At 60.6% G+C, this 107,450-nt stretch carries 127 protein-coding genes and 4 pseudogenes (2 of these 131 cut by a window edge); 53 read left to right on the plus strand and 78 right to left on the minus strand.

The window, feature by feature from the left end:
• The 6 genes and pseudogenes from ccmE to C5L12_RS08700 form a co-directional block, all read right to left on the minus strand.
• On the minus strand, positions 1-135 hold the start of the coding sequence (gene ccmE / locus C5L12_RS08675) for a cytochrome c maturation protein CcmE (RefSeq protein ID WP_105371649.1). Its footprint begins 318 nt before the window's first position; only the first 135 of its 453 coding nucleotides appear in the window; its start codon is at positions 133-135; its stop codon lies off the left edge, out of view.
• The gene (ccmI, locus tag C5L12_RS08680; RefSeq protein ID WP_105371650.1) at positions 132-1,295 is read right to left on the minus strand and encodes a c-type cytochrome biogenesis protein CcmI; all 1,164 of its coding nucleotides are present in this window, start codon (positions 1,293-1,295) and stop codon (positions 132-134) included. The genes ccmE and ccmI overlap by 4 nt, the downstream gene beginning before the upstream one ends.
• 140 nt (positions 1,296-1,435) lie before the next feature.
• Positions 1,436-1,870 carry a hypothetical protein gene (locus tag C5L12_RS08685; protein ID WP_105371651.1) on the minus strand — a complete coding sequence of 145 codons (435 nt, stop codon included), beginning with the start codon at positions 1,868-1,870 and terminating at the stop codon, positions 1,436-1,438.
• A 258-nt stretch (positions 1,871-2,128) separates the two neighbouring features.
• Positions 2,129-3,553 carry an ATP-binding protein gene (locus C5L12_RS08690; RefSeq protein WP_105371652.1) on the minus strand — a complete coding sequence of 475 codons (1,425 nt, stop codon included), beginning with the start codon at positions 3,551-3,553 and terminating at the stop codon, positions 2,129-2,131.
• On the minus strand, positions 3,543-4,214 hold the full coding sequence (locus C5L12_RS08695) for a response regulator transcription factor (RefSeq protein ID WP_105371841.1): 672 nt from the start codon (positions 4,212-4,214) through the stop codon (positions 3,543-3,545). Before C5L12_RS08695 ends, C5L12_RS08690 begins: the two co-directional genes overlap by 11 nt.
• A gap of 900 nt (positions 4,215-5,114) precedes the next feature.
• Positions 5,115-5,315 (minus strand): annotated as a pseudogene (locus C5L12_RS08700) (phage major tail protein, TP901-1 family); the annotation flags it as partial.
• Between the two features lie 129 nt (positions 5,316-5,444).
• Between C5L12_RS08700 and C5L12_RS08705 the strand changes: the two are divergent.
• On the plus strand, positions 5,445-6,653 hold the full coding sequence (locus C5L12_RS08705) for an MFS transporter (RefSeq protein ID WP_105371654.1): 1,209 nt from the start codon (positions 5,445-5,447) through the stop codon (positions 6,651-6,653).
• On the opposite strand, the gene C5L12_RS08710 is transcribed toward C5L12_RS08705, so the two are convergent.
• From C5L12_RS08710 to C5L12_RS28725, 5 genes are all read right to left on the minus strand, one after another.
• Positions 6,650-7,240: a phage head closure protein gene (locus tag C5L12_RS08710; protein ID WP_342588628.1), complete on the minus strand. Its 591-nt coding sequence runs from the start codon at positions 7,238-7,240 to the stop codon at positions 6,650-6,652. The two genes, C5L12_RS08705 and C5L12_RS08710, sit on opposite strands and share 4 nt — an antisense overlap.
• Positions 7,241-7,277: 37 nt before the next feature.
• Positions 7,278-7,595, minus strand: a complete 318-nt coding sequence (locus tag C5L12_RS08720; protein WP_105371842.1) for a DUF6107 family protein — start codon at positions 7,593-7,595, stop codon at positions 7,278-7,280.
• 265 nt (positions 7,596-7,860) lie between these two features.
• Positions 7,861-8,043: a hypothetical protein gene (locus C5L12_RS08725; RefSeq protein WP_105371655.1), complete on the minus strand. Its 183-nt coding sequence runs from the start codon at positions 8,041-8,043 to the stop codon at positions 7,861-7,863.
• A 54-nt stretch (positions 8,044-8,097) separates the two neighbouring features.
• Positions 8,098-8,406, minus strand: coding sequence for a Dabb family protein (locus C5L12_RS08730; RefSeq protein WP_105371656.1), 309 nt, complete (start codon positions 8,404-8,406; stop codon positions 8,098-8,100).
• 156 nt (positions 8,407-8,562) lie between these two features.
• Entirely contained in the window at positions 8,563-8,886 is a 324-nt protein-coding gene (locus tag C5L12_RS28725) for a glycoside hydrolase family 19 protein (RefSeq protein WP_245422817.1), read from the minus strand.
• Positions 8,887-9,155: 269 nt separating this feature from the next.
• Between C5L12_RS28725 and C5L12_RS29030 the strand changes: the two genes are divergently transcribed.
• Positions 9,156-9,281, plus strand: coding sequence for a hypothetical protein (locus tag C5L12_RS29030; protein WP_280952516.1), 126 nt, complete (start codon positions 9,156-9,158; stop codon positions 9,279-9,281).
• Between the two features lie 12 nt (positions 9,282-9,293).
• On the opposite strand, the pseudogene C5L12_RS08745 reads toward C5L12_RS29030, so the two are convergent.
• Together C5L12_RS08745 and C5L12_RS08750 are read right to left on the minus strand one after the other, a co-directional pair.
• A pseudogene (locus tag C5L12_RS08745) lies at positions 9,294-9,811 on the minus strand (phage terminase large subunit family protein); the annotation flags it as partial.
• Positions 9,812-10,093: 282 nt separating this feature from the next.
• Positions 10,094-11,554: a protein adenylyltransferase SelO gene (locus C5L12_RS08750; RefSeq protein ID WP_105371843.1), complete on the minus strand. Its 1,461-nt coding sequence runs from the start codon at positions 11,552-11,554 to the stop codon at positions 10,094-10,096.
• A gap of 264 nt (positions 11,555-11,818) precedes the next feature.
• On the opposite strand from C5L12_RS08750, the gene C5L12_RS08755 reads away from it, so the two are divergent.
• From C5L12_RS08755 to C5L12_RS08765, 3 genes are all read left to right on the plus strand, one after another.
• Positions 11,819-12,043 (plus strand): hypothetical protein, encoded by a 225-nt coding sequence (locus C5L12_RS08755; protein WP_105371658.1) that lies wholly within the window; start codon positions 11,819-11,821, stop codon positions 12,041-12,043.
• Positions 12,044-12,167: 124 nt separating this feature from the next.
• On the plus strand, positions 12,168-12,872 hold the full coding sequence (locus C5L12_RS08760; protein ID WP_105371659.1) for a hypothetical protein: 705 nt from the start codon (positions 12,168-12,170) through the stop codon (positions 12,870-12,872).
• Positions 12,869-13,330: a hypothetical protein gene (locus C5L12_RS08765; RefSeq protein WP_105371660.1), complete on the plus strand. Its 462-nt coding sequence runs from the start codon at positions 12,869-12,871 to the stop codon at positions 13,328-13,330. Before C5L12_RS08760 ends, C5L12_RS08765 begins: the two co-directional genes overlap by 4 nt.
• An 18-nt stretch (positions 13,331-13,348) precedes the next feature.
• Here the strand turns inward: C5L12_RS08765 and C5L12_RS08770 are convergent, their stop codons facing one another.
• Entirely contained in the window at positions 13,349-14,773 is a 1,425-nt protein-coding gene (locus C5L12_RS08770) for an MFS transporter (RefSeq protein WP_157949007.1), read from the minus strand.
• Between the two features lie 169 nt (positions 14,774-14,942).
• Here C5L12_RS08770 and C5L12_RS08775 point away from each other — a divergent pair, with 169 nt between their 5' ends.
• Positions 14,943-15,572, plus strand: coding sequence for an outer membrane protein (locus C5L12_RS08775; protein ID WP_105371662.1), 630 nt, complete (start codon positions 14,943-14,945; stop codon positions 15,570-15,572).
• Positions 15,573-15,667: 95 nt separating this feature from the next.
• On the opposite strand, the gene C5L12_RS08780 is transcribed toward C5L12_RS08775, so the two are convergent.
• Complete coding sequence (locus C5L12_RS08780) at positions 15,668-16,090, minus strand: YciI family protein (RefSeq protein WP_105371663.1); 423 nt, start codon at positions 16,088-16,090, stop codon at positions 15,668-15,670.
• 161 nt (positions 16,091-16,251) lie between these two features.
• Between C5L12_RS08780 and C5L12_RS08785 the strand changes: the two genes are divergently transcribed.
• Together C5L12_RS08785 and C5L12_RS08790 are read left to right on the plus strand one after the other, a co-directional pair.
• Positions 16,252-17,211: a threonine ammonia-lyase gene (locus tag C5L12_RS08785; RefSeq protein WP_105371664.1), complete on the plus strand. Its 960-nt coding sequence runs from the start codon at positions 16,252-16,254 to the stop codon at positions 17,209-17,211.
• Between the two features lie 223 nt (positions 17,212-17,434).
• Positions 17,435-17,725 carry a hypothetical protein gene (locus C5L12_RS08790; RefSeq protein WP_157949008.1) on the plus strand — a complete coding sequence of 97 codons (291 nt, stop codon included), beginning with the start codon at positions 17,435-17,437 and terminating at the stop codon, positions 17,723-17,725.
• Positions 17,726-17,737: 12 nt separating this feature from the next.
• Here the strand turns inward: C5L12_RS08790 and C5L12_RS08795 are convergent, their stop codons facing one another.
• The 3 genes from C5L12_RS08795 to C5L12_RS08805 are packed head-to-tail and all read right to left on the minus strand — an operon-like array spanning position 17,738 to position 20,825.
• On the minus strand, positions 17,738-17,938 hold the full coding sequence (locus tag C5L12_RS08795; RefSeq protein ID WP_105371666.1) for a heavy-metal-associated domain-containing protein: 201 nt from the start codon (positions 17,936-17,938) through the stop codon (positions 17,738-17,740).
• A 56-nt stretch (positions 17,939-17,994) separates the two neighbouring features.
• The gene (cueR, locus tag C5L12_RS08800; RefSeq protein ID WP_105371667.1) at positions 17,995-18,426 is read right to left on the minus strand and encodes a Cu(I)-responsive transcriptional regulator; all 432 of its coding nucleotides are present in this window, start codon (positions 18,424-18,426) and stop codon (positions 17,995-17,997) included.
• Positions 18,423-20,825: a heavy metal translocating P-type ATPase gene (locus tag C5L12_RS08805; protein WP_105371668.1), complete on the minus strand. Its 2,403-nt coding sequence runs from the start codon at positions 20,823-20,825 to the stop codon at positions 18,423-18,425. Before C5L12_RS08805 ends, cueR begins: the two co-directional genes overlap by 4 nt.
• A 195-nt stretch (positions 20,826-21,020) precedes the next feature.
• On the opposite strand from C5L12_RS08805, the gene C5L12_RS08810 reads away from it, so the two are divergent.
• Positions 21,021-21,677 carry a DUF6064 family protein gene (locus C5L12_RS08810; RefSeq protein ID WP_105371669.1) on the plus strand — a complete coding sequence of 219 codons (657 nt, stop codon included), beginning with the start codon at positions 21,021-21,023 and terminating at the stop codon, positions 21,675-21,677.
• Positions 21,678-21,698: 21 nt separating this feature from the next.
• Here the strand turns inward: C5L12_RS08810 and C5L12_RS08815 are convergent, their stop codons facing one another.
• On the minus strand, positions 21,699-22,814 hold the full coding sequence (locus tag C5L12_RS08815; RefSeq protein ID WP_105371670.1) for a helix-turn-helix transcriptional regulator: 1,116 nt from the start codon (positions 22,812-22,814) through the stop codon (positions 21,699-21,701).
• 98 nt (positions 22,815-22,912) lie between these two features.
• The gene (locus tag C5L12_RS08820; protein ID WP_105371671.1) at positions 22,913-23,371 is read right to left on the minus strand and encodes a YcgN family cysteine cluster protein; all 459 of its coding nucleotides are present in this window, start codon (positions 23,369-23,371) and stop codon (positions 22,913-22,915) included.
• Positions 23,372-23,561: 190 nt separating this feature from the next.
• On the opposite strand from C5L12_RS08820, the gene C5L12_RS08825 reads away from it, so the two are divergent.
• The 3 genes from C5L12_RS08825 to C5L12_RS08835 all read left to right on the plus strand — a co-directional run bounded on the left by C5L12_RS08825 (position 23,562) and on the right by C5L12_RS08835 (position 27,077).
• Positions 23,562-25,802, plus strand: a complete 2,241-nt coding sequence (locus C5L12_RS08825; RefSeq protein WP_105371672.1) for a transglycosylase domain-containing protein — start codon at positions 23,562-23,564, stop codon at positions 25,800-25,802.
• 92 nt (positions 25,803-25,894) lie between these two features.
• Entirely contained in the window at positions 25,895-26,482 is a 588-nt protein-coding gene (locus C5L12_RS08830; RefSeq protein WP_105371673.1) for a DUF1214 domain-containing protein, read from the plus strand.
• Positions 26,475-27,077, plus strand: a complete 603-nt coding sequence (locus tag C5L12_RS08835) for a DUF1254 domain-containing protein (RefSeq protein WP_105371674.1) — start codon at positions 26,475-26,477, stop codon at positions 27,075-27,077. The genes C5L12_RS08830 and C5L12_RS08835 overlap by 8 nt, the downstream gene beginning before the upstream one ends.
• A gap of 21 nt (positions 27,078-27,098) precedes the next feature.
• Here C5L12_RS08835 and C5L12_RS28385 read toward each other — a convergent pair whose 3' ends face one another.
• Positions 27,099-27,275 (minus strand): hypothetical protein, encoded by a 177-nt coding sequence (locus C5L12_RS28385; RefSeq protein WP_170109069.1) that lies wholly within the window; start codon positions 27,273-27,275, stop codon positions 27,099-27,101.
• Positions 27,276-27,907: 632 nt separating this feature from the next.
• On the opposite strand from C5L12_RS28385, the gene C5L12_RS08840 reads away from it, so the two are divergent.
• Positions 27,908-28,942 (plus strand): DUF2336 domain-containing protein, encoded by a 1,035-nt coding sequence (locus tag C5L12_RS08840; protein WP_105371675.1) that lies wholly within the window; start codon positions 27,908-27,910, stop codon positions 28,940-28,942.
• 7 nt (positions 28,943-28,949) lie between these two features.
• Here the strand turns inward: C5L12_RS08840 and C5L12_RS08845 are convergent, their stop codons facing one another.
• Complete coding sequence (locus C5L12_RS08845) at positions 28,950-29,291, minus strand: DUF1491 family protein (RefSeq protein WP_105371676.1); 342 nt, start codon at positions 29,289-29,291, stop codon at positions 28,950-28,952.
• A 118-nt stretch (positions 29,292-29,409) separates the two neighbouring features.
• On the opposite strand from C5L12_RS08845, the gene C5L12_RS08850 reads away from it, so the two are divergent.
• The 3 genes from C5L12_RS08850 (at position 29,410) to C5L12_RS08860 (ending at position 30,769) form a co-directional block, all read left to right on the plus strand.
• On the plus strand, positions 29,410-29,745 hold the full coding sequence (locus tag C5L12_RS08850) for a GIY-YIG nuclease family protein (protein WP_105371677.1): 336 nt from the start codon (positions 29,410-29,412) through the stop codon (positions 29,743-29,745).
• Between the two features lie 110 nt (positions 29,746-29,855).
• Positions 29,856-30,023, plus strand: coding sequence for a Thivi_2564 family membrane protein (locus C5L12_RS08855; protein WP_105371678.1), 168 nt, complete (start codon positions 29,856-29,858; stop codon positions 30,021-30,023).
• A 497-nt stretch (positions 30,024-30,520) separates the two neighbouring features.
• Positions 30,521-30,769: a DUF6894 family protein gene (locus C5L12_RS08860; RefSeq protein WP_105371679.1), complete on the plus strand. Its 249-nt coding sequence runs from the start codon at positions 30,521-30,523 to the stop codon at positions 30,767-30,769.
• Between the two features lie 177 nt (positions 30,770-30,946).
• Here C5L12_RS08860 and C5L12_RS08865 read toward each other — a convergent pair whose 3' ends face one another.
• Together C5L12_RS08865 and C5L12_RS08870 are read right to left on the minus strand one after the other, a co-directional pair.
• Complete coding sequence (locus C5L12_RS08865) at positions 30,947-31,183, minus strand: hypothetical protein (RefSeq protein WP_105371680.1); 237 nt, start codon at positions 31,181-31,183, stop codon at positions 30,947-30,949.
• A gap of 165 nt (positions 31,184-31,348) precedes the next feature.
• A complete protein-coding gene (locus tag C5L12_RS08870) occupies positions 31,349-32,164 on the minus strand; it encodes an oxidoreductase (protein ID WP_105371681.1) in 816 nt (271 codons plus the stop codon).
• 89 nt (positions 32,165-32,253) lie between these two features.
• On the opposite strand from C5L12_RS08870, the gene C5L12_RS08875 reads away from it, so the two are divergent.
• On the plus strand, positions 32,254-32,685 hold the full coding sequence (locus tag C5L12_RS08875; RefSeq protein WP_105371682.1) for a winged helix-turn-helix transcriptional regulator: 432 nt from the start codon (positions 32,254-32,256) through the stop codon (positions 32,683-32,685).
• A gap of 47 nt (positions 32,686-32,732) precedes the next feature.
• Here C5L12_RS08875 and C5L12_RS08880 read toward each other — a convergent pair whose 3' ends face one another.
• Complete coding sequence (locus tag C5L12_RS08880) at positions 32,733-33,233, minus strand: DUF2243 domain-containing protein (protein ID WP_105371683.1); 501 nt, start codon at positions 33,231-33,233, stop codon at positions 32,733-32,735.
• Between the two features lie 211 nt (positions 33,234-33,444).
• Here C5L12_RS08880 and C5L12_RS08885 point away from each other — a divergent pair, with 211 nt between their 5' ends.
• Both C5L12_RS08885 and C5L12_RS08890 read left to right on the plus strand, forming a co-directional pair.
• Positions 33,445-34,953 (plus strand): ATPase domain-containing protein, encoded by a 1,509-nt coding sequence (locus C5L12_RS08885; protein ID WP_105371684.1) that lies wholly within the window; start codon positions 33,445-33,447, stop codon positions 34,951-34,953.
• A gap of 67 nt (positions 34,954-35,020) precedes the next feature.
• Entirely contained in the window at positions 35,021-37,003 is a 1,983-nt protein-coding gene (locus tag C5L12_RS08890) for an ATP-binding protein (protein WP_105371685.1), read from the plus strand.
• 72 nt (positions 37,004-37,075) lie between these two features.
• On the opposite strand, the gene C5L12_RS08895 is transcribed toward C5L12_RS08890, so the two are convergent.
• A complete protein-coding gene (locus C5L12_RS08895) occupies positions 37,076-38,011 on the minus strand; it encodes a peptidoglycan-binding domain-containing protein (RefSeq protein ID WP_105371686.1) in 936 nt (311 codons plus the stop codon).
• Positions 37,983-39,518: a sensor histidine kinase gene (locus tag C5L12_RS08900; protein WP_170109070.1), complete on the minus strand. Its 1,536-nt coding sequence runs from the start codon at positions 39,516-39,518 to the stop codon at positions 37,983-37,985. Before C5L12_RS08900 ends, C5L12_RS08895 begins: the two co-directional genes overlap by 29 nt.
• Positions 39,519-39,979: 461 nt before the next feature.
• Here C5L12_RS08900 and C5L12_RS08905 point away from each other — a divergent pair, with 461 nt between their 5' ends.
• Both C5L12_RS08905 and C5L12_RS08910 read left to right on the plus strand, forming a co-directional pair.
• The gene (locus C5L12_RS08905; RefSeq protein ID WP_105371688.1) at positions 39,980-40,405 is read left to right on the plus strand and encodes a DUF5330 domain-containing protein; all 426 of its coding nucleotides are present in this window, start codon (positions 39,980-39,982) and stop codon (positions 40,403-40,405) included.
• Positions 40,406-40,596: 191 nt separating this feature from the next.
• Entirely contained in the window at positions 40,597-41,016 is a 420-nt protein-coding gene (locus tag C5L12_RS08910; protein ID WP_105371689.1) for a SufE family protein, read from the plus strand.
• An 18-nt stretch (positions 41,017-41,034) separates the two neighbouring features.
• On the opposite strand, the gene C5L12_RS08915 is transcribed toward C5L12_RS08910, so the two are convergent.
• The 13 genes and pseudogenes from C5L12_RS08915 to C5L12_RS08975 all read right to left on the minus strand — a co-directional run bounded on the left by C5L12_RS08915 (position 41,035) and on the right by C5L12_RS08975 (position 51,018).
• Positions 41,035-41,556, minus strand: a complete 522-nt coding sequence (locus C5L12_RS08915) for a hypothetical protein (protein ID WP_105371690.1) — start codon at positions 41,554-41,556, stop codon at positions 41,035-41,037.
• The gene (locus C5L12_RS08920) at positions 41,556-41,972 is read right to left on the minus strand and encodes a helix-turn-helix domain-containing protein (RefSeq protein WP_105371691.1); all 417 of its coding nucleotides are present in this window, start codon (positions 41,970-41,972) and stop codon (positions 41,556-41,558) included. Before C5L12_RS08920 ends, C5L12_RS08915 begins: the two co-directional genes overlap by 1 nt.
• On the minus strand, positions 41,965-42,351 hold the full coding sequence (locus C5L12_RS28080; RefSeq protein WP_157949009.1) for a hypothetical protein: 387 nt from the start codon (positions 42,349-42,351) through the stop codon (positions 41,965-41,967). Before C5L12_RS28080 ends, C5L12_RS08920 begins: the two co-directional genes overlap by 8 nt.
• A 197-nt stretch (positions 42,352-42,548) precedes the next feature.
• On the minus strand, positions 42,549-43,301 hold the full coding sequence (locus C5L12_RS08930; protein WP_245422818.1) for a DUF6456 domain-containing protein: 753 nt from the start codon (positions 43,299-43,301) through the stop codon (positions 42,549-42,551).
• A gap of 40 nt (positions 43,302-43,341) precedes the next feature.
• Positions 43,342-43,764, minus strand: coding sequence for a helix-turn-helix domain-containing protein (locus C5L12_RS28730; protein WP_245422819.1), 423 nt, complete (start codon positions 43,762-43,764; stop codon positions 43,342-43,344).
• 300 nt (positions 43,765-44,064) lie between these two features.
• Positions 44,065-44,496, minus strand: coding sequence for a Ros/MucR family transcriptional regulator (locus tag C5L12_RS08940; RefSeq protein WP_105371694.1), 432 nt, complete (start codon positions 44,494-44,496; stop codon positions 44,065-44,067).
• Positions 44,497-44,937: 441 nt separating this feature from the next.
• The gene (mnhG, locus tag C5L12_RS08945) at positions 44,938-45,276 is read right to left on the minus strand and encodes a monovalent cation/H(+) antiporter subunit G (protein ID WP_105371695.1); all 339 of its coding nucleotides are present in this window, start codon (positions 45,274-45,276) and stop codon (positions 44,938-44,940) included.
• On the minus strand, positions 45,273-45,677 hold the full coding sequence (locus C5L12_RS08950; protein ID WP_105371696.1) for a cation:proton antiporter: 405 nt from the start codon (positions 45,675-45,677) through the stop codon (positions 45,273-45,275). Before C5L12_RS08950 ends, mnhG begins: the two co-directional genes overlap by 4 nt.
• Positions 45,674-46,147, minus strand: coding sequence for a Na+/H+ antiporter subunit E (locus C5L12_RS08955; RefSeq protein WP_105371697.1), 474 nt, complete (start codon positions 46,145-46,147; stop codon positions 45,674-45,676). Before C5L12_RS08955 ends, C5L12_RS08950 begins: the two co-directional genes overlap by 4 nt.
• Positions 46,144-47,709 carry a Na+/H+ antiporter subunit D gene (locus C5L12_RS08960; protein WP_105371698.1) on the minus strand — a complete coding sequence of 522 codons (1,566 nt, stop codon included), beginning with the start codon at positions 47,707-47,709 and terminating at the stop codon, positions 46,144-46,146. Before C5L12_RS08960 ends, C5L12_RS08955 begins: the two co-directional genes overlap by 4 nt.
• Before the next feature lie 77 nt (positions 47,710-47,786).
• The gene (locus C5L12_RS08965; protein WP_105371699.1) at positions 47,787-48,164 is read right to left on the minus strand and encodes a Na+/H+ antiporter subunit C; all 378 of its coding nucleotides are present in this window, start codon (positions 48,162-48,164) and stop codon (positions 47,787-47,789) included.
• 83 nt (positions 48,165-48,247) lie between these two features.
• Positions 48,248-48,664, minus strand: a pseudogene (locus C5L12_RS08970) (Na+/H+ antiporter subunit B); the annotation flags it as partial.
• Positions 48,661-51,018, minus strand: a complete 2,358-nt coding sequence (locus C5L12_RS08975; RefSeq protein WP_105371700.1) for a putative monovalent cation/H+ antiporter subunit A — start codon at positions 51,016-51,018, stop codon at positions 48,661-48,663. The gene C5L12_RS08975 and the pseudogene C5L12_RS08970, both read right to left, overlap by 4 nt.
• Positions 51,019-51,189: 171 nt before the next feature.
• Between C5L12_RS08975 and msrB the strand changes: the two genes are divergently transcribed.
• The gene (gene msrB, locus C5L12_RS08980; RefSeq protein WP_105371701.1) at positions 51,190-51,600 is read left to right on the plus strand and encodes a peptide-methionine (R)-S-oxide reductase MsrB; all 411 of its coding nucleotides are present in this window, start codon (positions 51,190-51,192) and stop codon (positions 51,598-51,600) included.
• 103 nt (positions 51,601-51,703) lie between these two features.
• Positions 51,704-52,168 carry a cupin domain-containing protein gene (locus C5L12_RS08985; protein WP_105371702.1) on the plus strand — a complete coding sequence of 155 codons (465 nt, stop codon included), beginning with the start codon at positions 51,704-51,706 and terminating at the stop codon, positions 52,166-52,168.
• Between the two features lie 28 nt (positions 52,169-52,196).
• Here C5L12_RS08985 and C5L12_RS08990 read toward each other — a convergent pair whose 3' ends face one another.
• From C5L12_RS08990 to C5L12_RS09000, 3 genes are all read right to left on the minus strand, one after another.
• Positions 52,197-53,003, minus strand: a complete 807-nt coding sequence (locus C5L12_RS08990; protein ID WP_205839322.1) for a class I SAM-dependent methyltransferase — start codon at positions 53,001-53,003, stop codon at positions 52,197-52,199.
• A gap of 83 nt (positions 53,004-53,086) precedes the next feature.
• Positions 53,087-53,962, minus strand: coding sequence for an aldose 1-epimerase family protein (locus tag C5L12_RS08995; RefSeq protein ID WP_105371703.1), 876 nt, complete (start codon positions 53,960-53,962; stop codon positions 53,087-53,089).
• A 77-nt stretch (positions 53,963-54,039) separates the two neighbouring features.
• Positions 54,040-54,408 (minus strand): winged helix-turn-helix transcriptional regulator, encoded by a 369-nt coding sequence (locus C5L12_RS09000; protein ID WP_105371704.1) that lies wholly within the window; start codon positions 54,406-54,408, stop codon positions 54,040-54,042.
• 106 nt (positions 54,409-54,514) lie between these two features.
• Here C5L12_RS09000 and C5L12_RS09005 point away from each other — a divergent pair, with 106 nt between their 5' ends.
• Positions 54,515-55,393: an NAD(P)-dependent oxidoreductase gene (locus tag C5L12_RS09005; RefSeq protein WP_105371846.1), complete on the plus strand. Its 879-nt coding sequence runs from the start codon at positions 54,515-54,517 to the stop codon at positions 55,391-55,393.
• The gene (locus tag C5L12_RS09010) at positions 55,390-55,815 is read left to right on the plus strand and encodes a GFA family protein (RefSeq protein ID WP_105371705.1); all 426 of its coding nucleotides are present in this window, start codon (positions 55,390-55,392) and stop codon (positions 55,813-55,815) included. The genes C5L12_RS09005 and C5L12_RS09010 overlap by 4 nt, the downstream gene beginning before the upstream one ends.
• 2 nt (positions 55,816-55,817) lie before the next feature.
• On the opposite strand, the gene C5L12_RS09015 is transcribed toward C5L12_RS09010, so the two are convergent.
• Positions 55,818-56,228 (minus strand): (R)-mandelonitrile lyase, encoded by a 411-nt coding sequence (locus C5L12_RS09015; RefSeq protein ID WP_105371706.1) that lies wholly within the window; start codon positions 56,226-56,228, stop codon positions 55,818-55,820.
• 188 nt (positions 56,229-56,416) lie between these two features.
• On the opposite strand from C5L12_RS09015, the gene C5L12_RS09020 reads away from it, so the two are divergent.
• Together C5L12_RS09020 and C5L12_RS09025 are read left to right on the plus strand one after the other, a co-directional pair.
• Entirely contained in the window at positions 56,417-57,136 is a 720-nt protein-coding gene (locus C5L12_RS09020; protein WP_105371707.1) for a hypothetical protein, read from the plus strand.
• A 344-nt stretch (positions 57,137-57,480) separates the two neighbouring features.
• Positions 57,481-58,107 (plus strand): DUF1062 domain-containing protein, encoded by a 627-nt coding sequence (locus C5L12_RS09025; protein WP_105371708.1) that lies wholly within the window; start codon positions 57,481-57,483, stop codon positions 58,105-58,107.
• On the opposite strand, the gene C5L12_RS09030 is transcribed toward C5L12_RS09025, so the two are convergent.
• Positions 58,108-59,034, minus strand: coding sequence for an SDR family oxidoreductase (locus tag C5L12_RS09030; RefSeq protein WP_105371709.1), 927 nt, complete (start codon positions 59,032-59,034; stop codon positions 58,108-58,110). It lies immediately after the preceding gene.
• A gap of 96 nt (positions 59,035-59,130) precedes the next feature.
• Between C5L12_RS09030 and C5L12_RS09035 the strand changes: the two genes are divergently transcribed.
• The gene (locus C5L12_RS09035) at positions 59,131-59,700 is read left to right on the plus strand and encodes a TetR/AcrR family transcriptional regulator (RefSeq protein ID WP_105371847.1); all 570 of its coding nucleotides are present in this window, start codon (positions 59,131-59,133) and stop codon (positions 59,698-59,700) included.
• On the opposite strand, the gene C5L12_RS09040 is transcribed toward C5L12_RS09035, so the two are convergent.
• A complete protein-coding gene (locus tag C5L12_RS09040; RefSeq protein WP_170109071.1) occupies positions 59,691-60,626 on the minus strand; it encodes a DMT family transporter in 936 nt (311 codons plus the stop codon). The two genes, C5L12_RS09035 and C5L12_RS09040, sit on opposite strands and share 10 nt — an antisense overlap.
• An 87-nt stretch (positions 60,627-60,713) precedes the next feature.
• On the opposite strand from C5L12_RS09040, the gene C5L12_RS09045 reads away from it, so the two are divergent.
• The 3 genes and pseudogenes from C5L12_RS09045 to C5L12_RS28735 all read left to right on the plus strand — a co-directional run bounded on the left by C5L12_RS09045 (position 60,714) and on the right by C5L12_RS28735 (position 62,094).
• Complete coding sequence (locus C5L12_RS09045; RefSeq protein WP_245422820.1) at positions 60,714-61,256, plus strand: MarR family winged helix-turn-helix transcriptional regulator; 543 nt, start codon at positions 60,714-60,716, stop codon at positions 61,254-61,256.
• 3 nt (positions 61,257-61,259) lie between these two features.
• Positions 61,260-61,421, plus strand: a pseudogene (locus C5L12_RS29210) (nucleotidyltransferase domain-containing protein); the annotation flags it as partial.
• A 220-nt stretch (positions 61,422-61,641) separates the two neighbouring features.
• Positions 61,642-62,094 (plus strand): hypothetical protein, encoded by a 453-nt coding sequence (locus C5L12_RS28735; protein ID WP_245422821.1) that lies wholly within the window; start codon positions 61,642-61,644, stop codon positions 62,092-62,094.
• Here the strand turns inward: C5L12_RS28735 and C5L12_RS29035 are convergent.
• Positions 62,070-62,456: a transposase gene (locus C5L12_RS29035; RefSeq protein ID WP_280952521.1), complete on the minus strand. Its 387-nt coding sequence runs from the start codon at positions 62,454-62,456 to the stop codon at positions 62,070-62,072. The genes C5L12_RS28735 and C5L12_RS29035 overlap by 25 nt on opposite strands.
• The gene (locus C5L12_RS29040) at positions 62,357-62,902 is read right to left on the minus strand and encodes a transposase (protein ID WP_157949011.1); all 546 of its coding nucleotides are present in this window, start codon (positions 62,900-62,902) and stop codon (positions 62,357-62,359) included. Before C5L12_RS29040 ends, C5L12_RS29035 begins: the two co-directional genes overlap by 100 nt.
• Positions 62,903-63,481: 579 nt before the next feature.
• Between C5L12_RS29040 and C5L12_RS09070 the strand changes: the two genes are divergently transcribed.
• On the plus strand, positions 63,482-63,724 hold the full coding sequence (locus C5L12_RS09070; RefSeq protein WP_105371715.1) for a helix-turn-helix domain-containing protein: 243 nt from the start codon (positions 63,482-63,484) through the stop codon (positions 63,722-63,724).
• The gene (locus C5L12_RS09075; RefSeq protein WP_105371716.1) at positions 63,721-65,082 is read left to right on the plus strand and encodes a type II toxin-antitoxin system HipA family toxin; all 1,362 of its coding nucleotides are present in this window, start codon (positions 63,721-63,723) and stop codon (positions 65,080-65,082) included. Before C5L12_RS09070 ends, C5L12_RS09075 begins: the two co-directional genes overlap by 4 nt.
• A gap of 216 nt (positions 65,083-65,298) precedes the next feature.
• Here C5L12_RS09075 and C5L12_RS09080 read toward each other — a convergent pair whose 3' ends face one another.
• Positions 65,299-65,796: a GNAT family N-acetyltransferase gene (locus C5L12_RS09080; RefSeq protein WP_105371717.1), complete on the minus strand. Its 498-nt coding sequence runs from the start codon at positions 65,794-65,796 to the stop codon at positions 65,299-65,301.
• 115 nt (positions 65,797-65,911) lie between these two features.
• On the opposite strand from C5L12_RS09080, the gene C5L12_RS09085 reads away from it, so the two are divergent.
• Positions 65,912-66,385 carry a hypothetical protein gene (locus tag C5L12_RS09085; protein ID WP_105371718.1) on the plus strand — a complete coding sequence of 158 codons (474 nt, stop codon included), beginning with the start codon at positions 65,912-65,914 and terminating at the stop codon, positions 66,383-66,385.
• Between the two features lie 2 nt (positions 66,386-66,387).
• Here the strand turns inward: C5L12_RS09085 and trhA are convergent, their stop codons facing one another.
• Both trhA and C5L12_RS09095 read right to left on the minus strand, forming a co-directional pair.
• Complete coding sequence (gene trhA / locus C5L12_RS09090) at positions 66,388-67,056, minus strand: PAQR family membrane homeostasis protein TrhA (RefSeq protein ID WP_105371719.1); 669 nt, start codon at positions 67,054-67,056, stop codon at positions 66,388-66,390.
• 137 nt (positions 67,057-67,193) lie between these two features.
• A complete protein-coding gene (locus tag C5L12_RS09095) occupies positions 67,194-67,496 on the minus strand; it encodes a TraR/DksA family transcriptional regulator (RefSeq protein WP_105371720.1) in 303 nt (100 codons plus the stop codon).
• A 56-nt stretch (positions 67,497-67,552) separates the two neighbouring features.
• Between C5L12_RS09095 and C5L12_RS09100 the strand changes: the two genes are divergently transcribed.
• Entirely contained in the window at positions 67,553-68,647 is a 1,095-nt protein-coding gene (locus C5L12_RS09100; protein WP_105371721.1) for a tyrosine-type recombinase/integrase, read from the plus strand.
• Between the two features lie 98 nt (positions 68,648-68,745).
• Here C5L12_RS09100 and C5L12_RS09105 read toward each other — a convergent pair whose 3' ends face one another.
• The 7 genes from C5L12_RS09105 to C5L12_RS09140 all read right to left on the minus strand — a co-directional run bounded on the left by C5L12_RS09105 (position 68,746) and on the right by C5L12_RS09140 (position 77,633).
• On the minus strand, positions 68,746-69,954 hold the full coding sequence (locus tag C5L12_RS09105) for a P-loop NTPase family protein (protein WP_105371722.1): 1,209 nt from the start codon (positions 69,952-69,954) through the stop codon (positions 68,746-68,748).
• Complete coding sequence (locus C5L12_RS09110) at positions 69,951-71,948, minus strand: hypothetical protein (RefSeq protein ID WP_105371723.1); 1,998 nt, start codon at positions 71,946-71,948, stop codon at positions 69,951-69,953. The genes C5L12_RS09105 and C5L12_RS09110 overlap by 4 nt, the downstream gene beginning before the upstream one ends.
• On the minus strand, positions 71,945-72,325 hold the full coding sequence (locus C5L12_RS09115; RefSeq protein WP_157949012.1) for a hypothetical protein: 381 nt from the start codon (positions 72,323-72,325) through the stop codon (positions 71,945-71,947). Before C5L12_RS09115 ends, C5L12_RS09110 begins: the two co-directional genes overlap by 4 nt.
• Before the next feature lie 704 nt (positions 72,326-73,029).
• Positions 73,030-74,217 (minus strand): relaxase/mobilization nuclease domain-containing protein, encoded by a 1,188-nt coding sequence (locus C5L12_RS09125; protein WP_105371726.1) that lies wholly within the window; start codon positions 74,215-74,217, stop codon positions 73,030-73,032.
• Entirely contained in the window at positions 74,214-74,537 is a 324-nt protein-coding gene (locus C5L12_RS09130; protein WP_105371727.1) for a plasmid mobilization protein, read from the minus strand. The genes C5L12_RS09125 and C5L12_RS09130 overlap by 4 nt, the downstream gene beginning before the upstream one ends.
• Positions 74,538-75,150: 613 nt before the next feature.
• Positions 75,151-76,863, minus strand: coding sequence for a TetR family transcriptional regulator (locus tag C5L12_RS09135; protein WP_105371728.1), 1,713 nt, complete (start codon positions 76,861-76,863; stop codon positions 75,151-75,153).
• A gap of 359 nt (positions 76,864-77,222) precedes the next feature.
• Positions 77,223-77,633, minus strand: coding sequence for a universal stress protein (locus tag C5L12_RS09140; RefSeq protein ID WP_105371729.1), 411 nt, complete (start codon positions 77,631-77,633; stop codon positions 77,223-77,225).
• A gap of 202 nt (positions 77,634-77,835) precedes the next feature.
• On the opposite strand from C5L12_RS09140, the gene C5L12_RS09145 reads away from it, so the two are divergent.
• Both C5L12_RS09145 and C5L12_RS09150 read left to right on the plus strand, forming a co-directional pair.
• Positions 77,836-78,699 carry a VOC family protein gene (locus tag C5L12_RS09145; protein ID WP_105371730.1) on the plus strand — a complete coding sequence of 288 codons (864 nt, stop codon included), beginning with the start codon at positions 77,836-77,838 and terminating at the stop codon, positions 78,697-78,699.
• An 88-nt stretch (positions 78,700-78,787) separates the two neighbouring features.
• Complete coding sequence (locus tag C5L12_RS09150) at positions 78,788-79,948, plus strand: AI-2E family transporter (RefSeq protein WP_105371731.1); 1,161 nt, start codon at positions 78,788-78,790, stop codon at positions 79,946-79,948.
• 5 nt (positions 79,949-79,953) lie between these two features.
• Here C5L12_RS09150 and C5L12_RS09155 read toward each other — a convergent pair whose 3' ends face one another.
• Complete coding sequence (locus C5L12_RS09155; RefSeq protein WP_105371732.1) at positions 79,954-80,346, minus strand: DUF930 domain-containing protein; 393 nt, start codon at positions 80,344-80,346, stop codon at positions 79,954-79,956.
• 414 nt (positions 80,347-80,760) lie between these two features.
• Between C5L12_RS09155 and C5L12_RS09160 the strand changes: the two genes are divergently transcribed.
• From C5L12_RS09160 to C5L12_RS09175, 4 genes are all read left to right on the plus strand, one after another.
• Positions 80,761-82,869 carry a S9 family peptidase gene (locus C5L12_RS09160; RefSeq protein ID WP_105371733.1) on the plus strand — a complete coding sequence of 703 codons (2,109 nt, stop codon included), beginning with the start codon at positions 80,761-80,763 and terminating at the stop codon, positions 82,867-82,869.
• Positions 82,870-82,903: 34 nt separating this feature from the next.
• Positions 82,904-83,416 (plus strand): DUF1697 domain-containing protein, encoded by a 513-nt coding sequence (locus tag C5L12_RS09165; protein WP_105371734.1) that lies wholly within the window; start codon positions 82,904-82,906, stop codon positions 83,414-83,416.
• A 13-nt stretch (positions 83,417-83,429) separates the two neighbouring features.
• Positions 83,430-83,969: a hypothetical protein gene (locus C5L12_RS09170; RefSeq protein ID WP_105371735.1), complete on the plus strand. Its 540-nt coding sequence runs from the start codon at positions 83,430-83,432 to the stop codon at positions 83,967-83,969.
• A gap of 138 nt (positions 83,970-84,107) precedes the next feature.
• Entirely contained in the window at positions 84,108-84,377 is a 270-nt protein-coding gene (locus C5L12_RS09175; RefSeq protein WP_105371736.1) for a hypothetical protein, read from the plus strand.
• Between the two features lie 55 nt (positions 84,378-84,432).
• Here the strand turns inward: C5L12_RS09175 and dmeF are convergent, their stop codons facing one another.
• The 3 genes from dmeF to C5L12_RS09190 all read right to left on the minus strand — a co-directional run bounded on the left by dmeF (position 84,433) and on the right by C5L12_RS09190 (position 86,009).
• The gene (gene dmeF, locus C5L12_RS09180; RefSeq protein ID WP_105371737.1) at positions 84,433-85,425 is read right to left on the minus strand and encodes a CDF family Co(II)/Ni(II) efflux transporter DmeF; all 993 of its coding nucleotides are present in this window, start codon (positions 85,423-85,425) and stop codon (positions 84,433-84,435) included.
• Positions 85,426-85,455: 30 nt separating this feature from the next.
• Positions 85,456-85,728 (minus strand): Ni(II)/Co(II)-sensing transcriptional repressor DmeR, encoded by a 273-nt coding sequence (gene dmeR / locus C5L12_RS09185; protein WP_105371738.1) that lies wholly within the window; start codon positions 85,726-85,728, stop codon positions 85,456-85,458.
• Positions 85,729-85,802: 74 nt separating this feature from the next.
• Positions 85,803-86,009 (minus strand): hypothetical protein, encoded by a 207-nt coding sequence (locus C5L12_RS09190; protein WP_105371739.1) that lies wholly within the window; start codon positions 86,007-86,009, stop codon positions 85,803-85,805.
• A gap of 84 nt (positions 86,010-86,093) precedes the next feature.
• Here C5L12_RS09190 and C5L12_RS09195 point away from each other — a divergent pair, with 84 nt between their 5' ends.
• Positions 86,094-86,510 carry a MerR family transcriptional regulator gene (locus C5L12_RS09195; protein ID WP_105371740.1) on the plus strand — a complete coding sequence of 139 codons (417 nt, stop codon included), beginning with the start codon at positions 86,094-86,096 and terminating at the stop codon, positions 86,508-86,510.
• Between the two features lie 221 nt (positions 86,511-86,731).
• Positions 86,732-87,220 carry a GNAT family N-acetyltransferase gene (locus C5L12_RS09200; RefSeq protein WP_425350763.1) on the plus strand — a complete coding sequence of 163 codons (489 nt, stop codon included), beginning with the start codon at positions 86,732-86,734 and terminating at the stop codon, positions 87,218-87,220.
• A gap of 19 nt (positions 87,221-87,239) precedes the next feature.
• On the opposite strand, the gene C5L12_RS09205 is transcribed toward C5L12_RS09200, so the two are convergent.
• The 6 genes from C5L12_RS09205 to C5L12_RS09230 form a co-directional block, all read right to left on the minus strand.
• Entirely contained in the window at positions 87,240-87,572 is a 333-nt protein-coding gene (locus tag C5L12_RS09205; RefSeq protein WP_105371742.1) for a type II toxin-antitoxin system HicB family antitoxin, read from the minus strand.
• Entirely contained in the window at positions 87,569-87,823 is a 255-nt protein-coding gene (locus C5L12_RS09210; RefSeq protein ID WP_105371848.1) for a type II toxin-antitoxin system HicA family toxin, read from the minus strand. The genes C5L12_RS09205 and C5L12_RS09210 overlap by 4 nt, the downstream gene beginning before the upstream one ends.
• 40 nt (positions 87,824-87,863) lie before the next feature.
• Positions 87,864-88,781 carry a c-type cytochrome gene (locus C5L12_RS09215; protein WP_105371743.1) on the minus strand — a complete coding sequence of 306 codons (918 nt, stop codon included), beginning with the start codon at positions 88,779-88,781 and terminating at the stop codon, positions 87,864-87,866.
• 65 nt (positions 88,782-88,846) lie between these two features.
• Entirely contained in the window at positions 88,847-89,290 is a 444-nt protein-coding gene (locus C5L12_RS09220; RefSeq protein ID WP_105371744.1) for a c-type cytochrome, read from the minus strand.
• A 142-nt stretch (positions 89,291-89,432) separates the two neighbouring features.
• Entirely contained in the window at positions 89,433-89,876 is a 444-nt protein-coding gene (locus C5L12_RS09225; protein ID WP_105371745.1) for a c-type cytochrome, read from the minus strand.
• Between the two features lie 165 nt (positions 89,877-90,041).
• Entirely contained in the window at positions 90,042-90,674 is a 633-nt protein-coding gene (locus C5L12_RS09230) for a LysE family translocator (protein ID WP_105371746.1), read from the minus strand.
• 131 nt (positions 90,675-90,805) lie between these two features.
• Between C5L12_RS09230 and C5L12_RS09235 the strand changes: the two genes are divergently transcribed.
• On the plus strand, positions 90,806-91,498 hold the full coding sequence (locus C5L12_RS09235; protein ID WP_105371849.1) for a helix-turn-helix transcriptional regulator: 693 nt from the start codon (positions 90,806-90,808) through the stop codon (positions 91,496-91,498).
• A 30-nt stretch (positions 91,499-91,528) separates the two neighbouring features.
• Here the strand turns inward: C5L12_RS09235 and C5L12_RS09240 are convergent, their stop codons facing one another.
• The 4 genes from C5L12_RS09240 to C5L12_RS09255 form a co-directional block, all read right to left on the minus strand.
• Positions 91,529-92,371, minus strand: a complete 843-nt coding sequence (locus tag C5L12_RS09240) for a metallophosphoesterase (RefSeq protein ID WP_105371747.1) — start codon at positions 92,369-92,371, stop codon at positions 91,529-91,531.
• Between the two features lie 75 nt (positions 92,372-92,446).
• Entirely contained in the window at positions 92,447-92,893 is a 447-nt protein-coding gene (locus C5L12_RS09245) for a type II toxin-antitoxin system VapC family toxin (protein ID WP_105371748.1), read from the minus strand.
• Positions 92,890-93,156: a type II toxin-antitoxin system Phd/YefM family antitoxin gene (locus tag C5L12_RS09250; RefSeq protein ID WP_105371749.1), complete on the minus strand. Its 267-nt coding sequence runs from the start codon at positions 93,154-93,156 to the stop codon at positions 92,890-92,892. Before C5L12_RS09250 ends, C5L12_RS09245 begins: the two co-directional genes overlap by 4 nt.
• A 153-nt stretch (positions 93,157-93,309) precedes the next feature.
• On the minus strand, positions 93,310-93,912 hold the full coding sequence (locus tag C5L12_RS09255) for a superoxide dismutase (protein WP_105371750.1): 603 nt from the start codon (positions 93,910-93,912) through the stop codon (positions 93,310-93,312).
• Between the two features lie 171 nt (positions 93,913-94,083).
• On the opposite strand from C5L12_RS09255, the gene C5L12_RS09260 reads away from it, so the two are divergent.
• The gene (locus C5L12_RS09260) at positions 94,084-94,407 is read left to right on the plus strand and encodes a hypothetical protein (RefSeq protein ID WP_105371850.1); all 324 of its coding nucleotides are present in this window, start codon (positions 94,084-94,086) and stop codon (positions 94,405-94,407) included.
• 106 nt (positions 94,408-94,513) lie between these two features.
• A complete protein-coding gene (locus C5L12_RS09265) occupies positions 94,514-95,245 on the plus strand; it encodes a sulfite exporter TauE/SafE family protein (protein WP_105371851.1) in 732 nt (243 codons plus the stop codon).
• A 175-nt stretch (positions 95,246-95,420) separates the two neighbouring features.
• Here the strand turns inward: C5L12_RS09265 and C5L12_RS09270 are convergent, their stop codons facing one another.
• Entirely contained in the window at positions 95,421-96,308 is an 888-nt protein-coding gene (locus C5L12_RS09270) for a branched-chain amino acid aminotransferase (RefSeq protein ID WP_105371751.1), read from the minus strand.
• Positions 96,309-96,608: 300 nt separating this feature from the next.
• On the opposite strand from C5L12_RS09270, the gene C5L12_RS09275 reads away from it, so the two are divergent.
• Positions 96,609-98,069, plus strand: coding sequence for a phospholipase D-like domain-containing protein (locus tag C5L12_RS09275; RefSeq protein WP_105371752.1), 1,461 nt, complete (start codon positions 96,609-96,611; stop codon positions 98,067-98,069).
• Between the two features lie 33 nt (positions 98,070-98,102).
• On the opposite strand, the gene C5L12_RS28100 is transcribed toward C5L12_RS09275, so the two are convergent.
• Both C5L12_RS28100 and C5L12_RS09280 read right to left on the minus strand, forming a co-directional pair.
• Positions 98,103-98,270 (minus strand): hypothetical protein, encoded by a 168-nt coding sequence (locus tag C5L12_RS28100; RefSeq protein ID WP_157949013.1) that lies wholly within the window; start codon positions 98,268-98,270, stop codon positions 98,103-98,105.
• Between the two features lie 38 nt (positions 98,271-98,308).
• Positions 98,309-99,196: an alpha/beta fold hydrolase gene (locus tag C5L12_RS09280; protein ID WP_105371852.1), complete on the minus strand. Its 888-nt coding sequence runs from the start codon at positions 99,194-99,196 to the stop codon at positions 98,309-98,311.
• A 177-nt stretch (positions 99,197-99,373) separates the two neighbouring features.
• Between C5L12_RS09280 and C5L12_RS09285 the strand changes: the two genes are divergently transcribed.
• From C5L12_RS09285 to C5L12_RS09295, 3 genes are all read left to right on the plus strand, one after another.
• Positions 99,374-100,096 carry a gamma-glutamylcyclotransferase gene (locus tag C5L12_RS09285; RefSeq protein WP_105371853.1) on the plus strand — a complete coding sequence of 241 codons (723 nt, stop codon included), beginning with the start codon at positions 99,374-99,376 and terminating at the stop codon, positions 100,094-100,096.
• 73 nt (positions 100,097-100,169) lie between these two features.
• Positions 100,170-100,829 carry a glutathione S-transferase family protein gene (locus C5L12_RS09290; protein WP_105371753.1) on the plus strand — a complete coding sequence of 220 codons (660 nt, stop codon included), beginning with the start codon at positions 100,170-100,172 and terminating at the stop codon, positions 100,827-100,829.
• Between the two features lie 98 nt (positions 100,830-100,927).
• Positions 100,928-102,250 carry an esterase/lipase family protein gene (locus C5L12_RS09295; RefSeq protein ID WP_105371754.1) on the plus strand — a complete coding sequence of 441 codons (1,323 nt, stop codon included), beginning with the start codon at positions 100,928-100,930 and terminating at the stop codon, positions 102,248-102,250.
• Between the two features lie 19 nt (positions 102,251-102,269).
• On the opposite strand, the gene C5L12_RS09300 is transcribed toward C5L12_RS09295, so the two are convergent.
• Together C5L12_RS09300 and C5L12_RS09305 are read right to left on the minus strand one after the other, a co-directional pair.
• The gene (locus C5L12_RS09300; protein WP_105371755.1) at positions 102,270-102,605 is read right to left on the minus strand and encodes a hypothetical protein; all 336 of its coding nucleotides are present in this window, start codon (positions 102,603-102,605) and stop codon (positions 102,270-102,272) included.
• A gap of 86 nt (positions 102,606-102,691) precedes the next feature.
• Positions 102,692-103,585 carry a LysR family transcriptional regulator gene (locus tag C5L12_RS09305; RefSeq protein ID WP_105371756.1) on the minus strand — a complete coding sequence of 298 codons (894 nt, stop codon included), beginning with the start codon at positions 103,583-103,585 and terminating at the stop codon, positions 102,692-102,694.
• 158 nt (positions 103,586-103,743) lie between these two features.
• Between C5L12_RS09305 and C5L12_RS09310 the strand changes: the two genes are divergently transcribed.
• The 3 genes from C5L12_RS09310 to C5L12_RS09320 all read left to right on the plus strand — a co-directional run bounded on the left by C5L12_RS09310 (position 103,744) and on the right by C5L12_RS09320 (position 106,927).
• A complete protein-coding gene (locus C5L12_RS09310; RefSeq protein WP_105371757.1) occupies positions 103,744-104,937 on the plus strand; it encodes an MFS transporter in 1,194 nt (397 codons plus the stop codon).
• Positions 104,938-104,959: 22 nt separating this feature from the next.
• The gene (locus tag C5L12_RS09315; protein ID WP_105371758.1) at positions 104,960-105,997 is read left to right on the plus strand and encodes an aldo/keto reductase; all 1,038 of its coding nucleotides are present in this window, start codon (positions 104,960-104,962) and stop codon (positions 105,995-105,997) included.
• 102 nt (positions 105,998-106,099) lie between these two features.
• Complete coding sequence (locus tag C5L12_RS09320; RefSeq protein WP_105371854.1) at positions 106,100-106,927, plus strand: aldo/keto reductase; 828 nt, start codon at positions 106,100-106,102, stop codon at positions 106,925-106,927.
• Positions 106,928-106,967: 40 nt separating this feature from the next.
• On the opposite strand, the gene C5L12_RS09325 is transcribed toward C5L12_RS09320, so the two are convergent.
• Positions 106,968-107,450: the 3' end of a calcium-binding protein gene (locus C5L12_RS09325; protein WP_105371759.1), read on the minus strand. The gene runs 912 nt beyond the window's last position; the window shows 483 of its 1,395 coding nt (coding positions 913-1,395); the start codon falls outside the window, past its right edge; the stop codon is at positions 106,968-106,970.

Raw genomic sequence — 107,450 nt, forward strand, 5'->3', positions numbered from 1 at the left:
GGTCTTTGCCAGGTCAGCCGGCATGAAGAAATAGGCGACCGACTGGCTGAAGGCGAACATGACGAGGAGCACGGCAACGATGATGAAGCTCATCCCGCCCGCGATCACTGCCAGCCGTTTCTGCTTGCGCGTCATTGCGTCACTCCATTGGGCGTCGAACCTTCCACGGCAAGCCCTATCTCGTTTGCCAGCGCCACCAGTTCGCCCGAGGACGGAAACTGCTTCAGCCCGCTCTTCAACGCTTCCTCGGCCTTTTCCTTTTCGCCCAGGACGGAATACGAGCGCACCAGTCTCACCCAGCCCTCGAGATTGTTCGGATCCTCTTTCAGCCGGGCGGCAAGGCTGTCGACCATGCCGCGGATCATCGCCTGCCGGTCGCTCTGTGTCATCGCTCCGGCCGCCGCCATGTCTTCCTGGGTCGGGTTGCCGAGAGCCGGTACCCCGCCGGTGTCGGTATCCGGGTTTGGCGCAACGGTGCCGCCGTTCTTTGCGATGTGCTGGTTGACGAGCTGCATCCAGGGGGCCTCTGGGGGAGATTCCTTGGCGATCGCCTCGAAGGCGGCCCTTGCCTCGACCGTGCGGCCGGCCTGTTCGAAACCGAGCCCAACATAAAACCGGGAGCGCGGATTTTTGGGGTCGAGCTTTACGGCTTCTTCGAATACCGAACGCGCATCCTCGGTCACGATGCCGTCATTGGTGGCGATGAGGGTCTCGCCAAGACCGGCGAGCCGCTCCGAGCTGGCACCGAGCAGACGGATTGCGTTGCGATACGCCATCTCGGCATCGCCAAGCCGCATCGTGCGGAAATAGATCGGCGCCAGCAGGTCCCAACCGGCGCCGTCATTGGGGTTCTGCGCCAAGTGCCGCTCCGCCTTGGCGACGAGCAGGGCGATATTGTTTCCCGGATTGGCGAGCCGCGCTTCGAGCGGCTGGTCCGGCAGGTTCGGATTGCCGAGAGTCAAATAAAGACAGAGCCCGACAATCGGGGGAATGACCGTCACGATGGCGGCGACCAGCGCATGGGATCTCTGCTTCGGGGCTTCAGAACTCGCTGCGCCATCCTCACTCGCCGCCGCAAGCAGCCGGCGACCGATCTCGGCGCGAGCATATTCAGCCTGCTGTGCATCGATCAGCCCCTGGGCACGATCGCGCTCCAGTTCCTTGAGTTGGTCGCGGTAGACTTCGACCTCACCGGCATGACTTGAAGGCGCCGCCATGCCACGGCGGGAGAAGGGCATGATCAGCACGGCTGCAACCGCCGCCGTCAGAAGCGCTAGGATGATCCATAAGAACATAATGGCCCATTACTGCAACCACCGGCGCATTCCAACTGCGGAGCCGGCGTTGACGCAAATTTGAGGCGTTTCGCCGCAAGTTATAACGCCGATATGGCACCGGAAGTCGCCCGTGGCCATGACATAAGTCAAAGATGGGGTCAGGTCAGCGGCGTCCAGGTCCCGTCCGAGTTGCGGCAGGCAGCACCTCGTGCGGTCATTTCGCGCCCTCCGGCCGTCAGCGTGTGGCGATATTGCCGGCAGTTCTGCCTTCCTACCTGATAGGGTGCATTGGCTATTACCTGGCCGCTTGCATCATCGCCCTTCCAGGGGATCGTCTGGCCCCCTGCGGCAGCTTCAAGCGCGCGATATTCCGCCTCCAGGGCGCGGGAGCGGTCGCTTGAGGAAAGTTCGACGCCGGCGCGGCCGACAATCCCGCCCTGCAACGCGGAGATATAGGATGCCGAAGCGGAAGGACGCGGCGAAAGAAGCCCGCGCGATCCTCCCTTGTCGGCACCGGACGACGTACCGCAGCCTGCTAGCAGACCGGTTACGACAGCCAGGGTTAGGATGTTTTGGAGGCCTTGGGATCGCATATCAGAACCGGCTCATAAGTCATCTTCATTCAGGAATCGATCCGGGAGTGCTCCCGTCCCGGCATGGCATCATTACGGCATTGCTGGGAAACTCGCAGATCCGCCGATCGTTCAATTTCCCCTTTTAGCGGAGGGAGATAGCCACGTCCCAGACCACGAAGATATAGCAGGCGATCTATCCGTCCATATTGCGGCGCACTGATTGCCGGAATGTTGCGCATCCGTCACACTTGCGCCCCGCACCGAGCTCATGATCTTTCAGCTCGCATCCTTCGTCACGCCCGGCAGAAGCAGCTGGGCTCTCAGGCCGCCACGCAGGCCTCGGGTCAACTCGAACCGACCCTGATACTCGCCGGCAATCTCCCGGACGATCGAAAGGCCAAGTCCGGCTCCCGGCTTGCTTTCGTCGAGCCTCCTGCCGCGCTTCATGGCTTCGCGGATCTGATCGGGTTCAAGTCCCGGTCCGTCGTCTTCGACTGCCATCTCAAGCCAATAGCGGCGCGGTACCTCGGCTTCCCTGCCAGGCGGAGCGGGAGCCGTCGCTGCGGTGATCCAGACCCCCGTCTTGCAGAAGCGCGCGGCGTTCTCGAGCAGGTTGCCGATCGTTTCCTCTACGTCCTGCTGCTCCATCGCAAGCGCCATGCCGGGCGGGAAGACGGACAGGTGGAATTCTTTTTCGGGGTTCAGCCGGCGCATCACCCGCACCAGCCGTTCCAGCACCGGCTCGACATCCGTACGGGCGAGCAGGGATTCGCGCTGGGCGGCGATGCGCGCGCGGTTCAGGTAGGACTGTACCTGCGCCTGCATCGCCTCGGCCTGCGAGCGGACCAGGTCCGACTGCACCTTCTCGAGCATCCGGGATTCATTTAGGAGAACGGCGATCGGCGTTTTCAGCGAATGGGCGAGATTGCCGACCTGCATGCGCGCCCGCTCGACAATGCGGCGGTTGCTTTCGATCAGCGCGTTGATTTCGTTGGCGAGCGGCATGACCTCGCGGGGGAATTCGCCGTCCAGCCGCTCCGCCTCCCCTCGACGCACCTTTTCAAGCGCGCGGCGGGCACCCACCAAGGGCTGCAGCCCGTAGAGAATGGCGAGGCCGTTGACGACGAGGCTTCCGACACCGAAGACGGCGAGCGCGATATAGAGGCTGCGGGAGAATGCGCGGATGTCATCTTCCACCACACCGAGATTGCCTGCCACCCGGAAGCGGGCGGCACGGCCTTCCCCATCGAGCACCACCTCGGTCTCCGAGATCAGCAGTTGGTTTCCGAAGGCGTCGGTTGCCGGATAGAAGCGCTCGTAGCGATTGTTGAACGGCACTGCCAGAATCGAAGGCACGCTGATGTTGGAGGTGCCGAGCGAGGATGAGGAGAGCGGCCTGGCAGCAAATGTGCCGAGCGGTTCGATGATCCAGTACCATCCCGTCTCCGGCTGTGAAAAACGCAGGTCGCCAAGTTGCGGGCTGCCGGAAAGCTGGTTGTCGTCGCCGATCGTGATCGAGTTGATGACGTTATAAAGCTGCGCCCTCAGAAGGTCGGTGAAAGCGCGCTCCGCCGATTGCCGATAGAGCTGCGAGATGACGATCGAGATGACCACCAGCGCCAGGGCCGACCACAGCGTCGCCAGCAGCAGCACGCGGGCTGTCAGCGACCTGGGGCCGGTCGGAAGGATCCTAATGCGCATCTGTCGGCGCTTGCATCCTGTAGCCGAGGCCCCGGACCGTTTCGATGAGATCGACGCCAAGTTTCTTGCGGAGCCGGCCCACGAAAACTTCGATCGTATTGGAATCGCGGTCGAAATCCTGGTCATACATGTGTTCCACTAGCTCGGTGCGGGAAACGACCTGACCCATATGGTGCATCAGGTAGGAAAGCAGCCGGAATTCGTGCGAGGTCAATTTCAGCGCCACGCCGTCCACGCTCGCTTTCGAAGCCTTGGTATCGAGTCTCACAGGGCCGCAGACGATTTCCGAGGAGGAATGACCGGCCGCGCGCCGGATCAGGGCCCGTACGCGCGCCAGCACTTCCTCTGTATGGAAGGGCTTGGCCACATAGTCGTCGGCACCGGCATCGATACCCGCTACCTTGTCGCTCCAGCGGTCGCGGGCGGTGAGCATCAGAACCGGCATACCCTTCCCTTCGGCCCGCCATTTCTCGACCACGGTTATCCCGTCCATGACAGGCAGGCCGATATCGAGGATAACAGCGTCATAGGGTTCGGTTTCACCGAGGTAATGTCCTTCCTCGCCATCGAAAGCCTGGTCGACCACATAACCCGCCTCCTTCAATGCATCGGACAACTGCCGATTGAGATTAACGTCGTCTTCGACCACCAGAATGCGCATGCACCGCCCCTCGAATAGTATGCCGGCAGATATATCAGATAATAAGCCTGCCGGATCCGCCGACATTGGAACCCTTACGGTTACCTTGCGCGGCCTTTGGCTGCCGTTGCCCTGGACGAGCACGGTCACGTCGCAGGTCTGGCCGTCCGAGGAAGGCTGGGCGGAAAGAAGCTGGCCGCCCGTCTCCCGCACGACGCGGGACGCAGCCGATCCGCAATCGCTCGCAACGAGCAGAAGATAATCGCGCGCAGAGGCGTTTTCCGGCTGAAGACCGGAAAAACCGGCGATGCCGGCGGCCAGCATTGCGATGATCGGCAGTCGCGCCATGATTTAAGGTTTCCACTCGCAGACAAAACAGGATTCATGTCCAAAGCATGTGATGAATTATGTAGCCAAAGGCTGCTGAATGGCAAATGAATGGTCCGTAATGCTTCCCTTCAGGCGGCTATTTTCCCCTGATTCCAGTTGCGGCCCTGAGCCGCCCGCTGATTGCCAGAAGCCCGCCGGCAACACCCGCCAAGGTTAGCGCAATGTTGGCAAGATCGGCCTGCATATCTGCGCTGAGCTCGATTCCCTTGATCTGCAGAAGCGATGAGCCGACCGCGATCAACGCACCATGCTACACCTGATTCGCCCATCAGGCCGAGACCACAGCCAGCCCTCGGAAGAAGCTCAGGCTCGCGCGAGCGCGCCGTTGGCAAACAGCGTTCCAGCCGATCACCCATCTATCGAATATCCAATTTATGCCTTTTAGCAGTTTCAATCTCAAATAGAGTGTGATGTCCGTTAACCTGCTGCCCAAGCCGCCGCACGTCCTCCAGCCCTTTGCCGTCGGTGGTAGCGGATCAAAACGGCCCAGCCTTTCCCCTAGGTTGTCGTTGTCAGACAGCACAATTCGTGCATGCCCGCTCCGGTCAGCGATGCGCGCTGTACGCCCGCGCCGCCAAGACGCACGCGCCAGCGCCCGGCGCTTTCCGCGTCGGTGATATCGACCACCTCCGCATTGAAGGCGAGCCGTTTCGAACGCAGCCCCGCGACCGTCACAAACGTACCGCCGCTGTCGATCTTCAAAAGCAGGTCCCTGCCCTTCTGCGCCACCATCTCTCGTTCCTTCCGTAGGGTTGTAGCCGGCGCACCGTCCGCGCCGTCATCGAATAGTCACTTCCGCCCAGGCGGCAAAGCTGTTACCCGAAAACCGCCCATCCATGTCCCGGTCCGGTCCACCTCACCATGCTCCTTCCCGTGTCGCTCCGCACAGCGCAGACCATTGCCGTCCTCGCGGTGACGCAGCTCACCGGCTGGGGCACCACATTCGAGGTGCTCGGAGTCATGGGCCGCGTCGTCGCGCCGGACCTCGGCCTTGCCAACGAAGTCATCTTCGCGGGCCTCACCATCATGATGGTCGTCAGCGCGCTGGCCGGCCCGGCCACCGGCCGGCTTCTCGCCCGGCATGGAGCGGCCAGGGTTCTGGCTGCAGGCGCCGCCACGTTTGCGCTCGGGCTCGCGCTGCTTTCCATCGCCAACGGCCTGCTCGTCTATCTTGCGGCCTGGGTGATCATCGGCATCGGCGGCGCACTCGGCCTCTCGGCGCCCGCCTATACTGCGGTCGTCGAGCGCGAAGGCCAGGACGCCAAGCGCGCCATCGCCATCCTGATGCTCTTCACCGGCCTGTCGATCACCGTCTTCTGGCCGCTCCTGAGCATCCTCAACGAACTCGTCGGTTGGCGGCTCACTTTCGCCATCTGCGCCGCGCTGCAGCTCTTCGTCTGCGTCCCGCTCTATCTCTTTGCGTTGCCACGGCCGATCGAGACAAAGACGGACACGGGCTCCGGCCATGTTCCTCCGGTCGCGCTGACCGCGTCGGAACGCAACACCGCATTCCTGCTGGTGGCCGCAGCCACCACGATCAGTTCCTTCGTCACCTTCGGCCTATCGCCCTCGCTGCTTGAACTGCTGCGACAATCCGGCGCCGGCCCGGAATTCGCGCTGCAGCTCGCCGCCGCCCGCGGGGTCATCGGCATCTCGGCGCGTTTCGTCGATATGCTGCTCGGGCGGCGTGGCAATCCGCTCATCACCGCGGCTGCCGGCGCCGGCCTGATGGTGGCGAGCTTCACGCTTCTCATCGCCGGTGCGGGCTCCGCGTCGATGCTGGTCACATTCATCCTGCTCTACGGCTTCGGGTCGGGCGTCCTTGCGGTGGCGCGAGCGCTTCTGCCGCTCGCGCTTTTCTCGCCGAGCGAATACGGGCTGCAGGCGGCCCGTCTTTCGCTGCCGCAGAACCTTGCCAATGCCCTCGCCCCTGTCGTCTTCACCGCCATCCTCGACCGACTCGGCGCCGATATCCTGCTTATCCTCTGTGCCCTGCTGGCCGCCCTCTCGCTGTTCTTCGTCCTGCGGCTGATGGCTCTGGTGCGAAGCGCCAACCGGCGGACTTCCTAGATCTCTTCCGTCACCGCCCGAAACCGCAGTTCCGCGACCTGGAATTTCGTCTTTGGCTCGCGCCTCGTTCTGGTCAGCAGATGGAGAAGGCTCACCAGAGCCGCACCGTCCAGGCTCAACGCCGTATCATGCAACAGGCTGCGGACGAGGTCCGCAATTTGCTGCGCCTCCCGCCTGCCTTCCCCCTCGGACCAGATTTCAAGCGTCAAGAAATGCTCCTCGCCCACCTTGCTGCCGGTCGAATAGTCCAGCGTCTCCATCTCGCCGAAAACGACAGAGGGCAGTCGCGGCCTTGCCAGCAACCGGTCGCGGATGCCATCGGCTCCGACATCGCAGTCAGCGTTCCATCCGATGCCAGATGTCCATGGATCGCCTTCAGAAGCGCATTGGCTGCGGTCATTGGGGTTCCTCCCCCATACTTGGCAGACGAGATGGCGCCGCGTCTCGTCGGGATCGCGAACCAGCTTCACGGCGAAGACGCGCCGACCCTTGCGGAACCTCTGGCCCGCCGCGATGCCCTCGCGGAATTGCACCCAGATCCGGTGGCTGATCTTAGCGATTCCGGCTGGGCTATCGAGGTAGCACACGATACGCCCCCGTTCATATCAGGTGGCGCTATTTGCCCTACCTCTGGCGCTTCCCATATCTGCCGGCCACCCCAGCCAGAGCGCCAAGCACCCACCAAGCGCAAAGGCTTGCCGCTGCCGAGCCCGCCAGCATAACCTTGGAGCCTGACAGCTCCCCTTCGATACCGAGTTTCGTAGTCAGCCAAACGCCCATCGGCTCCCCAAAGATCAGACCGAAGCTCACTCCGGTCAAAAACCGGCTCGCAGCTTCGCGGCAGGTCTTCGGCAGGAGGTAGATCAACGAAATGCCGGCGCCCGCCGTGGACCCGAGAATCGTCGCGATCCCGACGCCGGGCTCGCTTCCGAGGTCAGTCATTTTTAATCTTTCTGTTTTAGGATGAACACATAAGAGCCGACAGGGCTCGATGGCCACTATCGGCTCTCTCGGCCTCCCTTCGGGGTGGCCGCTTCTGTTTTTGTCAATCGTCAGAAAAGCTTGGCGCCGCCGGCTCAAATGTTGGTTCCGCGACTTCAGAGAGGTCCACGCGACGAAAAATCGACTCGTCCTCTCATAGGCGAGCCACGGCACGGCAGCGGCGGCTTCGGCAATCATCCGCATGGCGCGGTAGGCGACGGGTTCTTCATGAAGCCTGTCCGCGCCACGCCGCGTAGGAGCGCCCAGACCAATGCGCCGCGCCTTCGCCCGCGACGATCGCAAAGCCCGCCGCCATATTCGTCTCGCGTTCCAGCGCTTCATTCTTTTCTGCAGGCACGGCTTTTCGCCCGCCCTTGGAGGCCCACGGCAGCTGGAGTGGCGATTTCATGTTCAGAACCTCTAGGTTTTTGTGACGTCCATACTCAGACAAGGAGCGCCGATGTCAGAGCGGGCGTTTCGCGGCTCTGTCCACGTCGTAGTCGGCCGCAAGCCGCATCTCCCGCACCGGCCGCACCCGGTCGATGGATTCCTGATAGATCGGATGCGCCTTGTAGGCGGCGAGCGCCGCTTCGTCCTCGAATTCGCCGTAGACCACAAAATCCACCTGGTTGCCGAGCTGATCGACCTTGTTGTTGATGCCGATCTCCAGGAGGCTCGCATGTGGTATCCGGGTCAGCAGCGACAGCCCCGAAAGAACAGTATCCCGGTCGTCCTCGCTGCGTGCGGTAAAAAAGACGATATGGCGGATCATGCGTCACTCCGGTTTTTAAAGGCGAGGCGTCGGCTATCATATCTGCGCCCGCTTCCCAAGTGCGCCGAGCGCCGCATGGAAGATCCTGCCATATCCGGCAACCAGTTCCGCCCGGTCATTGCCGTTGATGATCCGCCTTGCGCCGACCGACTCGGCTTACTCCGCTGAAAAATAATGATCGGGCCTGCGGCCGGTAAAACTGCCGAGCCTCATCCCCTCGATCAGGATCGTCGCCACGACGTCCATGTCCATCGCCCGGGGCGGATCGGCGACGAGGTCGATCCCGGTCACCTCCGACGTCGCCTCGTAGTTCCGCCTGTGGGTGAGCTGCACCAGGCCGCGCCCCAGCCAGCTCCTGCCGTCGGCTTCCGGGCGCCAATAGGGCGTCTTCACCCGGCTAGCCGGCCGGCGGAACGTCTCGTGAAAGGCGGTCGCCAGCACATAGGCAAGTCCGTCCGGCCGCCCTTGGGGCACACGCACCTGCCAAAGGTCGAGAATCGCGCCGAGCCCTCAACCTGTGCTGCCCGGATTTTTCCCTTGATTAATCTTGTGCGGATGAAATCGAGGAAGGCAGCGCGGTTGCGCGGCATTTTGAGCTTACCTCTTTACAGTGTCCCAAAGTTTCAATCGGTTTAGAAAAACTAAATCGTTTTAAGCCTTTAGGCGCCGCTTTACTTTTCTCTAACGCTATGGAACCAACGAACATCTACGACGTTCACGTCGGCTTTCTGATGCACAAGGAGATCATGATGATGCCGCAGCCGGTACAGGCCGTCCCTTCGAAACAGATCCCACAGCATGTCGTCGAGCGCATGGAATCGGAGTGGAAGCAGATTCGCGAAAGCGCTCCAAAGCCGGCCGATACCCGCCGCTAATCCCCTTTTCATTCACGCGGCCGCGCGTGAGATGCCTCGCACGCGCGGTTCGCCATGGCCCTCCAGCAGGAGTGCCGTCAACGCCCAGACCAGCGCGTCGAGCCGGTCGGGCGACCGCCCCGAGGACAGCCCGTCTGGCCCGAAGTCGCACGTCTGATCCTCGAGTTCCGCAAATCGTCCCGCATGGGCCACACGGCCCTGCTCGTAGAGCGCCGCCACCGGTTCGGCGCGCAAGTATTTTCCCCGCGTCGCCCTGACCATCGTCACCGGCAAGGCTGCGTCGACGCTTCTCAACGTCGCCGTCACCATATCGCCGCCCTGGTTCACTTCCGCCACCACCCGGTCGGCCTGGAAGCGCGAATAGGCCTTGGCAACGGCCTGAGCCCAACCCGCCGGGCTTTTTTCCTCGACCGAACAATCGGCGAGCACCACCGCCTGGCCGCTTGCCTCAAGCCGGCCACAACGATGCCGCAGCATGATCCCTCGCCCGAACCGGCCAGCGGATCGACCGCCACGACAATGCGCCGCAGCACTCCGCCCGATCAAAAGTCTCGAAATCATCCATGGCCGATAAATCCGATGCAGTTTTCTGGGCGCACAACGGCATCCGCCGCGCTCCTGTCGAACGCGCCGGTTCCCGATGCCGATTTCCCGAAATAAAAAGACCCGGCGTCAGACCGGGCCGATGACTGAAGCCTCGCACCGGATAACCTCTAAGGCTCCCCACCGGCGCAATTCTTCGACTATGCCAAAACCCTATCAAACCACCGCCACGCCGTCAAGGATTATTTTCCTATTCTGGTGATTTTTCCTCACGTCCCGCAGAACGTCTGGGTCACCCGCTCCTCCGGCTTCGGCGGTGTCGTCAGGTCGGCGAATTCCGGCCGTTCCTCGTAAGGGTGTTCGATCGCCGCGAGCAGCCGCTCGAAATAGCTGAAGTCGCCGTAATTGGCAGCCGAAAGCGCCTCCTCGACGCGGTGGTTGCGGGGAATGAGGGCGGGATTGGCCGCGCGCAGCGCCGAAGCTCGTTCGCTGCCCTCTTGCATCTCGCCGGAGAGACGCTCGCACCAGGCCGAAAGCCAGTCGCTGGCTTTGGGAATAGCGGCAAAGCAGGCAAGGAACGCTTCATCCTCGCCCTCCGCCGCACCGGCGAGCCGCCGGAAGGCAAGGGTGAAATCCGCCTCCCCTTCCTGCATGGCGGAAAGCAGCGCCTGGATCAGTTCGCCGTCGCCTTCGGCTGCGGAGAAAAGCCCGATCTTCCTGCGGAAAACCGCTAGCCATTCCGTCTGAAACCGCTCACCGAATTCTTTCAGCACGGCGTTTGCAGCCTCCACCGCCTTCTCCTCGTCGGCGTTGAGCAGCGGCAGCAGGCATTCCGCCAGCCGGGCGATGTTCCACTGGCCGATCCCAGGCTGGTTGCGATAGGCATAACGGCCCATCTGGTCGATCGAGGAAAAGACCTTCATAGGATTATATTCATCGAGAAAGGCGCAGGGGCCGAAATCGATCGTCTCGCCTGATATCGTCATGTTGTCGGTGTTCATCACCCCGTGGATGAAGCCGGAACCCATCCAGCGGGCGATCAGCGCCGCCTGCCGCATGGCCACCTCCCCGAGCAGCGCCAGATAGGGATTTTCGCGCCCTTGAAGCTCGGGGTAGTGGCGCTCGATCACGTAGTCGGCGAGCAGCTTAACGCCGTCATTGTCGCCCCGGGCGGCGAAGAACTGGAAGGTGCCGATCCGCACATGGCTTGCCGCCACCCGCACGAAGACTGCTCCCTGCTCGACCCGTTCGCGATAGACCGGCTCGCCGGTCGCGACTGCCGCAAGCGCCCGCGTCGCCGGAATGCCGAGCGCGGCAAACGCTTCGGAGAGGATGTATTCGCGAAGCACCGGCCCAAGTGCAGCACGCCCGTCGCCGCGGCGGGAAAAGGGTGTCGGCCCGGCTCCCTTCAGCTGAATGTCACGGCGCACTCCCCTGCGGTCCACCACCTCGCCGAGCAGGATCGCCCGCCCGTCGCCGAGCTGCGGCACGAAATTGCCGAACTGGTGGCCCGCATAGGCCATGGCGATCGGCGCGGCACCCGGCGGTACGACATTGCCGGCAAGGATCGCCGCAAGCCTGGCGGGATCGGAAAAATCCGCCTCGATGCCAAGTTCCTCCGCCAGCTCCTGGTTGAACTTCAGCAAGACCGGGCCGTCCACCGGCTCCGGGTAGACGGAAGCGAAAAACCTGTCCGGCAGGCGGGCATAGGAATTGTCGAACTGGAACACCAAAAATGTGCCTCCTCAAGGCTGCCGCGGCCCCGTTTACTCATATGGGTAACCTCCCTTGCCGAACAAGGAAACGACGCTTTTGTTGCGTGGTCAGTGATGGGGTCGGCCGGAACTATCCCGGCGAACAGGCGTCAAGTAAAACCTCCGGTGGAAGACCACCCCACCATTTGGATTAGTTATAATTCACTAAAACCTATGTAATAATTGATTTATATCGGGTGGATCCCGGGTAACGGCGTTGTCGCGTTGGAGGGGAAGAGTATGAGAAAAGTTCTGTTTGCGTTGACCGCCACGGCAGTCCTCGCGCTGAACGGGGGCGCCGCCCTCGCCATGGGAGGTATTGGATACGGCGGCGGTCATGGCGGTGGTCATGGCGGCGGTGGCGGAGGGGGTCCCCGGGGCGCGCCGTTTCCGATAGCGGCACTTGGCCTGCCGCTCGCAGCCGGCCTTTTTGCCTATGTCATACTCAAGCGCAGCAAGAACTGATCCATCCGCTGCATCTTTACTTTCCAGGGCTACCCTTCTCCTTGAAAGAGAGCGCCTAGGTCCCCTCTATTCGACCCTTGTACTGTGCGCCTTCGGCAACGCTGTTTTCGAAGACATCCGCAAGGTGTTCGTTGAAGACGGCATCGTGTCCGCGCTGCTCACGGGCGGAGGCGTTCACCCGGTACTCTTGTTTTCGGTGCTGTGGGTCGCCTGGGCGCTTTGGAAGATGCCTCTCGAAAGCCGTCTGCCGCTCTGGGCGGAAAGGCTGGTCATCGGCCTGGTCGCCCTTCTTCTCTATCTGCCGCTGACCTGGTTTTCCTGGGTCGCGCTCACCATTCTCGGCGGACGGGTGCTTCTCTCCGACCGCAAGCTCGGCATACTTTCGATCTATCTGACCGTGCCCAAGTTCTGGGGCCTCATCCTCGTCATGGCGATCGGCACGCCGGTCCTGACCATCGATGCCTATGTCACGGCACTCGCCGCCGGATACGAGAGCAGCGCCAATTTCGTCGTTCCGACGGACGGCAACGATCCGGTGCTCATCCTGTGGGCCTGTTCCTCGTTCCACGGCATTTCCTACATGCTTCTGGCATGGTTGGCGTTTTCGGTGGTGAACAAGGTCAGCCCGCTTCGGGGTCTCAACTGGCTGGCGGCGGGCATTGCCGGCGTCGTGCTGATCAACTGGATGCGGCTGTTCGCAATGATCCGCTTCATGGACCTTTACGAGCCTCTGCATGATGGCGTCGCCGGAGAAGTGGTCGGGCTGCTCACCACCTTCTGGATAATCGGCCTCGCATCGATGGGTCGGAAATCTGCGGTGCGCGCATGATCCGCATGTTTATCGTTGCCCTCCTGCTTCTGGCCCTTCCGCTCGTCCTCAAGGAAAAGGCCGGAGGTCTGCGCGATCTTGCCTCAACACGATGGCGCGAAGGCGTCGCAAACGAGGAAGTGCTGACCGCCATGCGGGCGTCAGGCATGTCGGTCAAGGTCGGTCCGAACGGATCGGAAGGAACGGCGCAAGCGGCCGGTTGCGAGCTGCTGTTTCAGCCTGCCGATCCGCGCGGACAAAACCTCGGTTATCTCATCGAGCTTTCCAAGGAGTTCGACCGCCTGTCATTCCTCTACGAGGGGAGGCTCCACGACGAGTTTCCCTATCTGAACGCGCTCACCCGGCATATCCTGTTCATTCTCCTGAATGCCGTCGGCATCGATAACGACTACCGGCCGGTCATTGGAGTTTTTGAGAAGGGCGCCTGCGGCAACCTCGACCGGCTGCGCCAAATCTGAAGCCTGGGCTTCCGGACGTCAGCTGCCCTTCAGCCTGACGCCGAAGCCGAACAGGAAGGTCAGCAGCGCGCCCGCAGCCGCCGTGCCGTAAAGCCAGATGGCCGGCCCGCCTGCCTCCCCGCCGTCGAGCCGGGATACCAGGCCCGTGGCGGTCGCGATCATTCCGGCAAGACCGGCGCCGACCGCGTAACCGGCAGTCGAAATCGTCGGCAGCAGGGCACTCGCCAGATCCCGCTCCGCAGTCTCGGCCGCCTCCATGGCGGCCTGGTTGATGCTGGCCCAGGCCAGGCCGAAACCTGTGCCGATCGCGATCTGGCCGAAAAGCAGGAGCCCCAGGGAACCGTTCGCAAACGATGCGGCGAGCGCCAGGAAGCCGAGGAGCTGGAACAGGGCACCGCTGCGCATCCAGGCATGCCGCGCTCCCACCGCCACGATGCGGCTGGCAACAACTGCGACCACGCTCCAGGTGAGTGCCATGCTGACGACGAGGTATCCGACCACCGCCGGCCGGAACCCGAAGACCGCGTCGATCATCACAGCCAGGTAGACGCTGCCGACCGAATGGCTGGCCGACATCAGGAACAGCACCCAGAAGCCGTTTCCGAGTACCGAGCCCAGCCGGAAGGCTCCGGCCGGAAAAAGCCTCGCGCCGATCTTTCCGTCGAGCTTCAGGGCCGGCAGGAAAAGCCCCGCCCCGGCGGCGATCGCCACAGCCTGCATGGCGCCATCGGTGGCGACGGAGGAGAGCGACAGGACGAAGGAAGCGGCAAGACACAGCCCGATCGTGGCGAAGGAAAGCGGCATGGGCGCCGCCTCCGTCACACGGGGCCTTGCAACCAGCGTCAGGACTGGCAGAAGCAGAACGAAGGGCGCGACGGCGAGGAACGCCGCCCGCCAGGAATAGGCCTCGGTCAACAGCCCCCCTGCGAGCGGCCCGGCAATCGCCGCCACCGCCCAGACGATCGCTTCGACGGCGAAGACCTTGGCGATCAGGGCGGAGGGAAAGTTCGCGGGGATAAGGCTGTAGCAGATCGCAACCACCAGCCCGTCGGCGACGCCCTGCAGGAGACGCCCCGCCATGATCCAGGAAAAGGCGGGTGCGGCAAGCGCAAACAATCCGCCGACCGCAAAGAGGAGGGCAGAGATCATCAGGCTCGCCTTCACGCCGATCCGGTCCCGGAATGCCGCCGCTCCTGTGCCGCCGGCAATCGAACCCAGGAAATACAGCGTATAGGCCCAGCTGAAATAATCCGTGCCGCCGATCTCTCGCGCCGCCGGCGGCAAAGCCGCAACGATTGCGAACTGGTTGAAGGCATGAAGCCCGATCCCGGAGGAAATCAGTGCCAGCATGGCACCGTCACGGCCCCGCAAAAGCCTCGACCAACTCGTATCCATATCCTGCAGCACACCCGTCTCCATGTCCGTTATTACGATGCGCGGCACGCTACGACCTCAAGCGCAATTGAGGTCAAGGCGGCAGGCGAAAATAAAAACAGCGCAATTTCAGAGACTTAAAATGTATCGTCAGTTTCGGCCTTTTGTTGTATTTTAGCTACAGCTTTCCAAGCAAGTCGCACTACATCAATATCATCATCAACCGGAGGGAATATCCATGAAGGCTATTTTCATTCTCGCCACGACGGCCGCCATGACCGCCTCTTCCGTTGTCTATGCCGCGGATGCGGTCGAAGCGGTTCCCGCCGCACCGGAAGCGGTAGAAATGCCGGCTGCGTTCACCTGGTCCGGCCCCTATATCGGTCTTCATACCGGCTATGGCTGGGGAGACGGTGATGCTATCGTCGGCGGCTCCGACAGCTTCGACGGCTGGAGGTTCGGCGGTTTTGTCGGCTACAACTGGCAGTTTTCGAGCGGTTTCGTCGCGGGTCTCGAAGGCGACGTGAACTATGACTGGAATGAGAACAGCTATGCAGGCGGCGTCGACATCGGCACCGGCTTCTCCGGTTCGGTGCGCGGCCGCGTCGGTTATGCCATGGATCGGGCGCTCATCTTCGCGGCCGGCGGCTGGACCGCCACCAATGCCAGCATCGACGGCGGCGGGTTCGACGATGACGACACGCTGCACGGCTGGACGATCGGCGCCGGTCTCGACTACGCCTTCACCGACAACGTCTTCGGCCGGATCGAATACCGGTACAACGACTTCGGGGAAGGCGATCTCGCGGGCGCCGACTTCAACTTCAACCAGCACATCATCAATGTCGGCATCGGCGTGAAATTCTAACCGCACGACGCCGCTTCTCACACCAAAGCCGCCGGAACAGGGGATTCCGGCGGTATCGGGCCATATCTTTCTCCACCGCTATCGCCTCAGGACGCTCAGCGCCTCGCCATCTGCTCGCGCAGGCGCTCGTGCTGGTCCACGATTTCCGACGTCAGGACATCGGCAAAATCCTCCATCTCGTAGAGAGGCCGGATCTCGATCTCGCTCGGGCCCGGCATCGGATTGGGGCAACGCTTGACCCAGGCTACGGCCTCGTCCATGTCCTTCACCTGCCAGAGCCAGTAACCGGCCACCAGTTCCTTCGTCTCCGTAAACGGGCCGTCGATCACCAGCCGATCGGCACCGTCGAAGGCAACGCGCTTGCCCTGGACCGAGGGTTTCAGGCCATCGCCGGCCAGCATGATGCCGGCACTCACCAGTTCTTCGTTGAACTTGCCCATCGCTTCGAAAAGCTCCCGGGTCGGCATCACGCCCGCTTCGCTGTCCTTGGTCGCCTTGACCATCACCATGACACGCATCTTTGCTCTCCTCTTGCCAACCGGCCACCTCGGCCGTCTCCCGAAGGACGGATGAAACCGGTCCACGCCGACAACGACACCAAATTAAACTGAGCAAAGGGTCGGATGAAGGCTTGGGGCGTCACCTTGTGACCGCAAATTGCGCGTGCCATCATAAATTCATGACAAGACTCAGCATCGACCGGATTGAAACCGCCGTTCACAAGATCGACAGCGTCTTTCAGAACACGCCCCAGTATTTTTGCCCCCATCTCAGCAGGGTTTTGGGATGCCGCGTCGTATTGAAGGTAGAGACGTTGAACCCCGTCCGGTGTTTCAAGGGACGCGGAACAGAAACGGTGCTGGCCAATCTCGCAGCCGCCGGCGGTCAAAAGGCGGTGGTCTGCGCAAGTGCTGGAAATCTTGGCCAGGCACTCGCCTATAGCGGAAGGAACAGAGGTTTCGGCGTTACCGTCACAGCCTCATCCGCTGCCAATCCCTTGAAGATCGAACGCATGAAAGCATTGGGCGCGGCGGTCGTTCTGGTAGAAGGCCAGATCGAAGAAGCACTTGAAGCTGCGCTTGCGCATTCCCGAGAAACAGGCGCATTCCTGGTCGAAGACAGCAAAAACATCGATACCTGCGAAGGAGCAGGGACAATCGGTCTGGAACTCGCCAAACTGCCGTTCCCGCTGGATTCCGTCCTGATTTCGCTGGGCGCCGGGGCGATGGCGACAGGTATTGGTTTTGCGCTCAAAAACCGTTGCCCGGACACGACGGTTTTGTCCGTTCAGCCTCAAAATGCGCCCGCGTTGACCCGATCCTATCTTGCCGGCGCGGTCATCGATTCCGGGCCGCCCCACACGATCGCCGACGGCGTGGCCGGACGATACGTTATCCCCGATGTTTTGACGGATATGCTGGAAGTCGTGGACGATGCGCTTCTGGTCGAGGAAGACAGTATCGTCGAGGGCATGAGGCTCCTCTACAGGTACTCCGGCCTGATTGTCGAACCTGCCGCCGCTTTGGGTATTGCCAGCATTCTCGAAAACCGGGACCGCTTTCGCGGGCAAACCGTCGCGACAGTCCTGTGTGGAAGCAACGTCGCGCCACGGGATTTCGAGAATTGGGTGAAACATTGAAGCCATGACAGGCCGGCTCGGGGGGCAGCCCTTTGCTTTACTGAAAGAAGCGCCAAATCTACTTCATTCACGAGACCTAAACTTGGCTCCGCAATGAGATCGGATGTATTTATCCACAGAATCGTCTGAAATCGACAATGCAAGCCCCTATGTGGGGGATGGATTTTCTTCCCGCGCTCCCGTTTATTGCGCAGATCAAATTGAGGTAACGAGGCACCGCGACGTGAGCGCCATAACCGATCTGGTAACCGAACTCGTGCGATCGGCAAATGAGCTGGTGCGGCTTTCCGACGTGGGAAAGCGGCAGTTGTTGATCCGCGCCAGCGAGAAGATCTTTGACCTGGAGGAAGGCGCCTGCTTTGCGGGCATCCACAAGGAGATCGTCGATCTCCAGTCCATTTCCCTGACGCTCGGGATAGGCAAGATCACCAACGACCAGCTTCAGGCCAATCTGCTCGATGCCGCCGGCGCACTGAGAATGCTGCATATCGCGATCGACGGCCGCCGGGCATGAGTTCAGGTGCGATCAGGCAGCCACCCGTTCCGGGCTGTAGCCTACCTCTCGAATGGCTTCCTCGGCCTTATTCGCATCGCCTTCGACCGTGACCTTTTTGGATGAGAGGTCGACCGTCACGGCGGCACCCGGCAACGCTTCGTCCAGCGCTCCGCGCACGGTCTTTTCGCAATGGCCGCAGGTCATGTCCGGTACGGTGAAAACAGCAGTCATTTCAAGATTCTCCTTGTCTCACTAGATATCTTCTGCACCTTCCCATGAAGGGAAGGTCAAGCGGGTTGTTTCGCCTTCTTGCGAGGCGTCGGCGCAGGTGCGTCGCCCGCAAGGTCGTCGAGGATCGGGCAGTTCGGCCGCTGATCGCCGCCGCAGCAGTGGGCAAGATGCTTCAGCGTCTTCACCATGCCCTGCATCTCGGCGATCCGGCGCTCCAGATCGGCGATATGGGCGGTCGCCACGTCCTTGACGGCCGCGCTCTCCCGGCTCTGGTCCTGCCAGAGTTTCAGAAGCGTCTCGGTCTCTTCGAGCGAAAAACCGAGGTTGCGGGCGCGTTTGATGAAGCGCAGGACATGCACCTCCTCCTCGCCATAGACGCGGTAGTTGTTGCCTGTGCGGCCCATCGGCCGGATCAGCCCGATCTCCTCGTAATAGCGGATCATCTTGGCCGAAACGCCTGATGCTTCGGAAGCCTGGCCGATATTCATTTCTCTTCTCCAATCGTGACGGTCTTCAGCCTGAGCGCGTTGCCGAGCACGAAGACGCTCGACAGCGCCATGGCGCCGGCGGCGATCATCGGCGACAGCAGCCAGCCGAAGGCGGGATACAAAGCCCCTGCCGCAACGGGGATCAGCGCCACGTTGTAGCCAAACGCCCAGAACAGGTTCTGCTTGATATTAGTCATGGTCGCGCGGCTCATGGCGATCGCCGCAACCGCGCCGGAAAGCTCGCCGCCCACCAGCACCACGTCGGCGCTTTCGATCGCCACATCCGTGCCGGTGCCGATCGCGATGCCGATATCGGCCTCGGCGAGTGCGGGAGCATCGTTGATGCCGTCGCCGACGAAGGCGAGCTTCCTGCCGCCCGCGCGCATATCGTGGACCGCCTTTACCTTGCCCTCGGGCAGGACTTCGGCCACGACCCTACCGATACCGACCTGACGGGCTATGGCTTCCGCAGTGCGGCGGTTGTCGCCCGTCACCATGGCGACTTCGATACCCATGTCATGCAGAGCCTTGATCGCGTCGCGGCTGGCGGGCTTCAACGGATCGGCAACTGCGATTGCAGCCGCGACCTTGCCGTCGATTGCGGCATATAGCGGCGTCTTACCCTCGTCTGCGAGGCGCGCTGCAGCTTCGGCAAAGGCTTCGACCGAGAGGCCGAGCTTTTCCATGAAGCGGTCGGCGCCGACCGCCACTCGGCGGCCGTCCACGTCGGCTTCGATGCCGTAACCCGTGACGGAGTTGAAGTTTTCCGCCTTCGGCACGGCAATCCCCTTCGCTTCCGCCGCCTTGACGAAGGCGTCGGCAATCGGATGTTCTGATTGCGCCTCGACGCCGGCGACGAGCTTCAGGACGTCGTTCTCGGCAAAACCTTCTGCGGCGACGAGGTCGGTCAGTTCGGGCCGGCCCTTGGTGACCGTGCCGGTCTTGTCGAGCACCACGAGATCGACATTGCGCAATTCCTGCAGCGCCTCGCCCTTGCGGAACAGCACGCCGAGCTCCGCCGCACGCCCGCCGCCCACCACGATCGAGGTCGGCACGGCAAGCCCCATTGCACATGGGCAGGCAATAATGAGCACGGCGACCGCATTGACGAGCGCGTGGGTAAGCGCCGGGCTGGGGCCGTAGAAGAACCAGACGGCGAAGGTCAGCGCCGCCAGCACGATCACGGCCGGCACGAACCATGCGGTCACCCGGTCGACCAGGGTCTGGATCGGCAGTTTCGACCCCTGCGCCTGCTCGACCATGCGGATGATCTGCGCAAGCATGGTATCGCGGCCCACCTTGTAGGCACGGAAGCGGAAGGAGCCGGTCTTGTTGATCGTACCGCCGACGACGCTTGCTCCTGCCGCCTTTTCGACCGGCAGCGGCTCGCCTGATATCATCGATTCGTCGACATTCGACTGCCCGTCGATCACCGTGCCGTCGACGGGCAGGCGTTCGCCGGGGCGGATCACCACTATGTCCCCCGCAACCACCTGGTCTGCGGGAATATCCATCGTCTGGCCGTCACGCTCGACGCGGGCAGTCTTGGCCTGGAGGCCGGCGAGTTTCTGGATCGCCTCGCCGGTACGTCCGCTGGCGCGCGCCTCCAGCAGCCTGCCGAAGAGGATCAGCGTGACGATGACCGTCGCCGCCTCGTAATAGACGTAGCGGGCGCTTTCCGGCAAAAGATCGGGAGCAAAGGTGGCAACCAGCGAATAGCCATAGGCTGCCAGCACGCCGACGGCCACCAGCGAGTTCATCTCCGGCGCGCCGCGCAACAGCGCCGGCAGGCCGAGCCTGAGAAAACGGAAGCCCGGACCGAAGATCACCGCCGTCGCAGCCAGGAAATAGAGGTAATAGAGGTTCTGCATGTCGATGACGCCCATCAGCCAGTGATGGAACGGATCGTAGAAATGGCTGCCCATTTCCAGCACGAAGAGCGGCAGGGTCAGCACGAAGGCGATCGCCAGATCGCGTTTCAGCACGCCCTCCTCGCCCTGATGCATATGCATGTGATCATGCCCGCCGGCGGAAGCGGAATGATCGTGGCTTTCCATATGCGCCGCATGCTCTGCCTGAGCGTGATGATGGTCATGTCCGGCATGTTTCGCCGCCGGCGCCGCAGGCAGCATGCCGGCATCGCGCAGGGCATGATCCATGGCGCCGGGCGGAATCTCGTAGCCCACCTTGCGGATCGCCTTTTCGAGATCGTCCGGTGAAAATCCTTCAGATGATTGCACCGTCAGCTTCTTGGTGGCGAAATTGACAGCGCTGCTGTCGACGCCCGGCACCTTGGCGGCTGCGTTTTCAACGCGGCGCACGCAGGAGGCGCAGGTCATGCCCTCCACCGGGATGGTGAAAGGCTCGGCGGGATGGATGTGTTTTGCGATCTGGTTCATGGGCGGAATCTCCCCTTTTTTCGCGGGATGTCTCACTGTCCCGCCCTATGTGAAGCTTCCCATCATGGGAAGGTCAAGGGGCCAATAAGATTTTCCGTTCGCCGGTCTTTTAGCTCCATTATGACCTGCGTTGGTTGCTGTCGATCAATGCAGATTGAGCGAGATGTGGATTATTGGAAGTCTGGAGGTGCGAACATGCTGCCATTTTCCCGCGAGCAATTTATGTCCGTGTTCGTTATCTACAATCAAGCCATATGGCCGGCGCAGATCGTTGCCGAGGTTTTGGGGCTGGCAATCATCTATGCGATCTGGCGGCAGATAAGATGGAGCGGTAATCTCGCCTATCTGGGCCTAGCCGTAATGTGGCTCTGGACGGGGTTATCCTATCACTTCGCTTTTTTCAGCGGCATCAACAGCGCTGCGTTCATTTTCGCCGCCTTCTTCGTCCTCCAGGGCCTGCTGTTCCTGTTGGCTGCCGCCCTCAATAATCCGCAATTCGGGAAGGTGCCGCCGATCAGGGCCTATGCCGGCCGCTCTCTGATTTTCTACGCGATTTTACTTTACCCCTTGATCGGAGTTCTCCTCGGGCATTCGCTGGTCGAGTTGCCGAGTTTTGGCGTTACCCCGTGTCCCCTCACGATTTTCTCGTTTGGGGTCCTGCTGTTGGCGAAGCAAAGGGTGCCGATTTGGCTTCTGACCATTCCCCTATTGTGGTCGGTCGTGGGAGGAAGCGCTGCGCTCCTATTGAGTGTTCCTCAAGACTGGATGCTGCTTGCCAGCGGCATAGCGTCGCTGATCCTGATGAAAATGACTATCGGAAACAAGGGCGAACCTGCCAAAGGTGCGTCCTGACCCAAAGCCGCCATTAGGCTCCTATGCCGTATCCCCGCTCCCATTAATCGAACCCGGCGCGGAGAGCCCCGACAGCAGAAGCACCAGTTCCGCCTGCCTGGTCGTGCCGGTCTTCTGCATGATCCGCTTCAGATGCGAGCGGGCGGTTTCGAGCGAAATGCCGAGCGAAGCGGCGATCGTCTCCGTTGTCTGCCCCAGCGCGATGCCGCGCGCCACCCGGGCTTCTGCCGGCGTCAGGTCGAAAAGACCGGAAAGGACCCGCATGTCCGGCGCGCCGACCTTGCCCACCTCCGTCACGGCGAGCACCGCCATGGAGCGGGAGAAGATGTCGCGGGCCGCCCGGCGAACCGGCAGGAGATGCAGGATGAGCGCGGGGGCGCCGTTGCGTGGCACCATCGGAAGGGACTGCACCGTGGGGACAGCCCGGGCGTGATAGCGCTGGATGGCTTCGTTAAACAGTGCACCCGCCCCGCTGCTCTCGAATACAAGACGGTTACCGGCGCCGGTCCGGATGCGCGGGCTCAAACTTTCCATTTCGGGATTCATGGCGATCGCCTGTCCGCTGTCGCCTATCACGGCCGCGGGCAGCCCGAGCATGGACAGCGCCTCGGTCATCGAGCGCGCTTCGTTGAAAGCAAGCCGGGACGACATGTAGGCTGCCCGGGCCAGGTCCGGCTTCAGCGCGTTCAACCGTGCCAATTGCTCATCGGAAAAGTGCCCGCGCCCCTTGGCTTGCATCAGGATGATTGCGATCATATGCCCGGTCGGCTCCTGGAAGACGCAACCTGCTTCCCATTCCATCCCGTGAGGATGCAGGAAAGCGGGACGAATGGGGTCCTGCTCGTATTCCTCCTTCGTCAGGATATCGATGTCCCTGCCGAAGGCGAAGGGCGATCGCTCCAGCGCCCGTTGCGCCCGGATATTGGTCAGCCGAAGGTCGCTGCTGGCAAATTGGCGAAAGGCTTCGGCAATATTCCTGCTGGTGACGTAGCGGTGGGTTCCATGACCGTCGACTGTGAAGATGGACGCGGTGGAGGATCCGATTTCCGCAGCGAGCTGCTCGCAGGTGTCAGTCCAAAGCTCGGGAACGAGAGCCGCCTCATAAAGGTGGTCTGCGAGCGTGCCGTCTGTCGTCATGGAAATGCCGATCTATTACCCTTGCCCCACGCAACAAGTATTACCTGTTGCTAAACAAGAAGCATATACGTCATTTGCATGTACGAAATTGCCTTAGATCAACTTTGACCTACGGTCAGAGGCCAATCAACAAGATAGTCTTCGAAATCGTCGACATCGACTTCTTCCTCGCTCACCGTGCGGCCGCGGGCGGAAATGCCCGCCTGGTGCACGGTTTCGGGATCTCCAGAGACGAGCGGATGCCACCAGTAGAGGTCCTCTCCATCCCGCACCAGCCGGTAGCCGCAGGTCGGCGGCAGCCAGGAAATATCGTTGACCGTCTCCGGCGTGAGCTGGATGCAGTCCGGCACGGTCGCCTGACGGTTGTCATAGTCCTGACAGCGGCAGCTCGTCCCGTCGAGAAGCCGGCAAGCGACGGAAGTAAAGACCACATCGCCCGTATCCCAGTCCTCAAGCTTGTTGAGACAACAGAGCCCGCAGCCGTCGCAGAGGCTTTCCCACTCGTCTTGAGTCAGCTCATCAAGCCGCTTGGTTTTCCAGAAAGGCATGTCCGTCATCGATGAAACATCACTTTTGCGGCAGAACGGAACAAATCGCCGTATCTGCATTTTACCTGTTGCGAATTGGCTATCGCGCATCAACCATTTGTCAGCTATTGCTGAATAACGGTGAGAGGCTCATGCTCTTGATCCCTGCAGGGGACGGCGTCAAGCAAAACTCATCCAGAACAGGCGGGGGAACTCCAAGGTGCAGGAAGAGCCGCAGGACGAACCAAGACCATCCGGCGGTCGGCCGCGCCGGAGGCGCCATATCCTGCTGCGCATCGATTCCTGGATCGACTCCACCGTCTGGAACCTGGGCTTCAAGCTCGGCGAAATCTGGGAAGAAATCACCATCTTCTTCCGCCGGTTTCGCGTGCGCGGCTGGAAGCGCCTCGGCTTCGAGCTTGCCGGCGAGGCCATGACGCTCGGCACGGCCGGTTCGGTGGTCGTGCTTGCACTCGCCCTGCCCGCCTTCGAGGAAACCAAGGAAGATTGGCGAAACCGTGGCGACTTCGCCGTCACCTTCCTCGACCGCTACGGCAATACCATCGGCCATCGCGGTATCATCCATGAAGATTCCGTGCCGATCGACGAACTGCCGGACCATCTGATCAAAGCCGTGCTGGCAACCGAAGACCGGCGTTTCTTCGACCATTTCGGCATCGACTTCCTGGGCCTTGCCCGCGCCATGAGCGAAAACGCCAAGGCCGGCGGCGTCGTCCAGGGCGGCTCGACGATCACCCAGCAGCTTGCAAAGAACCTCTTCCTGACGAACGAGCGCTCGATCGAACGCAAGATCAAAGAAGCCTTCCTGGCGCTATGGCTCGAGGCGAACCTTTCCAAGAAGGAGATCCTCTCCCTTTATCTCGACCGCGCCTATATGGGCGGCGGCACTTTCGGCGCGGCCGCGGCTTCGCAATTCTATTTCGGCAAGAACATTACCGAAGTGAACCTCGCGGAATCCGCCATGCTGGCCGGCCTGTTCAAGGCGCCGGCCAAATATGCCCCACATGTCAACCTGCCGGCGGCACGCTCGCGCGCCAACGAAGTGCTTTCCAACCTGGTTCAGGGCGGGCTTATGACCGAAGGTCAGGTCATTGCCGCCCGCCGCAGCCCGGCGACTGTGGTCGACCGGGCCGACGTCAATGCGCCGGACTATTTCCTCGACTGGGCGTTCGATGAGGTGCAACGGCTCGCCGCGGCCGGCAAGCTCAAGGAGCATTCCGTCATCGTGCGCAGCACGATCGACACCGGCCTGCAGCAGGCCGCCGAGACCGCGATGGAATCGAGCCTGCGCGAATATGGCGAAAGCTACAAGGCCAAGCAGGGCGCGCTTGTCATGATCGAGAACGGCGGCGCCGTCAGGGCCATGGTGGGCGGGCGCGACTATGGCGCAAGCCAGTTCAATCGTGCAGCAAAGGCGCTTCGCCAGCCGGGCTCCTCCTTCAAGCTCTATACCTATTCCGCGGCCATGGAGCACGGTTTCACACCCGAATCGGTGATTTCGGATGCGCCGATCACCTGGCGCGGGTGGTCACCGCAGAACTACGCCCGTTCCTACAAGGGCAAGGTGACGCTGCTTTCGGCCATGGCGCAATCGCTGAACACCGTGCCAGTCCGGCTCGCCAAAGACCATCTCGGCACCGATGTGATCGTACAGACCGCCAAGGCCATGGGCATCGAAACGCCGCTCAGGAGCGACAAGACCGTCCCGCTCGGCACGTCGGAAGTTACCGTTCTCGACCAGGCGACCGCCTATGCCGTGATGCCGGCGGGCGGCATGCAGTCGCGCCGCCACGGCATCGAGCAGGTGCTGAGTTATGGCGGCGAGGTTCTTTACGACTTCAATCGCGACGAACCGCCGGCCCGGCGCGTGCTGTCGGAGAAGGCAATGTCGTCCATGAACCGCATCCTGACGCAAATCCCGGTGATCGGCACCGCCAAGCGGGCAGCACTCGACGGCGGCATCGTCACAGGCGGTAAGACCGGCACCTCGCAGAGCTATCGCGACGCCTGGTTCATCGGCTTCACGGGCAACTACACCACCGCCGTCTGGTTCGGAAACGACGATTTCACCTCGATGGACAATATGACGGGCGGCTCTCTGCCGGCGATGACCTTCAAGACAGTGATGGATTACGCCCATCAGGGCATCGAGATTAGACCCATCCCCGGCATCGAAAATCCGTTGCCGACCGGCGATCACAAGGGCAAGGAGGTTGCGAAGAAGGAAGGCGAGACTCCCGGCCTGCCGGCGCTTGTCCGGCCGCGCTCGCTATCGGCCGAGTCGACCCGCATCCTCAAGCAGATCGCCGCCAAGCTGAAGGCCGCCAGCCCCCTCCTTCCCGCCAAGGTGGCCGATGCCGGCATTGTCGGCCCGGCCGGCGACGACGCATCCCGGCCATCGCTCGCAGCCACCTCCGCCAGCACCGAATTGAAGCGGTAGTCAGGCAGCGGAGGGCCTCTTTGCCCATTCCCCCCCGGCAGAATCAATGCTAACCCTCTGACACAGCTGTTCCCGAGGACCCAAGCAAACCCGTGTTTCGTGTTCCCATCCTCATCGCGATCGCGCTTGCCATCGCCTTCGGCGGCGGGATCTGGTCCACCCTCGTGGCACTCGATGCGACCGTCGGTTTCGGAGCCATCAAGCTCGGCCCCTGGGAAGCCTTTCCCGAGGTGCAGACGGCGGCGGCGGACCCTTACGCCAAATCGCACCGGGCCAATGGCGGCAGGCTGCTTTATGCCAGCGCCGAAGGTCTGGTCTTTACCGCGTCTGTCGATGACGCGGGCGCGCGCCTTTCTGGCAACTGCACCTATCGGCTGACGGGTCACACGCCGCCGGCGCGCCTCTGGACACTGTTTGCCGCGCCCCCGGGAGGCGCACCGCCTTCGGCCCAATCAGATTTGCCGACGGCGCTCAACTCCCGCATCGTATTGCGCGATGAGGCCGGTAGTTTCGATATCGCGCTTGCCGCAACCGCCAGGCCCGGCAACTGGCTCGCCGTGCCCGCAAACGGCGCCTTCCGTCTGACGCTGACGCTTTTCGATACCCCGACGGCCGGCAGTTCCGGCCTTATTGACCTCACCATGCCGCGCATCGAAAAAACCGGGTGCGGCAATGCTTAGATCTGGGCTCGGATCTAGGCCCAGATTTGCCCTTCAGGTGATCTTTGCCATCGTGACCGGCCTTGTCGGGGCGGCGCTGCTGCATCTCATCATCGTGCTGCTGCTGCCGGAATTCAGCGAGCGGGACGCCTATACGCGCATCCTGGCGAAGGGCGAGATTCATCGCTTCTATCGTCTCGGAGAAAAGCCGGACCGGACGGGGCTTGCCAAGGACGACCCGTTTGTAGAGCTGGCCGTCTGCGCTTTCGATGTGGCGGACGGTCCGGTGCGTTTGACCGCGGCCAACAGCGGCGTGCCGTTCTGGTCGTTGGCGATCTACGATCAGTCGTCCAATGAAGTGTTCAGCATCAACGACCGCACATCCGCCGGAGGAGGCCTGGACCTGGTGATCGCCACGCCGGTGCAGCTCACCACGCTGCGAAAATCGCTGCCCCAGGCGATATCACAATCGATCCTGGTCGAAACGCGGCAGGCCGATGGTTATGCCGTGTTGAGAAGTCTCGCGCCGCAAAAGAGCTTTGCGGATATCGCGTCGCAGTTCCTGGACAAGGCAACCTGTACGCCGTTCGAATGGCGTACCAGAAGCCGCTTCTGATGGAACCATCTCTTCGAAAGGTCAGTCGGCGCGCACCGCGTGATTTTCCGCCTTGCGGTCCATCCGGTCGTCGAAGCGCTCGTAGCGCACGCCGGTAAAGAACAGGAGCTGACCCGCCTCTTTCGCTTCGCCGATCTTGATCTGCGGCCGGCGGGGGTGCTCGCTGCGCCATCTGTTCAATAGTACGATCTCTGCCATGCTCGCCTCCGTTTTCGGAATTCGAGACGGATGAAGACGGATCGATCTCACCCTGCCCTCTGAATGGGGCCGACGCTTCCGGGAACCCCGGACATTCGCGCCTTTCTCGTCAGTGCGCTTCTTGAAAAGCGCAAGGACATTTCGCCATAAACGGCCGGTTCCGCCTGAGCCGGCCGGGAATGGGATGGCCCTCAAGACTTACATGAACGCGAGGGCCACCCGGAACTCGAAGCCCCGGCAATACGCGCCGGTTAACCAGAATTGCGCCAGAACGACCTTAACAGTGAGTTAATGCTAAAATAGCACTTACTACCGATGCTTACCTGTTGTCTGCAGCCAAAAAACACAGATGCGGCTGCTTTTCGGCTCCGCTTTCGGGACAACCAACCACCAAAAAATGACAGGCGTATCAAAACGACCCGTCTTCACCGACCGTTAACTCTCATAGCGTTACCATCCCGTTAAACCAAGGCGTCCCGCGAAGCAGTTGTCTTCCCATCTGCATGAGCGATGCGGCGCCGCCGGGAGTTCCCCAGGAAAGGTACGATGACAGCATCAGGCAAGCCCAAACGGCCCACCTGAAGGCTTCACGGCACCTCATGAGTTGTATTTGCGTCTATGTGAGTTTGCCTGTGACGAATGAGTTCCGCGACCTCGAAAGGCCCCGTGCCATGCGTAAGAAGGATGTGGTGCTGATGGCCACCGTGACTGTTTTTGAAAGCCTGCCGCATCCGACGCGGTCAGAGCTTCGACAGTTCGCCGAGCTTTTCGCGCCGCTCTTTTCCGCTTCCTCCGAGGAAGCCCGCCGCGAGGCCGTCGCTGCGCTTTCCCAATGCAAGAACGTGCCGCCGGCCGTCGCCTTCTTCATCGCCAGCCAGCCGATTTCGATCGCAGCCCCTTTCCTCACCTCTTCCAGCTGCCTCTCCGACGAGACGCTGATCACCATTGCCCGCACCCAGGGCGAAGCCCATGCACGGGCGATCGTCCGCCGCGAAGCGCTGTCGCCTACCGTCATCGACGCATTGGTGGGGCTGCGCCATAACCGTGCCGCCAGACCCGCCGAGACGCCCGCAACGGAAGCGACCACGGCACCGGTCGTGGAGGACATCGCAACCGCCGAGCGGCTGGTCCGCGAAGAGGGCCTGCGCCAGCGCATCAAGGCGCTTGTCAGCCATATCGACCGTCCGGCTCACGACCGGCTCGGCCTGCGCAGCTTATCGCCGATCCAGGAAGCCCTGCTCGTGCGCTTCGCGCGAGATCGGGAGGCCGGCCTTTTCGCAACCGTTCTCGCCGATTCCCTTTCGGCAAGCCTCTGGCTTTCCGAGCGCATCATGCTGGACATTTCAGGCCAGCAGCTTGCCACCACGCTCAAGGGCCTTGCGATGCGGGGAGAGGACGCGATCTTCATCCTGCAGCGGATCTACGATCATCTCGGCAGCCATGAGGATGGCGTCACGCGCGCTGAAGCGCTCTGGACGATGCTCGACGAGGACGAATGCGGCAGGCGGATCGAAGCCTGGCGCCGGGCCGACAGTTATACCTATGCCGAACCGAAACGGCAGCCGGCCGCGGCCAACGAGACGCAAGAGCACGAGGCCGAACCCCGCATCCTGCGCACCAGCGCCAGCCTCCGGCGCGCGGCGGCCGGCGTCCACCGGGCTCGCTAGAGCGGGATCAGGCCGGCTTCACCACCTCGAAAAGATCGGTAACGTCCTCGGTCTCCAGTTCCACGAGCCAGAGATCCGGGTCGAATCGCAGCTCGCGCGACAAGATCTCGCGGACCGCGTCCGGCTCAGCCTTTTCCGCCCTCACCTCGAATTTGCGCTGCCCGTCGTCCTCGCCGAAGAAGTTCTGCGGTGCCGGGGCATAGAGTGTTTCCGACCCGTCGCGAAAGCGGTGGCGGATGAAGACGGCGCCCGCTTCCTCCGCGCCCTTCTTTTCGACTGCGGCAAAACCACCGAGCCCGAAGACTCGGCGGATCAGGGCGGAGACGAAGATATGGGATTTCAGACGCATTCCCCCTCTTACGGCGGTTCATCGCCCGGCGCAAATGAGGATGCGCATTTTTACCCGGGTATAATATTGCAATAATTTTATCCGGGTGATATTGCGGATCTCAAATGAGGAAACCGATGTGACCCTTACCGACAGAAAAGCGGCAATCGCCGCCTACAAGGAAAGAAAGGCGCCCGCGGGCATCTATGCGATCCGCTGCCTCGCCACCGACCAGCAATGGGTCGGCCGGGCGGCCGATCTCGACAAGATCAGGAACCGCATCTGGTTCACGCTTCAACACGGCAGCCACGTAACCAAAAGCCTTCAGGCCGCCTGGAACGCTTACTCGGACGCGGACTTCGAGATCAGACGGCTGGAGGAGATCAGCGAGGAACTGACGGGTTATCTGAAAGACCGGACGCTGAAGGGCCGCCTTATCCACTGGGCTTTCGAGCTTGGAGCCGAGGCGATCTGAGGGCCTTTCAACGCCTGCACGACCTCGACCGCTCCCCCTTTCCTTTCCCGCGCCGCACCATAGTTAAAGCCTCGTGCCATAAGGCATTGTCTTGAAAAAGGAGTTGGGGCTTGGGTACTTCCGTTCTGATCAGCATTCTGATCACCTTCCTGGTGATCGTTCTGGTTCTCTATCTCATCGCACGCCTGCCGATCGACGGCCGCGCAAAACAGATTGCGCGCATCATCGTCATTCTGATCGGCATCATCTCGCTCCTGAAATATCTCGCGGTATTCTGATCCCGATTGCGGCCGGATCACCTCGCGAGGTCAAAGGTCCGGCCGCAATCGCCGTCTCAAGCTGCGCGCGCGGCAGGCACCACGAGGGTTTTCCACAGCAAATGACCAGAGGAAGCGAGCTAGATCATCCGAGCTAGAAGGGCCGGAAAGCGGTCTTCCGTTTGCGGTCGGCAACGTAGCTCATGCTAATAAATAGAAGTCCATTTCCTCTATCCTGTAGCCATGAAAATAAATTCATGACCGTGGAGCATTTGCCGCCCCACAAAGAAATTCATTCCCACACCCTTCTCGCCAGCGCGTGATACGTCACGCAGGATTTGCCTCAAACAGCGGCAGAACTGCCGATTTCCAAGGCAAAACATCTTCCTTCGGCGGTTTGCCTACCTCTTTAGGCTGAATTGCACGGGAGGGATGACTCTTCCAACTTGCCGCAGCCAATCGGGCTAATCCGCAGCCGTTCGGCGACACGTGAGGCTCAAGAGGAGGGGCGTAGCGACATGAAATTTTTTCTTCACGTAGACGAGCAGAGAGGTCTCATTCACGATGTGGAAGGGATTGATTTTCCTTCCGTCGAGAAAGCCGTTCTCGAGACCTTCTTCGGCATGCGTGATATCGCTGCGGACTGTCTGAGGAGCGGCGAGGAGCTGACTCTCAAGGCCATCGCGATTGCCGACGAAACCGGCTTTGTCTTCGCGACAATCACCTCCCACGACGTGCTGCAGGGCCTTTTCCCGACGTTCAGCTGAAGTGCATTGATGACGGGTGAGCGGCAGGACTCAATCAGGAATGCTCCGGTATCACTTGGAGTAGGTGGTTATCAGAGCTGAGCAATCCGCCGGTCTTGCCCGATATGGTGCTGCACCGCAGTCGAATGCAATCGGCGGCGCGGGGGCAGCTGCGCCGCCGAGTCCGGTGTAAGTCGCCTACCTGTCAGTACTTGCGAATTTCGAGTCCGCCGTGCCACCATTGTCGCTACCGGCGTTGATCCCGTCATGGACACCCTGGTTCTTTTCCTGTCCCCACCCGTTATTTCCCTTGGAGGTGGGTTCCGGCGGCGGCTCGCATTCGCCCTCTCCGCACGCGTAACTCGCAGAGAAGCCCGCGCCGGCGAGCACCATCGCGGCGCTTAGAGCGATAGCCTGCAGTAACTTCGTTGACATCGCTGTATTCCTCCCTTGCTTCGGATGTGAACTGCTTCACCCGTGAGAGAATGGTCCGATTGCCCCTGCATGTCATGGCAGCAGAATGACGGATCGGTCAAAAGGCGTAGCGCGCTCGGAGGTGGAAGAAAGCAGGCTCAGAGCAGGTTGATACCAAGGCAGCTCTCAGACGGGTAAATTCATTTGCTTGCGCAGGCTCTGGTCGAAGGCGCTTGACGGAACAAGGCGTCGCAGAAGACGAAGCCGGCGCGCCCGCTTGCCGGCGGGGTAACGGAGTTTCGGCGATGCGGCGGCGGCGGCGGTAACGACGGTGGCGGCGACCGTTTCCGGCGCGTCGCCCGCCTCGATGGCGCTATTCCAGACCGCATTCATCGATGCTCGCGCCTTGTCGTAGATGCCGAGCATCCGATCAGGCTGGGTTGCATTTTGCTCGAAGGATGTACGGGTGAATGCTGGTTCAACCAGGAGAACGCGGATCCCGGCAGTGCGGACTTCGTGATCGAGCGATTCGGAATAACCTTCGATCGCGTGTTTGGTCGAGGAATAGAGGGCGCTGAACGGGCTTGGAAGGAAGCCGACCACCGAGGACATATTGATGATACGGCCGCCGCCCTGACGCCTCATGACCGGCAGGACTTCATTGGTAACGCGCATTACGCCGAAGACGTTGACTTCGAACAGGGTCTTCGCCTGATCAACCGAGGATTCCTCTGCGCCGCCGATCAGGCCGCTGCCGGCGTTGTTGACGAGCAGGTCTATGCGGCCGGCTTGGCTCACCACGTCCGCCACCATCCGCCGTACGGACTCCTCGTCCGTCACGTCACAGACCAGCATCGTCATCCCGCTTGCTGCGTCCGGCACGGCCTTCCGGCTGGTCCCGAATACCCGGTATCCTTCACGCTGCAGCGCTCGCGCCGTCGCTAGTCCGATGCCGGAGGAAGCGCCCGTGACCAGGGCGACACCGTGTTTTGTATTGCTCATCTGTCTCAGCTTTCATTTTTCAGTGGAACATCTATGCAAAGCTAGTTACTATCATTTCGAAAGTAAGTCACTATCAAAAAGATATCGACATGCAAGATCTTTTGGACCAACCATGCCTGATCGCCCGCAGCCTCGCATTGATGGGGGATGCATGGAGCATGCTGATCCTGCGGGACGCCCATGCGGGGCTCACCCGCTTTGACGAATTCCGCAAAAGCCTCGGCATCGCGCCGACAATCCTGACCCGCCGGCTTTCGGCACTGACCGACGAAGGGTTGCTGGAAAAGCGCCGCTACTCCGAGAGGCCGCCGCGGGACGAATATGTGCTGACGACGGCCGGGCGCGACTTTCTTCCGGTCCTGTTCGCAATCGGCGCGTGGGGACGAAAGCATCGCGGCGGCGGGCAGGTAACCCGGTTTTTCGACGCCGAGACGGGAACGGAGATCGATCCGGTCACCATCGACCGCTCGACCGGCGCTCCAATCGGCACACGCCCCATTCGCATCGTGACGCCCGAATAGAGCAGAAAAATCCGGTTTCCGTAACTCGGAACTTATCAGCGGACTTTTTATCGCGCCATCGTCTGCTGCGCCCACTGCTCCTTCTTACCGGCACGAAGGAGCAGCCAGCCTATGATGACCATCATTGCGCCCCAGATTAAAAATCCGATATCCCAGTAGATACGGTAGGCCTCAGCCACGGTTTCATTGACGTGATGGAGGCCGAGTAGCTGGTGGTCAATCAATCCCTCGATGAAGTTGAAAGCACCGAAACCAATCAGCATGGTGCCAATAAGGAGTTTGCTGGACCAGTACAGGTGGCGGCGGTGGGCGTGGCGCCAGAGGATGAACAGCCCTGCTGCGACGAAAAGATACGTGCTGCTATGGAATATGCCGTCCCAAAGCGTGTTCAGCTCCAGGTCTTCAATGGTTGAGATCGGATACCGGGAACTGAGCATATGATGCCATTGGAGCACCTGGTGCAGGACGATGCCGTCTAAAAAGCCTCCAAGGCCGACACCGAACAGGATGCCGGCACTTATGGGAAATGTTCGTTCTTGCGGCTGCATGACCAATGGGCTCCTGCACTTGCGTTCTTTCGCGAACTTATAAAGCTCCCCGAGGTTCCGTCGGCCTTCCGGATTTAAGATGTTGTGGCCGCTGCTGCCCGGAACGCCGGTGCAAGGCCGAAATGCACCCCTATAATTTCCCAACGGAAACATGCCCGACTTGCAACCAAATACGTCCGCGCTAGTTCTTTTCTTCGATCCAGGAGGAAATATGAACGAAGTTTTGAGTAAAAAAGCCAAGACCGGCGTACAAGGGCTGGACGATATATTGTCCGGCGGCCTCACCCGAAGTCATGTGTTCCTGCTTGAAGGTTCGCCGGGGACAGGCAAAACAACAATCGCGTTGCAGTTCCTCACGCAAGGTGCGGAGCTTGGAGAACGCTGTCTTTATATAAGCCTCTCCGAAACCGAGGAGGAGTTGCGGGACAGCGCCCGCTCCCACGGGATGGAAATTGACGAGCAGATCGAGATCTTCGAACTTGTGCCGCCCGAAAGTCTGCTTGATGCCGATCAGCAGCAAAGCCTTTTATATTCGTCCGACCTTGAGCTGGGTGAGACGACCAAGCTCATATTCCAGGCCTTCGAGCGGGCGAAGCCGGCCCGGGTCGTTATCGACAGCCTTTCGGAAATCCGGTTGCTTGCGCAGAGCTCGCTCCGCTACCGTCGCCAGATCCTTGGGTTGAAGCATTTCTTCTCCCGCTCGGATGCAACGGTATTGCTTCTTGACGATATGACCGCGGAACATATGGACAAGACCGTCCACAGTGTGGTCCACGGCGTCATACATCTCGAACAGCTTGCTCCGGATTACGGATCGGAGCGCCGGAGGCTCCGGATCATAAAATATCGCGGCCAATCTTTTCGCGGCGGCTACCACGACTTCGTGATCAAGACTGGGGGAGTGGCCGTCTTCCCCCGCCTGCGCGCCGTCGAGCACAGAACAGGCTTCGAGCGGACAACGCTGATCAGCGGTATCCGGGAATTCGACGAACTTCTCGGGGGTGGGATCGAGCGCGGCACCAGCACTCTCCTGATTGGCCCGGCGGGGACCGGCAAGAGCCTCTTTGCGTTGCAGTTCATCAAAGGGTTGGTGAAGCACGGAGAAAAAGCGGTGATATTCCTCTTTGACGAGGAACTAAGCCTGCTGTTTTCACGCACGAAACCCATGGGTATCGACCTCGAGAAGATGCGCGACGACGGTCTGATCCACATCGAACAGCTGGATGCTACCGAATTGTCGCCCGGTGAGTTCGCCCACCGCGTCAGGGATCGGGTAACAAGCCTCGACGCAAAGGCGGTGATCATCGACAGTATCAATGGCTATCAGGCGTCGATGCCGGAGGAGAATGCCCTCATCCTGCATATGCACGAATTGCTTCAGTACCTGAACCGGCAGGGTTGCAATACCTTCTTGACCGTTGCACAACATGGTCTGGTCGGGGATATGAAATCACCCGTGGATGTCACTTATCTTGCCGACACCGTCATCCTGCTTCGCTATTTCGAGGCTCACGGCAAAGTTCGCCGCGCCGTCTCGGTCATCAAGAAACGGACCGGCAAACACGAAGAAACCATTCGCGAATTCCGCATCAGCAGAGCCGGACTGACTTTCGGCGAGCCACTTTCGGACTTTCACGGTATTCTGCGCGGCGTACCGACATTCGTGGGCAATAGCCAGCCGCTGTTGCCGAGCTCAGACAAGGAAGACCACCATTCCTAATCAAGATGCTATCGGCCTGATCTACGCGCCGCTCGGGCGAGACGCGCAGATCGCGGCTTCGCTTCTGATGGAAGCGGGAATAACGTCGAAGGCAGCACCGGATCTTCCCACCCTCGTCGCGAGCCTGAATGACGGCGTCGCCTTTGCCGTGATTACGGACGAAGCTCTGCGTTCTGCTGACCTGCGTTCCCTCGCCTCGTGGATCGAGCATCAGCCGAGTTGGTCGGACTTGCCGTTTATCATCCTGACAGCGCGTGGCGGCGGCCCAGAGCGCAATCCCGTTGCCGCCCGCCTGTTGGGCGTGCTGGGCAATGTCAGCTTCGTGGAGCGCCCTTTTCACGCGACGACTTTCATCAGCGTGGCTCGTTCGGCAATGCGAGGAAGGCGGCGGCAATACGAAGCCCGCCTGCGCATGGAAGCCTTGGATGAAGGCGAGCGGCGCCTCCAAACGGCGCTGGAGGCGGGACGCCTGGGTGCCTGGGAGCTCGACCTTGCAACCAACGAGCTGACGACGTCGTCCACCTGCAAACGGATTTTCGGCCGTGATCCCGAAGATCGCTTCACCTATGACGAGCTCTTGGCCGCTACTCATCCGGATGATCTCGAACGGGTGCAAACTGCGGTCAGGACTGCGATTGCGACGGGCTCGGAATACGCGATCGAATACAGAACCGTCTGGAAAGACTACTCCATCCATTGGGTGGAAATTCGGGCCCAGCTCTACAGGGATCGGACGGGTAGCGTGATCAAGCTGGTCGGCGTATCGGCCGATATCACCGAACGGCTGAGGGCGAAGGAACACCAGCGGCAGCTCAACGAGGTTCTGGAGGAAAGGGTCGCGGAACGCACGCGAGAACTTAAAGAGGCCCACGCCCAGATGATGGCAGAAATGAGCCAGCGGGAGCTGGCCGAAGAGCAGCTCCGCCAGGCGCAGAAGATGGAGGCCATAGGGCAACTTACAGGCGGTGTGGCTCACGACTTCAACAACCTCCTGATGGCCGTCCTCGGGAACCTTGAGCTCCTGCGCAAGCATGTCGGAGACGACATCAGGGCAATCCGGTTAATCGACGGCGCCTTGCAGGGCGCAAAGCGTGGCGCCTCGCTCACCCAGAGACTGCTCGCCTTCGCCCGCCGGCAGGACCTTCGTATAGGGCCTGTCGATCTCGGCGGCCTCGTGATGGGAATGAAGGACCTGCTGGCGCGCTCCGTCGGCTCGGCGGTCTCGATAGAGGTTGCCGTTCCCGATCAACTTCCGCCCGTATCGGCCGATGCCAATCAGGTTGAACTGGCCCTCCTCAACCTCGCCGTCAACGCGAGGGACGCGATGCCGGATGGCGGGACTATCCGTATAGAGATCAAGGAAACCGAGCAGATTTCAGGAACGGATGTGCTCGCTGCCGGGCGCTATGTCGTTCTTTGCGTTGCCGACGAGGGCCATGGAATGGACGAGGAGACCCTGCAAAAGGCAATCGAACCGTTCTTTTCCACCAAGGAGCTGGGCAAGGGAACGGGACTGGGACTTTCGATGATACATGGTCTAGCCTTGCAGCTGAAAGGGGCGCTTAAATTGTCGAGCACGCCCGGCAAGGGCACGACAGCCGAACTGTGGATACCCATCTCGACATCGTCCGCTCCGGAACAGGAACAAAGCCAAATGATACCGAACGACGAGTTAAACCCCGTGACACCGAAGCGGATACTGTTGGTCGATGACGACGCTCTGATCGCCATGAGCTCCGCAGACATGCTGAGCGACCTCGGGCACCACGTCGTGGAAGCGCATTCGGGGAAAGAGGCACTCGCATGCCTCGCCGATCATGGCGGCTTCGACATCATGATTACGGACTATTCGATGCCGGGGATGAACGGTGCCGAGCTTGCCAAAGCAGCCCGCCAAATCGTCCCCGGGCTGCCGATTGTCATTGCGTCGGGCTATGCCGAACTTCCGCCGGGCCTGGACCTCGATGTCGCAAGGCTGGGAAAACCATATACTCAGGATCAACTGTCTCTGGAAATTCACAAGCTGACCGCCGCCGTCGAAAAGGCCTGACCGCCACGGGGGTGAAGGCCCGACACCAGGAGCCCGCCCGATTGTTTCCGTCGGGCTGCGCATGCAAAGCCGCTAGAGGGCGCCGATCGATTTGAGCTTCTTCAGCACCATGGCGTTCGGTTCGCCGGTCTCCGGTAGACGATAATGCTTTTCGAAGCGGCGGATGGCGGCCTTGGTCTGTTCGCCGGCAACACCGTCGACTTCCACATCCGCATAGGCAATGTTGGAGAGCCCCCGCTGGATCTGCAGCACGAGATCCGTTGAAGGCGATGTCGCCGCGGACGGCCGGACAGCGGCGGGAACTGCGGCTGGCGGCCGGGCGGCAGCGGGGATGGACCCGGGCACGCGGCGGGCATTGGGGATTTCGGCAGGCGGCGTCATGGACGGAAGGCGCTCGGCGGCGCGGATTGCCGCCGCCACCGGGTCTTCGCTCCGGACGCCGGCATTCTGTGCCGGCCGGCGCGGCAAGGCAGCCTTCTGTATTGGCGCCGGCGCCGGCTGGGCCGGTTTGACCGAGGCGGGAGCCGGCGCCTTGGCGGTTTCGACGGGAGCGTGCTTCGGCGCCATTGGGGCGGCCGGCAGAGGTGCGGCGATCTGTGGACGCGGAGCCGGCGGCATGGCCGGGACCGGAGCGGCGACCGGGGCGGCGGTCGGATCGGAAACAGGTGCAGCAACAGACGGTGCGGCCGGTGGCGCGGGACTTGCGCGTTCGATCCGGAAGGTCGTCGTATCGGCGGGCGCGGTGCGCCTCATCGGCCGGTAGCCGGCGATCGCATTCGGGTCATCGGCATCGCGGGTGGCCAGGAAGGGTGCAGGATGACCGCCCGGCTGATACCACAGCGCATTGGCCGCAACGAAGCTGAAAACCACGCCAAGGGTTGCAAAGCCGAACAGAGGTTTTGGATGGCGCAGGGCCGCGCGCCCCGCCGCCGAAGCGAGGTTCGACAGAAGACCCGGCTGCCGGACGGCTTTTTTCCTGTCAGGCGATTTTCGCTTTCGCGCGGTCATCGGCAAAATCCTGTTCGTCCATCATGGGCGCCTGCCGGACTGCCTGCAGCCGCGGCGGGAATTCAATCTTCTCCTCATGCAATTCGCCCGGTGTGCCATCGATCCCCGAACCGTCGACCGGAAGCGCGACGGTGACCACTGTCCCCTCGCCCGGCCGGCTGGCGATCGAGAAGCGGCCGCCATGCAGCGCCACCAGCCCCTTGACCAGCGAGAGACCGAGGCCGGTTCCTTCGTACGAGCGGGTATAGGCGTTTTCAACCTGCATGAACGGCTGTCCAATGAATTCGAGCTTCTCGGCGGCGATGCCGATACCCGTATCGCTCACCGAAATCACCACGTCATCGCCCGACATCATGGCATCAATGGAGACGACGCCGCCGTGGCCGGTAAATTTGATCGCGTTGCCGGCGAGGTTGATCAGAATCTGCTGCACGGCGCGGCGGTCCGCCACCACTTCGCCAAGGCTCCGCGAGGCGCGGCTCGTCAGGGTGATGCCTTTTTCGCGGGCCGTCAGATCCAGCATGGCGCGGCAGGCTTCCATCGCCTCTGCAAGCGAGAAGGGCTCAGCCAGCAGCTCGTAGCGGCCAGCCTCGATCTTCGACATATCGAGCATGGTGTTGACGACGGACAGCAGATGCGCGCCCGACTGGCGGATCAGCCCAACATATTCGCGCTGGCGGTCGTTTGCGAGCCGGCCGAAATATTCCCCCGCCAGCACATCGGAGAAGCCGAGGATGGCGTTCAGCGGCGTGCGCAACTCATGGCTGACCGCCGCAAGAAACCGCGACTTGGCTTCATGGGCGGAACGGGCCTCCGCCACATGGGCGGCGGCCTTGGCATGCAGGTCCTGCTCGTCCGAAACGTCGCGTGCCTGCGCAAAGACGTAGAGAACCTGGCCCTCGCCGTCGCGGATGGCGGTCATGTCGAAACGGACGGGCAGGAACTGGCGCCCGGCGGAGGAAAAGGGCCGCTCGATGCGGATATCGGCGACAGCGCTTGCCGCTCCCTGACGCAAGGCATCGAACGCCTGAATAAGGCCGATCCGATCGGACACGTGGACGAGTTCGGCAAGCGACTGGCCGGCCGCTTCGCGCAGGTTTACGGGAAAGCCGCTGCGGTCCCGTCCGCCCGTCTTCACGACATGGCCGTGCGAATCGAGAATCACCGACAGACCGGGGCAGGCATCGAACAGCACGTCATCCGGCTGCGCGGCCGCGACGGAAACCGCCACGGGGCGCGGGAAGGCAAAGGCGGCCGCGACGCAGAGAAGGAAGAGCGAGAGCACCAGGGCGACCCCGACCGGCAGCGCCAATGCCGGCGCAAGAAGCATGGTCAACGCAGGCGGCACGACGACCAGCGCGGCGGCGCAGGCAAAGACCAGACGCCGCAGCCGTGCGATATCGCCGACGCGGGCTTCCTCGCCTTCGCCAAGGCGGGTCAGCCAGCGGATTGCGGTCTTGTCGACCAGCAGAACCGCCTTCCCGGCAATGTTACTCAATACGCGCACGCAAAACCCTGAACAGATAAATTCGACAAGGCCGACAATAGGCCCCGGCGGCTTAAGGAAAGGATAAAAATGGGGGTCGGCACCCCGGCCGGAAGGCCCCAAATCCGGCTTTGGGACATATTGGTCGACCGTTCTCTGCTTGTGGTTAACGGCGGGTAAGCGACGGATTTGGCTTGATTTTTCTGGTTCTGTTAACTTTTGTGGCAGCGGGAGGCACGGCAAGCCCAAGGCTTTCGGCGGACCTGCCGCAATTATGCTTAACATCGATCATTAAACTTCTAACGGATGTGTCCGCGGATGCCACACTGGAGAGGCGATAGTTCGAATTTTAGATAAATTTGCCGAAAAAGCGAACGGCTGCGTCAAAGCCATATTTGCTTCCGGCCGATACAACCATGTTCAAGACCGGCACAGACCCGGCGGCCCGCTAAACCTTGCGGGAAAAACAGGTGGACAGGACGATGTGGTTTCTCATCAAGGGAAGTGTTTGGTTTGCAGCCGTGCTGGTGGTGCTTTCCTATTTCAGCAGCCGCCCGGCGACCGAAACCCAGGGCGCCTCGGCACTTGAGGTCAGCGACGCATTCACCGCCGCGACCGAAGCCTATCAATATGTCAGCGCCATCTGCGCCGAAAAGCCGGATGTCTGCGAAAAGGGTGCGGAGACCTTCTCGGCGCTCGGCATCAGGGCCAAGGAAGGTGCTCGCGTAGCCTTCGAACTGCTCGACAAGCAGTTCGGCAGCAGCAAGCCCGCACTGGACACCGCCGTGCTTGCCGACCCGCAGCCAACGCCTTTCCCGGCGAAACCTCTCGAGAGCGCGGCCGCCGCGGCCTCCGACACCATCTTCACCGGCACCGTGCCGGTGCCCCAGAAGCGCCCGGCACACTGAACGCTGGCGCCTCCACAACGAATTTTAAAGCTTGCGCCGGGCTCCGTTGCCTCGGTTCCTGGCGCCGGACTGCCTGCCCTGCTATTCGGCTTTTTGCTGACGCCGTGAGGAATGAACTCCTCACGGCGCATTTTTTTCTTCCATACCGACAGTCAATAACTATATGGAGCGCAGGTAATTGCGGAGCGCCCATGGCCAGTCTCGAACAGATCCTCGATGATTTCGCCTTCCTTGACGAGTGGGAGGACCGCTACCGCTATGTGATCGAACTGGGCAAGGCCCTGCCCGACCTTGCCGACGACCAGAAGACCTCCCAGAACAAGGTGCAAGGCTGCGCCAGCCAGGTCTGGCTCGTGAGCCATATCGACGGCGGGGTGGATCCGGTGATGACTTTCGACGGCGATTCGGACGCCCATATCGTGCGCGGCCTCGTCGCCATCGTGCTCGCTGTCTATTCGGGCAAGCGCGCCTCCGAGATCGCGGCGACGGACGCGATCGAGATCTTCGACCGCATCGGGCTCGTCGAGCACCTCTCCTCGCAGCGCGCCAACGGGCTCAGGTCCATGGTCAAACGCATTCGCGAAGAGGCGAAGATGAAGGTGGCGGTTTGAGGCGCCCGTCGGGCTTATTTAATCGACTTTGGTTTCTCGGGCCGAGACTTTTTTCGGAACCTTTTTCTTAGGCCGCGTGGCTACATTTTCCTTATGCACAGGCAAAGGGGGAAGTCGGGTGTTTGCAGACCAGTCAAGGCTTGCAAAAAGGCCACGAAAATACGGATAGCAAGCAAAAACGCCGACGCGCCTGAGAAAAATCTTTACTGCTTTCTCATCACAGGCTTCAGAGAGCCGATAGCTTACAGTATATTTTGCGGAGCACTCAAGAGTTACTCCGCTATCATCTTTTGCCTCGACCTCAAAATTGACAAGGCATGCTGCAAATCCATCTTCGACATCATAATAGGTGTCCTCTGTCTTAACGACATACCCGATAGCAGGGGATCCTTCGTTATCGAAGTAACGCGACATTACATCGAAATTGACATGAACAAGCTGGATACCGTTCAGTTCAGCGGCATCTACAACCTTATTGTAGCGGTCTACGTGATCTTCCGTTTCACGGGCCGGCGTGCGCGATTTAGTGGTCTTGGCCATCACGCCGCTTCCGCAACCTTATAACCGTTCGAGTTTGCGCTCATGCCCGTATTCTGATGCCAAATGACGTCTACCTGACGACGCTGAAGTGCACGCCAACGGCAGGACTCATCAACCTCGTTGTCAAGTGCATGGCTCACCTCCTCGACCTCCCGTGGGACTTCGGAAGCGGAAACATAATCAGCACGAAGACCAAGAACATGAAGAGCACGACCGACGAGCTTAATCGTAGGGTTAGCCTCAGACGAAAGCATCTGACTCACGCGCGCACGAGAGACACCAAGCATTTTTGCAAGTTCGGCTTTAGTAATAGATTTTTCCTGCATGGCATCGAGCACAGCGAACTGATAATTCATCAGGGCGTCTTCGCCCGCAATGATCTCTTCAGCAGCCAAGTCTCTGATTTCTCTATCCATTTTTAAGCCTCACCCATTCTTTTGCTGCTTTTTCCAGCTTCTTCGCATCGGCCTTATTTTGCTTCTTTGCCGGATCACATGACGTTCCAACGAAACAGCGGCGCCCTCCATACGACTCTACAACGCCATAAATCCGAAATTGATATGCTTTGAATCCGAAAACCATAACGTCGGTTCCACCGACGTTTTCCCGTCCCTGTTTTTTGAACATTTCATTGTCCAGCGACTGGGGACCTTTTTCTGCAAATCGCTCGAAGTATCGTTGCAGCGTTCGCTTGGCTTGAATGCTATTTCGATCGTTTCGATCCAGCAGGGCTTCATACTCCTTACGGGCCTCTCCGAACAACAAAACACGCGCATAGTCGCCGGCCGCAACCACACGACATTCCCCGTCAATCTCATCATTATCGTGTGAATGGGACGACATTACAACGCGAGAGTTAAGTTATGACTAAACAAGAATCAAGTCCTTACCGCTTAAAGGATGAATCTGTCGCAAATCCAATGTCAATACGTGGTATTGTTGCCTCCAGTCATTAATCTGAGCAATAACAGCTTCTTGCTTCAACCCGGCTTTCAGAACTCCGGCCGATAGTCCTCCGTGCCCCAATTATAGCTTTTGCGGTGATTCGCCGGCGGCGGCGCGTAATGGCGGGCGAGAGCCAGAAGTGCGGTCCTGAGCATCAGCTTGGCCGAACGCGCCGGCCACTGGCGTTCACGCTCCACCGTCTCCAGTCCCTTGGAGAAGCAGCATACATCCACCGCCACGCCTGATAATTCCGGCCCCATGGCATCCACCGCCTTGGAGAACCGGATCCGTGCCGCCATCGCGCTGTCGGCGATTTCCGCCTGCCCGCCCGCCTGGCCTTTTGTCCGGGTCGCCAGACGCGGCTCCCAGGACGATGTGACGCGCGGCTGGAGCTGGCCGCGGGTGAAGTCGGACAACAGCCGCTCGCCCGCATCGATCGCCTCCGCGGGAAGAAAGTCCTTGCCGCCGCGGTCCTTCAGCCGGGCGACTGCCCCGAGCGGAGATTCCAGGAGATTGCGGCGAACCGGCGGGCGAGCGCCCTCCACCTCCGCCGAGGTAATGGCGATCTCGCCATGCTGCTCGATGAACGCCTCCTCGCCCGTCACCAACGACCGGCGCAGAAAGGCGGAGGCTTCGGCAGTGGCGGAGATTCGCGTCGCAGACAGATGCACCAGGCCGAGGGAGCGTGCCTGCGATACCACGGCCTCCGGATAAAGCCGCTCCTGGGCGCCCAAGAGCCTGATTTCGCCGGCCTGCGTCCTTTGAATGCCGCAGTCGCCGCGGGCCAGTTGGCGGATCAACCTGAGAAGTTGTTTCCTCGATGCAGGATTGGATGCCCTTTCAATCATGAGACGGCACTTCCGACAGGCCAAAGACGGCAGTGGCGATACGCTCAATCGCGGAGACGAAATCATCGAAGGCCGCGTCGTCGCGGCGATCTTCCACGACATGGCAGGCATGGCCGACCGTGGTGCGATCGCGCCCGAAAGCATGTCCGATATCGCGCATGGGGATTTGAAGCGAAACGTGGCACACATACATAGCAATCTGGCGCGCATGGCAGGCGCAGCGGCGGCGGTCGCGGCGCGGCATCACCCGGTCGCCGAACAAAAGGATCAATTCCGCAACCATCTGGCGGACGATTCGGCATGCGGTCCTGATCGGCATTCTGGCGGGAAGCCGAGACGGATCGGCCGGTGCGTCGAAGGCCGGAAGGCGGCCGCCCTGCGGAACCTGCGGCTCGAAATGTTTCTCCAAAGGCATGACAACTCCTCAATGAATAGGAATTAATTCATACATCCTAGAGCAAAAGCGGGGACATAGAAATCGCGAGCCCTATAATTTTAGGCTGAAAACATTATGATTTTTCGCAAATACTTGAAAGGGAATGGGATTTTTTTCCTCCTCTTATCCTCCTCTTTCAAGGCAAGAAAAAACCGGGCACGATGGCCCGGCCTTTATCCGTATGCCCCTCGGGCATACAACTCGCCCTCCCGTCGCTTGCGCGATCGGTTCCTTTTCGGACGAGATTAAAATCCTCCCATGCCTGACCGGAGTTCCGGATCAGGCCTTGCCGCGCTTGCGGCGTTGTCCAAGGCCCATTTCCTTGGCAAGTCTCGAACGAGCTTCCGCGTATGCGGGCGCTACCATCGGATAATCGGCCGGCAGGCCCCACTTCTCACGATACTCTTCCGGTGTCATGTTGTAGTGGGTCATGAGGTGCCGCTTCAACGACTTGAACTTCTGACCGTCCTCAAGGCAGATCAGATAGTCGTCCTCGATCGACTTCTTGATCGGAACCGGCGGCTTCGGCTTTTCGACGGCCGTAATCACCGGAGCGGGCGACGAGGTATTGCTCAGCGCCGAGTGTACGTCTGCGATCAGATTGGAAAGATCACTGACGGGGACCACGTGGTTGCTCACATAGGCAGCCACGATATCTGCGGTCAATTCCACCAGCAGATCCTGGCCTTTGCCCAATGCGATTTCTGTCATTTGTTGTCTCCTGTTCAACGTCATGGCAGGCTCTGCGACCTCCGCAGATCCTGCCGTTCGTAGAGTTTTTCGGAGAAAACCCCCTTGCCCCGCACCGTCTTGCGACCGAAGCCTACCCCTAAGCTTCATGCGGAAGAAAAGCCGATTTTCACCGGATATTGCTTTCGATTGAAACCTGCCCTGCGACCAGCTACTGTGTGTTCTTCCACTTGAAGAACTTGCTGTCTTTGCCCTATTGGCGGTGGGGACGTCTAATCTCGAACAACATCTGCACTCTACTTGAAATGAAGTACCACCGCTCGCCTCAATGTCCAAGTGAGAAATTTTTCGGATACAGGGCTTTCTATCGGCTATAGACGCCCTAAATCAGCATTACTGACGTATAGACGGTAATTTCCTCAATTATGACAAGCTTATAACTCGTTTTATGACGGGTTATATTCAGTTTTGGTGATCGTTCAGGTCATCCCGAACGGATTGCTCATGCAGAGGATAACCCATCTTGTGTGCCGCCATGGCGAGCAGATGGGCCGAAATCGGCGCTGTAAGGACGAAGAAGAAGAAACCCGCCAGCGCCCGCGCAAGGGTCGAAAGATCGCCGGCATGCAGGGCGACCGCCAGAAGCATGAGACCGGAACCGACAGTGCCCGCCTTGGATGCTGCGTGCATGCGAGTATAGACGTCCGGCAACCGGTTGATGCCGATTGCGGCAACCAGCGCAAATCCTGCACCGACGAGGATAAGAAGAGCGGTCAGCAGGGCGATCAACACCGCGATCATTTTTTTGCCTTTCGACTGACGGCGGGGCCAGCGCCCGGCTTGCGGCTGGTCGCCCGCTTGTGTTTCGGCGCCAGGGGCGCAGCGGGCGCCACCGGGCTGGCCTTCGCCTCGGGCGCTTCTTCACCCCTGCCACGCGCCAGGATGAAGCGGGCGAAGGCGACGGTCGCCAGAAAACCGACCAGGCCGAGCGAGATGGCGATATCGATATAGAGCGTGAAGCCGGTGCGGATGGCGATCAGGGCAATGAAGCCGATCACGATGCCGACCAGCATGTCGAGCGCCACCACCCGGTCAGGAAGCGTCGGTCCCTTGATGACGCGCCAGACGGTCAGCAGGAAGGAAAGGCCAAGCACCACAAGCGCCAGCCAGAGGGCCGAAGAGAGGATCGTCTGTGCCGTCATCGGAAGGCCTCCATGATCTTCCTTTCGAAACCGGTGGCAATGTCGCGCTTGGTCGCCTCTGGGTCCGAGCAGTCGATCGCATGGACGAACAGCGTCTTGCGGTCCGCCGACACATCGACGGAAAGCGTTCCGGGCGTCAGCGTGATGAGATTGGCGAGCAGGGTGATCTCGAAATCCCGGTCGACCGTCAGCGGATAGGCAAAGATGCCCGGCTTCAATTCCATGCGCGGGCTCATCACCAGGACGGCGACCTTCCAGGCCGAGAGCGCCAGTTCCTTGAAGAACAGGACAAGCAGGGACAGGATGCGGCCCATCCGCCGCCAGTAGCCGCGGGCGCTCATCTGTTCACGAACGATCCACAGCGACAAGGTGGAAAGCGCGAAACCGAAGATGAGATTGTGCAACGTGCCGCTGCCGGTGACGGCGACCCAGACGACGGCAAAGACCAGCGACAGGATATAGGTGGTCACGGTGCGGCACCTCCGGGGAAAACCGACCCGATATAGGCCGACGGTTCGGCAAGGCCGGCTGCGGCTCTCTGCGAAAGATCCAGAACCGTCTCCGGAAACAGACCGAAGAAAATGGAGAGAGCCGTCAGACAGCCGAGCGGCCAGGCGATCCGCCAGTCGATTGCGGTCACCAGTTCGGGTACCATCTCAAGCACCGGCTCGGACCGCGGCCGCCAGTAGGCGAGCAGGAAGACGCGGGCAAGCGCCATGGTGACGATGAAGGCGGAAAGCAGGATGGCTGCGGCGAGCCACCAGGCGCCGATATCGAGAGAAGCCTTGAGCAGCACCAGTTTTGGCCAGAGCCCCGACAGGGGCGGCAGACCGGCGGCAGCCAGGAAAAGGGCCAGCGAGGCTGCGGAAAACCCTGGTGCCCGGCGATAAAGCCCACCAAGAGCAGAGAGGGTCCAGGCGCCGCCGAGCCGTGCCGCTTCGCCCGCCATCAGGTAGAGCGCCGTCATCGTCACCACCGAGTGCAGCGCGTAGAGGATCGATCCACTGACGGCCGCCGGCGTGCCGATCGCGACCCCCGCCAGCATATTGCCGATACCCACAATCACCACATAGCCGACGAGCCGGCGCAGATCGTTCTGCGCCAAAGCGCCAAGAGCACCGATGACCATGGTCAGCGCGGCGGAGATTGCAACGACGAAACTCAGCTCCTCCCGCTCGACGGGAAAGAGCATGACGGTGACGCGGATCAGCGCATAGATGCCGACCTTCGTCAGCAGGCCGCCGAACAGCGCCGACACCACGATGCGCGGCGTGTGATAGGAGGCTGGCAGCCAGAAATTCACCGGGAAAGCCGCGGCCTTCATGGCAAAGGCGAGAATGAAGAGCGCCGTCAGCGTGACGAGCGGGGCAGTCTCTCTGAACCCCGATGCCTTGCCGGCGATATCGGCCATGTTGAGCGTGCCGAAGATTGCATAGAGATAACCGACGGCGATCAGGAACAGCGTCGTGCCGATCAGATTGAGCACGGCATATTTCAGCGCGCCATCGATCTGCTCAGGTTCGGAACCGAGGATCAGCAGGCCGAAGGAGGAGATCAGCAGCACTTCGAACCAGACATAGAGGTTGAAGATGTCGCCGGTCAGGAACGCCCCGGAAACCCCTGCCATCAGCAGCATCAGAAACGGAAAGAAGCCGTAGCGGCGTCCGGCGGCATCGATGTCGCGCAGCGCAAAGACCCCGGCAGCGAGCGCTACCACGGCCGAGACGAGTGCCATCAACGAGCCGAAGAGATCAGCGGTGAACGCAATGCCGAAAGGCGGCAGCCAGCGGCCCATGACCATGGTGACCGGCCCCTGTATCGAAACGCGCATGAGCAGCGCCGCATCGAGGAGAACGAGCAGCACCAGACCGGAGATGGCGATCGTCCCGTGCAGGCGCACGGATTTACGCACCATCATCAGGAGCGCGCCGACGCCGATCATCAGCACCACCGGCAGGACCACCAGCCAGTCGGCGATTGCAGGCGCGGCAAGGACAAGGGCTGCGGAGAGATCGGTCGAAGGGGCGGCCATTTATCGAATCTCCCCTGGGGCGAAAGCGCCGCTGGGCGATACGGTTCCGGAAGGGGCAATCTGCAACACCATGCTTTCTAATACCCCATCGGCGGACGTTCTTCGTCCCGCGGTTCGGCAAGACGCATCTCGTCGGTATTATCGGTGCCGAGCTCCTGGTAGGCGCGGTAGGTCAGCACCAGAAGGAAGGCGAAGAAGGAAAAGGAGATCACGATCGCCGTCAGGATGAGCGCCTGCGGCAGCGGGTTGGCGGCGCCCGCCGGCAAGGCGTCCATGCCGTTCGGGATGATCGGCGGCACTTCGCGCGTCAGTCGGCCGGTGGTGAAGAGCAGCAGGTTGACTGCATTTCCGAGCAGCACGATGCCGAGCAGGATGCGCACCGTATGCTTCGACAGCATCAGGTAGATCGCGGCCGCGAAAAACAGGCCGATCAGAATGGCAAAAGGCGTTTCCATCAGCCCCTCTCTTTCGGCTTATGGGCGGGTTTGCGGGGCCTTTTCACCCGGACAAGCGGCTGTTCGCCGATGGCCTCAGCCGGCTCGGTTTCTTCCTGCTCCAGCGCCAGAGCGATCGACGTGATGGCTCCGACCACCACCAGATAAACCCCGATATCGAAGGACATGACGGTCGCGACAGGCACTTCCACGCCGAGAATTTCCGGGTAAATCCAGAGGCCGGTCATGAAAGGCACGCCGGCAAAGATGGAGATCAGGCCGGAGAGTGCTGCAAGCAGGAGGCCTGCCCCGGCGATCGCCATCGGATGAAAGCGGATGGCGCGGCGCACGGCCGAAACCCCGAAGGCGATGCCATAGATCGCCAGCGCAGACGCGGCAATCAGCCCGCCGATGAAGCCGCCGCCGGGCTCGTTATGGCCGCGCAGGAGGACGAAAACGGAAAACAGAAGCATCAACGCCGTTAGCACCGGGGCGACCGTGCGCAGGATGAGCGTGTTCATGGGCGACCGCCTTGCTTATCTTCAGCAGCAACACGCCTGCCCGCCTTCACCCGGATCAGGGCCAGGACCGCAAGGCCGGTGATCATGACGACGGCGATTTCGCCGAGCGTATCGGTGCCGCGGAAATCGACGATGATGACGTTCACGACATTGGCGCCGTGCGCAATCGTCTTGGAATAGGCGTTGAAAAAATCCGTCAACAGGTTGTCGAACGGCGCCTCCACCGACTTCAACAGCAGCAGCGTGAAGCCGAGCCCGCAGGCGACGGCGATCACTGCGTCGAGCAGCATCTGCCCGACCGGCCGGTGATCGCGCGGGGAAAGCCTCAGCCGGGTCATGACCAGCGCCAGGATGACGACCGATAGGGTTTCCACCATGAACTGCGTGAAGGACAGATCCGGCGCCCCGAACAGCAGGAAGATCACGGCGACGGCAAATCCCTGGATACCGAGCGACACGATCGCCGTCAGCCTGTCCGCGGCACGAAGCACGGCAATGAGGCCGATCAGCGCGATCAGCAGGAAGGCCGCCTCCTGAACCAAAATTTTTTCGGGCCAGGTCGGCATGCCGGGCAGCTCACCAAAGACGAGGGGCGGAACCAGCAGAGTCAGCGCCAGCAGGATGAAAGTCGCGGTGACATAGATCTCCAGCCGCCCCGGCTGCACGAAGCGGATGATGACACCGGACAGCCGGATCAGGCCGGAGACCAGATGATCGAAGCCACGATCAGGTCCAGGCCCGAGGTTTTCCAGCACGCGGACCATCAAGGCGCGGGCAGTGTCAAGCCGCCAGTAGACGAGCGCGCCGAATATCATGGTGATGACCGAAAGCATGAGCGGCAGGCCGAGATGCGGCACCGTTGTGATTTCGACCACCACCTTTTGATCGGTAATAGCGCTCGCCATCGGCGAGGAGACGTATTGATGGGCAAGGCCGGAGAAGAGCGCCCCGAGCAGGCCGAGCGCGGCCAGCATCACGGGGCCCAGCCAGAGCGCCGCCGGACCTTCATGGGCCTGCTTCGGCGTCTCGACGCGAGGGCCGATAAACGGTTTCAGCCCGACAGCAAATGCGATTGCGAACATTAGCGCATTGCCGACCACGGCAAGACCGGTGAAAAAGACCGCGCGGGGATTTCCGGCCGCAAGTGCTGCGTAGATCTCCTCCTTGGCAAGAAAACCGAAAAACAGCGGCAGCCCGCCCATGGAAAATGCCGCAAGCAATCCGGCAGCGAAGGTGATCGGCATTGCCGCCTTCAATCCTCCGAGGCGCGTCACGTCGCGGGTACCTGTTTCGTGATCCACTGCGCCGGCGACCATGAAGAGCGCTCCCTTGAACAACGAATGAGCCACCAGGTAGAGCACCGCCGCTTCCACTGCGTGCGCCGCACCAAAGCCGGTGAGCATGACGAGAAGGCCGAGCGAGGCCATGGTGGTATAGGCGAGCATCAGCTTCAGGTCGGTCTGCCGGATGGCAAGCAGCGTACCTGATATCAGCGTGATGCCGCCGAAGAACGGCAGCAGGATTTCCCAGGCGGGCGTTTGCCCCATCACCGGGTTTAGCCGCATCAGCAGATAGACGCCGGCCTTCACCATGGTTGCCGAATGCAGGTAGGCCGAAACCGGCGTCGGGGCCTCCATGGCGTTGGGCAGCCAGAAATGAAACGGAAACTGCGCCGATTTGGTGAAGGCGCCGGCCAGCACCAGAATAAGCGTCGCCAGATAGAAGGGGCTTTCGCGCAGCCCGTTTTCCAGATGGACGAGCAGCGAGAGCTGCGTGACCCCGGTGATATTCCAAAGAAACACGAGGCCGGCGAGCAGGCAGAGCCCGCCGCCGCCGGTCACCACCAGCGCCTGTAGAGCCGCGCGGCGGGCGGCCTCCCGCTCGTGGTCGAAACCGATCAGCAGGAAGGAGGTGATGGAGGTGAGTTCCCAGTAGACGAAAAGCATGAAGAAGCTGTCGGAGACGACAAGCCAGAGCATCGCACCCATGAAGAGGAGGATGAATGCCAGGAACCGCCCCTGATCCGGATGGCCTTTCATATAGCCGCCGGAATAGACGACGATCAGCGTGCCGATACCGGTGATCAGCAGCGCGAAGGTGAGCGACAGGCCATCGAGAAACCAGGAGAAGGACAGGTTGAAGCTCGGCACCCAGGCATAGCCGCCGGTCACCACTTCACCTGCGGCAATCTCGCCCAGGAAGGTGCAAAAATGCAGGAAGGCAAGTGCCGGAGCGAGCGCCAGGAACCAGGCGGCTTTGTCACCCATTAAACGGGTGAGACCGGGAGCGAGGACAGCCCCCAGAAAGGGGAGAAAAAGGACGATGAATGTCAATGCCGACAGATTGGCAGCCATGTCATCTCCTCGGGTTGAACGCCAGAAATTCCCCCGAGCATTCGGAAGGAAATGGCTTTCTAGGGTAAAGCTTTCCCAGCCTCAAGCAAAACCGGGCACAACACACAGAAACACGGCTTTCCGCCGGGGCTGCGGATGCCTATCTATGGGAAAAACGAAAGGATCCCGCCGATGTCCGATGTCACCACCCCTAAGGTTCACAAGAGCGATGTGGAATGGCGCGAGCAGTTGTCGTCCGAGCAGTATCGCATCCTCCGGCAGGCCGGCACCGAGCGCGCCTTTACCGGCCCCTTCTGGAACAGCAAGGAGAAGGGCCTTTACCGTTGCGCCGGCTGCGGCGAAGAACTCTTCGTCTCCGATACCAAGTTCGATTCAGGCTGCGGCTGGCCGAGCTATTTCGAGCCGGTGAAACCGAATGCCGTCACCGAGTTTCGCGATACATCGCACGGCATGGTGCGGACGGAGGTGCGCTGCGCCAATTGCGGCGGTCACCTCGGCCACGTCTTTCCTGACGGCCCGCCGCCGACCGGCCTGCGGTACTGCATCAATGGCCACGCGATGACCTTCGAGCCACTCAAGTAGACAGGAGCGGCTTGCGAAGATAATTCTCCCCCGGGATTTGCGCCAGGCTGTTCGTGCCTTCAACATTTGCAAGCCTGGCCCATCGGTTACTCGGAAAAAAGCCATGCCCAAGTTAGACCTCGCCGCCGTACCAGTACGCAAAGGCTCGGGATATCCACCGCCCTTCGATGTCCCTTGCGCCCAACGCCTGCGACAACGACTGGGCGATGCCGGCGGACTGACCGATTTCGGCGTCAACCTCATGCGGCTTCCACCGGGCAACTGGTCGAGCCAGCGCCACTGGCATTCGGCTGAGGATGAATTCGTCTTCGTGCTGGAAGGCGAACTGGCGCTGGTCGAGGATGATGGCGAGACGACGCTGAGAGCCGGCGATTGCGCCACCTTTCCAAAGGGTTCAGGCAACGGACATCACCTGATCAACAGATCTGCCGCGATGGCGGTTTATCTTGAAGTCGGTTCGCGCTCGCCCGCCGACATCACCACCTGCTCCGACATCGACATGATGAGCGCCAATGCGGACGGTCGGTTCGTGCATAAGGACGGTACGCCCTATTCCAGGTCCGGTTGATCGCCATTTACACCACGAAGATGAAGAACTAGATCGCCCGGCCGCGGATGGCCCAGGCCCGTGCCCGAAAGGCTATGGAGCCGTCGCTCTCATTAGGAAGATCGGCCTCCAATTTGTCCCTGAGCCTTTGCCTCTGGTCGGCGGGCAGGCTGACGCAGTAGCCCGGCGCCGGCCCCGCCCCAAGGGTGAAGGGGCGCCAGAAATCGTCGAAATTCGCAAAGCGCGTCGCAACCTCGACCTCGCCCGCTTCGACATCTGCCCATCCGGATTGCTGCGCAAGGTCTGCCAGTTGATCCTTCGTGCAAAAGGGGAAGCGACGGTCCTCGCTGAGGTCGCGGGCAGTGGCATCCAGCGCGCCGGCTGCCGTCCAGAACGCGCGCATGAACCCCATGCCGCCGCCCGGATAATCCCAGACGTAGAAGGCCAGAGTGGCACCCGCCCTCGCAACGCGCGCCATTTCCTGCAGCGCCTTTTGCCTGTCGGGCACGAAGTTGACCATCAGGCCGGATACGACGATGTCCATCGTATCCGAAGAGAGCGACAAAGCTTGCGCATCGCCCACCCGAAACTCGGCGCGAGGATCCTCCACATTCGCCCTCGCCTTGTTCAAAAACCCTTCCGAGGGGTCGATGCCAACCAGGCTTTTGGGATCGCAGGTAGCGAGGATCGCCGCCGACAATGCGCCCGTGCCGCAGCCGACCTCCAGCCAATCGAGCTTGGCGTCCGGCCGCAGCCATTCGAGGAAAAGCGGCGCAATCTGCCGGCTCCACCGCCCCATATAAAGGTCGTAGCTGTCGCCCATCTGCCATGCGTCATGCCGGGAAGCTTCGGTCACTGCTCATCCTCCACCCATATGCGGACCAGATGATACGTGCGTGCGTCCTTCCGGAAAATAGTCCAAGGGAGGTAGACCGGCGCTCAGAACCTGGCGGGCAGTTCCACCTTGAAGGCAAACCGCGCCTTTTTTCCCGGCTGCAGGATGGTGCTGTAGGGACGCTTGGCGAGGTCGTCGGAACCGCCGAGGTCGGCGGCCGTGCCGTGCCAGGGCTCGATGCAGATGAAGGGCGCGCCGGGTTTTTGCCAGAGCGCCAGGTTCGGCAGGTTCTCGAAGGAGAACTTGAGCGCCGGCCCATCCTCGGCGGCATAGGCGAGACCTTCACCGGCGCCTTCAGGAAAGATCATCGCGTCGGCCTCGAACATGGCATGGTCGAGTATGAGCCGGCCTGCCTTGAAGGGGGAATCACGTCTTTCGGGGTCTATCAGACCATTGCCGAGGCGGACGAGCGGCGGTTCTACGCTGTTGTCGAGCGTCACGATATGAGCCTTCCCCTCCGCTCCCGGCAGCGGCCAAAGGAAGGCCGGATGGAAGCCGAGGCCGAAGGGCATCGGCCGCGTGTCGCGGTTTTCCACCTCCGCCGATACGGTGAGCTTGAGGCCGTTCAGCGCGTGCTCGACCGCCAGCAGAAATTCGAACGGATACACGGCTCGGGTCATATCGGAAGCGGCCAATTCGTAGCGGCACATGGTTTCGGTTGCCGCGACCAGATCGAACTCGCTGCGGCGGGCAAAACCGTGCTGCGCCATCTCATAGGATCTGCCCTCAATCCCGATCCCGTTTTCCGACGCCTTTCCGACTATCGGGAAAAGCACCGGGGAGCGGCCGTTCCAGAAGGCGGCATCGCCGTTCCACAGCCAGGAACGGCCGTCGGCGGTTGCAAGGCTTTGCATTTCCGCGCCGAGAGAAGAGACATCGACCGTCAGATGCTGGTTTGCAATTCGGGTCTGGCTGGGCATGGCGGCGGCTCCTGGGCTTTCATTCGGGGAGAGGCGATATCAATTCCGGATGACGCTCGTATCAAGGCGGTCAGTTTTCAGGCACTGAGCGCGATCGGCCGCTCGGCCTGCTCTTCGGCTTTCAGCGCCATGCGGATCTCATAAGCCTTGCCCCAGTCTGCCATGACGCCAACCGCATGGTTGAGGCTGCGGCCGAAATCCGTCGCCGAATATTCCACCTTCTGCACCTTTCCCGGAAACACCTCGCGGCGGATCAGATCGTCCGCCTCCATTTCGCGGAGCTGCTGGGCGAGGACTTTTTCGCTGATGCCGGCCAGGATGCGCCTGAGCTCGCCGAAACGGCGCGGCGCCACGTTGATCTCCCAAAGGATGTCGGTCTTCCATTTTCCGCCGATCACATTGAGGGCGCTCGCAAAGCCGCAATCGTCATCCGGCAGTCGTTTCATCCTTGATCTCCTAACCTCAACGTAACCGCTTACCAGAAGGTGCGTAATTTACCGGTCTGGGCCGGCAGCCATATCAGAGTGCATCGCAAATATGGAGTTCTACCAGATGACCACAATAGGTTTTCTCGGCGCCGGCCGAATGGGCACCGCACTTGTCAGGACGCTTTTGAAGAACGGCCATCAGGTGCAGGTCTGGAACCGGACGGCGGAAAAGGCGGAAGCGCTTTCGGCTTTCGGCGTGACAGCGAAGCAAACGCCGGAAGAGGCTATCGGCAGGGTGGACATCGCGATCGTCAACCTGCTCGACTATGCCGCATCCGATGCGCAGTTGCGCCGGCCCGCCGTCACCGAGGCGCTGAAGGGCAAGCTTCTGGTGCAGCTTACCTCCGGTTCGCCGATGACCGGCCGGGAAACCGGCGAGTGGGCGACCAATAACGGCATTGCCTATCTCGACGGAGCGATCATGGCGACGCCGGATCTGATCGGCGATCCGGAAACACTGGTTCTCTACAGCGGTTCGCGACAGCATTTCGAACAATACCAGGCTTTATTCATGGGCCTCTGTGGCAAGTCCGCCTTCGTGAGCGAGGATTTCGGTGCGGCCTCGGCGCTCGACAGCGCAATCCTCGCCCAGATGTGGGGTACGCTGTTCGGCGCGCTTCAGGCGCTTGCCGTCACTCGCGTGGAAAAGATCGACCCGGACACCTACGCCACATTCCTGAAGCAAAGCCAGCCGGTCATCGATGCGGCCACCAAAGACCTGATGCAGCGCGTCCGTGATGGCCGTGATCACGGCGACGATGCTACATTGGCAAGCATCGCCGCCCATAACGCGGCCTTCCATCATCTGCGCGACATCGTGCGGGAGCGCGGCATCAACCCCGCAATATCTGATGCCTTCGGCAGCCTGTTCGAGGCGGCGATCGCCAAGGGCCATCAGGAGGACGACTTTGCCATGCTCGCTCGCTTCATGGTGGCTGCGTGAGCGGTAACACAGCCTCAGATCACCCGGCCAGCCGCACCGCGAGCTGCTCCTGCGGCAGCTTGCGGCTTTCCTTCCGCGGCGAGCCGGTGCGCGTTTATGCCTGCGCCTGCCTCGAATGCCAGCGCGCCACCGGCACCGCCTTCGCCTATCGGGCTCGGTTCAACCAGGAGGCTATCGTTGAAGACGTCGGCGAGCGGCGGCGCTTCCGGCGTCTAACCGACGAGGGCCGCTGGATGGACCAGATCTTCTGCCCGACCTGCGGGACGCTCATCTCCATGGAGGCGGAAGTGATGCCGGGAGCGCTCGTCGTTTCCGTCGGCTGCTTCGGCGATCCCGATTTCGCACCGCCCGCAGCACTTTTCTCGGCCAGGCGCAAACACGGCTGGTACGAACTCGACGAGGCGGTCGACCAGAAGGACTGAGTTCAGTCCTTCGCGACCTCGCCGGAATACTGGTCGTCACCCACCGGCTCCAGCCATTCGGCGGTCTTGCCGTCGAGGGCTTCCTGGATGGCGATATGGGTCATGGCGGTGGCGGCCGTTGCCCCATGCCAGTGTTTTTCGCCCGGCGGAAACCAGATGACGTCACCGGGGCGGATCGTTTGGATCGGCTCGCCCCAGACCTGCGCCAAGCCGCAGCCGGCGGTGACGACCAGCGTCTGGCCGAGCGGATGGGTGTGCCAGTTGGTGCGGGCGCCGGGCTCGAAGGTGACGGATGCCGCAACGACGCGGGCGGGCGCCTGCGCTTCGTTGAGCGGGTCGAGGCGGACGGTGCCTGTGAAATAATCCCCAGGCTGCTTCTTGGACGGCTGCGAACCGCTGCGCTTGATGTCCATGGTGATGTCCTTCCTGTTTTCCGCTCCCCCTCACATAGGACCGAGTCGCCGAGAAATAAGGCCCTTGGCGGAGAATATAGTGGCAGCGGCTTTCTTAACGGGCGCGAGCGTATAGCGTAGCTTCGACCCGGCTTTGTCGCGCCACGCGCAAGTGGCTTCGGGGAGGATAGCAAACCAAGGGGTTTCGGATGCGCTTCATTTTGCCGGGATTGTTCGTTTTCGCCACGGCGGTTGCCGGGATCACCGGAGCTGCGGCAGAGAATGACGGCCTGCCGCCGGTGGATTATCCAAGCCTTCCGGCCGCCGTCGCCACACGCGCGGAACTGGTCCCGCCCGGCTGGACCGTCGAGGCAGAGGCTAGCGGCGATCTCGACGGCGACAGCCGGCCGGATCTCGCCCTCGTCCTTCAGTCGGAAGAACCAGATCTCAGCCCCTCCGGCGAGCCGCTCGTCGGCCCGCGCATGCTGGTCGTCGCATTCGGAACCCGCAAAGGCTATCAGCGGATCACGGTCAATCACCAGGTGATCCCGCGTGCCACCAGTCGCTTCGTCGAGGACTATTTCGACGCTGAATCAGGCGCATTGAGCATCGAGCGGGGGAGACTTACCATCAAGCTGCATTATTTCGCCACGATGGGCGGCTGGGGCATGTGGGACAAGACCTATTCCTTCAAATGGAGAAAGAACGAATTCGTCCTTTCCCGCTACGACCACGACTACACCCATCGAGCCAAGGGCGACACCAAACGGATCATTGCCGACTACGAGGCCGGAAGGCTCAGAGTGATCACGGGCAATATCCAGGAGGACGCCACGAAAACGCAAAAGTTGAAATTGCCCGGACCGTCGACGGTGACGCTGGAACAGGTTGGCGACGGCATGAAGTTCAGCCCGATGCCCGCCGAATGATGCCCGCGGGAAGGACCGCCCCGTTTTGACTTTTCCGTGCCGTCTGCTATCGATTGAAACCGAAGAGCGTCGGCTTTTGAGGTTCCCTTTGCCTAAGTAATTCCCGGTCTCGACAGTTTCCCCCTTCCATGCGGGCTGGCCGATCGCCGCCGCGTGGGTAGTTCTGTTCATCGGGGTGGCGGCTTGAGACCGGTTTGGCATTGATCTGCCAGTGCTGCTCGAAAGCCGCCCTGAGACGCCCGACGCTTTCTTCTCCATAAGTCCGGACCATCGCCACGCCGCGCCCGAAAGGGCTTCTCGACTGCCATTCCGCGTGAACTTCCAGACCGGAAGATCAAAACGGCATGTGCGACATCCTTCATGTGGAATGGACCATCGTTCCCAAAACTCCACCCCAGGCGATACTCCGCTGCAGTTCCTGCGGCGATACGAGGCCCTTCCGCTCCAGCGGACGGACGCGCCTCAACGCCAACGGCAAACAGCTCGACGCCTGGCTCATCTACAAATGCATCGACTGCGACGGCAGCTGGAACCGGCCGATTTTCGAGCGGCAATCGGTCCGCTCGCTCGACCCGGTCCTCGTGGAAGCTCTGCAGGCAAGCGCTCCCGGCTACGTGGCGGGCCTCGAATTCGATCAGGAAGGACTGAAGGCTTCGGCAGGTCGCATTGAGGAAAGCGAGGAATTCGAGCTGCACAGGCGAACGATCTGCGCTTCGGGGAATCGGGCGAGAATCGTCATCACGCTCGCTCTCCCCTACCCCGCCAGCCTGCGGCTCGACCGGCTGCTGGCCTCGGAGTTGCAGCTTTCCCGCAGCCGGCTGCAGGTGCTTTTCGAGGCGGGCGATATCCGGGTCGAGCCGGCGCGGAAGGACGCGCTGAAACGCAGCATTCGCGACGGCACCGTGATCACCCTGGGCCTGCGCGACGAAGCCGAACGGCTGGCGACAGGGCGGGCGGCGATGGGCGGCTGATCAGCGGTAACCGGTGGCGTCGGCCGGCTTGCCCGCTTCCTGCACCTCTGTCAGGTAACGCCAGCAATCCGGCCGCGAGCCATCGACATCGTCGAATTCGTAGACCTGCGCGAGCCCGCCACTGGAGAGCGACTGGCCGTTCCATCTCGCGCGGTCCGGATCAGCGGCCAGCGCGGCGATGGCCCGGCCGATGAAATGCGGCGTCTCGGAGATGCAGAAATGCGGCTGGATGGTGATCGCGTCGCGCCAGTTTTCCTCGCTGACCTCGTACGCCTCCAGCATCATTTCAGACCGCAGCCAGCCCGGTGTGATCGAGACCGACATGCAGCCGTGCTTTTCGAGATCCTTCGCATGCGCCCAGGCCATGCGCGTCGCCGAGGTTTTGGCAAGGTCGTAGAAAGGCGACAGGCGGTAGTGATCGGAATTGTAGTCGGCCGTGCCGTCGGTGACTTCCACCAACAGCCCTCCCGGCCTTTCAATCATCAGTTTCAGCGCGTGATGGGCGGTGATGAGATAGGTGTCGATCGCGAGCCGGAGCAGGCGCAGGCCGTTTTCAAGATCGTGCTCCCAGACCGCCTTGTCCCACTCGAACAGGCGCTCGCCGCCCCAGATGTCGTTGACCAGAATATCCAGCCCGCCCTGCTCGCTCCGGATCCGCTCGACCAGCGCCGCCACATCCTCCGAAACAAGATGATCGACGGCAACAGCGATACCGATGCCGCCCGCTTCGCTCACCAATGCCGCCGTCTCGTCGATCGTCTCGGGCCGGTCATATTCGGAGCGCTTTCCGCGCGTCGAGCGGCCGGTGCAATAGACCGTTGCGCCGGCGGCACCGAGCTCGACCGCGATCCCCCTGCCGGCGCCGCGGGTGGCACCCGCCACCAGCGCGATCTTCCCGGTCAGCGGCTTTTTTCTTGAATTCGACATGAGAGCTCCTTCCCTTGACATTCCGCGCAGCTAGAACTGGCGTTCAGGAGAGTGTTCATATATAAACGTTTATTCGTTTATTATTTGCGAGGCAAGATGCCGAGACCAAAAACCATGCCGGATGGCGATGTGCTGAAGGCCGCGCTGAAACTGATGCACGAAAAAGGCCCGGACGCGCTAACCTTCGCCTCCCTTTCTACGGCCTCCGGCCTTTCGCCGTCGACGCTGGTGCAGCGGTTCCGCAACAAGGAAGAACTCGCCAGGGCGGCCCTCCTGCATGCATGGGACGAACTCGACGCCAAGACGGAAGCAGCGATCACGGCCGCGCCCAGGACACCGGACGGCGCGGTGGATATGCTCGTCGCACTCTCCGGAGATTATGGGGGCATCGAAGCCTATGCTGAAGGACTGCTGATGCTGCGCGAGGATTTTCGCGATCGTCTGCTGCGGGAGCGCGGTAGAGCCTGGGGCGAGCGGCTTTCGGGCGCTATCGCCGATTGTTTTTCAGAAAAGGCCGGAGCGCCTGACGATATCGGCATGCTGATGGCTTCCCAATGGCAGGGCTGCCTTCTCTGGTGGGGTTTCAACCCGACGGAAACGATCGCCGCGCATGTGCGCAAAAGCCTGGAGGCGTTTCTGGCGTTGATACGCCTGCCTCACAGGTAGGAGCTTGCACGCAGCCTGGGGAAACGGAACGGAACACCCTTCAGCGATACGATCGCAACACCTGCAAGTACGATCGCGGTAGCGACGATTTCGCGCAAGCTCACCGGTTCGCCGAGCAGGACGAAGCCGAGCAGGATCGTCCAGGGCGGCAGGAAATAACCGTTCATCGAGCCGACAGTCGGACCGGCCTTTTTCAGGATGTTCATGTAGAGAACGATGGGCAGTGCCGTGCCGAAGACGCCGAGCACCAGCAGGACGACCGCCGCATCGAGCGCCGGCGCGAAGGACGACATCCCGCCGAGCCAGATGACGACAGCGAAGGTCGGCAGGCCGGAAAAGAGCTGCTGGCCGAGCGCAAGCCGCATCGGCTGCGGGTTCGGTATGGCGCGTACATAAAGATTTCCGAGCGCGTAGCTCAGCGCCACAATCACCATGGCGCCGACGCCGTTCAGGCTGACTTCACCCGCGCCGAACGCCGCGGGGCCGACCAACATGACCATTCCGGTAAAACCGGTGGCGAGCCCGAGCGCCACCTTGAGCGTCAGCCGCTCGCTGGCGAACAGGGCCTGCGCCAGAACCGCGACGATAAGCGGCGTGGAAGCCTGGATCATCGAGGTGAGGCCCGCCGAAATCTGGGTGAGCGCATAGGCTGTCAGTGCGTTTGGCACGACGCCCTGCAGGAAGCCGAGGACGATCCAGTCACGAAGCTCACGCCCGCGCGGCAGGACCTGATGTCCGGTTGCCGCCATAAAGGCGGCGATCAGACCGCCGCCCATCAACCCGCGCAGCGCCGTCAGCGCCAGCGGCGAAAGCGAAGTTCCCGCGATTTTCAGCAGGATGAAGGCACTTGCCCATAAAAAGGAGCAGACGAGCATCTGCACGATCAACGGCACAGCGAAAGACTTCCGTACAGCAAGCGTGGGCATCGCGGCCTCCCATTTATCTTCATGTGAAGATATTTGCATGAAATTTATCTTCATGTCAAGATAGTTTGAAATTGCATGGGAGACCGCATGAGTCGCGAAGACAAACCGCAGGACCACATCGATCGGGCACGGGCCCAATGGACAAAGGAACTGCCGGACCTGGATACGGAGCCGATGGAGATCCTCGGCCGCATCTACCGCCTGTCGCGGCTGATGACGCCGTCGATCGAGGAGATATTCGCCTCCTTCGGGCTGGATCGCGGCGAGTTCGACGTGGTGGCGACCCTCAGACGATCTGGCCCGCCCTACCGGCTCACGCCTACTGAGCTTTACCGATCGCTGATGGTCGCCTCCGGCAGTCTCACCCATCGGCTGGGACGGCTCGAAAAGGCTGGTCTCATCCAGCGCGTGCCGTCGGAGCACGATGGCCGCAGTCTGGCAGTCCAGCTGACGGAAGACGGGATTCGCCGGGCCGAAGCGGCATTCCGGCGGGATATGGCCAATGAGGCGGACGCCATCGCCTCTTTCGATCGAGAAAAGAAACGGCAGATTTCCGCGCTGCTGCGCGAACTGAACCTGGCGGTCGAGGCCTGTCTTGCTGCACGGGCGGATGAAGCACCGGAGACTTGAGCGATGGCAGTGCTTCGCGAAGAGGACAAGGCGTGGCAGCCACTCCTGCCGCATGAGATCGCCGCTGCTCTGGAAAAAGCGCCGTTCCCCTGGTGGATCGCCGGCGGTCATGCAATCGAGGCTTTCGTCGGCCACACGGTCCGGCCGCATGGGGACATCGACATCCTGATGCTCAGAACGGACCTTATGGCGGCACGGGCACAGCTGAAGGATTGGGACTGCTGGGCGGCCGATCCGCCCGGGACCCTGCGCCCCTGGCGAGAGGATGAGAAGTCTCCAAGGCCGAAGGATGAAGAGGACTTTTCCGCAATTAGGCAGCAACTGCCACCAGACTCCTGGCCGCCTGAACGCATAGGATCCTCGCGATCCTATGGAGTGGTTGCGAATGGTTCTTGTTGCAGACGAGTTGAAGCGGAAGCGGGCCGAGATCGGTGCCAAGATCGAGGAGCTGCGGGCGAAGATTGTATCGCTGGAGAGGCAGCAGGCCGCGTTCGACGTGGTCATCCCGTCCTACGAACCGGAATACTCGCCCGCCTGGACACCTCGAGCCGCCACCTGGCGCAAGCGCCAAGGCGTCATTGAAGTCTCGGAGTTGCTGAAGGATGCCGATCGCCGTGGCTTCGTGCTGCGCACGATCCGCGAAGCCGGGCACCCGATCACGACGGCGGAGTGCGCCAAGGCCTTCGCACGCGAGACCGGTCTGGCCGAAGACGACGCCCGTCTCGGACAGGTCGCAAATCGATTTTCCCAGACGCTCGACCAGCTTGCCAGGACGAACCGTGTCCGCCGTGCCGGAAAGGCTGACGGGTATCGCTACCTCTGGGAAGTCGCGGCGTAGGTGTCGGGGTTTTCGCCGCCGTCCCAGACCAGATCGGGCGGATGCCGACCCTGCCAGTAGCCGCAGAGGTTCCGCGACGTCTTCCGGGACATCGCGAAGTGGATCATCCCCCAGAGCAGCATGCCGTTGTCGACGTGGCGGTTGTCCTCGCGCCAGGCGATCTCCGCCGCATACCAGTCGAAGTACCGCACCGAGAAGCGGTGATGGATACCGACGTAGGACCGCTGGATGCGGCTGAAGAAGCTTTCGACGTGGTTCGTGTTCACGCCGCCCTTCGTCTGGTACTCCTTGCCGTGGTTGACCCGGAACAGGTCCTGCAGGCCTGCCAGGTCGTCGTACGAGAAGTGCTCGTCGGCATGGATGCGCGATCCTTTGCGGACGTGCTTCCTGACGAATTCCCAGGCCTCGTTCGGATGCTCGCACGCACGACGCGGGTCAGCGTCCGCTCTCGGCCGCGGCCAAACGGCGTCTTCTCCCGGAGCGTCAGGATCGTGAGGCGCGTGAAGTTCTGGTACTCGGGGCGGCGTCGGTCGATGCGATCCTCCTTGCGGTTCTTCTGCTTGATGTGACCGCCGGCGTACTTGCCGTCGATGTGGATCTCGCCCTCCAACATCATCCGGAACCGTCGGGTCGCGACCGCCTCGCGCATCTTCATGAGCAGCACCCATGCCGTCTTGTACCGGACGCCGAGCTCGCGGGAGAGTTGGAGCGCACTCTTGCCTTTGACCGAGTTCACCGAGAACCAGAGGCCAGCCAGAATGTCCTGGAAGCTCATCTTGCGGAAGGCGAAGACCGTGCCGGTCGTCACCGAAAACTCCCGGCGGCAGGCCTGGCATTTGAAGCGCCGACGCCGGATCTCCCAGCAGTTCGTATGCGAACAGCGGACGCAGGTCGGTCGCCCTTCCGTATCCGGCCAGCGGATGAGGCAGAACGCCTTGTAGGACTTGGCGTTGTCGAACGAGCGGAGATGGCTAAGCGTGAACGTCCGGCAATACGAGGACAGCAGGAAGTGCTGGTTTCCCCAATATTTCTACCCTCCGGAGGACCTCCAGATCGGGTGCGGCCTTGCGGGGCTGCGGAATGACGGACGGCAGGTTGTCGGAGACCATGTTCAGTTCCCTGTAGGATACGCGATACGACGGGACCTCGCCGGGTGCGGCGAGCGGAAGTCAGGGTCGTCGTATTCGTATGATCCTGAACATGCGGCGGAACATACCAGGGTGGTCGTCAGGAGTCGATCGCGAACGGCCCGGCGTTATCATCTGCTTGCAAAAATCTTAATTGCGATTATGTTAGCAATAAAGGCCACTATTCGCATTTAGGTGCTATTATGTTCGCATTTAAGATGTCATCCCCCGTCGAAGTCATTCGAGGCTTGTCGGAAAGAATGAAGCGCCGAAGAATCCAGCACGGACTGACCCAGCGGGAACTGGCGACAAGATCGAATGTCTCATACGGATCACTGAGGTTATTCGAGGAAAGTGGGAAAATTTCGCTCGAGAGTCTCGTGAAAATTGCCTTCGTCCTTGAGGCCGAGGCTGAGTTCGACCACTTGTTTCCAAGTCGTCCGCCGCAGAATATCGATGATGTCGTTGATCGTCCTCTTAAGCAGCGGGTGCGCCGGAGATGAAGTTCAAACCAATCCAGCAGATGAGTGTTTATCTGAATCTCGAAGGGAGCGACAAGAAACTCGGCACACTTGCCTGGAGTGGCAAGGAACGAAGGGCCTACTTTGAGTACTCGGCGGAGTTTCTCGCGGCCCCCCTTCTGATCTCGCCATTCCATATGAAGGTCGCTACTGGCTTGATCGCGGCGCCGCGCGACCCGTTCGACGGGCTCCATGGGCTATTTAACGACAGCCTACCTGACGGTTGGGGCCGTCTATTGCTGGACCGTCGTCTCCAGCGAGCTGGCATCGACTACACTCAACTCACTCCTATCGACCGCCTTTCCGCAGTGGGCAGAACGGGCATGGGCGCGCTGACATATGTTCCTGACTTGCCGGACGACCAGAAACAGCCGACCGATGCCGATCTGGATTGGTTTGCTGATCAGGTGGAGCTGGTGCAGACGGAAATGGATGTCGCTGACATCGATAGTTTGCAGGGCGCGCAAGGCGGGTCCGCGGGCGCACGGCCAAAGATCATGATCGGCTTCAACAGGGTCGAAAACACATGTGTGTTGGACTACGGCCAGCAGTTGGATCCGGGGTACGAAAGATGGATGGTCAAGGCTCCCAGTTCTGACGACCCGCGCGAAATCGGCGCCGAGGAAAAAGCCTACGCGTTCATGGCGGTAGCTGCGGGACTGGAGATGGCTGAGACCCGCCTGTTTGACACCCGTAAGGGAAGACGACTTTTCGCGACAAAACGGTTCGATAGGACACGTGCCGGCAGGCTCCATATGCACACGGCAAGCGGCCTGTTGAATGCCAGCCACCGCGAGGCATCACTGAACTATGAGCAACTGCACAAGCTTACGCATATGATGACCCGCGATGCCGGGGAAGTTCTCAAGATGTTCCGAAACATGGTGTTTAACGTCTATGCTAGGAACCGCGACGACCATGCGAAGAACCACGCTTTCTTAATGGACGGGAATGGTCGGTGGTCATTGGCGCCTGCATACGACCTTACCTTTTCGTCCGGGCCAGGCGGAGAACACAGCGCCGCAATCGCCGGAGAAGGAAGAACGCCTGGATTGCCTCACCTCTTGGCGGTCGCCAGGGGGGCCTCGATCTCGGATCAGGATGCCAAGGATGTTATAGAGCACGTGCGAACGGCCGTCGATCGATGGCCGGAGTTTGCTGAAAAGGTGCAACTATCCAGATCCCGTACCGTTGAACTGGACAATTTCTTGAACGGTAATAGGAAAATTCATACGCTCGGCATGTCCTATGATCGGAATGACTACAGCATTTCTGGACCAACGCGAGCAGTCAAAACCTCAAGCGACGATGATATGGAGGGGTTCAGCCCGAAGCGCTGAATTTCTCTTACGAGTTTGGTGGCAGTTGCTATCTAATTTCGGACTTTTCCGCCATCTTGCCTCTCCTCGGCAAAGTGCGGAAAGCCTGGCTGCGCGAGGCGATCATCATCGCCTATGGGACAGAAAGTGCGTGGCTGGCGAGGCTTTAGAGACCTTCCTCGTCCGGGAACAGGATCTTCTCGTAGTCCTGGCACCGTTGAGGACGTGAGTATGGACTCACCCCGAGACCTTCAATTCCATACAGGTGAGGTCGAGCCAGCGGCCGAACTTGGTTCCGACTTCGGAGAATTTTCCGGCGATGCGGAAGCCGAGCTTCTCATGCAACCGAATCGAGGCGTCGTTTTCGGATTCAATCGCGGCGATCATCACATGCACGCCATTGGAGGCGGCGCGGGCGATCAGTTCCTGCATCAGCAGCCGGCCAATGCCGCCGCCCCTGGCATCACGGTGTACATAGACCGAATGCTCAACGGTATGACGATAGCCATCGAAGGCCCGCCAATCGCCATAGGATGCGTAACCGGCGACCTTGCCGTCCAGTTCCGCAACCAGCACCGGAAAACCTTTCGCCTTTCGGGCGGCAAACCATTCCTTCCGGTTTTGAAGATCGACCAGCACGTCGTTCCAGATGGCCGTGGTATTGGCAACGGCGTCATTATAGATTTCCATGATGATCGGTAGATCGGCTTCGGTTGCGTCGCGCACCAGCGTCATGATTTCTGTCCATTATAATATCTCTACATCCACTTTAGCAGACGCACAACACCTGTCCACAATTGTTGCGGAACCGCTCTTCTGGTAAAGCCGCTATCGGGAATGGAGGATTGGAATGCGGGTTTTCCTGGCAGCATTGGCAACACTTGCCGCGGTGTCGGCGCAAGCGGCCGAGTGGCAGACCTATTCCAACGACCGTTATGGCTTTACCGTCGAGGTGCCCCCCGGTTTCGTCATGCAGAGGGCGCCGGACAACGGCGATGGCGGCACATTTCTCGGCAGGAACGGTGACCGGATCTTCGCCTTCGGGACCTTCCTGGTCGACTTGTTCTTTGACGATGAAGCGAGGAACCGCATCGCTCAGGCGAAGAAGCTCGGCTGGGATATTTCCTATTCGCGGATCGAGCCGGATTGGGCGAGCTATTCCGGCACCAAGGGAGACCGCATCCTCTATGTCCGCGGCAACTGGCTGTGCGAAGATGCAGCGGCCTTCGTGCATCTGGAATACCGCAGCCGGGATCGCAAGGCCTATGATGCGATCGTCAAGCGGATGATCGCAAGCCTCAAACCCGTCGGCTGCCCCGAGTAAGGTCAGAGCCCGCCGCCCGAGAGGCTGAAACAGGTCATCACGGCGCCGTAATGCACCGCGGCGGCGGCGACGACGAAACCATGCCAGATGGCGTTTTGAAAGCGCAGCCTCTCCCAGACGTGGAAGATCACTCCGAGCGAATAGATGAGGCCGCCAATCACGATCAGCCAGACGGTGACCGCCGGCAGATAGGTGGAAACGGGGCCCATCACCATCACACCGCTCCAGCCCATGCCGAGATAGAGCAGGAGCGTCAGCTTGTCGTAGCGGCCGGGAAACAGGCATTTCAGCATGATACCGACGACAGCCGTCACCCAGATCGCCAGCAGCATGGCGAAGATCCAGGCGTCCCCCGAGCCGCGCTGCAGAAACGGCGTATAGGTCGCGGCAATCAGGATGAAGATCGCCGAGTGGTCGAAACGCCTCAAAAACCATTTGGTGCGGGAGTGCGGCCAGATGTTGTAGGTGAAGGAAATCGACAGGCAGAGAACAAGGCCGAGGCCATAGACCCATGCGGCGATGATTTCGCCATGGCTCGACCAGACAGTCGCATAGAAGATCAACGCCGTTGCCCCGACCAGCGCGAAAACGATCCCGATGCCGTGGATGATTCCATCCGCGACGATCTCGTGAAAATCGTAATGCCGTCCGAAGTTGAAGAGTTCGCTCATCCTGCCTTCCGCGCTCCCGATCCAAGAATGGCCATAGCAATGGCGGAAGGCAAGAGACAAGCGCTTCACATTAGGTTTTAGGTTTTAACCTTCCGGCTCAGCCTTCCAGCGTAAACCGTCCAATGTAAACACTCCGGCTAAGCCTCGCCGGCGCAGGCTTGACACAGCGGCGTATGCGGTACGGTGCCTAGTCGTCTTTCGGCGATCGGCTGGCCGCATTTCGCACAGATGCCGAAGGTGCCGGCATCGATCCGGGCCAGTGCGGCATCGATCGCAACGAGCTCCTTCTCGCCGGCCTCACCCAATTCCTCGAGCACTTCGTCATTGTTGCGCTCGACGGCGCGATCGTCATCATCAGGGTTGCGCGGCGTGGTGAAATCTTGCTCGATCCGGCTCAGCCGGTTTTCAAGACCTGTGGGATTTTTTTGATTAAGTTGCATATTTCTGTGTTTTCTGTGTAATGTTGCAGCATTGTTGCAGAAAATTAGAAATCTCGATGGCAAGCATCACAAAACGCGCAGGCAAATGGACGGTGACGGCACGGCTCCCGGACACGTTCAAGGGGCCATGCAAGTCCCGCTCGATCTCAAATACCTTTAAGAACAAGCGTGATGCGCAAGTATGGATCGACGCAACGGAATCTGCAATGCGGCTTGGGACGTGGAAAGACCCTCGGCTCGATCCAAAACCAGGTACATCGAAAGGATACTTCGATCGTCCCTTCAGAGACGCTATTATGGACTACAGGGACAAAGTGACACCAAGAAAAAAAGGAGCCGCTCAGGAGTCGGATATGTTGAACATGTTTGCTCGCGAGGATTTTGCGGCAAAGACTGTTCGCGAGTTGAGCTCTGACGATTTCGTCGAATATCGCGACAGGCGGCTTGAGGAGTTTTCCGAAAGTACGGTGCGCAACAACCTCAACACTCTGAGCTCTATCTATCGGTGGCTTATTCATGAAAAGAAGGTGCCCGCTGAAAATCCGATAGCCGCAATGCGGAATTTTCAGTTCGGGATACCTCAGCCGAAAGGCCACCGGGAGAGACGACTTAACCCGGGTGAGGAAGAACGTATTTGGGAGCAACTGAAGGGGGAGACTCCTCAAAACAGGCAATGGGCTTGCTTGTTCCCGCTGTTGCTGGACACTGGGATGCGCGTAGGCGAAGCCGATAGCATCTTGGCTGGATGGGTCAACGCATCCAAAGGCTTCATTAGAATACCGAAAACGAAGAATGGTGAAGCTCGAAATGTAGCTTTATCTGACCGAGCTTATGAGGCTCTTGCTGTCCTTGCGGAAGGCGAGCCCAACGATGCCAAAGTGTTCAAGTTTTCTAAAGATTCAAGGGACCATGAGTGGCAGAAGATAAGGGAGGCCGCAGGCTGCCCCGATCTCCGAATCCACGATCTCAGGCACGAGGCGCTTAGCAGAATGTCCGCTAGGGGTGCTGATCTCAAAACGTTGATGCGCCAGTCTGGACACAAGACTGTCGCGGTTCTGATGAAGTATCTTAACCCTACGGACGAGGAGCATCGGGAAAGACTGTTCGGAACCGCGACACCAAATCACGTGAAAGACGGGAGGGCGGCATGACGGGACGCCCTCGTCCGTAGCCTGCGAAGTTCTGCGTCCTGCGGCGATTGTTTGAAGATCACCGCGGTTTTCACTAGCTTGAGTATGTGGGCCATCGACTAGGCCGCAGATTCAGCAATTCGTTTGCTCTCAACGATTTGATGGAACGCCTGTAGCAACTGCCCCTGGTTGACGCGTTGCGTATGCGCAATCTGCCCTAAACGCTCTCCTGCTGCTGCTCGGTAGGCCTCTTCGATATCCTCATCGTCCAAGATATTCGGGAATCGACCTTTTAGCTTGGCATGCTTTAGCTCGTAATCGATGTATACCTGCGCCATCTCCTTCGCTTCCTCGCGACTGGAGATGGGAACAAGCACAGCCTGAGATGTCTCTTCGAACCCAAGACGTTGGTAGAGAGGGTAGTTGTAATTTCGAAGATTGGCAGCACCGTTCGGAGTGGAGCCAGAAAGCATCAACAGGGAGTATCCATCGTTCCCTTTCACCGCTTCGTCAAAGAAGTACCGAACATCTTGAAGGAAGCTCTGAATCTTTGCAGTACCTACTCCACCAGAGAACAGTGTCTCGACCTCGTCGAGACACAGCATGACCCCGTCGGCGATCTGCTTATGACGCGCAAGCGTCAGAATCTCGGTCAGAAGCCTAGTCATCATCGCAGCGCTACTCAGGCGCGAGAATACGCCAAGATGACGCTTCTCCGTGTTACTCAGTGCCGCTCCCGCTAGCCATTTCTTGGCCAAATCTCGCAAAGGTTCGAAGTGCATTCGCCCGTCTCGATCCGGAGGAACGAAGCCCTTCTGCATCGCACGAAAGAGGAGCTGAAGAAGACCTTTGAGTTCCGCGTGTTTGACGCGGTCGAACTCTTGCTCACTATCAACACTCCTCACTATAGCGGTCAGAAGATCATATTCGCCGCCGATCTTTGCCGCCTCATCAGCTTCACGGTAGATTTCACGGACAAGCTGAATAGCAGAGCACGAGCCCGCAAGCACCTCCACAACAATTAATGGACGTGCCGCGGTCTGGCGATATGTTCTCATGAGATGTTGGCAGTGTCGAAGAAAGTGGGTCTTACCGCCACCAGTGCCACCGATGACCCCTATTGCGCGGCGTTGTGGAGCGTCCGATAGGACTTCTCTGACAAGACTGACAAATCGATCTAAGGCAGCAACCTGATTGTAAAGCACATCCTCAATGATGGTACGAGCCGCAGGAAAAGGATTTCTTTTGAAGCCGTAACTTGCGAGGAACGCATCCTGCTGAGCGGCTTGCGGAGGCTGTTGGCCCAATAGCTCTGCGAGTGAACTCACTTTTTTACCCTTCCGAGCGTAAGAACCGGGCGTCCGCCGATCTCAATACGATCTAACGGTACAATCGATTCCACCACATCCAACAACGAACCTGACAAAATTTTGTCGGTGCCTGTCGGCTTCCCACCAGCAGCGTACTGCAATGAGTAGTCAGACGACAAAGCCTTTATAAAAGATTGCGCTGATTGTGTAGCGGCCCAAGGCGACATCCGCATCCTCCGACAGAAGCTGGGCAGGAAGTCGGACATTTTTGCAATATTGTCATGGGCTACCTCGTCGAAGGTCTCGCCGAACCCTTGTAGATACTCGTCAGCGGAAGGACGATTTGAACCATCCCGCCACACCTTGCCATCGGTCCATGCCTGACCAAGCAGTATGTGATAACGGACCAAACGGACGCTCGCCTCTTGGGCCACTGGGAAGTTCAGTGCTCTTTGCAGAAGGTCGTTTACGTCCGCACGAGGAAGCTCACCACCATCCTGAAGCGCCTTTAACACGATAGCGTAAGCCTCGTAGTTCTCAAATTGCTTGCTGATTAAGTCTAGGTCTCCAGAACGGAGGGCGGACTCCAACCCATCCAGCTCATTCGTCGCAACTATCGTACCCTCTTCGAGCTTTACCAACTTCGCTCGCCGCAGCACCTCGTACCCACGGGTAGCATTTCCCTTAGCCGGTTGTTGAACTGTGATGCTCCGTACCAATTCTTCGAGGGTTCCGCCGCCCGTAGAGTAAACGGCCCCTGCAAGCCGCAGAACCAGCGGAAGCGACGCTTGAGGTACCGCCGCTTCTGAAAGGAAAGAGGCCGACACTGGCGCGGATTCCGTCGCCGCAGGAAGACCTTTCCCAGGTGAGGAGACTGGCGATTCCCCCAGAACCTCAATAGGTTTCTTTGCTTCTACGGGGTTATCGTTCGCTGTGGATTCTTCCGGCCAGACCACCTGCAACTGTTCGCTCTGCCAACCGTGCGCAATCTTTCCGGGCCAGTAACAGGATAGCCTTACGCGTTCACCGCTGGTGGAGTGATCCAAGCGTACGCTTCCGAAAGTGTGGGATAAGTCCCATAGCAAGCCGCCGATCGTTGTGCCGACGAAAGCCCTCGCCCAAGGATCGTAACGAATATTGGAAACAGGTTCGGTCAACGAGGGGATTGGAAGACACAGGTTCGCAATTCCTTCTGCGCTTAAAACCCGGGAAAGGGTCACATCGGACGTCACGACGATCTGCTTTGCTCTTGTGCGTGTCGATCGGAGAATTGAATGGATGCCTTCGATCAGCAGGCGGTCTTCAAGAACCTCGCTGTCATCGGAGTCGAATCCATTCTTGTCGGGCATTTTCATGTAGCGCAAAAGCGAGGGGTCGAGCTCCAATACCTGGTAACGATAGTTGTTCCTTTCCAACAGCCCTAGTCCCGCGTTAACGAAAGCTCGTGAGCGAAGCGCCTGGCCTAGATTGGTATCCTTTTTCCGTGCCAGCATCGCCTTCAGCGCAGCCTCTCTCGACTGAATTTGCGTGATCGACATTACGAAAGGCAGTATCCAGAGCGTGCTGTCGCGCAGTACGTTTAGCAGCCAATGAAGGGTACCATTGTACAAGCTGTTGGTATCGGGAAGAAGAACTATGCCTCTTGATTTTCGAAGCTCGCTTAGTTGGTCGGCTGTATCGGCCGACAGAAGTGGGCCGATCATCCCGGAGCGCATAGCGCTAAGCGAGATTGCGTCCGTCAGGACGTGTAGCGACCGCTTCTTTGTTTGTTCGCCTTGCTTTGTTTGTTCACCTTGGGAGAACTTAGCATCCAATGATAGCCTGATCGCAAAGGAACGCTCAGAGTCTGTAGGACCATCGACCGCTCCTGCTACGGAAATTGCAAGAAGGTCACGCCAGTCATCGGCTTCGAGGTGTGTCGTATCGTTGTATTTGAGAATGAACTCTCCGTCCGCAATCTTCGCATAACGATCGCTGTTACGGAATGAAACGACATCTGCAAAGGTGCTCATTCGAACCGAACCCAAATGTTCTCATTTTGAAATGACAGGAGCAGGTCTACAGTCGATTCGCAGAGGGACCTAACGGCATAGTCCAGCTTCACGTCCACCGACACAGCGGACACACCGCCAGCGTGGTCCTGCTGGATTTCGATCGACGTCCATTGCTCTGCGCCCTGCTGCCCCCAATCCACCGACCTCACCTGCCTTACAAATTCTTCCAACTTGTACCATGTGCCTGGAATAGCTTCAGGGAAGAAACCGAGGATAGCTGCCGTCGTGAGCCCGGCTCCCTCATCGCCTTCTGCTCCCAGCGCACCATGCCAAATGACATCGGTTGAGTTGCCAACTTTAGGTTCATCTATTGAGATGACTGCTTTTATCGCCATAACGCCCCCCACATGCAACCTAACCATGAGTTCAGAATCAAACGTTAATCACCTTTCTTCACTATCTCCAAGAGGGCCGCAACTTGCGGTAAGTTTGTCCTGCTGAAATTCGGATCAAGGCCTCCAACCCCTTCCGGTATCAGTATCGTCTCCACGAAGGGTAGATATTGTGGACGTGGGAGTGCCGGTCTGCCCTTGGAGCCAGGTAAGGGTGGATTTTAACATCGCGGCGTCTGTGTCCTCATCGGCAGCGTAAACACCATGGCATTGAAGCAGTTCTGCCCATAGGTTCCATCGCTCCACGTATTTGAGCCAATCCAAGGATACTTCGGGTACCCGCTTACGAAGTTCCAACATGGCGTCGCGTCGGGAAACACCGCCTCGGCGGATGTCTTCAAACAGTCTCGCATAGGGGACGATACCTTGCGACAGCAAAACGTCGACGTAACGAGGTGCGACGTCAAGACGTCGGGCTAATTCAAGACGCTGAGCATGTCGCGGTGACATCGGCGGCGGCGTGTAACGTAGCGACGGCTGCGTCGGTGTTGGGGCACCTCTCAAGATGAACGAAAACAACGCCAGAAGCTGTAGCACGGCAATTTGCGCTGGGTTCGCTCGCCCGACGCGGCGGCGCTCGATCATGCGCATTCGGAACCGATCGTAACACGACCGGCGGTGACGTTTCTTTCTGGAATTGGCGTCTTTCATTGATGGGGTCTCCGTAGGTAGCTGTAAGATGGAATCGGTGCCTGGCTCGGCTCGTCAGGCGGAAATAATTTCCGCTTCCGGACATGGGCGATCTGTCGGATCAGACGCGCAGTCTGCGGCTCGAACAGAGACGTGATCCGTGCGGCGAGGTCGCGCGCGCGCCGCAACAGGTCGTCGAGGTCCACCTTTCCTATGCGGTGAAGCTCCAGCCGTTCCCGACGTCGCCCAGAGGCTACCGACGCGTCAATCGGTCGAGCCGTTCGGCGCAGGATTTCAAGGCTACGGCTTGTTGTTGTTGCATGTCCAAGATCAGGTGCAGCACCTCCAGCATTTGACCGAGCCGGTCGGGCTGTTCCGGCGTTTCGAGCAACGAGAGAAGAGGCAGGAGGCGCGCTACAGACGTTTCCGTGCTCGAGACGATGGCCAGGACGTCCGTTCTGGCTTCCGATAATTTGTTCATTGGCAAACTCCGTTTTCATGAAATTCTGGAACTCGGCACGTCGAACTCCAACCGCGCGGCTGGCGGCGGCAACGAACGCGCCGCCGGTCGTCGTAATGATGGGGCCCTTGTCACCCTCCGCGATGACGAGCCTCTGGCGATCCAATTCTACTCGGAAGGCTGCGCGTCCGTTGGCGAAGGCTGCCTTGAGTGCCGTACGATCAAAGTCTTCGTTTTCACGCTCCGCGCGCTTGCGGGCGACGTCGGAAAATCCGTCCGTCCTGCTGCGGCGTCTTTCTGCACGTGCCGGCTGAACTGTTTCCCCGTATTCGGCCTCGTATTGACGAGCGACGGCTTCGAGGCGGGCGAAATCGTTGCGACAATCGAGAACCCGGAAGGTGATAGGATCAACCTCTGCCACCGCGACATGGAAGTGCACGCGTCCTTCCTTGACGTGTCGGACGACGAGGCGCGGGCGATCTCCGCCGATTCTGAACTCTGTGTCGATCGCCCGGATAAAGGCCGACAACTGTGCGGGCGACATCGCGCGTTCGGGCGAAACCGAAAGGTGGCGGACGCTGTAACGGCAGCCTTTCATCGTTGCGAGCGCCTGGGCATCGTCCAGCGCCTGCCGATCCCCCGCCAAGACATCGATACACTCGTTCTCGTTCGCTTTGTCGAGGAGATGGCGGGCAAGGTATCGAACGCCGCCGTCGCGGCTGATGCGCGTCGACATAACGATCATGTCAGCAGTTCCCGGAGACGGGATCGAAGAGCGTCGATATCGGCGAGGATGCGGGAGAGGTCGTCATGGTGCCCCACGATCCGCCCCGAGTTGGCCAGCTTCACCAACTGGTTCAGGTTTCCACCGACGCGACCTATCGCTGCCAACGTCCGGGCAAGCAGGAAGGCATGTTTGGCGTCGAAAGTCCGGGCTGGCAAACGGATGCCGAGGGCTGCCCGACGAACCAGTTCGGAAATCGAAAGACCTCGCGCAATTGCGATGTCTTTGATTTTCGAGAACTCGGTGTCGGTAGTCCGAACCCGGAGAATCCTGGCGCGCATGCGGCCCTCCCATCTACAGGCCCCACACAGGGGCCGAGGGGGTTCACGGGGGAGCTTGCTCCACCTGACCAGCGCCTGGGTCGTAGACACAAGGCATTGCTGGCTCTTTCCCTCTCTGTTGTCTGACGAAATGATGGGCTGGGGATTCCGCCGGCGCAAATACGCTTCGGGCTTCGGCCTGTTTTGAACCGTGGCGACGATGATCTTCGATGGTTCGAACTTCGAAAGGAACAGATCGAAACTCGAACTACTCACTTCGAAACTCGAAACGATCCTTTCAAATGTCGAACCATGGGCTGCTACTGGCACATCATGGGCCGAAATTCATGTATTAGCACATGACGGTCGTCGCGGTCGTGGATTCAAGCGTTCATTCGATTTTCGAACTTTTGCCATCCTTTCGACTTTCGAACCATCGGCATAGGTTCGAAAGTCGAACGATGCTTCTCCGGAGTGAAGAGAGGTCAAGCTTCGGCGCAGCGACTGGTGCGGGCGTAGGCGAAGCCGAGCCACGGGTCGCAAGGCGGGGCTTGACGACTCGTAATGACCCCGACCGTCGAATCCCAGGACATGAAACCCATGTCCGGGACTAGGCCAGCGCCGATGAGCGCCGTTATTCCCGTATGCCAGAATTTGCGGTTTGCAGGCCCGCCTGATGGGGTTGCGCGCTGGAAACGATGGCAGACACCTCCAAACTCGCGGAGAGCATCTGGCTGCCACGAAACTGCCCTTTCCGTGCTCCGCCTCCGACCATACGCTTCTCGATCGGATTGGAATGGCCCCGTTGGCCTCCGTCGACAATCGCGGCTGGGGCGGGAATCCCCATATCCACCGTCGAGTGAGGCCGTTGGTTCAGATAGGTGTCTGGCGTGGCTACGCCTAGCTTTTTATCTATACACCGACCCAGACAGATTTGTTGACAGGTCGCGAAGTGCTGATAGGCCGTTGCACGGGATACGCCCGCGCGGGATGCCAGCTTTTCGACGCTTACCGTCTCCGCCCGCGCAACAATGTCGGAATAGGCCTTGATGAGTTTATCAAGACTCCGCCCACGCCTGACGCCTTGCGAATACTCGGCACCCGCCCGCTGCCGATCCCGGACGTCCGCCATCCCCTCAACGACGTGAAGGAGACGCTGCCGATTCTTTTTACCCTGAAGTTTTACGGGGTCGAAATCCATGGCGAGGCGATCGGCGACCTTGGCGATGACGTAGGACAGGCGCGGGTCATCTAATTCCATCGTCCGGGCAAAACCTTCAAGCGCGACGTGAAGATGATCGGCGAGCACGGCCTTCGATCCTTTCATCCGGACGTCGGCGGCAAAGTGCCATTCGATCAAAAGAGCCACCGCACGTTCCCGCAGCGTGTTGAAGGCGATGTTCGAAGCCTTCAGGCCCATGCCCGATTGGATGGCCGCCGCCTTCCGCACCAGTGCCTCACGGCTCGATCCCGTATCGACCCAGTCGGCATACTCCGAGAGCGTCGGGATAGTGTGCCGGTTCGGCGTGAGCGTATGCCATATCGGGGACAAAGGGTTCTTCATCCGCATGGTCGTCGCAGGCGCGCCCGGGTCCGCTCCGATGGAAAGCAAGGCCTTGATCAACCCGTTGGAGACACCGAGGAAGAGACGGACGATATCACGACGACAGCGTTTATCCTCGGACTTCCATACCGCATTCCCGGGCGGCAGCAGGAAGATGAGATGCGGGCGGCGATAGGTACCGTCATCAAGGAGGTCGCCGACTATGACGTGTGGCAAGCATGGAATTCGTCCTGCACGAACGAGTTCCGCAAGCGCATGGAGTAGATGTTCTGGGGACATGAAAACGCTGTCGCAGTCGATACGGATCGCGCCGAGGAATTCCTTGTTCAGTTCGATATACGGGTAGTCCAAGGTCAGAAGCTTGGAACGGGACTGGACGTCCAATGTCGCCTTGTCATTCGAGGCCCTTGCCTTGCCTCCTTTGGGCACCAGCGTGACGAATAACTTGAGGATGGGATCATCCTCCGATCGCAGACCTTCCTCGACGAATGCACGCCGCCAGCGCCCAGCGATGTGTTGGTCGAAGGGTAGCTCGTAACCATTCTCCAGCCGATATCGGACCTCGTGGCGAAGCTCCATCGCTTCCTGGCGGCGACGGGCGGCGAAAGAATGAGGATCGGTGATGGCGGAAAGGGGTCCATCGCTAAGCTGCTTCGCACGCGCTTCAGCGGCCTTTCGACTAGCCTCGGCATAGCGGGTCTCGAACCCGATCAGAGCGGTCGCCAAATTCGAAGGATCGTTTCCGCCGGCCTTTACACTTTCACTGCATGCGTTCACTATCATTGAACAATCTCCAAGAAGCCGCGGTAGGGTTCCAGCCCAACAACCCGCGGCTTTTTCATGCTTGGAGCGTTCCACGCATAGGTCAAACGCCGATTCTTGCCTGCAACAACGAATCGAGCGTTTTGCAACACGTCTGCAGTTGCAGCATTGTTGCAGAATATGTTGACAATGTTGCGCCGTGGACGCGCAATGTTCTGATTTCTCTCAACCGGTTTTGATAAGTACTATCATAAGGTTGTGGCGGAAGAGGTGGGATTCGAACCCACGGTACGGTTTCCCGCACGCCGGTTTTCAAGCTCGGCCTTGCGGGCCTTGAGGATGCGCTGGTATTTAGCGGTATCCATCTCGACAATTCCTTCTCAGCGGTCGATCAGAACCGAGCATTTCGCGTGGCGCACGACCCGGTCGGCCGTGGCGCCGATGAAGTAGTTGGAAATATCCGGCAGGTGGGATGCGACGATGACGAGATCCGCCTTGCGCTGTTCGGCCGCGGCGAGAATCTCCCGCGCTGGCGAACCCTGGCGTATCTCGACATTGGCCGGGAGGCCGACTTTTTCGCGCAGGTTCAGAAGAAGCTGCTCGGATTCCTGGCGCGCCCTCACCATCAGGTCGACCGAGACATCGGCCACGTAATAGCCGGGCAGGTCTTCCACCACGTTGAGCAGAACCAGGCTGCCACCGTCATCGAGAAGCGTCGCTGCCTTACGGAAGATCCTCTCCCCCTTCTCCAGTTGAGCTACGTCGACAGCAACGATGATTTTTGCGTACATCTCACTTTCCTCATTCGTTTCCCCCTTTTTTCTAGGATCGTCCCGAGGGAACTGCGTTGATCGAAGTCAACGAAGAGCTGTCCGGCTGTTCACCTTTACGAAACGATGCATCACCGTTTTCTGGTCTTTTGTGAACGCAGCACCTGCGCCATATCATAGCGCAACACGGCCACGGCCGGCGAATCAAACGAGGATTTTTTCCATGACCGGCAACGTTCGATCTTTCGCACTGACGCGTCCGGCGCATGTAAAGGGCGCGCATCTTATCGTCAGCGAACTAGGCAGGGTTTCCAGCTTTTATCAGCATATTATCGGGCTGCGGGTGCTCGAACGGAATTCGAGCGGAGAGATACTCGGGGTCGCGGGCCAGCCGCTACTGACGCTCTCAACCGGCAACAACGTCGCCGCGGCGCCACGCAATGCGGCGGGCCTGTTCCACACCGCCTTTCTGGTGCCTAACCGGCAGGAGCTCGCCCACTGGCTTGCCCATGCCGCCCACAACAACGTCCGCCTCGACGGCGCCTCGGACCATCTGGTCAGCGAAGCGATCTATCTTTCAGACCCGGAAGGCAACGGTATCGAGATCTATCGCGACCGAACGCCCGAAGAATGGACCTATCACCAGGACGGCACGGTAGAGATGGCGACCGAACGGCTGAACCTGCAGGCGCTCTACGAGCTCGCGCCTAAGGAGAACTGGGGCGGCATGGCGGACGGGACAGCTGTCGGCCATATCCACCTGCAGGTGGGCGACCTTCCTGAGGCGGATGCCTTCTACCGGGACGTTCTCGGCCTGAAGGTCATGGCCCGTTATCCGGGTGCGCGCTTCTTTGCCACCGGCGGTTATCACCACCACATCGCCGCCAATATCTGGAACAGCCGCGGCGCCGGGGTCCGCCAGGGCAACGTGACCGGCCTTTCGGACTACAGCATTGTCTTCAACGAAAAAGAGGCGCTCGACAGGGCGCTCACGGCGCTCGACCGCCAGGAGATCACCGCTACCAAAACCGCCGAAGGATGGTCCCTGAAGGACCCCTGGGGCATCGGCCTGACGCTCGCAGCCTGACCTTTCCCGCATTTCCTCCCATGGAAGCGGCGTTCCGGAACCGGAGCGCCGCTTTCGCGTTGAAAGGCATCACGGGGACAGCTGGAATATGGCAATCTTGGGTGCGCACGGCGCCAAGCCGAAGAAACAACCGCTGGAGCTTGCGTTAAACCGCAAGGACACGGCGGGCATCTATCCGGAAGAAGACGAGGTTGCCGAGCATCTTCCGCTCGGTCGTGAGGCGCTCGACGTCGCCATGGCCTGGGCGGTGATCGGCATCTTCGCAATCGCTTTCTTTGCCCTCGTTCATTACATGTCGATGATCCTGATCCCCGTCACGCTCGCCGTGGTGGTGGGATTGATTCTCGGGCGTGTAGCAGACCGCCTCGGGGAAGCCGGCGTGCCGCGTTTCGGCATCGCGTTCATTCTGTCCACGCTCGTCTTTGCCGTGCTCTTTGTGATCGTCAACTCGCTGGTGGAACCACTCAGCACGCTCATCAAGGAAGGCCCCAACTTCATCGAGCGGACGATCAACCGGATCATGCCCTTTCTCGAAAGCCAGCACTGGCTAAACATCTCGCCTGCGACCTTCGAAACCGGGCCGATGTCGATGCAATCGCTGCTCGAAAACTCCAGCAACATCTTAGGCGTGATCACTGCCAATCTGACGCCGGCGATCATCCAGGGGCTGATCTTCTTCGCCGCGCTGCTGCTCTTCCTCTACGGGCGGCTGAGGCTGAGGAGAACGATCATCCTCGCCTTCCCGACGCGGCGGCAACGGCTGATGGCAATCCGGGTGCTGAACTCGGTCGACGAAGTGCTGGGTTATTACTTCGCCACTGCCAGCGTTCTCTATCTCGCACTCGGGGTGTCGATGACGCTGATCGCCTATTTCGGCGGCCTCGCCATGCCGATGCTCTGGGGCTTGTTTGCGTTTCTGTCGAGCTTCATCCCGTTTCTCGGGATCACGCTGATGACGCTTTCGGTTGCCGTTGCCGGCATCCTCACGCACGACGCCCTGTTTATCGGACTGATCCCCGCCTTCATCTTCTTCTCCGTACACCTGGTGATGGAGAACCTGATCTTTCCCGCCATCATGGGTCGGCAGTGGGAGATCAATCCCTTCCTGGTATTCGTCGCCATCCTGTTCTGGACCTGGATGTGGGGAGCGGTCGGCGCCATGCTGGCGCTGCCGCTCTCCCTCATCATGATGACGGCGCTCTCGGAACTTTTCCCCGAGCGCAAGACGACGCCCCATCTGCCGGGCTGATCGCCTCAGTCATAGAGAAAGTGCTGCTCCCACTCGTTGCGCGGCACCTTCGAGCCGATCTTGTAGTCGAAGGACATGACCGTCAGGCCTTCCTCGCCCGTCTCGCATTTGTATTTGAGACGGTACCAATCGCCGCCGCTGCGGAAAACGGCGCCGGGGGCGCGGATCGAATTGCCTGCCTCGATCGGGTCGGCAAAGGTGTAGGCGATCACCTTGTCGGGCTTGTATTCGCCCTCGGCGTCTTTCTTGATGCGGTCGATCGCTTCGAGATCGCAACGCTGTTCCCGGCGTTCGTCGGGTGCAAGCGCGTCGAGCTGTTTGGCGATGCGGGAGTCGAGGGCATGTGCCGGCAGGGCGGAAAGAACGAACAGAACCGCCAGCGACCAGTGTTTCTTCATAGCATTTCCTATCCAATCTGACTCGGACGGCGCGGAAACTAGGAGATGGATCACCCGTTGACCACCTACCAGAGCGGGAAATAAGCTGACGTGATCAAGTTGGGGGACAGGGGGATCAAGTAACGGCGGCCTTGCAAGCGCTTTGGCTCTGGTACGCCCGTTGCTTGTTTTATCACCGGCGTCACGCTGCATTTAGCGATGAAGGTGCTTGAAAGGCTGAATAGATGATCGAGAACCTTATGCTGCTTTTGACCCCGATGGTCGGGCTGCTGTTGATCGCAGCTTTTGTCTATTGGCAGAACGAACGCGACGCAAAGCGCCACGACAAGAAATAACGCGCCGACCTTCCCGCTTGCCTCCAGCGCAAGCGCCCCCTATCTCTGGCACTCCTTTCAGACAATCCGGAGTGCTTCCTTGGACACCGCCTCGAAAAAGCCCTTTGCCCATCTTCCCGCGGCCCCCGTCGCGCCGAAGAAGCCGGTCTCCGACAGCCGCCACGGCATTGACCGCGTTGACGACTATGCCTGGTTCCGCGCCGACAACTGGCAGGCCATGTTCAAGGATCCGTCGATCCTCGACCCGGAGATCCGCAAGCATCTGGAAGCGGAAAACGCCTATATGGAAGCGGCGATGGGCGATACGGCGGACCTGCAGAAGGTGCTGTTTTCCGAGATGCGCGGCCGCATCAAGGAAGACGATTCCTCCGTTCCGTTGAAGGACGGTCCTTTCGCCTACGGCACGCTCTACGTGACGGGCGGAGAACAGCCGCATTATTTCCGCACGCCCCGCGATGGCGGCGAAAAGCAGATTCTGCTGAACGGCGACAAGGAAGCCGAGGGCAAGGACTATTTCCGCCTCTCCGGCATCGACCACACCACCGATCACGCCAAGGGAATCTGGGGCTACGACGACAAAGGGTCGGAATATTTCACGCTGCGCATCCGCGACCTTTCGAGCGGCGAAGACCTTTCGGACGTCTTGGAGAATACCGCCGGGGGCGGCGTCTGGGCGCCGGACGGCGAGAGCTTTTTCTACACGCTCCAGGACAAAAACCACCGTCCGTCCAAGGTCTTTCACCACATCGTCGGGACACCGCAATCGGAAGATCGTCTCGTCTACGAGGAAGAGGATCCGGGCTTCTTCATGGGCGTCGGCGGCTCGTTGCTCGACGACTTCATCTACATCGACATCCACGACCACGAAACTTCGGAATATCGGCTGCTGTCGACGAAGGATCTCACCGCCGAGCCGATGCTGGTCGCCGAACGGGTGGAGGGCGTGGAATATTCGATGACGGAGGGCGGCGACGTCTTCTACATCCTGACCAATGACGGCGGAGCGAAGGATTTCAAGATCGTCCGGGCCCCGGTCCTGGCACCCGGCAAGGAAAACTGGACGGAGGTCGTGCCGCACGAGCCGGGCCGGCTGATCATATCGCATATGGCATTCGCGCGCCATCTCGTCTGGCTGCAGCGCAAGGACGGCCTGCCCCAGATCATCATCCGCGACCGGCAGACCGGCGAGGAACATGCGATCGCCTTTGCCGAGGAGGCCTATTCGCTCGGACTGCAGGGCGCGGCGGAATACGACACCAACATCATCCGCTTCTCCTACTCCTCTATGACGACGCCATCGCAGCTCTTCGACTACGACATGGCGACGCGCGAACGGGTGCTCCTGAAGACCCAGGAAGTCCCCTCCGGCCATAACCCCGACGACTATGTGACGCGCCGGGTGATGGCGCCGGCCCATGACGGAGAACTGGTGCCGGTTTCGTTGCTCTATCGTAAGGATACGCCGCTTGACGGCTCCGCCCCCTGCCTGCTCTACGGCTACGGCGCCTATGGCATCACCATCCCGGCCGGCTTCAACACCAACAACCTGTCGCTTGCCGACCGCGGCTTCGTCTATGCCATCGCCCATATCCGCGGCGGTAAGGACAAGGGGTTTGCCTGGTACGAAAACGGCAAGATGGAGCATAAAGAAAACACGTTCAAAGACTTCATCGCCGCAGCTGACTATCTGAGCGAGCAGAAATACACGTCTTACACGAAGATCATCGCCGAGGGCGGCTCGGCCGGCGGCATGCTGATGGGTGCTATCGCCAATATGGCGCCCGAAAAATTCGCAGGCATTATCGCCGCCGTGCCTTTCGTCGACGTACTTAACACCATGCTCGACGACACGCTGCCGCTCACGCCCCCGGAATGGCCCGAATGGGGCAATCCGATCGAGTCGCTCAACGAGTATCAATGGATCGCCGCCTACTCTCCCTATGACAATGTCGGTGCAAAGCCCTATCCGCCGATCCTGGCGCTTTCCGGCCTGACGGACCCGCGCGTCACCTATTGGGAGCCGACCAAATGGGTGGCGAAGCTGCGCGAACAAGCGCCGGAGGCAGGCCCCTATCTTCTGAAGACCAATATGGCAGCCGGCCACGGCGGCAAGTCCGGCCGCTTCCAGCGCCTGGAAGAGATCGCTTTCGAATATGCATTCGCCATCAAGGTGGCGGGGAAGATGTAGAGGCTGGAACAACAGATCCCGGGAGGTGAGGACGATGACCGTCTATGTGGCCCTGCTGCGGGCGGTAAATGTTGCAGGCACCGCACTTCCGATGGCCGAACTCAAGGCGATCTGCGAGGATCTCGGGTTCGAGGACGTGAAAACCTACATCCAGAGCGGCAATGTCCTGTTCCGCTCGGACGACAGAGAGGCCGCGGTCGCGGCAAAGCTCGACGAGGCGCTCGGAAGGAAATTCGGCAAGCGGCCGGGCGTCATGGTGCGCACGACGGAAGAGCTGGAGTCGGCAGCGGCGAACCCGCCCTTCCCCGATGCCAAGCCGAACTTCCTGCTCGTCTATTTTCTGCCGGAAAAGGCATCGACCGACGCGCTCAAGGGCATGGTGGCGCCGGACGGCGAGGAGGCGGTCGTGGCCGGACGGGAAATCTACGTCCATTATCCAAATGGCTCCGGCCGTTCAAAACTGAAAGTGCCGGCGCTCAAACCCGGCACGTCACGCAATCTGAACACGGTCCGCAAGCTCGCCGAATTGGCGCGAGCGATGGAATAGGCAAGCGGGCGGCATGGCGGGCATCATCATTCCGATCGTCTGTTTCGCCGTCATCATCTATGTCGTCGGGACGATCTCCTGGTCCATCTGGCGACAGCGAAGGAGCACGGCTGCCGACTGGCCGCCCTACCCTCTCATCAAGGCAAGCGACGAGGAGATGGATAGTCGAGCGGCCGAACTGCGCGACTTGCTGTCCTGCAAGCCGCTCGGAGCGGAAAGGGCGCGCCAGCTCTGGGAAAAGCTGCAGCGGGCAAAAATCGGAGAAGGCCTGATTCACGAATTCCACCGCGACTTCTGCGGCCACGGACTGATCCGCACGGATGCCGGCATTATTCTTTGCGATATCCAGGATGGCTGTTTTCCGGGCGGGGCCATCGCCACATGGATTACGGAGGAAGAGTTCGTCGCCTTCTTCTCCCGCCAGAGCGATTTCACCATGAGCGGCTGGGATCCGGCCGAACCGGTCTTTTTTACCGAAGACAGCTGGTACCGGAACAATCAGCGGCTGACGACGACGATCATCGACGGATTTCTCCAAGGCATGAACATATAAGGAACCGGCGCGAAGCACGGGCCGGTTGCACTTCTTTGTCAAGAGTCAGCCGTCAAACCAAAACATTCGCCGCAAGCCTCGCGCAAGCTTCAGCCGTTAACCCTTCGTTAACCATTCTGAACACAGGCGCGTTTTGCCATGAAGATCGATAGCGGCCTCAGCGGCTATTATTATCCCAACCGGACGCAAGAGGTGGACCGGAAGACGGAAGAAGCGCCCCAACGGGAGGCGCTGCCCATTCAGCGCTCTCCCAACGCGTTGACCGGCAGCAGCACGCTGCTTTCCTCATCGCTTGCCAATGCGCTCTGGGTCATGGAAACCGGCGAGACCGGTTCGTCTGTAGCCGAGCAGCCGATGCCGGCCGTTCCGCAGGACTGGGTCGAAGGTATCTACCAGGAATTCGCCTGATCCTTTCGGATCCACCGAAAAACGGAAACCGGTTTCCGTTTCTCCCCAAATTGCTTTATGCCGCATCCGCCGGCGTAACCTCCACCGTGATATGCGACAGGTTCGTCATCGCCCGGAGTTTCTCCTTATAAAAGGAAGGCGGCCGCGGTTTGGGCGTTATCAGGGCGACGATCGCCGCATGATGCCCCGGCCCCACCTGCCAGACATGCAAGTCGGCAATCCGGTCTTCCTCCGTTTCCACGTGCCGGCGGATTTCGCCGGCAAGGTCATCGTCATCCGGCTGGGCATCCAGGAGAACCCCGGCGGTGGCGCGGATCAGTCCCCAGGACCAGCGCGCGATCACGAGCCCCCCGACAATGCCCATCACCGGATCGAGCACATCCCAGCCGTAGCTGCGTCCGAGGATCAGCGCTAGGATCGCCAGCACCGAGGTCAGCGCGTCGGCCAGCACATGCAGGTAGGCCGCGCGCAGATTGTGGTCTTCGGCATGATGGGCGTGATCGTGTCTGCCGTGATGATGGCCGTGGTCGTCGCCGTGGCGATGGCCGCCGTGATGTCCATGGGCATCACGATGATGGTGATGGCCATGATGGTGATCTTCTCGCAAAAGCCAGGCACTCAGCAGATTGACCCCCAGCCCCAGGATGGCGACCAGAATCGCCTGGTCGAAATCGATCGGAACAGGACGGGCGATACGAATGGCGCTTTCCCAAGCGATCAGAAGCGCGATCAGCGCCAGCACGATGGCACTCGCAAATCCCGCAAGATCGCCGAGCTTGCCCGTCCCGAAGGTGTAGCGCGGATTGCGGGCCTGCCGACGGGCGTAAACATAAGCGAGCGCCGAAATCAGCATCGCACCCGCATGCGTCGACATATGCCAGCCATCGGCCGTCAACGCCATCGAACCGAAGATCGAACCGGCGGCGATCTCCGCCACCATCATCGTTGCGGTCAGCGCAATTACCAGCCAGACCCTGCGTTCGTTGCGCTCGTGATCGGCGCCGAGAAATACGTGGTCGTGCTTCAACTCTTCGACGGAATGGGCCATCGCGGTTCTCCCCTTTTTTGTCGACCCCGGTTAGCGGATATAGGTTCTGAGCGCCTCGGCGAGTTCTTCCGCCGCCTGCGCCCTCTCTTTCTCATTTACAGCGTGCAGAACGTGCTCATGAAGGTGATCCTCCATCACTTCGCCGGTGAGGCCGGCGAGCGCGCCGCGAATCGAAGCCAGCTGACGCAGCACTTCGCCGCAAGGCGCCTCCGCCTCCAGTGCCCGTTCGACCGCCTCCATCTGCCCCTTCAATCGGCGCACCCGCGCCAGAAGCTTTGACTTTTCCCGAATGGTATGGGCCATGAGTTGCTCCGAAAGGTAATATAGGGGGGTAGGCTATTTGGAGTCTCATCAGAATGCAAATCGGGTCATGCCGTCTAACGCGAAGACGTACCCCCCACGAAGGAGCCGCCTCCTTCCCGCTCGTCCCAGTGCCGCCGATCCGCCGGCGAACGCCTGAGGACCTCTATCGCCAAGACCAGCCAGAAACCGGCAGCGATGGCGACGAGCACCCAGAAGGCCCGGAAATGACCTCTGGAAAATTCTTCGAACCTGCCGTGGCAATATCTGCAGCTTGCGTCCATGACGTCACCTCTCCGCTTGCGCCTTGTTCAGTGACCACTTAGATAATTCCTATAGTCACTAGAGCTTCAAGAGGAATTTTCGCCATGTTGTCGATCGGCAGTCTCTCAAAACGCACGGGCGTGAAGGTACCGACCATTCGCTACTACGAGCAGATGGGCCTCTTGAAAGCGGCCGAACGCTCGGAAGGCAATCAGCGGCGCTACGAAAGGAGCGATCTGGAGCGGCTTGCCTTCATCCGCCATGCCCGCGACCTCGGCCTCGACATTCCTGCAATCCGCGAGCTCATCCGATTGAGTGAACATTCGCAGCAACCCTGCGCCGATGCCGACAGGATCGCCGCCGAACATCTGGCGGCGGTGCGCGAAAAGATCGTAAGGCTGAGGAAGCTGGAGCAGGAACTCGACCGGATCGTCTCCCATTGCGACGGCGGCCATTCGATCGAGGAATGTTACGTGATCCGCGCCCTGTCGGATCACGGACTTTGCGAGAGTGAGCACTAAAGGGCCGTCGGCCATTCTTAATCGCGCTTGACAAGTTCCTCGATCGGGAGCATTCAACGCACATGATCAAGACGCGCACCATCATCGCCTGCTCGTATTTTTGGGCCTACCTCTAAGGGGCGGCTCGACAGATCATCATGTCAACAAGCCGCCGTCAGGCGGCTTTGTTCATGAGAAACGGCACCCTGACGGCGAAATAAGACCGAAAAAGGATGCCGGAAATGACCGAAGATACCGAAATCTCACTGCTCAGACCGCCCGTTGTGACGATCCGCAGCGCGAAATCGCGAGACCTGCCAGAACTCAACGAGATGATCGCGGCGCTGGCCGCCCATCACAACGACCCCGCCGCCATCACGCCCGAAAAGCTAGAACGCGACCTTTTCGGTGCCATGCCCTGGATCACCGCGCTTGTTGCCGATACCGGTTCGGGATTGATCGGTTACGCCATTCTCGTGCCCCTCTACAGGGCCCAGGAAGGCACACGCGGCATGGACCTTCACCATCTTTTCGTGCGCGACGGTCATCGCGGCCACGGCATCGGCCAGCACCTCGTCGCCCGCGCCCGCGAAATCGCCAAGAACGCCGGCTGCGACTACCTTTCGGTCAGCGCCGCGACCGGCAATTTCGCAGCGCACCGCTTCTACGAGCATATGGATTTCAAGCCGCGCCCGGTGACCGGCATGCGCTATATGCAGGCGCTGGCATAAACGCGCGACTGGCCAAGGTCTATCCGGCCGCCTTGGCCAGTACCTCTCCTGCCCACTCATTCAGGCTTTTACCGGCAAGTTCCGCAGCTTGAGCGGCGCGCCTATGGATTTCGGGGCTCACGCGGAACATCATCTTTCCTGAATAAGGTTTCTGCGGTTCCTTACCGACTTTGGCACAGGTCTCGATATAGTCGTCGACCGCTTCACGAAAAGCAGTCCGCAGTTGGTCCACACTATCCGCGTGGAAACCGACACCGTCGCGGATGCCGGAAATCTGGCCAAACAGGATGCCGTCCTCGTCATCGTATTCAATACGAGCGGAGTAACCCTTGTAAGTCATTACATTCGTCATGGCATTATCCCTAGACGGATCAAGTAAGTACGTGCTGCACGCACTTGATAGCGCTTTGCTTCCTTAGCTGGATGCGGTCGATGGAAAGTCTCGATCTCCCCGTCCCTGTCAAAACGGACACGAGACCCGCTCCCCTCAATGACGACGCAACCAGCAGCAACAAGCAAGCTCTCGATAGCCGCCCATTCGAGCGTTCCGGATACCGGATCCCTAAAGACAGCTTCCAGTGTCTTGCGGTGCTTGCCGTTCATATAAACAAAGTAGTAGATGATAGCATTTTTTGCAAGCACCTCACTCTACAGGCGGCACCGCCTTCAGATAGGCCGCGATAGCTTCCAGATCGCTCTTCGGCAGATGCGCGATGTTCTGCTGGACCTCAACCATGGAGCCGCCGACGCTGTCGAAGTCGGGCGTGAAGCCGGTTTCGAGATAGGCGGCAATGTCGCCCTCGCTCCAGGACCCGACATCCTTGCTCCCAGGGGTGATATTGGGGATACTGCCCTTGCCTTCCGGATTGGGACCGCCGGCCAGCCAGCGGTCGGGCTGGAAGCCGCCCATGGGGTCGCGCGGTGTATGACATTCGCCGCAATGGCCCGGTCCTTCCACGAGGAACTGACCGCGCTTCACTTTCTCATCGGTCGAAGCCAGCGCAACGCGCGGCTGGTCGTTGAAATAGAGATATTTCCAGACGCCGACGCCAAGGCGGATATTGTAGGGGAAGGCAAGTTCGTGCGGCGGAGCGGCGTTGGAACTTGCCGGCAGCGTCTTCAGGTAACCGAAGAGATCGTTGATATCCTTGCCCGAAAGGCGGGCATAGGAGCCGTAGGGGAAGGATGGATAGAGATGCTCGCCGTCGGGACCGACACCGCGGGTCATGGCGTTGCCGAATTGCGCCAGCGTCCAGTTGCCGATGCCGGCCTGCGGGTCCGGGGATATATTCGGGATATGGAAGGTCCCGAAGGGACTGGGCAGCGCGCGTCCGCCCGACATCACCTTCAAGGCGTCCCCCTTGGCGCCGGTCGCGGCGTGACAGCCCGCGCAACCGCCGGCCCAGAACAGCTGTTCGCCGGCGCCGAGATCCGGATCCCCGAGATTGGCCCAATAGCTTTCCGGATGAGGATCGGGTTTCGTGAGCGCCCAGGCTATCCCGGCGCCGACCGCCACAACGACCGCGCCGACCACCAAGACTTTCGCCCACCGAGACGCCATGCTCTTCTCCAATGAAAGTTCGTGAAGGCCGGCGGCGGGCCGCCGCCGGCGTCCGGTCCCACCGATCAGTTCATGGGAGCCCGGTAGGTCTTGTGACAGTCGGAGCAGATCGGACCCAACCGTCCCAATGCTGCCGCAACACCTGCCTTATCGGCCGGCATGGATGCAAGCAGCGCATCGGCTTCCGACACGAGCTTTGTCGCCAGGGCGCGGAAGTCGTCAGGCTTTTCCCAAATCGCCGGTAGCGCCTTGGTCTTTCCTTTGTCCGAGCCTGCCGGAAATTGCTCCGGGAAGGCTTTGATATTGGTGCTGATGGTCGTCAGCGCCGTTTTCACCACCGTCGCATCATATGGCTTCTCGCCCTTGGCGATCGCACCCAGAGCGCCGGCCGACTGCCCGTTTTCCTTCATCAGCTTTTGCCGGGCAGCGATCACATCCTCCTGTGCGACCGCCGTGGACAGACAGAGACAGGCGGCAGCCGCCGCGATGGCATAAGACCTCAACTGCATGTGCACATTCCTCCCGTGAGCCGGCAGGGCCGGCCTGTTAACAACGGCTCACGATGCGATGGGTGCTCGGCGGGAGGAAGTAACAAGGCAGTGATAATATTCAATATTTCGCAATAGAGGAAGGGCCGGAACGGCGGAGCGGCTACTTCTTCACGCGATAGGTCTGGTGACAGTCGCTGCAGGTGCCCCCAAGAGCGTTCATCGCCGCGCCGACGCCAGCCTGATCGGCCGGGACGGCGGCCAACAGCTTGTCCGCTTCGGCAGCGAGCTTTTCCGCCTTGGCGTGGAAGTCCTTCGGGTTCTGCCACACCGCCGGAGCAGCTTCCGTTTCCGAACCGGCTTCCGACCCTGCGGGAAACTGGTCGGGAAAAACCTTCATGGTCGTGCTGATGGTCGTCAGAGCCGCTTTTACGGTCTCGGCCTCGTACGGCTTCTGACCCTTGGCGATGCCGCCGAGCGCGCCGAGTGCACCGCCTACGGCTTTCATCTGGCTCTGGCGCCGAACCTGAGGTTCCTCCTGGGCAATAGCAGCGGACAAACCAAGACAGCCGACAATGGCAGCGAGGGCAATCGATTTAAGTCGCATGAAAGACGTTCTCCTCTTTGGCATCGAATCCTGGCGGTCTCGACGATGCGCCGCACCATGACCGTCCGGCCGATGACAAAGAAGTAACAAAACGGTGAGATTGTCTTCGGAATCAAATCTCTAGCTGGGGGCCGCTGCGGCGTTCGCTCCTCGGCTGAGCAGCTATCACCCCTTCAAGCCCTCCCACAGGGTGAGAAGCGAGACGCCGAGCAGCAGCAGGCCGGCGGTCCGCCCGACCCAGATGGTGGCGTTGCTGTTGCCGACGAGAAGCGTTCGTGCCCGGCCGGCCACCACTGCCAGCCCGCCATAGATCGCGAGTTGGGTCGCCGACGTCATCACTGCCATGACCGCTGCCTGCGGCGCGAGGGGCCCGAAATCCGGTCGCAGGAACTGCGGATAGACCGCGAGCATGAATAGATAGGCCTTCGGGTTGATGAGGCAGGTGACGGCACCACGCCGGAACGCATCCCAGTTGGAGCGGGTGTCAGCGGGCCCGACGTGATCGACGGTGATGGAGCTGCGGATCAGGCTGAGGCCGATCCAGGCCATATAAAGCGCTCCGAGAATAAGGAGCGGCCTGAACAGCACCGGCATCAGGCTTGCCAGCAGTCCGACGCCGATCGCGCCGTAGAGCGAATGCACCAGCCCGCCCAGCATGATGCCGGCGGTAGCGGCAAGACCGGCAGTCCGGCCACGGGTAAGCGCATTGGCGAGCACGAAGATCATGTCCATGCCCGGCACCACGATGATGCCGAAGAGAAGGGTGAAGAAGAGCCAGAGGTTTTCCGTATAGGTCATGTCAGTTTCTCTCGTCGCACTAGCGGTCTCCTGAAAGGGAGAACCTTGTTTTTCAATCGGATATGATGTCCTATACGTCAGGCCAACTGACAGCGTTCTGTCAGTTGCGGTCATTCGGCGGCGGAGAAAGCATGCGCAAGGCATCGCGCCTCTTCGAGATCATCCAGATTCTGCGACTTGCCAGGAAGCCAGTCACGGCAGCCGAAATCGCTGCGCAGCTCGAGGTGACTGTGCGCTCCATCTACCGGGATATTGCTGCACTTCTGGGGATGCGGGTGCCGATCGAGGGCGGGCGCGGCATCGGCTATATCCTTCGGCCGGGCTTTACGCTGCCGCCGCTGATGCTGTCGATCGAGGAGACGGAGGCGATCGTGCTGGCGCTAGCGCTTCTCGAGCGCACCGGCGACACCGGGCTCAAACAGGCGGCCAAGCAGGTGAACCGCAAGATTGCCGGCGTCGTGCCGCCGCCGCTTGCGGGGCTGTTTTCCGACAATGCGCTGCATGCCTGGGGTTCGCCGGCACCGGTGCCGGAAGCGGTGGACCTTGCGATGGTGCGCCGGGCGATCCGCGACGAGCAGAAGCTTACGCTCGGCTATCGCGACGAGATGGGCCAGGCGACCGAGCGGACGATCCGGCCGATCGCGCTCATCTATTACTCACAGACCGCCAATATCGTCGCCTGGTGTGAGCTTCGACAGGCAATCCGCAATTTTCGCGCCGACCGGGTGGAGCATTGCGGCCTGGCGGACGACTTCTTCCACGGCCAGGGGGAGAGACTGAGAGCCTTGTGGGTGCAGGGCTGGACCGCGTCGGAACCCGCCTGAAGCCTGTCGCGGGACGCGGGATACTCCGAATTAGAAGAAAAGCGTGCGGCTTTCCTCACGTCCATGACCGATGATTTCCATGCGGTCGGGAAAGATTTCGACGACGGCGAAGGTGTTTTCCGTCTCGGTATCGACCATGCCCTTAAAATTGATATACCAGGTCGTGCCGTCGCGGCCGAGATTTCCGGCATGGTTGTGGCCGTTCAGATAGGCCAGCACATTGCCAGAACGAGCAAATAGCTGGGTCAGCCGCTCGTGGTCCCAGAGGTTATGTTCGTTTGCCGGATAAAGCGGATAGTGCCCCATGACGACGACCTTCTCGCCTGCCGCATCGGCGCGTGCCAGCGTGTCTTGCAGCCAGGCGAACTGTTCCTCGCCGATGCCGCCGTTCCATTCCCTGGCGTTGATCGCGCCCGCGGCCTGCAGCGCCTCCAGCCTCTGCTGCGCCAAAGTATGGCGCGGATGGCCGCCCGGCGTCGAAAACAGACTCACCTCATTGCCGTCGATCGCCACGAAACGGAGGCCGCCGCGGGAAAAATCATGCCAGGGGGCCGGCATGCCGAGCCGCGCGTGAACGTCGTCCAGCCGCTCCGGCGACAGGAAAAAATCGTGGTTTCCCGGAAGCAGGAAACTCTCGTGGCGCAGTCCTTCATAAACGCTCAGAACCGCGTCGTAGCTTTCCCAGTCGCGATCGATGAGATCGCCGAGCGTCACCACGAAGGACAGGTCCTCATTGTTCAGAACCGCGATCGCTTCCTGCAGCTTCGCCACGCTGTTGCGGTAATAGCGGTCGAGCTCCAGCCAGGGCTCTTCATCGGCATATTGCGGATCGGCGATGACACCGAAGCGGAGGAGAGGCTTTTCCTGGGGCATGAGGCGGCAATAGACCGATGTTGAGACAGGTATGTGACAGTGGTCGATAGCGGCTACTCCGCGTCGCCGCAACAGTCAGGAGGGAAGTTCGTCGGGCGACTTCACATAGATCTCAAAGGGTCGGAAGTGTTTCAGGTTATGGGTGATAACCGTCAACCCATGATGACTGGCAGTGCCGGCGATTAGCGCGTCTACGGCGCCCGGACTGTGACCCGCCGAAACGGCCTTCGCTTCCAGCCTGCCGGATTCGCGTGCCGTCTCCGCGTCAACTGCGAGGATCCGATCCCCATATCCCGCAACAAGCCCCTGCAGGAACATTTCAATAAGTGCCGCTTTCGACGTCGCTCCCCTGGCTTCTAGGAGCCGCACACCTTTCTCAATCTCATGGATGGTCATGGCCGACAGATAGATGGCCTTCAGCTTCTCCTGTTCCTCCAACCATTCCGCAAAGGCCGGCGTCGCCACGGTCTTGGAAGGCGAGAACATCGAGATGATATTCGTATCGAGAAGGAACCCGTTCAAAGGTCGGCCTCGCGGCTTGGCGCCGGGTTCCTTGCGAATACATCGTCACTCAGATCGACATCTGCCGGAAAGTTCCTGAGATACTGAATGAGACTCCGGCGGTCCTTTCCAAGTGCCTTCTGCGCCAGCTCGGCAGCCCCGACACTGACAAGGACCGCCGCCGGCTTGCCATGACGGGTGATCGTCACGAACTCACCTGCGGCGGCCTGATCAACAAAACTGGAAAAGCCTGCCTTGGCATTCTTTAGGCTGACTTCGGACATGCCGGGCCTCCAAAGTGGTCATTTGTGACCATTTTAAAGGTTAGCTTTTGCGGAATCAAGCCCTTCTCGGCAGGCGCACAACAGAACACCCGGCGCTCGAAAACGCCGGGTGCGATGCTCGGGTCAAACCCGAGAATGACGCCTTTTCAAAAATTACTTCGCCGCTGCTTCGTAGCGTTCCAGCACGTAATCCCAGTTGATCAGGTTGTCGATGAAGGCCTCGAGATATTTCGGGCGGGCGTTGCGGTAGTCGATGTAATAGGAGTGTTCCCAGACGTCGACGCCGAGGATCGGCTCGGCGCCATGCACCAGCGGGTTTTCGCCGTTCGGGGTCTTGGAGATCACCAGCTTGCCGTCCTTGACGGAAACCCAGGCCCAGCCGGAGCCGAACTGGGTGGTACCGGCGGCGATCAGATCGGCCTTGAACTTGTCGTAGCCGCCGAGGTCGCTATCGATCGCGACCTGCAGCTTGCCCGGCAGCGAGGTGCCGCCGCCGCCCTTCTTCATCCACTTCCAGAAATGGATGTGGTTGTAGTGCTGGGCGGCGTTGTTGAAGAGGGTCTGATGCGTCCCGAAGGACTTCTTGACGACTTCCTCGACCGAAAGGTCGCCCATGCCGGCTTCGGCCGCGAGCTTGTTGCCCGTATCCACATAGGCCTTGTGGTGCTTGTCGTGGTGGAATTCCAGCGTCTCCTTCGACATGTAGGGCGAAAGCGCTTCGTAGTCGTAGGGGAGTTCGGGAAGTTCGAAAGCCATTGTCTTACTCCTTTTCGGCAAACACCTTGAATAGAGGTCGTGCGGGAACATAGGAGTGCTGCGGCCAAGAGGCAACGGTGAAACTGCCAAAAATCAAGCAGATCAAGCCAAGACCTTGCGAAATTTCGGACGTAAAAGAAAAGGGAACCATTCATGATTCGGAGCCCTGCCATGACGTCTCGACTTGCCATTGCCACCCTCGTGATCGCAGCCGGCCTCGCCCCCGCATACGCCTCCTCGGACGACGCGTGGACAGAATTCACAAAGGAGGTCGGGCAGAAATGCGAGGCCGCCGCCAAGGGCATGATCGAGGCCCCGAAAGCGGTCGTCGATCCCTTCGGCAGCGAAAAATTCGGCCTTGCGATCGTCACCGGCAAGGCGAAGGGCGCCAAGGTTCAGATCAGCCATATCTGCGTCATGGACAAAAAGACCAAGACCGTCGAACTCGGCAGCGAGCTGGGGCCGGACGTGCTCAAGGTGGCCCTGCCGAAATAAGGAAGGGGCAGGATGCCGGTTCCGCCAAGCGGGAACCTTTGATCCTATCCGTGAATTGAGAGCGACCGCAGGCGATAAAAGGGGAGGCTGAATGCCGCTCGATTTCCTGACGTCGGACTTTCTGATTTTCATCGCCATCGGCGTCCTGGCGCAGATCGTCGACGGAGCGCTTGGAATGGCCTTCGGGGTGCTGACCACCACCAGCCTGCTCGCGGTCGGGGTGCCGCCTGCCGTGGCAAGCGCAATGACGCATGTCACCGAATGCTTTACGACCGCGGCCTCCGGGCTTTCGCATCTCTACCACCGCAATGTCGACTGGCGGCTGGTCGTGAGGCTGGCCCCGGCCGGCATGATCGGCGGGGCGATCGGGGCCTATATGCTCTCTAATATCGACGGCGAGGCGATCGGACCCCTGGTTTCGGCCTATCTGATCGCTGTCGGCCTGTTCATCTTGTACAAGGCATTTCAGCCGAAATGGCCGCGCGACGTGCGCGACTGGATCGTGCCGTTTGTGGGCGCCGGTGGCGGCGTGCTGGACGCCATGGGCGGCGGCGGATGGGGGCCGATCGTCACAAGCAGCCTGCTCGGGCGCGGCCACGATCCGAAAAAGGTCATCGGCTCGACCAATCTCACTGAATTTGCCGTCACCACCGTCATTTCGGCGACCTTCATTGTGGCGCTCGGCTGGTCGGAGCTTTCCTCGGCCGTCGGCTTGATCATCGGCGGCGTGCTTGCCGCTCCGCTTGGGGCACTGATCGTCAGGAGGCTGCCGGTAAAGCCGCTGATGATCGCTGTCTCGCTCATCATCATCGGGACTGCCGCCGTTCGGTTCCTCTAACGGGAAAGCGCGCTGAGGGCGACCGCCGGGATATGGCAGGTTGACATGATGGAAAACAGCGCCGAAGGTCCGAGCCGCCGCGTGGATCGCCGCGGCGCGCTCAGGCTGACGCGGACAGATCACAGAAGATGCGCTGACGCACGCCGACGCTCTCTCGATCCGTCGCCGTCCTTCCTCAGACGTCGTCGCCCGTCGTGGAACGCGCCCAGTCCATATAGACCTCCAGCGCCTTGCGGGCGACCGGGCCTTCCTGCAGCTGGCGGTCCTCGAACCTGTTGACGGGGACGATCTTGGAATAGTTGCCGGAGGTGAAGATCTCGTCGGCATCGGTGAAGTCTTCGACCGACAATGTCGTCTCACGGACGTCGAAGCCTGCCTTCCGCAACAGCCCGATGACGCGCGAACGGGTGATGCCGGCAAGGAAGGTGCCGTTTGCGACCGGCGTCATCACCACCCCATCCTTGACCATGAAGATGTTCGACGAGGCGGTTTCGGCGACATTGCCGTTCATGTCGCGGGCAAGCGCATTGTCGAAGCCGCGGTTGCGGGCATCCAGGATCATGCGGCCGCTGTTGGGGTAAAGGCTGCCGGTCTTGGCGGCGGTCATCGCCACTTCCGGGTTGGGGCGGCGATAGGGCGAAACCGTCAGCGAGGAGGGTTTTGCGGTGTGCATCGGCGCCTCGAAGAGGCAGAGCGCGAAACGGGTCGATTCCGGGTCGGCCGTGACGACGCTGAAGGGCATGCCATGCTCGCTCCAATACATCGGCTTGATGTAGATCGCGGTCTTGCCGTCGAACTTCTTCACCCCTTCCCAGGCGAGCGCCTCGATTTCCTCGGCCTGCATCACCGGTTTCATGCCCATGTTCTTCGCCGAACGGTTGACGCGCTGGCAATGCAGATCGAGGTCCGGCGCGATGCCGTCGAACCACCGGGCGCCGTCGAACACCGTCGAACCGAGCCACATGGCATGCGAAGTCGGACCGACGAGCTTCGGATTGCCCTCGAGCCACTCGCCGTCCACAAAGGTCCAGGTGGTGGTGCGGGCGGATGTATCGACGGCCATTGGCATTCTCCTTGAGGTTCTTCGAATTGCGAGCCGAGTGAAGGCCTCAGCCATCCGGAACGTCAAGGAGAAAGTTGTCGACCTGTCAGACCCGAACGCCCTGGCTTCCATGCCAGTTCGTTGAACTCACAATGCTTTTTTGATAACCAGCACTGCAGCGAATGGAAGCATCACAAAAAATCATGCGATCTTGAGGGCGGACCGGACAGGGAACCCGGGAGCTGGTGATGCGTTCCCGCTCCGCCGCGCGCCGGGCAATCACCCTCCGGGCGGAAGCGGCAGGAACGGAACCGGCTGGACATGACCTCCTTGTTGGCAGAAGGTGAAAGTTGCTGGCGGATTGCCCGCGCCGAACGGCTTTCGGTCATCGTCGACGCAGCCGATTTCTTTCACTATGCCAAGCAGGCGATGCTCAAGGCGAAGCGGTCGATCTACCTGATCGGCTGGGATTTCGACACGCGCATCCGGCTGGAGCCCGGAAGAAAAGATGCGCAGCGGCCGGACAAGCTCGGACGCTTCCTCAACGCGCTCGCCAGGAAGAACGACAGGATCGACATCCGGATTCTCAAATGGGACGTCGGCCTTCTGGCTTCGCTGACGCGTGGCGAAACGCCCTTCTACATTCTTCGCTGGCTTTTCAACGACCGCATCCATCTGAAGCTCGATGGCGCCCATCCACTGACGTCGGCCCATCATATGAAGCTGCTGGTCGTCGACGACCGCCTTGCCTTCTGCGGCGGCATCGATATGACGGCCGGTCGCTGGGATACGCAGGACCATCGCGAGGACGATCCGGCCCGGCGTTCTCCGATGGGGTTTGCAGAAGCGCCCTGGCACGACGCGACGAGCTGTTGTTCGGGACCGCTGGCGGCGGCCCTTGGAGAGCTTGCCCGCGAACGCTGGAAGACGGCAACCGGAGAAACGCTCGAACGGCACGTGGTGGAAAGCGACCCGTGGCCGGAAGATCTTGTTGTCGAATACGAGAATATCGACGTGGGGATAGCCCGCACCGCGCCTGAATATCTCGAGCGCAAGCAGGTCACCGAAATAGAAAATGCAACACTTGCGATCATCGCGGCAGCTGAAAAAACCCTTTATGTCGAGAGCCAATATTTCGCCTCGCGCCGCGTTGCAGAAGCCATGGCCAAGCGCCTCTGCGAACCGGACGGGCCGGAAATCGTGCTTGTCAATCCGGCCGGAGCGGAGGGCTGGCTGGAATCCAAGGCGATGGATTCAGCCCGGATACGCCTCATGAAACTCGTCCAGGACGCCGATTGCGGCAAGAAGTTCCGTATACTTTATCCCGTCAACGAGGCCGGCACGCCGATCTATGTCCATGCAAAACTGATGATCGCGGATGACCGCGTCCTCAAAATTGGCTCAGCCAATCTCAACAATCGCTCTATGGGTTACGATACCGAATGCGACCTCATCCTGGAGGCCAGGGAGGACCAGCCGGAGCTCCGCCAAAAGATTGCCGAGGAACGCGATGCGCTGCTCGCCGAACATCTCGGCTGCTCAAGGGAGGATGTACAGAACGGCCTTGAGCAGGCGAATGGGTCGATCCTCCGCGCCATCGACCTGCTCAATCGCGAGAAGGGCCGCGGCCTGCGCCCGGTTCCAATGCGCGAACTCACGCCGGCCGAAGAGCTTATGGCAGAATCCGACATGGCCGACCCGGAACGCCCCGCCGGCATGACTTACCGCACATCCGCTTTCCTGCGGAAAAGGCTGCACCGCCGGCCGGCAGGGTCGTCATAGGATCGGGGCAGATGCGAACTCTGCCGGCCTTCCTTACGGATTGCGCGGCGGAGGCGCGCCCCGCAACAGATTGGCATGGGAAGGGTCGGGAGCATCGAGCCGGCTGTCGGCCTGAGGCCATTGGCCGGGGTCGTTCATCCAGACGATACTCAAAACACACCCGATCAGGATCAACAACACCGCAATAAAAAGCCAACGCATCAGTTCGGGAACTCCACTTCTCCGGGAATGGAAAGATTTCAGGCGGTATGGAACCGGCTGAGGAAGCCGCGGATCAGCGGCACGACTTCGTCGAGGTTGGTCTCCAGCAGCCAATGGCCGCCATCGAGCAGGTGCAGTTCCGCCTTCGGCAGATCGCGCAGATAGGCCTTCGCGGATTTTTCCGGCATGTAGCCGTCCTGCGGCCCCCAGACGATCAGCGTCGGCGGCTGATGGTCGCGCAGATACTGCTGGTAACGGGGAAACCATTCGACGTTCTCGCGAAGCTTGGCGATGACGTCGACAGCTATCTGGCGCCGGCGCTCGTCCGTCAGCGACCAATGCAGTTTCCAGAGGTCGGGCGAGATCCGCTCGGCAAGTTCCGGCCGCACCTCGTTCAGGAATTCCTCCCTGAACCCTTCCTCGCTCACCGCGTCGGCGATCTTCTGCCTCGCTTCCGCCGTGGGATTGCGCCAATACTCCTGGAGGCCTGCGTATTTCGGACCGAGAACATCCTCGTAGATATCGCCGTTCTGGATGACCAGCGCCGCGATGCGGTGCGGTTTCTTGATGGCCAGACGAAGACCGATCTGCGAACCGAAATCATGGAGATAGAGGGCGAATCTCTGCAGGCCGAGTTTCTGGGTGAAGGTGTCCAAGAAATCGGCGAAACCGTCGAAATCGTAACGGAAGCCGTCCGGCGTGTCGGTATAGCCACTGCCGGGAAAATCCGGCGCGATGAGGTGCCATCGGTCGGCAAGCCGGGGCATCAACGCGCGGAATTCATACGACGAACAGGGATAACCGTGCGGCAGAAGCAGAACGGGAGCCCCTGCCCTTCCCGCTTCCCGATAGAAAATTTTCATACCGGCAAGGTCGAGCCATCTGTGCTTGACCTGGATCTCGTCGAGGCCGGCGTCTGGGATCATGTCCATGATCATCCTCCGTGACGATATTTTATTTCGGCATCTTTCAGCCGGAAATAATCCGTGACCCTTACAGCAGAACATCTTGGCGGTGATGCGGCAGCGCGGCAAAACGGATTGACTCGGGACGGCAGCGACTGCACCGTTGCAGCTTTCGTCCCGCTAAACTGTCAGGAAACCATGCCGAAGATCCGCAGGATGTCGCTCACCCAGGAACTGGTCGATCTCTGCTTTCGCGATGAGACCGACCCGGGCCCTCCGCCCTCCTGGCAGCCGATGACCGAGGAGGATTATGCCTCGCTGACGGATCGCCTGACGCAGGAAGTCGGCGACGGGCCATTGTGGATCTTCGCCTATGGTTCACTGATCTGGAAGCCGGGCTTCGATTCCATCGCCTCGCGGCGGGCAACCGCATTCGGCTGGCACCGTTCCTTCTCGCTCAGGATCGAGCGCGGCCGCGGCTCGCCCACGCAACCGGGACTGATGATGGTGCTTTCGCGCGGCGGGCGCTGCGACGGCGTGATCTACCGGGTGGCCGACGACGAAAAGCGGATGCAGATCGAAAAAGCGCTGCGCCGCGAGGTCAGCAATCGCGACAGCCTCACCTCGATGCGTTGGCTGCCGGTCAGGACCGAGGAGGGTGACACCGTGCGGGCGCTGACCTTCTGGGTCGGCGGGAACAGCCAGCGGCTCATTCGCCCGCTCCTGCCGCTTCACGATGTTGCACCGGTTCTCGCCCGTGCCTGCGGGCACCGCGGCTCCTGCGCGGAATATCTCTACAATACCGTCGTGCATCTTTCTGATTTCGGCATCCACGACCGTAACCTCTGGCGCCTGCAGGAACTGGTGGCGGAGGAAATCAAGGTGCTTCACGCCCAGACCTCGATTCGCGAACACGCATAACCGGTTGCATTGTCGAACCGGTTAGGCTATTCAAATACCGGTTTTACAGTGCAATCGGTTTGGGAGACCGCAAATGCGTCCAGTTCTCTATTTTCATCCGTTCTCGTCCTACTGCCAGAAGGTTCTGACGGCGGTTTACGAAAACGGTACCGCTTTCGACGCCCGTATGTTGGGACCTGAGGATCCCTCCGCCTATCAGGAACTCACCGCAATGTGGCCCGTGAAGCGCTTTCCGGTTCTGGTAGACGACGGAAAACCTGTCTTCGAGGCGACGATCATCATCGAATATCTGGGAGTTCACTATCCCGGACCGGTGAAGCTTATTCCAGACGACTTCGATCAGGCGCTCGAGGTGCGGATGCTCGACCGGTTCTTTGACAACTATATTTCCACACCACAGCAGCGGATCGTCTTCAATGCCATCAGGCCGGAAGACAAGCGCGATGCCTACGGCGTGCAGGAAGCGCGCGACATGCTGGATGCCGCCTATGGCTGGCTCGACCAGCGCATGGCGGGACGCGAGTGGGCGGCATGCGACCGGTTCAGCCTGGCCGACTGCGCGGCAGCACCCTTCCTCTTTTACGCCGACTGGACGCATGAGATTGCCGACCGCTTCGCCAATGTGCGGGCCTATCGTTCGCGCCTGCTTGCCCGTCCCTCATTTGCGCGGGCGGTGGACGAAGCGCGGCCCTACCGGCAGCTATTTCCGCTCGGCGCCCCGGACCGGGATTGAACCGGGCAGGTCCAGCCAAAAGGTTGTCTTGACGCAGGAGAACTTGCCGTAGTTGTATTGCCCGTCATTTCTCGGCAAAGCGGTGCAAGGTGACTTCGATGCTCGATGGACTGTCTTACCCGGTGATCGTCGTTCCAGGAATCACTGCAACCTATCTCGACGATCACTATGCGCTGCCGCCCGATACGGTCTGGTCGGTAATCAATAAGGATTACGACCGGTCCGCTCTGCATCCGGACAACCTGCGCTTCGAGGCGACCGAACCGGCGCTGGTGCGGGGCGGCCAGCTCTTCGAGAGCTGCTACCGGGAACTCATCGAGGAGCTGCGCTACAATCTGAGAGCGAGGGAGACCGAACCGGTGCCGGTCTATCCCTTTTCATACGACTGGCGGCAACCGCTCGACGATACGGCCCAACAGCTCGGCCGGATGATCGACGAGGTGATCGCACGCACCTTGCTGATGCGCCACTACGACAAGAAAAACTACGGGGCCGATCCCAAGGTCAATCTTGTCGGCCATTCCATGGGCGGGCTGGTGATCACCAATTATTTGCGGAGATTCGGAAGCGCGAAGAAGGTGGCGAAGGTGGTGACGCTCGCAACTCCCTATCGCGGCTCCTTCGAAGCCGTGATCAAGATTGCGACGGGAACGGCAAATCTCGGCACCTCGCCGCCAAGTTCTCGCGAGCGGGAGGCGGCGCGCATGACGCCGTCGCTCTATCATCTCCTGCCGGATCTTCCAGACGCCATGACAATCGAAGATGCGTCGCTGCCGAAAACCCTCTTCGACCCCGCCGTCTGGCAACCCTCCATCACGGAAACGATCGCGGAATACATTCGTCTGCGCGGGCTGAGGCAGGCGGACCGGCAGCAACAGGCACGGACGCTTTTCAAGGCCCTGCTCGACGACGCGAAAGCGACCCGTCAGGCGCTTGCCGGGTTCAAACTCGACGATACCTCGCTTTCAGAGGAGGACTGGCTTTGCGTTGTCGGCGTCGATGCAGACACCCGCGTCGCGCTGAAGATCGCGCAACGTCAGGGGCGTGCGGAATTCGAGTTCAGGAGCAGCGACCGGGACAACAAGTGGGGCAATGCGGATGACGGCATTCGGCGCCGGACGGGCGACGGCACCGTGCCCTATGACGGCGCCATCCCGCATTTCCTTCCACTGGAGCGGTTGGTCTGCGTTCGCCCGCACGATTACGGCTATTGGGAATTGACCGATCGGGCCGCCACCCAATTCGCCGGCTTCCACGGCATCCTGCCCAACATGGATATGCTGCATCGACTGATCGTGCGTTTCTTCAAGAAACAGCGGGATACGCATGGCAATACCTGGGGCTCGCCACCTGTCGGCGTCAGCAAGGAAAGCTGGCGGCCTCCGCTCGTCGGAGGCCTGGAAGCCAAGAACAGGGCATAGCGTTGCCGGCAAAAAGACGTCAGAAGCTGCTGTCAGTCGCAATCGCATGGCCGTGCATGGCGGCCCAGATCATCCGGACCTCGCGCCGGAGAACCGCACTGGGACGCACGCCCCCGCTCGAATAATTGCTGTATTTCTGCCGATAGGCCTCGATGAAGGTCGTCACGGCTTCCATCACATCGTCGTGCTGAATCACCTTGCGGCGCAGCTCCTCCCGCTCCGAATGCAGCATTTCAAAAGTTTGGACCAGCAACCTCAGGTCTTCCATGGGGATGCTGAGATGCGGCCGCTCGGCGGAAGCGGCGCTGACTTCGGCGCGGAGACGGTCGAGGATTTCGTTGAGTTGTTCGGACATGGTCAGATTCTCCTGAGCCCACCGGATATCCCAAGAAAATCGGCCAAACCATGGCAGGAATGAGGCGATTAGGACACAGTGCGTGATCAAAGACGCGCCGCCAGGAAATCAATATAGGCGCGGATACGCACCGCCAGATGCTCGTGGCCCGCGTAAACGGCGTGGATTTCCTCTATATCCTCCGGGTTGAAATCCTCAAGGACCGGAATAAGACGCCCCGCCTGGATATCCGGCTCCACATGAAAACGGCCGACACGCCCGATGCCGAGGCCGGCAAGGCAGAACTGCCGGATGATGGAGCCACTGCTGGCCTTCAGGCTTCCCGAGACGGGGCGGATATCACGCCGCCCGGTTTGCGGATCACGAAACGGCCAGCCTTCCACCGCGCGGCGGAAATTGAAGTTGATGCAATTGTGGCGGGAAAGATCGGCCGGCGTTTCCGGCGTGCCGTGCCTTTGAAGGTAGCTGGGCGAAGCCATTACCACCTGCCGGCTTTCGCCAAGCTTTCTGGCCATCAGAGCCGAATCGCGCAGCGATCCGTGGCGAATCGCGATATCTACCCGCTCGCGAATCAGGTCGACCACATCGTCGGTCAGTGTGATATCGAGCTGCACCTCCGGAAAGAGCTGCAGGAATTCGTCCGCCAGCGGAAGGACGTATCTTTCCCCGAAGCCGACCGAGGCGTTGATGGAAAGCGGCCCGCGCGGCAGCATCCGCCCCCCACCGGACACGACCTCTTCGGTATCGGCGATCTCTGCAAGGATGCGCTGCGCGCGCGCCAGATACGTTTCGCCTTCCGGCGTGAGCTGCAGCAGGCGGGTTGAGCGAACCACAAGACGCGTTCCGAGACGGTTTTCGAGACGCGTCACGAGCTTGCTCACCGCCGACGGAGAGAGCTTCAGCTTGCGCCCGGCGGCGGAAAAGCTTTTGAGCTCCGCGGCGAGCGCGAAGACTTCCATTTCGCCGGCACGGTTGTCCATTCCTCATCACCTGTGACTTAAATTCACAAATGATTATCCGCTTGTGCGGCTACACAGGCAAGTCCCCGATGACGATATTGCAGTGCAGAAGGCCTCCTGGTCATCCAGGGGCCAATGACCATCAACTCCCTTTCTCCCAAAGACGAGGATCCAAGCCAATGCCTCTCGCTCTCTACGCGTTGACGGCCGGTGCCTTCGGCATCGGGGTCACCGAATTCGTCATCATGGGCCTGCTGATCGACGTCAGCAGCGACCTCGGCGTGTCGATCTCCGCCGCCGGCTTGCTGATTTCCGGCTACGCGCTCGGCGTCGTGGTCGGTGCGCCCATTCTCGGCGCGCTCGCCGGTAGGTGGTCGCGGAAAACCCTGCTGGTGAGCCTGATGATGGTGTTCACCATCGGCAATCTCGCCTGCGCGCTCGCACCCGACTACTGGACGCTGATGGCCGCGCGTGTGCTGACCGCATTCGCCCATGCCTCCTTCTTCGGCGTCGGCTCTGTCGTCGCCACCAGCCTTGTTGCTCCGGGCAGGCAAGCCTCCGCCATCGCCGTCATGTTCACGGGCCTGACGGTCGCAAACGTCCTCGGCGTGCCCTTCGGCACCTGGCTCGGTCAGGCCTATGGCTGGCGCTCGACCTTTTTTGCCGTGACCGCAATCGGCATTGTCGCGCTCGCAGTCATCGCGCTTCTCGTTCCGAAGGACAAGCCCTCCGAGGACAGGCAAGAGGCTTCACAGAGCGTGCTGGCCGTGCTCGGCCGCCGCTCCGTCATCCTCGGTCTGCTGACCACCGTGCTCTCCTGGGTCGGCGTTTTTGCGGGCTTCACCTATATCGCGCCGATCCTGACCGGGATCACCGGCTTTTCCGAAGCCGCCGTCTCGCCGATCCTGCTCGTCTTCGGCGGCGGACTGGTCATCGGCAATCTCCTCGGCGGCCGTTTCGCGGACCGGTATCTCGTGCCGACGATCGTTGCGAGCCTCGTCGCGCTCTCCGCCGTCCTCATCGCCATGACCGCGGCGATCCACCAGCCGGTATTTGCCGTCATCGCCATCGGTCTGTTCGGCGCTGCAGCCTTCGCCACAGTCTCGCCTCTGCAGATCTGGGTGCTTCAGAAGGCTGAAGGCGCCGGCCAGGGGCTCGCCTCCTCCTTCAATATCGCAGCCTTCAATCTGGGTAACGCGATCGGCGCCTGGCTCGGCGGCGCGGTGATCGATGACGGCCCCGGCCTCGGTTTTGTCACTCTCATTGCCGGGCTTGTCCCGCTTGCGGCTCTGGCCGTGGCGCTGATTGCCATCCGGCTGGACCGCCAGAACACCGATACGCCCGCTGCCGCGCTTGCCTGCCCCGCCGAATAGAACTTCAACAAGGATAGAAGCCATGGAATATCGCAATCTCGGACAATCAGGCCTTAGGGTGCCAGTCTTGAGTTTCGGAGCCGGCACATTCGGCGGCTCCGGTCCGCTCTTCAGCCATTGGGGCACGACCGATGTGGCACAAGCCCGCCGCCTCGTCGATATCTGCCTCGAAGCCGGCGTCAACCTGTTCGACACGGCCGACGTTTATTCGAACGGTGCTTCGGAAGAGGTGCTCGGGCAGGCGATCAAGGGCCGGCGGGACCAGGTGCTGATCTCCACCAAGGCCAGCCTGCCGACCAGCGACGGGCCGAACGACTGGGGCTCCTCCCGCTCCCGCCTGATTGCTTCCGTCGAGGCCGCATTGAAGCGGCTCGATACCGATCATATCGACATCTTCCAACTGCACGCCTTCGACGCCTCCACGCCGGTCGAGGAAGTGGTTTCGACGCTCGATCAGCTCGTTAAGGACGGAAAGCTGCGCTATATTGGCGTCTCAAACTTCTCCGGCTGGCAGATCATGAAGTCGCTCGCTGCCGCCGAAAAACATGGTCAGACCCGCTATGTGGCGAACCAGGTCTATTATTCGCTGGTCGGCCGCGACTACGAATGGGATCTGATGCCGCTCGGGAAGGACCAGGGGCTCGGCGCGCTCGTCTGGAGCCCGCTCGGCTGGGGGCGGCTCACCGGCAAGATCAGCAGAAACAAGCCGATCCCGGCCAGCAGCCGTCTGCACGAGACCGCGGATTTCGGCCCGCCCGTGGACGAAGAATTGCTTTACCGCGTTGTCGATGCGCTGGAAGAGGTGGCTACCGAAACGGAGAAATCCGTGCCGCAGGTGGCGATCAACTGGCTGGTCGGCCGGCCGACTGTCTCCTCGGTCATCATCGGCGCCCGCAACGAGGAGCAGCTTCGCCAGAATCTCGGCGCCGTCGGCTGGTCGCTGACGAAAGAGCAGGTCGAAAAGCTCGATGCGGTGAGCACGGTGACGGCTCCCTATCCGCATTTCCCCTATCGCCGGCAGGAGGGTTTTGCCCGTCTCAATCCACCGATTGCGGGGTAACATCCGAAAGGACGGAGGTTGATCCGGCAAGAAATCGGTCCATTTAATACGGGCCTTTCGTTTCAGGCCCGGCGCATGTCGGGCTTCCCACAGGAGTTCCAGATGTTCACAGTCAGCGCCAACGGCGCCAATATGCCAGCCCTTGGCTTCGGCACCTTCCGCATGCCCGACGAAGACGTTTTCCGCGTACTGCCGGAAGCCCTGAAGCTCGGCTTTCGCCATGTCGATACGGCGCAAATCTACGGCAACGAAGCCTCCGTCGGCGAGGTCATCGCCAAGTCCGGAATTCCGCGTGCCGACATCTTTCTCACCACCAAGGTGTGGGTCGACAAGGTGGGCCACAACGCTTTTATCGCATCGGTCGACGAAAGCCTGAGGAAGCTTAAGACCGATCATGTCGATCTCCTGCTCCTCCACTGGCCGCAAAGCGAGATGCCGCTTGCCGACCGCATCGGCGCACTGAATGACCTCGTCAAAGCCGGCAAGGTGAAGAACATCGGCGTTTCCAATTTCTCGACCGCGCTGATGGCCGAGGCCGTGAAGCTTTCAGATGCGCCGATCGCCACCAACCAGGTGGAGTACCATCCGTATCTGAGCCAGGCGAAAGTGCTGAGCGAGGCGCGCAAGCACGGCATGTCTCTGACCGCCTATTACCTGATGGCAGACGGCAAGGTGCCAAGTGACGCGCTTTTGAAGGATATCGGCGCCAAGCACGGGAAGACGGCCGCGCAGGTGGTGTTGCGCTGGGCGATCCAGCAGAAGGACGTGATCGCTCTTTCAAAGACCGCCACCGTTTCCCGCCTGGCCGAAAACTTCGACGTCTTCGATTTCGCCCTGTCGCTGGACGAGATGGAAGCGATCCACGGCCTCGCTCGCCCGAACGGCCGCATCGTCAACCCGGGGCATCTCGCGCCGGAATGGGATAAGTGAGCGTACCGTCTCCCTCGCGCGAAGGAGACGGTATGTATCCTCAAACGAAATAGAAGTCCTCCGCGGCAACCGCCGTGCCGCGGTTGACGGCAGCAAAGATTACCGCCGCTCCGTCGCCGGAGCCGTCAGCGTCGAACAAGAGACGACCGGAGCAGGCGTCGTAGATGATCCGGTCGCCCTCGTCCAAAGCGCGCCTGCCCTCCACGAAGGCATCGGCATCGAGTGCTCCCGGTGCGGCCCCGCCGAAAACCGAACCCGCCAGCCGGAACATATCGTCGGCAGCGATGAAGTCTTCTATCCTGTCGCGGTTTTCCGGTGTGAGCGGTGCATCGAACAAGAAGGTGTCGCGTCCCTCCCCGCCGACGAGCACATCGCGGCCGGCACCGCCGGCGAGGACATCATTGCCGGCGTCGCCGTAGAGGTGATCCCGGCCCGCGCCTCCGACGACCTCGTCATTGCCCGCACCGCCGCGCAAACGGTCGTTGCCGGTTCCGCCATCGATCAGATCCCCGAACCGGCTGCC

The sequence above is a fragment of the Neorhizobium huautlense genome, assembly GCF_002968575.1.
Classification (GTDB): domain Bacteria; phylum Pseudomonadota; class Alphaproteobacteria; order Rhizobiales; family Rhizobiaceae; genus Neorhizobium; species Neorhizobium huautlense.

Excerpts from the sequence above, each read along its gene's own strand:
- C5L12_RS09085 (WP_105371718.1), top strand. The coding sequence starts at position 65,912 with ATGCGGGTTTTCCTGGCAGCATTGGCAACACTTGCCGCGGTGTCGGCG.
- C5L12_RS08730 (WP_105371656.1), bottom strand. The coding sequence starts at position 8,406 with ATGATCCGCCATATCGTCTTTTTTACCGCACGCAGCGAGGACGACCGG.
- C5L12_RS09260 (WP_105371850.1), top strand. The coding sequence starts at position 94,084 with ATGACGTCTCGACTTGCCATTGCCACCCTCGTGATCGCAGCCGGCCTC.
- C5L12_RS09280 (WP_105371852.1), bottom strand. The coding sequence starts at position 99,196 with ATGATCCCAGACGCCGGCCTCGACGAGATCCAGGTCAAGCACAGATGG.
- C5L12_RS09255 (WP_105371750.1), bottom strand. The coding sequence starts at position 93,912 with ATGGCTTTCGAACTTCCCGAACTCCCCTACGACTACGAAGCGCTTTCG.
- dmeF (WP_105371737.1), bottom strand. The coding sequence starts at position 85,425 with ATGGCCCATTCCGTCGAAGAGTTGAAGCACGACCACGTATTTCTCGGC.
- C5L12_RS09145 (WP_105371730.1), top strand. The coding sequence starts at position 77,836 with ATGACCGGCAACGTTCGATCTTTCGCACTGACGCGTCCGGCGCATGTA.
- C5L12_RS08780 (WP_105371663.1), bottom strand. The coding sequence starts at position 16,090 with ATGCGTGTCATGGTGATGGTCAAGGCGACCAAGGACAGCGAAGCGGGC.
- dmeR (WP_105371738.1), bottom strand. The coding sequence starts at position 85,728 with ATGGCCCATACCATTCGGGAAAAGTCAAAGCTTCTGGCGCGGGTGCGC.
- C5L12_RS08755 (WP_105371658.1), top strand. The coding sequence starts at position 11,819 with ATGAGAAAAGTTCTGTTTGCGTTGACCGCCACGGCAGTCCTCGCGCTG.
- C5L12_RS08870 (WP_105371681.1), bottom strand. The coding sequence starts at position 32,164 with ATGAGCAATACAAAACACGGTGTCGCCCTGGTCACGGGCGCTTCCTCC.
- C5L12_RS09020 (WP_105371707.1), top strand. The coding sequence starts at position 56,417 with ATGCGCTTCATTTTGCCGGGATTGTTCGTTTTCGCCACGGCGGTTGCC.
- C5L12_RS29030 (WP_280952516.1), top strand. The coding sequence starts at position 9,156 with ATGATGCCGCAGCCGGTACAGGCCGTCCCTTCGAAACAGATCCCACAG.
- C5L12_RS08940 (WP_105371694.1), bottom strand. The coding sequence starts at position 44,496 with ATGACAGAAATCGCATTGGGCAAAGGCCAGGATCTGCTGGTGGAATTG.
- C5L12_RS09195 (WP_105371740.1), top strand. The coding sequence starts at position 86,094 with ATGTTGTCGATCGGCAGTCTCTCAAAACGCACGGGCGTGAAGGTACCG.
- C5L12_RS08810 (WP_105371669.1), top strand. The coding sequence starts at position 21,021 with ATGCTGCCATTTTCCCGCGAGCAATTTATGTCCGTGTTCGTTATCTAC.
- C5L12_RS09270 (WP_105371751.1), bottom strand. The coding sequence starts at position 96,308 with ATGGCCGTCGATACATCCGCCCGCACCACCACCTGGACCTTTGTGGAC.
- C5L12_RS28100 (WP_157949013.1), bottom strand. The coding sequence starts at position 98,270 with ATGCGTTGGCTTTTTATTGCGGTGTTGTTGATCCTGATCGGGTGTGTT.
- C5L12_RS09110 (WP_105371723.1), bottom strand. The coding sequence starts at position 71,948 with ATGAGCACCTTTGCAGATGTCGTTTCATTCCGTAACAGCGATCGTTAT.
- C5L12_RS09285 (WP_105371853.1), top strand. The coding sequence starts at position 99,374 with ATGCCGAAGATCCGCAGGATGTCGCTCACCCAGGAACTGGTCGATCTC.
- C5L12_RS08905 (WP_105371688.1), top strand. The coding sequence starts at position 39,980 with ATGTGGTTTCTCATCAAGGGAAGTGTTTGGTTTGCAGCCGTGCTGGTG.
- C5L12_RS09135 (WP_105371728.1), bottom strand. The coding sequence starts at position 76,863 with ATGATAGTGAACGCATGCAGTGAAAGTGTAAAGGCCGGCGGAAACGAT.
- C5L12_RS09290 (WP_105371753.1), top strand. The coding sequence starts at position 100,170 with ATGCGTCCAGTTCTCTATTTTCATCCGTTCTCGTCCTACTGCCAGAAG.
- ccmI (WP_105371650.1), bottom strand. The coding sequence starts at position 1,295 with ATGTTCTTATGGATCATCCTAGCGCTTCTGACGGCGGCGGTTGCAGCC.
- C5L12_RS08705 (WP_105371654.1), top strand. The coding sequence starts at position 5,445 with ATGCTCCTTCCCGTGTCGCTCCGCACAGCGCAGACCATTGCCGTCCTC.
- C5L12_RS09130 (WP_105371727.1), bottom strand. The coding sequence starts at position 74,537 with ATGCGCGCCAGGATTCTCCGGGTTCGGACTACCGACACCGAGTTCTCG.
- C5L12_RS09235 (WP_105371849.1), top strand. The coding sequence starts at position 90,806 with ATGCGCAAGGCATCGCGCCTCTTCGAGATCATCCAGATTCTGCGACTT.
- C5L12_RS08820 (WP_105371671.1), bottom strand. The coding sequence starts at position 23,371 with ATGACGGACATGCCTTTCTGGAAAACCAAGCGGCTTGATGAGCTGACT.
- C5L12_RS09170 (WP_105371735.1), top strand. The coding sequence starts at position 83,430 with ATGGCGGGCATCATCATTCCGATCGTCTGTTTCGCCGTCATCATCTAT.
- C5L12_RS08950 (WP_105371696.1), bottom strand. The coding sequence starts at position 45,677 with ATGACGGCACAGACGATCCTCTCTTCGGCCCTCTGGCTGGCGCTTGTG.
- cueR (WP_105371667.1), bottom strand. The coding sequence starts at position 18,426 with ATGAATATCGGCCAGGCTTCCGAAGCATCAGGCGTTTCGGCCAAGATG.
- msrB (WP_105371701.1), top strand. The coding sequence starts at position 51,190 with ATGTCCGATGTCACCACCCCTAAGGTTCACAAGAGCGATGTGGAATGG.
- C5L12_RS08890 (WP_105371685.1), top strand. The coding sequence starts at position 35,021 with ATGGAAGCGGGAATAACGTCGAAGGCAGCACCGGATCTTCCCACCCTC.
- C5L12_RS09030 (WP_105371709.1), bottom strand. The coding sequence starts at position 59,034 with ATGTCGAATTCAAGAAAAAAGCCGCTGACCGGGAAGATCGCGCTGGTG.
- C5L12_RS08845 (WP_105371676.1), bottom strand. The coding sequence starts at position 29,291 with ATGCGTCTGAAATCCCATATCTTCGTCTCCGCCCTGATCCGCCGAGTC.
- C5L12_RS08695 (WP_105371841.1), bottom strand. The coding sequence starts at position 4,214 with ATGCGCATTCTGGTGGTCGAAGACGACGTTAATCTCAATCGGCAGTTG.
- C5L12_RS09175 (WP_105371736.1), top strand. The coding sequence starts at position 84,108 with ATGAAGATCGATAGCGGCCTCAGCGGCTATTATTATCCCAACCGGACG.
- C5L12_RS08880 (WP_105371683.1), bottom strand. The coding sequence starts at position 33,233 with ATGCAGCCGCAAGAACGAACATTTCCCATAAGTGCCGGCATCCTGTTC.
- C5L12_RS09320 (WP_105371854.1), top strand. The coding sequence starts at position 106,100 with ATGTTCACAGTCAGCGCCAACGGCGCCAATATGCCAGCCCTTGGCTTC.
- C5L12_RS09205 (WP_105371742.1), bottom strand. The coding sequence starts at position 87,572 with ATGACGAATGTAATGACTTACAAGGGTTACTCCGCTCGTATTGAATAC.
- C5L12_RS08795 (WP_105371666.1), bottom strand. The coding sequence starts at position 17,938 with ATGACTGCTGTTTTCACCGTACCGGACATGACCTGCGGCCATTGCGAA.
- C5L12_RS28730 (WP_245422819.1), bottom strand. The coding sequence starts at position 43,764 with ATGCCTTTGGAGAAACATTTCGAGCCGCAGGTTCCGCAGGGCGGCCGC.
- C5L12_RS08720 (WP_105371842.1), bottom strand. The coding sequence starts at position 7,595 with ATGACTGACCTCGGAAGCGAGCCCGGCGTCGGGATCGCGACGATTCTC.
- trhA (WP_105371719.1), bottom strand. The coding sequence starts at position 67,056 with ATGAGCGAACTCTTCAACTTCGGACGGCATTACGATTTTCACGAGATC.
- C5L12_RS08910 (WP_105371689.1), top strand. The coding sequence starts at position 40,597 with ATGGCCAGTCTCGAACAGATCCTCGATGATTTCGCCTTCCTTGACGAG.
- C5L12_RS09240 (WP_105371747.1), bottom strand. The coding sequence starts at position 92,371 with ATGCCCCAGGAAAAGCCTCTCCTCCGCTTCGGTGTCATCGCCGATCCG.
- C5L12_RS09025 (WP_105371708.1), top strand. The coding sequence starts at position 57,481 with ATGTGCGACATCCTTCATGTGGAATGGACCATCGTTCCCAAAACTCCA.
- C5L12_RS09310 (WP_105371757.1), top strand. The coding sequence starts at position 103,744 with ATGCCTCTCGCTCTCTACGCGTTGACGGCCGGTGCCTTCGGCATCGGG.
- C5L12_RS09005 (WP_105371846.1), top strand. The coding sequence starts at position 54,515 with ATGACCACAATAGGTTTTCTCGGCGCCGGCCGAATGGGCACCGCACTT.
- C5L12_RS09315 (WP_105371758.1), top strand. The coding sequence starts at position 104,960 with ATGGAATATCGCAATCTCGGACAATCAGGCCTTAGGGTGCCAGTCTTG.
- C5L12_RS08920 (WP_105371691.1), bottom strand. The coding sequence starts at position 41,972 with ATGGATAGAGAAATCAGAGACTTGGCTGCTGAAGAGATCATTGCGGGC.
- C5L12_RS08805 (WP_105371668.1), bottom strand. The coding sequence starts at position 20,825 with ATGAACCAGATCGCAAAACACATCCATCCCGCCGAGCCTTTCACCATC.
- C5L12_RS08985 (WP_105371702.1), top strand. The coding sequence starts at position 51,704 with ATGCCCAAGTTAGACCTCGCCGCCGTACCAGTACGCAAAGGCTCGGGA.
- C5L12_RS08775 (WP_105371662.1), top strand. The coding sequence starts at position 14,943 with ATGAAGGCTATTTTCATTCTCGCCACGACGGCCGCCATGACCGCCTCT.
- C5L12_RS08765 (WP_105371660.1), top strand. The coding sequence starts at position 12,869 with ATGATCCGCATGTTTATCGTTGCCCTCCTGCTTCTGGCCCTTCCGCTC.
- C5L12_RS09155 (WP_105371732.1), bottom strand. The coding sequence starts at position 80,346 with ATGAAGAAACACTGGTCGCTGGCGGTTCTGTTCGTTCTTTCCGCCCTG.
- C5L12_RS28735 (WP_245422821.1), top strand. The coding sequence starts at position 61,642 with ATGGTTCTTGTTGCAGACGAGTTGAAGCGGAAGCGGGCCGAGATCGGT.
- mnhG (WP_105371695.1), bottom strand. The coding sequence starts at position 45,276 with ATGATCGCGGTGTTGATCGCCCTGCTGACCGCTCTTCTTATCCTCGTC.
- C5L12_RS09230 (WP_105371746.1), bottom strand. The coding sequence starts at position 90,674 with ATGACCTATACGGAAAACCTCTGGCTCTTCTTCACCCTTCTCTTCGGC.
- C5L12_RS08975 (WP_105371700.1), bottom strand. The coding sequence starts at position 51,018 with ATGGCTGCCAATCTGTCGGCATTGACATTCATCGTCCTTTTTCTCCCC.
- C5L12_RS09095 (WP_105371720.1), bottom strand. The coding sequence starts at position 67,496 with ATGCAACTTAATCAAAAAAATCCCACAGGTCTTGAAAACCGGCTGAGC.
- C5L12_RS09035 (WP_105371847.1), top strand. The coding sequence starts at position 59,131 with ATGCCGAGACCAAAAACCATGCCGGATGGCGATGTGCTGAAGGCCGCG.
- C5L12_RS09115 (WP_157949012.1), bottom strand. The coding sequence starts at position 72,325 with ATGGCGATAAAAGCAGTCATCTCAATAGATGAACCTAAAGTTGGCAAC.
- C5L12_RS09275 (WP_105371752.1), top strand. The coding sequence starts at position 96,609 with ATGACCTCCTTGTTGGCAGAAGGTGAAAGTTGCTGGCGGATTGCCCGC.
- C5L12_RS09220 (WP_105371744.1), bottom strand. The coding sequence starts at position 89,290 with ATGCAGTTGAGGTCTTATGCCATCGCGGCGGCTGCCGCCTGTCTCTGT.
- C5L12_RS08885 (WP_105371684.1), top strand. The coding sequence starts at position 33,445 with ATGAACGAAGTTTTGAGTAAAAAAGCCAAGACCGGCGTACAAGGGCTG.
- C5L12_RS08960 (WP_105371698.1), bottom strand. The coding sequence starts at position 47,709 with ATGGCCGCCCCTTCGACCGATCTCTCCGCAGCCCTTGTCCTTGCCGCG.
- C5L12_RS09215 (WP_105371743.1), bottom strand. The coding sequence starts at position 88,781 with ATGGCGTCTCGGTGGGCGAAAGTCTTGGTGGTCGGCGCGGTCGTTGTG.
- C5L12_RS09015 (WP_105371706.1), bottom strand. The coding sequence starts at position 56,228 with ATGGACATCAAGCGCAGCGGTTCGCAGCCGTCCAAGAAGCAGCCTGGG.
- C5L12_RS08965 (WP_105371699.1), bottom strand. The coding sequence starts at position 48,164 with ATGGAAACGCCTTTTGCCATTCTGATCGGCCTGTTTTTCGCGGCCGCG.
- C5L12_RS08915 (WP_105371690.1), bottom strand. The coding sequence starts at position 41,556 with ATGGCCAAGACCACTAAATCGCGCACGCCGGCCCGTGAAACGGAAGAT.
- C5L12_RS09070 (WP_105371715.1), top strand. The coding sequence starts at position 63,482 with ATGAAGCGCCGAAGAATCCAGCACGGACTGACCCAGCGGGAACTGGCG.
- C5L12_RS08815 (WP_105371670.1), bottom strand. The coding sequence starts at position 22,814 with ATGACGACAGACGGCACGCTCGCAGACCACCTTTATGAGGCGGCTCTC.
- C5L12_RS08690 (WP_105371652.1), bottom strand. The coding sequence starts at position 3,553 with ATGCGCATTAGGATCCTTCCGACCGGCCCCAGGTCGCTGACAGCCCGC.
- C5L12_RS09190 (WP_105371739.1), bottom strand. The coding sequence starts at position 86,009 with ATGGACGCAAGCTGCAGATATTGCCACGGCAGGTTCGAAGAATTTTCC.
- C5L12_RS09305 (WP_105371756.1), bottom strand. The coding sequence starts at position 103,585 with ATGGACAACCGTGCCGGCGAAATGGAAGTCTTCGCGCTCGCCGCGGAG.
- C5L12_RS09200 (WP_425350763.1), top strand. The coding sequence starts at position 86,732 with ATGACCGAAGATACCGAAATCTCACTGCTCAGACCGCCCGTTGTGACG.
- C5L12_RS08875 (WP_105371682.1), top strand. The coding sequence starts at position 32,254 with ATGCAAGATCTTTTGGACCAACCATGCCTGATCGCCCGCAGCCTCGCA.
- C5L12_RS09225 (WP_105371745.1), bottom strand. The coding sequence starts at position 89,876 with ATGCGACTTAAATCGATTGCCCTCGCTGCCATTGTCGGCTGTCTTGGT.
- C5L12_RS28385 (WP_170109069.1), bottom strand. The coding sequence starts at position 27,275 with ATGGCAGAGATCGTACTATTGAACAGATGGCGCAGCGAGCACCCCCGC.
- C5L12_RS09150 (WP_105371731.1), top strand. The coding sequence starts at position 78,788 with ATGGCAATCTTGGGTGCGCACGGCGCCAAGCCGAAGAAACAACCGCTG.
- C5L12_RS09250 (WP_105371749.1), bottom strand. The coding sequence starts at position 93,156 with ATGTCCGAAGTCAGCCTAAAGAATGCCAAGGCAGGCTTTTCCAGTTTT.
- C5L12_RS08865 (WP_105371680.1), bottom strand. The coding sequence starts at position 31,183 with ATGTCAACGAAGTTACTGCAGGCTATCGCTCTAAGCGCCGCGATGGTG.
- C5L12_RS09040 (WP_170109071.1), bottom strand. The coding sequence starts at position 60,626 with ATGCCCACGCTTGCTGTACGGAAGTCTTTCGCTGTGCCGTTGATCGTG.
- C5L12_RS08860 (WP_105371679.1), top strand. The coding sequence starts at position 30,521 with ATGAAATTTTTTCTTCACGTAGACGAGCAGAGAGGTCTCATTCACGAT.
- C5L12_RS08995 (WP_105371703.1), bottom strand. The coding sequence starts at position 53,962 with ATGCCCAGCCAGACCCGAATTGCAAACCAGCATCTGACGGTCGATGTC.
- C5L12_RS09000 (WP_105371704.1), bottom strand. The coding sequence starts at position 54,408 with ATGAAACGACTGCCGGATGACGATTGCGGCTTTGCGAGCGCCCTCAAT.
- C5L12_RS09140 (WP_105371729.1), bottom strand. The coding sequence starts at position 77,633 with ATGTACGCAAAAATCATCGTTGCTGTCGACGTAGCTCAACTGGAGAAG.
- C5L12_RS09125 (WP_105371726.1), bottom strand. The coding sequence starts at position 74,217 with ATGATCGTTATGTCGACGCGCATCAGCCGCGACGGCGGCGTTCGATAC.
- C5L12_RS09075 (WP_105371716.1), top strand. The coding sequence starts at position 63,721 with ATGAAGTTCAAACCAATCCAGCAGATGAGTGTTTATCTGAATCTCGAA.
- C5L12_RS08685 (WP_105371651.1), bottom strand. The coding sequence starts at position 1,870 with ATGCGATCCCAAGGCCTCCAAAACATCCTAACCCTGGCTGTCGTAACC.
- C5L12_RS08785 (WP_105371664.1), top strand. The coding sequence starts at position 16,252 with ATGACAAGACTCAGCATCGACCGGATTGAAACCGCCGTTCACAAGATC.
- C5L12_RS09295 (WP_105371754.1), top strand. The coding sequence starts at position 100,928 with ATGCTCGATGGACTGTCTTACCCGGTGATCGTCGTTCCAGGAATCACT.
- C5L12_RS09045 (WP_245422820.1), top strand. The coding sequence starts at position 60,714 with ATGAGTCGCGAAGACAAACCGCAGGACCACATCGATCGGGCACGGGCC.
- C5L12_RS08895 (WP_105371686.1), bottom strand. The coding sequence starts at position 38,011 with ATGACCGCGCGAAAGCGAAAATCGCCTGACAGGAAAAAAGCCGTCCGG.
- C5L12_RS09165 (WP_105371734.1), top strand. The coding sequence starts at position 82,904 with ATGACCGTCTATGTGGCCCTGCTGCGGGCGGTAAATGTTGCAGGCACC.
- C5L12_RS09300 (WP_105371755.1), bottom strand. The coding sequence starts at position 102,605 with ATGTCCGAACAACTCAACGAAATCCTCGACCGTCTCCGCGCCGAAGTC.
- C5L12_RS08725 (WP_105371655.1), bottom strand. The coding sequence starts at position 8,043 with ATGAAATCGCCACTCCAGCTGCCGTGGGCCTCCAAGGGCGGGCGAAAA.
- C5L12_RS09210 (WP_105371848.1), bottom strand. The coding sequence starts at position 87,823 with ATGAACGGCAAGCACCGCAAGACACTGGAAGCTGTCTTTAGGGATCCG.
- C5L12_RS08835 (WP_105371674.1), top strand. The coding sequence starts at position 26,475 with ATGCTTAGATCTGGGCTCGGATCTAGGCCCAGATTTGCCCTTCAGGTG.
- C5L12_RS09080 (WP_105371717.1), bottom strand. The coding sequence starts at position 65,796 with ATGACGCTGGTGCGCGACGCAACCGAAGCCGATCTACCGATCATCATG.
- C5L12_RS09100 (WP_105371721.1), top strand. The coding sequence starts at position 67,553 with ATGGCAAGCATCACAAAACGCGCAGGCAAATGGACGGTGACGGCACGG.